The 100030-nt window shown below is 71.7% G+C and carries 103 protein-coding genes and 2 riboswitches; of the genes, 50 read left to right on the top strand and 53 right to left on the bottom strand.

Annotated features, from left to right (window positions below):
• Window positions 1-489 (bottom strand): alpha/beta fold hydrolase (locus KBX34_RS15250; protein WP_210925516.1); only part of this gene is annotated, 489 nt, incomplete at its 3' end.
• A 105-nt stretch (window positions 490-594) separates the two neighbouring features.
• Window positions 595-1515 (bottom strand): proline dehydrogenase family protein, encoded by a 921-nt coding sequence (locus KBX34_RS15245; protein WP_088950347.1) that lies wholly within the window; start codon window positions 1513-1515, stop codon window positions 595-597.
• 149 nt (window positions 1516-1664) lie between these two features.
• Here KBX34_RS15245 and KBX34_RS15240 point away from each other — a divergent pair, with 149 nt between their 5' ends.
• The 3 genes from KBX34_RS15240 to KBX34_RS15230 are packed head-to-tail and all read left to right on the top strand — an operon-like array spanning window position 1665 to window position 3712.
• A complete protein-coding gene (locus KBX34_RS15240; RefSeq protein WP_231927149.1) occupies window positions 1665-1937 on the top strand; it encodes a hypothetical protein in 273 nt (90 codons plus the stop codon).
• Window position 1938: 1 nt separating this feature from the next.
• Window positions 1939-3105: a glutathionylspermidine synthase family protein gene (locus KBX34_RS15235; RefSeq protein WP_210791039.1), complete on the top strand. Its 1167-nt coding sequence runs from the start codon at window positions 1939-1941 to the stop codon at window positions 3103-3105.
• Window positions 3106-3124: 19 nt separating this feature from the next.
• The gene (locus tag KBX34_RS15230) at window positions 3125-3712 is read left to right on the top strand and encodes a CGNR zinc finger domain-containing protein (RefSeq protein ID WP_088950349.1); all 588 of its coding nucleotides are present in this window, start codon (window positions 3125-3127) and stop codon (window positions 3710-3712) included.
• 30 nt (window positions 3713-3742) lie between these two features.
• Here KBX34_RS15230 and KBX34_RS15225 read toward each other — a convergent pair whose 3' ends face one another.
• Both KBX34_RS15225 and KBX34_RS15220 read right to left on the bottom strand, forming a co-directional pair.
• Window positions 3743-4549: a sugar phosphate isomerase/epimerase gene (locus tag KBX34_RS15225; protein WP_088950350.1), complete on the bottom strand. Its 807-nt coding sequence runs from the start codon at window positions 4547-4549 to the stop codon at window positions 3743-3745.
• A 75-nt stretch (window positions 4550-4624) separates the two neighbouring features.
• The gene (locus tag KBX34_RS15220) at window positions 4625-5569 is read right to left on the bottom strand and encodes a Ppx/GppA phosphatase family protein (RefSeq protein WP_088950351.1); all 945 of its coding nucleotides are present in this window, start codon (window positions 5567-5569) and stop codon (window positions 4625-4627) included.
• Window positions 5570-5649: 80 nt separating this feature from the next.
• Here KBX34_RS15220 and KBX34_RS15215 point away from each other — a divergent pair, with 80 nt between their 5' ends.
• Genes KBX34_RS15215 through KBX34_RS15205 form a run of 3 tightly spaced genes read left to right on the top strand, consistent with a single transcriptional unit; the run spans window position 5650 to window position 7066 of the window.
• The gene (locus KBX34_RS15215; protein ID WP_210925521.1) at window positions 5650-6447 is read left to right on the top strand and encodes a hypothetical protein; all 798 of its coding nucleotides are present in this window, start codon (window positions 5650-5652) and stop codon (window positions 6445-6447) included.
• A gap of 35 nt (window positions 6448-6482) precedes the next feature.
• A complete protein-coding gene (locus KBX34_RS15210; RefSeq protein WP_145790112.1) occupies window positions 6483-6683 on the top strand; it encodes a CopG family transcriptional regulator in 201 nt (66 codons plus the stop codon).
• A complete protein-coding gene (locus tag KBX34_RS15205; RefSeq protein ID WP_210791041.1) occupies window positions 6683-7066 on the top strand; it encodes a type II toxin-antitoxin system death-on-curing family toxin in 384 nt (127 codons plus the stop codon). Before KBX34_RS15210 ends, KBX34_RS15205 begins: the two co-directional genes overlap by 1 nt.
• Before the next feature lie 15 nt (window positions 7067-7081).
• Here the strand turns inward: KBX34_RS15205 and KBX34_RS15200 are convergent, their stop codons facing one another.
• Window positions 7082-7660: a TetR/AcrR family transcriptional regulator gene (locus tag KBX34_RS15200; protein WP_112674345.1), complete on the bottom strand. Its 579-nt coding sequence runs from the start codon at window positions 7658-7660 to the stop codon at window positions 7082-7084.
• Between the two features lie 459 nt (window positions 7661-8119).
• Between KBX34_RS15200 and KBX34_RS15195 the strand changes: the two genes are divergently transcribed.
• Entirely contained in the window at window positions 8120-8773 is a 654-nt protein-coding gene (locus KBX34_RS15195; RefSeq protein ID WP_210925514.1) for an NADPH-dependent F420 reductase, read from the top strand.
• Between the two features lie 61 nt (window positions 8774-8834).
• Here KBX34_RS15195 and KBX34_RS15190 read toward each other — a convergent pair whose 3' ends face one another.
• Both KBX34_RS15190 and KBX34_RS15185 read right to left on the bottom strand, forming a co-directional pair.
• The gene (locus tag KBX34_RS15190; RefSeq protein ID WP_210791049.1) at window positions 8835-9518 is read right to left on the bottom strand and encodes a response regulator transcription factor; all 684 of its coding nucleotides are present in this window, start codon (window positions 9516-9518) and stop codon (window positions 8835-8837) included.
• Window positions 9519-9541: 23 nt separating this feature from the next.
• A complete protein-coding gene (locus tag KBX34_RS15185; RefSeq protein WP_210925512.1) occupies window positions 9542-10825 on the bottom strand; it encodes a cell wall metabolism sensor histidine kinase WalK in 1284 nt (427 codons plus the stop codon).
• A gap of 204 nt (window positions 10826-11029) precedes the next feature.
• Here KBX34_RS15185 and phoU point away from each other — a divergent pair, with 204 nt between their 5' ends.
• Window positions 11030-11683, top strand: coding sequence for a phosphate signaling complex protein PhoU (phoU, locus tag KBX34_RS15180; protein ID WP_088952041.1), 654 nt, complete (start codon window positions 11030-11032; stop codon window positions 11681-11683).
• A 64-nt stretch (window positions 11684-11747) separates the two neighbouring features.
• Here the strand turns inward: phoU and KBX34_RS15175 are convergent, their stop codons facing one another.
• Window positions 11748-12515 (bottom strand): phosphoglyceromutase, encoded by a 768-nt coding sequence (locus tag KBX34_RS15175; protein WP_141911319.1) that lies wholly within the window; start codon window positions 12513-12515, stop codon window positions 11748-11750.
• Window positions 12516-12667: 152 nt separating this feature from the next.
• Between KBX34_RS15175 and KBX34_RS15170 the strand changes: the two genes are divergently transcribed.
• A complete protein-coding gene (locus KBX34_RS15170) occupies window positions 12668-13954 on the top strand; it encodes an MFS transporter (protein WP_210791053.1) in 1287 nt (428 codons plus the stop codon).
• Window positions 13955-14052: 98 nt separating this feature from the next.
• A complete protein-coding gene (locus tag KBX34_RS15165; protein WP_210791056.1) occupies window positions 14053-15348 on the top strand; it encodes an MFS transporter in 1296 nt (431 codons plus the stop codon).
• Between the two features lie 372 nt (window positions 15349-15720).
• On the opposite strand, the gene KBX34_RS34265 is transcribed toward KBX34_RS15165, so the two are convergent.
• The 3 genes from KBX34_RS34265 to mshA all read right to left on the bottom strand — a co-directional run bounded on the left by KBX34_RS34265 (window position 15721) and on the right by mshA (window position 18873).
• On the bottom strand, window positions 15721-16584 hold the full coding sequence (locus tag KBX34_RS34265; RefSeq protein WP_374223687.1) for a hypothetical protein: 864 nt from the start codon (window positions 16582-16584) through the stop codon (window positions 15721-15723).
• Window positions 16585-16935: 351 nt separating this feature from the next.
• Window positions 16936-17451 (bottom strand): YbjN domain-containing protein, encoded by a 516-nt coding sequence (locus KBX34_RS15155; RefSeq protein WP_088952043.1) that lies wholly within the window; start codon window positions 17449-17451, stop codon window positions 16936-16938.
• A 57-nt stretch (window positions 17452-17508) separates the two neighbouring features.
• Window positions 17509-18873 carry a D-inositol-3-phosphate glycosyltransferase gene (gene mshA / locus KBX34_RS15150; protein ID WP_210791060.1) on the bottom strand — a complete coding sequence of 455 codons (1365 nt, stop codon included), beginning with the start codon at window positions 18871-18873 and terminating at the stop codon, window positions 17509-17511.
• Window positions 18874-19076: 203 nt separating this feature from the next.
• Here mshA and KBX34_RS15145 point away from each other — a divergent pair, with 203 nt between their 5' ends.
• Both KBX34_RS15145 and KBX34_RS15140 read left to right on the top strand, forming a co-directional pair.
• The gene (locus KBX34_RS15145; RefSeq protein WP_210791062.1) at window positions 19077-19844 is read left to right on the top strand and encodes an SDR family oxidoreductase; all 768 of its coding nucleotides are present in this window, start codon (window positions 19077-19079) and stop codon (window positions 19842-19844) included.
• Between the two features lie 80 nt (window positions 19845-19924).
• On the top strand, window positions 19925-20725 hold the full coding sequence (locus KBX34_RS15140; protein ID WP_210925508.1) for a class I SAM-dependent methyltransferase: 801 nt from the start codon (window positions 19925-19927) through the stop codon (window positions 20723-20725).
• Here KBX34_RS15140 and KBX34_RS15135 read toward each other — a convergent pair.
• Entirely contained in the window at window positions 20722-21804 is a 1083-nt protein-coding gene (locus KBX34_RS15135) for a UDP-N-acetylmuramate dehydrogenase (RefSeq protein WP_210925506.1), read from the bottom strand. The two genes, KBX34_RS15140 and KBX34_RS15135, sit on opposite strands and share 4 nt — an antisense overlap.
• Window positions 21805-21873: 69 nt before the next feature.
• Between KBX34_RS15135 and KBX34_RS15130 the strand changes: the two genes are divergently transcribed.
• The 8 genes from KBX34_RS15130 to KBX34_RS15095 all read left to right on the top strand — a co-directional run bounded on the left by KBX34_RS15130 (window position 21874) and on the right by KBX34_RS15095 (window position 29877).
• Window positions 21874-22632 carry a maleylpyruvate isomerase family mycothiol-dependent enzyme gene (locus KBX34_RS15130; RefSeq protein ID WP_088950360.1) on the top strand — a complete coding sequence of 253 codons (759 nt, stop codon included), beginning with the start codon at window positions 21874-21876 and terminating at the stop codon, window positions 22630-22632.
• Between the two features lie 183 nt (window positions 22633-22815).
• Window positions 22816-24123, top strand: a complete 1308-nt coding sequence (locus KBX34_RS15125) for an ABC transporter substrate-binding protein (protein ID WP_210925504.1) — start codon at window positions 22816-22818, stop codon at window positions 24121-24123.
• A gap of 68 nt (window positions 24124-24191) precedes the next feature.
• Window positions 24192-25181, top strand: coding sequence for a carbohydrate ABC transporter permease (locus KBX34_RS15120; RefSeq protein WP_088950362.1), 990 nt, complete (start codon window positions 24192-24194; stop codon window positions 25179-25181).
• Window positions 25178-26011 (top strand): carbohydrate ABC transporter permease, encoded by an 834-nt coding sequence (locus tag KBX34_RS15115; protein ID WP_088950363.1) that lies wholly within the window; start codon window positions 25178-25180, stop codon window positions 26009-26011. The genes KBX34_RS15120 and KBX34_RS15115 overlap by 4 nt, the downstream gene beginning before the upstream one ends.
• Entirely contained in the window at window positions 26008-27456 is a 1449-nt protein-coding gene (locus KBX34_RS15110; protein WP_307871403.1) for a GH1 family beta-glucosidase, read from the top strand. The genes KBX34_RS15115 and KBX34_RS15110 overlap by 4 nt, the downstream gene beginning before the upstream one ends.
• Window positions 27457-27476: 20 nt before the next feature.
• Window positions 27477-28484 carry a LacI family DNA-binding transcriptional regulator gene (locus KBX34_RS15105; RefSeq protein ID WP_210791069.1) on the top strand — a complete coding sequence of 336 codons (1008 nt, stop codon included), beginning with the start codon at window positions 27477-27479 and terminating at the stop codon, window positions 28482-28484.
• A gap of 81 nt (window positions 28485-28565) precedes the next feature.
• The gene (locus KBX34_RS15100; RefSeq protein ID WP_099848873.1) at window positions 28566-28979 is read left to right on the top strand and encodes a RidA family protein; all 414 of its coding nucleotides are present in this window, start codon (window positions 28566-28568) and stop codon (window positions 28977-28979) included.
• A gap of 1 nt (window position 28980) precedes the next feature.
• On the top strand, window positions 28981-29877 hold the full coding sequence (locus tag KBX34_RS15095; protein ID WP_210925502.1) for a GNAT family N-acetyltransferase: 897 nt from the start codon (window positions 28981-28983) through the stop codon (window positions 29875-29877).
• Between the two features lie 28 nt (window positions 29878-29905).
• On the opposite strand, the gene KBX34_RS15090 is transcribed toward KBX34_RS15095, so the two are convergent.
• The 5 genes from KBX34_RS15090 to KBX34_RS15070 all read right to left on the bottom strand — a co-directional run bounded on the left by KBX34_RS15090 (window position 29906) and on the right by KBX34_RS15070 (window position 33826).
• Window positions 29906-30490, bottom strand: a complete 585-nt coding sequence (locus tag KBX34_RS15090) for a TetR/AcrR family transcriptional regulator (protein WP_210791071.1) — start codon at window positions 30488-30490, stop codon at window positions 29906-29908.
• 70 nt (window positions 30491-30560) lie between these two features.
• Window positions 30561-31289 (bottom strand): ABC transporter ATP-binding protein, encoded by a 729-nt coding sequence (locus tag KBX34_RS15085; protein WP_088950368.1) that lies wholly within the window; start codon window positions 31287-31289, stop codon window positions 30561-30563.
• A complete protein-coding gene (locus tag KBX34_RS15080; RefSeq protein WP_210791073.1) occupies window positions 31286-32416 on the bottom strand; it encodes an ABC transporter permease in 1131 nt (376 codons plus the stop codon). The genes KBX34_RS15085 and KBX34_RS15080 overlap by 4 nt, the downstream gene beginning before the upstream one ends.
• 101 nt (window positions 32417-32517) lie before the next feature.
• Window positions 32518-33033 (bottom strand): O-acetyl-ADP-ribose deacetylase, encoded by a 516-nt coding sequence (locus KBX34_RS15075; RefSeq protein WP_210925500.1) that lies wholly within the window; start codon window positions 33031-33033, stop codon window positions 32518-32520.
• Between the two features lies 1 nt (window position 33034).
• The gene (locus KBX34_RS15070) at window positions 33035-33826 is read right to left on the bottom strand and encodes an EI24 domain-containing protein (protein WP_099848883.1); all 792 of its coding nucleotides are present in this window, start codon (window positions 33824-33826) and stop codon (window positions 33035-33037) included.
• A gap of 199 nt (window positions 33827-34025) precedes the next feature.
• On the opposite strand from KBX34_RS15070, the gene KBX34_RS15065 reads away from it, so the two are divergent.
• The 5 genes from KBX34_RS15065 to KBX34_RS15045 are packed head-to-tail and all read left to right on the top strand — an operon-like array spanning window position 34026 to window position 38592.
• On the top strand, window positions 34026-34934 hold the full coding sequence (locus tag KBX34_RS15065; protein WP_210925499.1) for an ABC transporter ATP-binding protein: 909 nt from the start codon (window positions 34026-34028) through the stop codon (window positions 34932-34934).
• A gap of 12 nt (window positions 34935-34946) precedes the next feature.
• Entirely contained in the window at window positions 34947-35681 is a 735-nt protein-coding gene (locus tag KBX34_RS15060; protein ID WP_210791079.1) for an ABC transporter permease, read from the top strand.
• Between the two features lie 11 nt (window positions 35682-35692).
• Complete coding sequence (locus tag KBX34_RS15055) at window positions 35693-36961, top strand: sensor histidine kinase (RefSeq protein WP_247671842.1); 1269 nt, start codon at window positions 35693-35695, stop codon at window positions 36959-36961.
• Complete coding sequence (locus KBX34_RS15050) at window positions 36958-37599, top strand: response regulator transcription factor (RefSeq protein WP_210791083.1); 642 nt, start codon at window positions 36958-36960, stop codon at window positions 37597-37599. The genes KBX34_RS15055 and KBX34_RS15050 overlap by 4 nt, the downstream gene beginning before the upstream one ends.
• 24 nt (window positions 37600-37623) lie before the next feature.
• Window positions 37624-38592, top strand: a complete 969-nt coding sequence (locus KBX34_RS15045) for a YafY family protein (protein ID WP_088950376.1) — start codon at window positions 37624-37626, stop codon at window positions 38590-38592.
• Here KBX34_RS15045 and KBX34_RS15040 read toward each other — a convergent pair.
• The 6 genes from KBX34_RS15040 to KBX34_RS15015 form a co-directional block, all read right to left on the bottom strand.
• Complete coding sequence (locus tag KBX34_RS15040; protein ID WP_210925495.1) at window positions 38583-39497, bottom strand: SDR family oxidoreductase; 915 nt, start codon at window positions 39495-39497, stop codon at window positions 38583-38585. The genes KBX34_RS15045 and KBX34_RS15040 overlap by 10 nt on opposite strands.
• A gap of 56 nt (window positions 39498-39553) precedes the next feature.
• Complete coding sequence (locus KBX34_RS15035; RefSeq protein WP_141911352.1) at window positions 39554-40291, bottom strand: alanyl-tRNA editing protein; 738 nt, start codon at window positions 40289-40291, stop codon at window positions 39554-39556.
• Between the two features lie 11 nt (window positions 40292-40302).
• Window positions 40303-41190 (bottom strand): alpha/beta fold hydrolase, encoded by an 888-nt coding sequence (locus tag KBX34_RS15030; protein ID WP_210925493.1) that lies wholly within the window; start codon window positions 41188-41190, stop codon window positions 40303-40305.
• Window positions 41187-41501: a DUF2516 family protein gene (locus KBX34_RS15025; RefSeq protein WP_210791087.1), complete on the bottom strand. Its 315-nt coding sequence runs from the start codon at window positions 41499-41501 to the stop codon at window positions 41187-41189. Before KBX34_RS15025 ends, KBX34_RS15030 begins: the two co-directional genes overlap by 4 nt.
• A 71-nt stretch (window positions 41502-41572) precedes the next feature.
• Window positions 41573-42328, bottom strand: a complete 756-nt coding sequence (locus KBX34_RS15020; RefSeq protein WP_210925491.1) for a hypothetical protein — start codon at window positions 42326-42328, stop codon at window positions 41573-41575.
• A complete protein-coding gene (locus KBX34_RS15015) occupies window positions 42325-42957 on the bottom strand; it encodes a helix-turn-helix domain-containing protein (protein WP_210925489.1) in 633 nt (210 codons plus the stop codon). The genes KBX34_RS15020 and KBX34_RS15015 overlap by 4 nt, the downstream gene beginning before the upstream one ends.
• Window positions 42958-43068: 111 nt before the next feature.
• Here KBX34_RS15015 and KBX34_RS15010 point away from each other — a divergent pair, with 111 nt between their 5' ends.
• Window positions 43069-43866, top strand: a complete 798-nt coding sequence (locus KBX34_RS15010) for an alpha/beta fold hydrolase (RefSeq protein ID WP_210791096.1) — start codon at window positions 43069-43071, stop codon at window positions 43864-43866.
• A gap of 7 nt (window positions 43867-43873) precedes the next feature.
• Here the strand turns inward: KBX34_RS15010 and KBX34_RS15005 are convergent, their stop codons facing one another.
• The 4 genes from KBX34_RS15005 to KBX34_RS14990 form a co-directional block, all read right to left on the bottom strand.
• On the bottom strand, window positions 43874-44833 hold the full coding sequence (locus KBX34_RS15005) for an asparaginase (protein WP_088950384.1): 960 nt from the start codon (window positions 44831-44833) through the stop codon (window positions 43874-43876).
• A gap of 94 nt (window positions 44834-44927) precedes the next feature.
• Window positions 44928-45755: a 3-keto-5-aminohexanoate cleavage protein gene (locus KBX34_RS15000; RefSeq protein ID WP_179781158.1), complete on the bottom strand. Its 828-nt coding sequence runs from the start codon at window positions 45753-45755 to the stop codon at window positions 44928-44930.
• A gap of 23 nt (window positions 45756-45778) precedes the next feature.
• Window positions 45779-46891 carry a folate-binding protein YgfZ gene (locus KBX34_RS14995; protein WP_099848906.1) on the bottom strand — a complete coding sequence of 371 codons (1113 nt, stop codon included), beginning with the start codon at window positions 46889-46891 and terminating at the stop codon, window positions 45779-45781.
• A complete protein-coding gene (locus KBX34_RS14990) occupies window positions 46888-47316 on the bottom strand; it encodes a Fur family transcriptional regulator (RefSeq protein ID WP_088950387.1) in 429 nt (142 codons plus the stop codon). The genes KBX34_RS14995 and KBX34_RS14990 overlap by 4 nt, the downstream gene beginning before the upstream one ends.
• Before the next feature lie 69 nt (window positions 47317-47385).
• Here KBX34_RS14990 and KBX34_RS14985 point away from each other — a divergent pair, with 69 nt between their 5' ends.
• A complete protein-coding gene (locus KBX34_RS14985; protein ID WP_210791105.1) occupies window positions 47386-48264 on the top strand; it encodes an aminotransferase class IV in 879 nt (292 codons plus the stop codon).
• Here the strand turns inward: KBX34_RS14985 and KBX34_RS14980 are convergent, their stop codons facing one another.
• Both KBX34_RS14980 and mtfM read right to left on the bottom strand, forming a co-directional pair.
• Window positions 48265-48852, bottom strand: coding sequence for an FABP family protein (locus KBX34_RS14980; RefSeq protein WP_099848910.1), 588 nt, complete (start codon window positions 48850-48852; stop codon window positions 48265-48267).
• 55 nt (window positions 48853-48907) lie between these two features.
• Window positions 48908-49012, bottom strand: coding sequence for a small membrane protein MtfM (mtfM, locus tag KBX34_RS34045; RefSeq protein ID WP_030327764.1), 105 nt, complete (start codon window positions 49010-49012; stop codon window positions 48908-48910).
• Window positions 49013-49024: 12 nt separating this feature from the next.
• Here mtfM and KBX34_RS14975 point away from each other — a divergent pair, with 12 nt between their 5' ends.
• The 3 genes from KBX34_RS14975 to KBX34_RS14965 all read left to right on the top strand — a co-directional run bounded on the left by KBX34_RS14975 (window position 49025) and on the right by KBX34_RS14965 (window position 51910).
• Window positions 49025-49399 carry a DsrE family protein gene (locus KBX34_RS14975; RefSeq protein ID WP_088950390.1) on the top strand — a complete coding sequence of 125 codons (375 nt, stop codon included), beginning with the start codon at window positions 49025-49027 and terminating at the stop codon, window positions 49397-49399.
• A 79-nt stretch (window positions 49400-49478) separates the two neighbouring features.
• Window positions 49479-49859: an SCP2 sterol-binding domain-containing protein gene (locus KBX34_RS14970; protein ID WP_210791107.1), complete on the top strand. Its 381-nt coding sequence runs from the start codon at window positions 49479-49481 to the stop codon at window positions 49857-49859.
• Complete coding sequence (locus KBX34_RS14965) at window positions 49856-51910, top strand: amylo-alpha-1,6-glucosidase (RefSeq protein ID WP_210925487.1); 2055 nt, start codon at window positions 49856-49858, stop codon at window positions 51908-51910. Before KBX34_RS14970 ends, KBX34_RS14965 begins: the two co-directional genes overlap by 4 nt.
• A gap of 19 nt (window positions 51911-51929) precedes the next feature.
• On the opposite strand, the gene KBX34_RS14960 is transcribed toward KBX34_RS14965, so the two are convergent.
• From KBX34_RS14960 to KBX34_RS14935, 7 genes are all read right to left on the bottom strand, one after another.
• Complete coding sequence (locus tag KBX34_RS14960) at window positions 51930-52706, bottom strand: hypothetical protein (protein WP_307871402.1); 777 nt, start codon at window positions 52704-52706, stop codon at window positions 51930-51932.
• 125 nt (window positions 52707-52831) lie between these two features.
• Window positions 52832-53368, bottom strand: a complete 537-nt coding sequence (locus tag KBX34_RS14955; protein WP_210925519.1) for a winged helix-turn-helix domain-containing protein — start codon at window positions 53366-53368, stop codon at window positions 52832-52834.
• 196 nt (window positions 53369-53564) lie between these two features.
• Window positions 53565-53885, bottom strand: coding sequence for a DUF1416 domain-containing protein (locus tag KBX34_RS14950; protein ID WP_088950395.1), 321 nt, complete (start codon window positions 53883-53885; stop codon window positions 53565-53567).
• A 2-nt stretch (window positions 53886-53887) separates the two neighbouring features.
• Window positions 53888-54736, bottom strand: coding sequence for a sulfurtransferase (locus KBX34_RS14945; protein WP_088950396.1), 849 nt, complete (start codon window positions 54734-54736; stop codon window positions 53888-53890).
• Between the two features lie 206 nt (window positions 54737-54942).
• Window positions 54943-55020 carry an Ms5788A family Cys-rich leader peptide gene (locus KBX34_RS34435; RefSeq protein WP_310503780.1) on the bottom strand — a complete coding sequence of 26 codons (78 nt, stop codon included), beginning with the start codon at window positions 55018-55020 and terminating at the stop codon, window positions 54943-54945.
• Window positions 55021-55112: 92 nt separating this feature from the next.
• Entirely contained in the window at window positions 55113-55901 is a 789-nt protein-coding gene (locus KBX34_RS14940) for a DUF2993 domain-containing protein (RefSeq protein ID WP_210791439.1), read from the bottom strand.
• A gap of 104 nt (window positions 55902-56005) precedes the next feature.
• The gene (locus KBX34_RS14935; RefSeq protein WP_210925485.1) at window positions 56006-57064 is read right to left on the bottom strand and encodes a hypothetical protein; all 1059 of its coding nucleotides are present in this window, start codon (window positions 57062-57064) and stop codon (window positions 56006-56008) included.
• A gap of 243 nt (window positions 57065-57307) precedes the next feature.
• Here KBX34_RS14935 and KBX34_RS14930 point away from each other — a divergent pair, with 243 nt between their 5' ends.
• The 7 genes from KBX34_RS14930 (at window position 57308) to pstB (ending at window position 64425) form a co-directional block, all read left to right on the top strand.
• Window positions 57308-58027 carry a response regulator transcription factor gene (locus KBX34_RS14930; protein ID WP_179781168.1) on the top strand — a complete coding sequence of 240 codons (720 nt, stop codon included), beginning with the start codon at window positions 57308-57310 and terminating at the stop codon, window positions 58025-58027.
• A 150-nt stretch (window positions 58028-58177) separates the two neighbouring features.
• Window positions 58178-59047, top strand: a complete 870-nt coding sequence (locus KBX34_RS14925; protein ID WP_210925484.1) for a polysaccharide deacetylase family protein — start codon at window positions 58178-58180, stop codon at window positions 59045-59047.
• A 61-nt stretch (window positions 59048-59108) separates the two neighbouring features.
• Window positions 59109-60035: a mycothiol synthase gene (gene mshD, locus KBX34_RS14920; RefSeq protein WP_210925483.1), complete on the top strand. Its 927-nt coding sequence runs from the start codon at window positions 59109-59111 to the stop codon at window positions 60033-60035.
• Window positions 60036-60308: 273 nt separating this feature from the next.
• Window positions 60309-61415, top strand: coding sequence for a phosphate ABC transporter substrate-binding protein PstS (pstS, locus tag KBX34_RS14915; protein ID WP_088950400.1), 1107 nt, complete (start codon window positions 60309-60311; stop codon window positions 61413-61415).
• Between the two features lie 39 nt (window positions 61416-61454).
• Window positions 61455-62546 (top strand): phosphate ABC transporter permease subunit PstC, encoded by a 1092-nt coding sequence (gene pstC / locus KBX34_RS14910; protein ID WP_210925482.1) that lies wholly within the window; start codon window positions 61455-61457, stop codon window positions 62544-62546.
• On the top strand, window positions 62543-63631 hold the full coding sequence (gene pstA, locus KBX34_RS14905) for a phosphate ABC transporter permease PstA (protein WP_210925481.1): 1089 nt from the start codon (window positions 62543-62545) through the stop codon (window positions 63629-63631). Before pstC ends, pstA begins: the two co-directional genes overlap by 4 nt.
• A gap of 17 nt (window positions 63632-63648) precedes the next feature.
• Window positions 63649-64425, top strand: a complete 777-nt coding sequence (gene pstB / locus KBX34_RS14900) for a phosphate ABC transporter ATP-binding protein PstB (protein ID WP_210925477.1) — start codon at window positions 63649-63651, stop codon at window positions 64423-64425.
• 143 nt (window positions 64426-64568) lie between these two features.
• On the opposite strand, the gene KBX34_RS14895 is transcribed toward pstB, so the two are convergent.
• Window positions 64569-65402: an NUDIX domain-containing protein gene (locus tag KBX34_RS14895; RefSeq protein ID WP_210925475.1), complete on the bottom strand. Its 834-nt coding sequence runs from the start codon at window positions 65400-65402 to the stop codon at window positions 64569-64571.
• Window positions 65403-65539: 137 nt separating this feature from the next.
• Between KBX34_RS14895 and KBX34_RS14890 the strand changes: the two genes are divergently transcribed.
• Window positions 65540-66508 (top strand): Gfo/Idh/MocA family protein, encoded by a 969-nt coding sequence (locus KBX34_RS14890; protein WP_088950405.1) that lies wholly within the window; start codon window positions 65540-65542, stop codon window positions 66506-66508.
• Window positions 66509-66562: 54 nt separating this feature from the next.
• Here KBX34_RS14890 and KBX34_RS14885 read toward each other — a convergent pair whose 3' ends face one another.
• The 3 genes from KBX34_RS14885 to KBX34_RS14875 form a co-directional block, all read right to left on the bottom strand.
• On the bottom strand, window positions 66563-67570 hold the full coding sequence (locus KBX34_RS14885; protein WP_088950406.1) for an inorganic phosphate transporter: 1008 nt from the start codon (window positions 67568-67570) through the stop codon (window positions 66563-66565).
• Window positions 67571-67574: 4 nt separating this feature from the next.
• Window positions 67575-68201, bottom strand: coding sequence for a DUF47 domain-containing protein (locus tag KBX34_RS14880; RefSeq protein WP_053655020.1), 627 nt, complete (start codon window positions 68199-68201; stop codon window positions 67575-67577).
• 128 nt (window positions 68202-68329) lie between these two features.
• Window positions 68330-69271, bottom strand: coding sequence for a PPK2 family polyphosphate kinase (locus KBX34_RS14875; protein ID WP_099848938.1), 942 nt, complete (start codon window positions 69269-69271; stop codon window positions 68330-68332).
• A 134-nt stretch (window positions 69272-69405) separates the two neighbouring features.
• On the opposite strand from KBX34_RS14875, the gene sigJ reads away from it, so the two are divergent.
• The gene (sigJ, locus tag KBX34_RS14870; RefSeq protein WP_210925473.1) at window positions 69406-70368 is read left to right on the top strand and encodes an RNA polymerase sigma factor SigJ; all 963 of its coding nucleotides are present in this window, start codon (window positions 69406-69408) and stop codon (window positions 70366-70368) included.
• Between the two features lie 23 nt (window positions 70369-70391).
• Here sigJ and KBX34_RS14865 read toward each other — a convergent pair whose 3' ends face one another.
• Window positions 70392-70898, bottom strand: a complete 507-nt coding sequence (locus tag KBX34_RS14865) for a DUF402 domain-containing protein (protein WP_088950409.1) — start codon at window positions 70896-70898, stop codon at window positions 70392-70394.
• Between the two features lie 102 nt (window positions 70899-71000).
• Between KBX34_RS14865 and KBX34_RS14860 the strand changes: the two genes are divergently transcribed.
• Window positions 71001-73199, top strand: a complete 2199-nt coding sequence (locus KBX34_RS14860; RefSeq protein ID WP_210791127.1) for an ATP-dependent DNA helicase — start codon at window positions 71001-71003, stop codon at window positions 73197-73199.
• Window positions 73200-73306: 107 nt separating this feature from the next.
• Here the strand turns inward: KBX34_RS14860 and KBX34_RS14855 are convergent, their stop codons facing one another.
• Complete coding sequence (locus tag KBX34_RS14855) at window positions 73307-74617, bottom strand: AI-2E family transporter (protein WP_247666970.1); 1311 nt, start codon at window positions 74615-74617, stop codon at window positions 73307-73309.
• Window positions 74618-74777: 160 nt separating this feature from the next.
• Between KBX34_RS14855 and KBX34_RS14850 the strand changes: the two genes are divergently transcribed.
• Together KBX34_RS14850 and KBX34_RS14845 are read left to right on the top strand one after the other, a co-directional pair.
• The gene (locus KBX34_RS14850) at window positions 74778-75116 is read left to right on the top strand and encodes a co-chaperone GroES (protein WP_088950411.1); all 339 of its coding nucleotides are present in this window, start codon (window positions 74778-74780) and stop codon (window positions 75114-75116) included.
• Window positions 75117-75210: 94 nt separating this feature from the next.
• Window positions 75211-75378: a hypothetical protein gene (locus KBX34_RS14845; RefSeq protein WP_172862117.1), complete on the top strand. Its 168-nt coding sequence runs from the start codon at window positions 75211-75213 to the stop codon at window positions 75376-75378.
• Window positions 75379-75406: 28 nt separating this feature from the next.
• Here KBX34_RS14845 and KBX34_RS14840 read toward each other — a convergent pair whose 3' ends face one another.
• The gene (locus KBX34_RS14840; protein ID WP_210791131.1) at window positions 75407-76885 is read right to left on the bottom strand and encodes a PrsW family intramembrane metalloprotease; all 1479 of its coding nucleotides are present in this window, start codon (window positions 76883-76885) and stop codon (window positions 75407-75409) included.
• A 23-nt stretch (window positions 76886-76908) separates the two neighbouring features.
• A riboswitch (SAM riboswitch) is annotated at window positions 76909-77029 on the top strand.
• Window positions 77030-77105: 76 nt separating this feature from the next.
• On the opposite strand from KBX34_RS14840, the gene KBX34_RS14835 reads away from it, so the two are divergent.
• The gene (locus KBX34_RS14835) at window positions 77106-78350 is read left to right on the top strand and encodes an aminotransferase class V-fold PLP-dependent enzyme (protein WP_210925517.1); all 1245 of its coding nucleotides are present in this window, start codon (window positions 77106-77108) and stop codon (window positions 78348-78350) included.
• 18 nt (window positions 78351-78368) lie between these two features.
• On the opposite strand, the gene KBX34_RS14830 is transcribed toward KBX34_RS14835, so the two are convergent.
• Entirely contained in the window at window positions 78369-79604 is a 1236-nt protein-coding gene (locus KBX34_RS14830; protein WP_141911408.1) for an aromatic acid exporter family protein, read from the bottom strand.
• A gap of 106 nt (window positions 79605-79710) precedes the next feature.
• On the opposite strand from KBX34_RS14830, the gene KBX34_RS14825 reads away from it, so the two are divergent.
• Entirely contained in the window at window positions 79711-80367 is a 657-nt protein-coding gene (locus KBX34_RS14825) for a metal-dependent phosphohydrolase (RefSeq protein WP_307871401.1), read from the top strand.
• Here the strand turns inward: KBX34_RS14825 and KBX34_RS14820 are convergent.
• A complete protein-coding gene (locus tag KBX34_RS14820; RefSeq protein WP_088950414.1) occupies window positions 80339-80623 on the bottom strand; it encodes a DUF4031 domain-containing protein in 285 nt (94 codons plus the stop codon). The two genes, KBX34_RS14825 and KBX34_RS14820, sit on opposite strands and share 29 nt — an antisense overlap.
• A 68-nt stretch (window positions 80624-80691) precedes the next feature.
• Here KBX34_RS14820 and KBX34_RS14815 point away from each other — a divergent pair, with 68 nt between their 5' ends.
• Window positions 80692-82092 carry an FAD-binding oxidoreductase gene (locus KBX34_RS14815; RefSeq protein ID WP_141911412.1) on the top strand — a complete coding sequence of 467 codons (1401 nt, stop codon included), beginning with the start codon at window positions 80692-80694 and terminating at the stop codon, window positions 82090-82092.
• Window positions 82093-82104: 12 nt separating this feature from the next.
• Here KBX34_RS14815 and KBX34_RS14810 read toward each other — a convergent pair whose 3' ends face one another.
• Entirely contained in the window at window positions 82105-82641 is a 537-nt protein-coding gene (locus KBX34_RS14810) for a hypothetical protein (protein WP_210791137.1), read from the bottom strand.
• Between the two features lie 88 nt (window positions 82642-82729).
• Entirely contained in the window at window positions 82730-84547 is a 1818-nt protein-coding gene (locus KBX34_RS14805) for a glycerol-3-phosphate dehydrogenase/oxidase (protein WP_099856767.1), read from the bottom strand.
• A gap of 161 nt (window positions 84548-84708) precedes the next feature.
• On the opposite strand from KBX34_RS14805, the gene KBX34_RS14800 reads away from it, so the two are divergent.
• From KBX34_RS14800 to KBX34_RS14790, 3 genes are all read left to right on the top strand, one after another.
• Window positions 84709-87291: a S8 family serine peptidase gene (locus KBX34_RS14800; protein ID WP_210925469.1), complete on the top strand. Its 2583-nt coding sequence runs from the start codon at window positions 84709-84711 to the stop codon at window positions 87289-87291.
• Window positions 87292-87359: 68 nt separating this feature from the next.
• A complete protein-coding gene (locus KBX34_RS14795) occupies window positions 87360-88295 on the top strand; it encodes a GNAT family N-acetyltransferase (RefSeq protein ID WP_210925467.1) in 936 nt (311 codons plus the stop codon).
• A gap of 78 nt (window positions 88296-88373) precedes the next feature.
• Entirely contained in the window at window positions 88374-88622 is a 249-nt protein-coding gene (locus KBX34_RS14790; protein ID WP_088950419.1) for a hypothetical protein, read from the top strand.
• Between the two features lie 56 nt (window positions 88623-88678).
• Here the strand turns inward: KBX34_RS14790 and groL are convergent, their stop codons facing one another.
• From groL to KBX34_RS14775, 3 genes are all read right to left on the bottom strand, one after another.
• Entirely contained in the window at window positions 88679-90301 is a 1623-nt protein-coding gene (groL, locus tag KBX34_RS14785) for a chaperonin GroEL (protein WP_030490078.1), read from the bottom strand.
• A 270-nt stretch (window positions 90302-90571) separates the two neighbouring features.
• On the bottom strand, window positions 90572-91708 hold the full coding sequence (locus tag KBX34_RS14780; protein WP_210925465.1) for a hypothetical protein: 1137 nt from the start codon (window positions 91706-91708) through the stop codon (window positions 90572-90574).
• 97 nt (window positions 91709-91805) lie between these two features.
• Window positions 91806-92009, bottom strand: a complete 204-nt coding sequence (locus KBX34_RS14775) for a cold-shock protein (RefSeq protein ID WP_088950422.1) — start codon at window positions 92007-92009, stop codon at window positions 91806-91808.
• A gap of 338 nt (window positions 92010-92347) precedes the next feature.
• Here KBX34_RS14775 and KBX34_RS14770 point away from each other — a divergent pair, with 338 nt between their 5' ends.
• Window positions 92348-92878: a GNAT family N-acetyltransferase gene (locus KBX34_RS14770; RefSeq protein ID WP_099848955.1), complete on the top strand. Its 531-nt coding sequence runs from the start codon at window positions 92348-92350 to the stop codon at window positions 92876-92878.
• Window positions 92879-93048: 170 nt separating this feature from the next.
• Here KBX34_RS14770 and paaN read toward each other — a convergent pair whose 3' ends face one another.
• Window positions 93049-94722, bottom strand: coding sequence for a phenylacetic acid degradation protein PaaN (paaN, locus tag KBX34_RS14765; protein WP_210925463.1), 1674 nt, complete (start codon window positions 94720-94722; stop codon window positions 93049-93051).
• Between the two features lie 179 nt (window positions 94723-94901).
• Between paaN and KBX34_RS14760 the strand changes: the two genes are divergently transcribed.
• A complete protein-coding gene (locus tag KBX34_RS14760; RefSeq protein WP_210925461.1) occupies window positions 94902-97094 on the top strand; it encodes a hypothetical protein in 2193 nt (730 codons plus the stop codon).
• A gap of 9 nt (window positions 97095-97103) precedes the next feature.
• Here KBX34_RS14760 and KBX34_RS14755 read toward each other — a convergent pair whose 3' ends face one another.
• A complete protein-coding gene (locus KBX34_RS14755) occupies window positions 97104-98123 on the bottom strand; it encodes a GNAT family N-acetyltransferase (RefSeq protein ID WP_210925459.1) in 1020 nt (339 codons plus the stop codon).
• A gap of 324 nt (window positions 98124-98447) precedes the next feature.
• Window positions 98448-99734, bottom strand: a complete 1287-nt coding sequence (thrC, locus tag KBX34_RS14750) for a threonine synthase (RefSeq protein ID WP_210925457.1) — start codon at window positions 99732-99734, stop codon at window positions 98448-98450.
• A gap of 10 nt (window positions 99735-99744) precedes the next feature.
• Window positions 99745-99880: riboswitch (SAM riboswitch) on the bottom strand.
• Between the last annotated feature and the right edge of the window lie 150 nt (window positions 99881-100030).

The following is a 100030-nucleotide window of genomic DNA, read 5'->3' as shown; positions in this document are numbered from 1 at the left end:
GGCGTCGTCGGCGGGCCGGTGCACCGGGAAGAGCGTGTCGTGGAACCTCCCGAACAGTCGCGGGCTGCGCAGCACTGCGGCCTGCGTCAACCGCAGCAGCGGGTTGAGCTTCGGCTGACCGACGAACGCGCCGATCTGCACGATGCCGGAGACCAGCTCAGGGGCGTCGGTGGCGGCGAAGACCACCGCCGCGGCGCCGGACGAGCTCCCGACCAGCACGGCCGGCCCGGCATCGAGGTCGCGGACCACGGCCAGCAGGTCGGCGCCGACCTCGGCCGGTGCGTACGTGGACCAGCCGGCACTGGACTCCCCGTGCCCCCGGACGTCGACTTGGGCGACCCGGTAACCGGCTGCCACCAGCAGTGGCGTGAGATGCCGGAAGCTCGCCCGGTTCTCCCCCATGCCGTGCACGAGGACGACCAGCGGGCCCTGCCCGTGCGCCTCGTACGCGATGTGTCCGCCGTCGCGCCGCACCTGGCCACTTGTCACAGCTCAGAAGCTAAGGCTCCTGGTCAAGGTCGTCACCCGGATCACGCGAAACGGGCCGGCGGCGACCCCGGGGGGGTGACCGCCGGCCCGTCGACCGATGTCGGGTTACTTCTTGGAGATCAGGGCGCGGCCGAAGAAGACCAGGTTGGCCGGGCGCTCGGCGAGCCGGCGCATCAGGTAGCCGTACCACTCGTCGCCGTACGGGACGTAGGTCCGCACTGTGTAACCCTCGCCCGCGAGGCGCGCCTGCTCCTCGGGGCGGATGCCGTAGAGCATCTGGAACTCGAAGCGCTCCGGCCCACGGTCGAACCACCGGGCCCGGTCCTCACCGATGGCGATCATCCGAGGGTCGTGGGTGGCCAGCATCGGGTAGCCGTCGCCGGACATCAGGATGTTCATGCAGCGCACGTACGACTTGTCCACCTCACGGGCCGACTGGTACGCCACCGACTCCGGCTCCTTGTAGGCGCCCTTGCACAGCCGCACCCGCGACCCGGCCGAGGACAGCTCCCGGCAGTCCGACTCGGTGCGGCGCAGGTACGCCTGGAGCACCGCGCCGGTCGACGGGAAGTCCTTGCGCAGCCTGCCCAGCACCTCCAGCGTCGAGTCGGTGGTGGTGTGGTCCTCCATGTCCAGCGTGACAGTGGTGCCCGCCGCGTCGGCCGCCGCGCAGATCGCCCGCGCGTTGTCGTACGCCAACTGCTCGTCGAACATCTGGCCGAGCGCGGACAGCTTCACACTCACCTCGGCGGCCGGGGTCAGCCCCGCGGCGGCGAGCATCTTCAGCAGCTTCAGGTATTCGTCGCGGGTGGCGACGGCCTGCTCGGGGGTGACGGTGTCCTCACCGAGATGGTCGAGGGTGACCGCGAGACCGTCGTCGACGAGCCCGCGGGTCGCGCGCAACGCGTCGTCGGTGGCAGCGCCGGCGACGAACCGGCGGACGACGTCCCGGGTGTACGGGGCAGTCGCGACGAGCCGCTCGACCTGGGATGACCGGGAGGCGGCGAGGATGACGGAACGGAGCATGAGCCGAGCGTAACGCCCCTGCCAGGGCCCCCGCCGAGGGGCGGCGGTGCGGCCCGCCCGGATGCTGGGAAGGGTCCGTTCCACAACAAAATCCCTCCTGACCCAGGGGCGGGACGGCGGCGGTGGCGCCGATCGGCTACAACGATGCCGTGGACCAACGCCCCCGCCGCCGGCTCCGGTCGGCCTCCGTGCAGCTCGGCGCGCTCACCGCTCTCGCGCTCGCCCTTTCCGGCTGCAACATGACCTCGGACGACGACGATGACGACGACTGCGCCCTCGGGCCTGTCGGCGGCGGCGACACTGTCGCGCTGGCGATGCGGGTCCCCGATTCCGCCGCCGGTCGTGCCGCACCGGAGCCGACCACCGCGGCTCTGCCCGATCGCGGCGGGTTCGGCACCCACCTCGCCTCCTGCGGCGGCTGACATGCGCCGTGTGACGGTCACACCCCGACCCGACTGGGACACCACCATCCGGGAGCAGGGGCTGGTCTACGTCGACACCGAGCTGCCGGACGGCGGGATCATGTCGTACTGGGACGAGACCGCCGCGTACGCCTTCGGTCTGGACGAGGTGCTGCGCCTTGAGGAAGCCACCGAGGAACTGCACCGGATGTCCGTGGCCGCCGCCGAGCACGTGGTGACCCACCGCCGGTACGCCGAGTTCGGCATCCCGGAGTGGGCGGCCGACGCGGTGGCCCGGTCACTGCGCGAGGCGCCACCCACCCTCTACGGGCGCTTCGACCTGGCGTACGACGGCACCTGGCCACCGAAGATGCTGGAATACAACGCGGACACCCCGACCGCACTGGTCGAGGCGAGCATCATCCAGTGGTACTGGCTGGAGGAGACCCGGCCGGAGCTGGATCAGTGGAACAGCCTGCACGAGCGGCTGGTCGGCGCCTGGGCCAAGATCGGGGCCGGGTTGCACGAGCGCCGGGTGCACGTGCTCTGGTCGAACGAGGAGGAGTCCGGCGAGGACCACATGACCGCCGGCTACCTCGCCGAGACCGCTCGACAGGCCGGCCTCGACGTCGAGCTGCTCCCCATTCAGAAGATCGGCTGGGACGGCCGGCGATTCGTCGACGCCGACGACCTTCCGGTGACCACGTGCTTCAAGCTCTACCCGTGGGAGTGGATGCTGGCCGAGCCGTACGGGCCGGCGGCGCTGGCCCCGGGCACCCCGACCACCTGGATCGAGCCGGCCTGGAAGCTGCTGCTGTCCAACAAGGCGCTGCTCGCCGTCCTGTGGGAGCTGTACCCGGACCACGAGTACCTGCTCCCGGCGTACCTCGACTCGCCGCGCGGCATGTCCGAGTACGTGGCCAAGCCCCTGCTCGGCCGGGAGGGTGGCTCGGTGCGCATCGTCACCGCCGACGAGGAGATCACCAACCCGGGGATCTACGGCGACGAGGGCTGGTGCTACCAGGAGTTCCGGGCGCTGCCGCAGTTCGAGGGCAACCGGATGGTGCTGGGCAGTTGGATCGTCGACGGCGAATCGGCCGGGGTGGGGGTGCGGGAGAGCGCCAGCCTGATCACCGACGGCTACGCGCGGTTCCTGCCGCACTACATCGACGCGCCGCGCACCCCGTGAGTCGTCTACCGTTGGGGGCGTGAACTTCGACGCGTACGCCCGGACCGGTGTTGACCTGGTCAACGCCCGCCTGGACGACCTCGACGACCTGCGGGCCCTCTTCCCCGACGACAACGCCTGGATGCGCGACGAGGTCGCGGACCGGGACGTCGCGATTTTCCGACGGGCCCAGAAGCGGTTGCGCGACGTCTTCGAGTACGGCACCTCCGGGCGTGACGGCCAGGCGGTCACCGAGCTGAACGCGCTGCTGGAGGCGTTTCCGGTGCAGCCGCGCATCTCCGGGCACGACTCCAGCGACTGGCACATGCACGTCACCAGCCGGGGCGCCTCGGTCAGTGCCGAATACCTGGCCGGCGCGGTCTGGGGGCTGTCGGTCTGGCTCTGCGAGTACGGCAGCGCCCGGTTCGGGGTCTGCGCCGACGAGCGGTGCGGCAACGTCTACCTGGACACGTCGTCCAACTGCTGCCGGCGGTTCTGCTCGGAGCGGTGCGCCACCCGTTCGCACGTGGCGGCGCACCGGGCCCGCAAGCGGGCGGCAATCGGCGAGCAGGTGACGGTCGCCGCGCAGCCGACCGCCGGCGTCGACTCGCTCTCGCCGGTCAGCTGACACTGCCACCGCCCGGTTCGGGCGGACGGGTCAGACGTCGACAGGTGACGGCGCGGTCAGGTGCTGGCGGGCGAACTCCAGCGCGGCGCGCAGGTCGGCCTCGCGCACCGCGCGGCTCTTCGCGCCCCGGGTGGCGACCTCCACCGCCACCGACCCGGTGAAGCCACGCCCGGCCAGCGAGGAGAGCAGCTCACCGCACGGCTGGGTGCCACGACCGGGCACCAGGTGCTCGTCGCGGCCCTCACCGGTGCCGTCGCCGAGGTGCACGTGCGCCAGGCCGGCGCCCATCCGGTCGGCCATCTCCAGCGGGTCGCTGTGCGAGGCCGCGCAGTGCGACAGATCCAGGGTGTACGACGGGTAGCCGGTGTCGGTGGGATCCCAACCCGGGACGTACGGGACGAACTGCCGACCGGCCATCCGCACCGGGTACATGTTCTCCACGGCGAAGCGCAGCCCGGGGAACCGGTCCCCGACGGTGGCCAACCCCTCGGTGAAGTTGCGCGCGTAGTCCCGCTGCCAGGTGAACGGCGGGTGCACCACGACGGTCGGCGCCTCCAGCGTCTCGGCCAGCTCGGCGGCCTTGCGCAGCCGCTCCCACGGGTCCGGGCTCCACACCCGCTGGGTGACCAGCAGGCAGGGCGCGTGCACCGAGAGCACCGGCACGCCGTAGTGCTCCGAGAGGCCGCGCAGCGCGCCAACGTCCTGGCTGACCACGTCGGTCCAGACCATCACCTCGACGCCGTCGTAGCCGAGTGCCGCAGCCAGTTGGAACGCCGCCGCGGTCGGCTCGGGAAAGACCGACGAGCTGGACAGGAGCACGGGAACGCGGGAAGTCACATCAACCAGCGTAGCCCGGCAGCGCCCGGGACATCGTGACGAGCGCCGGCAAACCGACCGAAACCGGGAGCCCGCTCAGATCGGTTCGAGTTGATCCAGCCGACGGAGGATGACCCCCTCGCGCAGCGCCCACGGACAGATGTCCAGCGAGTCCAGATCCAGGCGACGCATCACCGCCTCGGCGACCACCGCGCCGGCCAGCAACTGGTGGGCCCGACCCGCACTGACACCCTCCAGCTCCATGAGCTGCGCCGGTGGGATGTGCCGAATGAACCCGATGACCTGCCGCAACCCGGCGCGGGTCAGGCTGCGACGCACCCAGAGCCCCGAACCGGACGGTGCCGCCCCGGCCAGTCGGGCCAGGGTGCGGAACGTCTTCGAGGTGGCCACCGTCCGATCCCAGCCGACCTCGGTCATCTGGTCGACCACCTTGTCCAGCCGGCCGTCCACGTACTCGCGGAGCTTCTCGACGGCCTCCGCCGACGGCGGGGCCGCGCTGGCCGGGTCGACCCGCAGTCGCTCCCGGGTCAGCCGGCCGGCGCCGAGCGGCAGCGAGACCGCGGCGGCAGGGTCCTCGTCGATCCCGGCGGCGATCTCCAGGGAGCCACCGCCGATGTCCAGCACCAGCAGCCGACCAGCCGACCAGCCGAACCACCGCCGCACGGCCAGGAACGTCATCCGCGCCTCGTCCGCGCCGGAGAGCACCGCCAGCCGTACGCCGGTCTCGTCCCGGACCCGGGCCAGCACGTCGGCCGCGTTGGTGGCATCGCGCACCGCGGACGTGGCGAACGCGATGAGGTCGTCGGCCTCCAGCCCGGCGGCCGCCGCCTTCGCCATGCCGACGGCCTTGACCAGCCCGTCGGCGCCCGCCTCGGTCAGCGCACCGTCGGGGCCGATCTGCTCGGCCAGCCGGAGCACCACCTTCTCGGAGTGCGCCGGCCACGGGTGCGCGCCGTGGTGCGCGTCAACCACGAGGAGGTGCACCGTGTTGGATCCAACGTCGAGGACACCCAGTCGCATGGTGAAGACCCTAGGCGCAACACGTTTGCGCGGCTCGCCGGCCTGCGGACGTCACCGCGCGTACGCTGGGCCGGGTGACGATGGAGCTCCGTGTGCTGGTGGACGACCCGGGCGATCCGCGCAGTCGCGAGGTGCCACTGGATTTTCCCCGGGAGTGGATCGAGTTCGCCGACCCGGCTGACGAGACGCACCTGATCCGGGCCGACCTGACCTGGCTGCTCTCCCGCTGGACCTGCATCTTCGGCAAGGGCTGCCACGGCATCATCGCCGGTCGGGCCTCCGACGGTTGCTGCTCGCACGGGGCGTTCTTCACCGACTCGGACGACGAGAAACGGGTCCGCAACGCCGTCAAGCGGCTCACCCCGGAGACCTGGCAGCACTTCCGGCGCGGGTTCAAGAACTGGAGCGACGAGGACACCATCGACGGCAAGAACCCGGCCCGCCGCACCGCCACCCAGGGTGCCGAGGGCCCGTGCGTGTTCCTCAACGACGCCGACTTCGCCGGCGGCGGTGGCTGCGCCCTGCACGGCCAGGCGTTGCGCGACGGGGTGCACCCGTTGGAATACAAGCCGGACGTCTGTTGGCAGTTGCCGATCCGCCGCGATCAGGACTGGGTCAAGCGCCCCGACAACTCCAAGGTGCTGGTCTCCACCCTGTCCGAGTTCGACCGGCGGGGCTGGGGAGCCGGCGGGCACGATCTGGACTGGTGGTGCACCTCCTCGACAGACGCGCACGTCGGCGCCGAGCCGATGTACCTGTCGTACGGGCCGGAGCTGACCGCGCTGATCGGCGCTGCCGCCTACGAGCGGCTGGCCGAGCTGTGCGCGGCCCGGACGAAGCAGGGCATGGTCGCCCCACACCCCGCCGACCAGATTTAGCAGATCTTGGTAGCAGAGTTGCTACCATTTTCGGCATGGCCATGACGCTGCGACTTGACGACGACCGTGAACGGCGACTCCGTCTCGTCGCGGACGAAGAGGCACGGTCGATGCACGCCGTCGTCGTCACCGCGATCGACGACTATCTGGCCCGGCGAAACGCCAAGGAGTTCGGCGACCTCGCCGACGAGATCATCGAGCGTCACGCCACGCTGCTCGCTCGCTTGGCGGAGTGATGACGGAGATCCGTTACCCCACGCTCGCTGACGTGGCGGGCATCGCCCGCAAGATCGGCGTTGGGATCAGGGACGCCGGCCTCGTCGAGTCGGCTGTGGCCCGGCCGCAGACGAGCGTGTTCGGGGAAGACGCCTACCCCGACCTGTGGACCAAGGCGGCCGCACTGCTGCACTCACTGGTCAACAACCACCCGTTCGTGGACGGCAACAAGCGGATCGGCTGGATCGTGGCGATCACCTTCCTGCTCCAGAATCACGCCGTCACCATCGCTCAGCTCGACGAGGTCGACCAGGACATCGCGTACGACCTGGTCATCAGCGTTACGGAAAGCCGACTGACGGAGGTGGCCGAGATCGCCGCCGCGCTGCGCAAGCTGTTCTGAGCGCTCGGCGGCGGGTCAGCGCAGGGCGTCATCGACCAGGGTGCGGGCGCTACGCCGAGCAGCCTCGGCGATAGCCGGGTCGCCGTCCAGCACACCGCTGGCGAGCCCGCCGTCGAGCAACAGGGTGAGCTGCCGGGCGAGCAGTTCCGGTTCGGCAGCGCCGGCCTGCCGGGCCAACTCAGTCACCCAGGCGCGGACCACGGTCTTGTGCTCGACTGTCCGGGCGTGCACCGGCCCGCCCGCAGGTGACTCGGCGGCGGTGTTGATGAACGCGCAGCCGTGGTAACCGTCCCGGCGACAGGCTCCGACCAGCGCGTCGAACATTCCGACCAACTGGTCGCGCGGCTCGTCGCCGGCGTCCCGGGCCGCCGCCCGCAACGCGCCGAACCACGCCTGGTCAACCCGATCGAGGTACGCCAGCACGAGATCGTCCTTGCGCGGGAAGTGCTTGTAGAGCGTCGCTTTCGCCACGCCCGACTCGGCGATCACCGTGTCCACCCCGACGCCACGCGGCCCGTGCGCGTAGAACAGCCGGAACGCGGTGTCCAGGATCCGGTCCCGGGCCGAGCCGGCCGGGGTGCGGGGCGCGGGCATCGGCACTCCCTCGATCTGCTGGTGGCGGCACAGATCCTACAGACGGTTCCGTCTGCAAATCCCACCGCGTCAACGGCCGGCACCGCCTGGGCGTGGCTCGCCTGGGCGTGGGTCGCCTGACCTCCGCCTTTGGCGCGTCCACTGTCCGGTCCTCGGGGCACCCCCCGCGCCCCCTGTAGAGCTGCCCCAAATATGGGGCGGACCCTTCAAAGCGGGCGGCTTGGCGGGCAGCGCAGGTAGCGCGAGCAGCGCGATTCCAGTCCGCCTGGAGCTACACGCCTGACCCGCCCCACATCTGGGGCAGCTCTACAGGTTGCGCAGGGCACACCCAGCCCCGCCCTGGCACGTGGCCTTGACGCGCACGACGCTTTGCACGGGGCAGCAGTAGACAGACCTGTCTGTTAGTCTGCCGACACTCAGCACGAGTCCACCCGGCACACCGACGGAGGATCGATCGACATGCGTATCGCAGTTCTCGGAACCGGCTCGGTCGGGCAGGCGATCGCCGCTCGCACCGCGGAGTTGGGCCATCAGGTCACCATCGGCACCCGCGATGTCGCGGCCACCCGGGCCGGCGATTACGCCGCCTGGTCAGCGCAGCACCCCGAGATCGGCCTGGCCACCCTGGCCGAAGCCGCCAGCGCCGCCGAGCTGGTGGTGAACGCCACAAACGGCAACGGCTCGCTCCCCGCGCTGACAGCGGCCGGCGCACCGAACCTGGCCGGCAAGGTGCTGCTCGACATCGCCAACCCGCTCGACTTCGGCGCGGGCTTCCCGCCCACCCTGTCAGTGCACAACACCGACTCCCTCGCCGAACGCATCCAGCGCGAGTTTCCACAGACCTTGGTGGTCAAGTCGCTCAACACGCTGACCGCCGAGCTGATGGTGCATCCGCGTCAGCTCGCCGACGGCGAGCACAGCGTCTTCGTCTCCGGTGACGACGCGGAGGCCAAGCGAATCGTCACCGGGCTGCTCATCAGCTTCGGGCACACCGACGTGATCGACCTCGGCGACCTCTCCACCGCGCGGGGCACCGAGATGCTGCTGCCGCTCTGGTTGCGGCTCTACGGCCGGCTCGACACCGCCATCTTCAACCTCAAGCTCGTCCGCTGACCGAGCGCCAACAGCCCGAAGGGGGCCTGCGTCGAACGCAGACCCCCTTCGGGTACGCCGATCACGGCTCGAACTTGTAGCCCAGGCCCCGGACGGTGACGATGAAACGCGGCGCGGACGGCTCCGGCTCGATCTTGGAACGCAGCCGCTTCACGTGCACGTCCAGCGTCTTGGTGTCACCGACATAGTCGGCGCCCCAGACCCGGTCGATGAGCTGGCCACGGGTCAGCACCCGGCCCGCGTTGCGCAGCAGCAGCTCCAGCAGCTCGAACTCCTTCAACGGCAGCTGCACAGCGCCGCCGTCGACGGTCACCACGTGCCGCTCGATGTCCATCCGCACCGGCCCGGCGGCCAGCGTCGGGGCACCCGCCTCGGCCACCTCCGGGCTCTGCCGGCGCAGCACCGCCCGGATCCGGGCGACCAGTTCCCGCGGCGAGTACGGCTTGGTGACGTAGTCGTCGGCGCCGATCTCCAGCCCGACCACCTTGTCGATCTCGCTGTCCCGGGCGGTGACCATGATGATCGGCACGGCCGAGCGCTGCCGCAGTTGCCGGCAGACCTCGGTCCCCGACATCTCGGGCAACATCAGGTCGAGCAGCACGATGTCGGCGCCGGTCCGGTCGAACTCGGTGAGGGCGTCGGGTCCGGTCGCGGCGACCGAAACCTCGAAACCCTCCTTACGGAGCATGTACGACAAGGCGTCGGAGAACGACTCCTCGTCCTCGACCACGAGAACGCGGCTCAACGGGGATTTCCTTTCCATTGCTGTCAGACCTGCCGTAGCCCAGCCGGACCGGACTCGATCCCAACCGGCGGCAGTGTCGCCAGGAGGTCGTCCGGTGGACTGGCAGGCAGCCGGAGGGTGAACGTCGATCCACCACCAAGAGTGCTCGACACCTCGACCCGTCCGCCATGGTTGCTCGCGATGTGTTTCACGATCGCCAGCCCGAGCCCGGTGCCACCGGTGGCACGCGAGCGGGCCTGGTCGGCCCGGTAGAACCGTTCGAAGATCCGGTCCACGTCGGTGGGCGCGATGCCGATGCCCTGGTCAGCGACGGCGATCTCGACGTGCTCGTCGTCGCCGCGCAGGGTGACCCGCACCGCGGTGTCCGCGCCGGAGTAGTTGATGGCGTTCTCCACAAGGTTCGCCACTGCCGTGGCGAGTTGCGAGTCGCTGCCGTACGCGGTGAGGCCCCGCTGACCGTCCACGGTCACCTCCACACCTCGGGCGGAGGCGGTGGTGCGGGTCCGATCGACGACCTCGGCGATCACCCAGTCCAGCGCGACCGGCTCCGGTGGCGGCTGCGGTTCGGCGCCCTGCAACCGGGTCAACTCCAACAACTCCTGCACCAGCCGGCCCAGCCGGGTCGACTCGTGCTGGATCCGTTCGGCGAACCGGCGGGCGGCCACCAGGTCCTCGGAGAGGTCGGGCGCCGCCGCGTCGGCCGGTTCGGTCGCGTCCAGCAGGGCCTCGGCCAGCAGTTGAAGCGCGCCGATCGGGGTCTTCAGCTCGTGGCTCACGTTGGCCACGAAGTCGCGTCGCACCCGGGTCAGCCGGTGCGACTCGGTCACGTCGACCGCCTCGACGGCGACGAAACCGTTGCCCAGACCCATCGCCCGCAGGTGCACGCCGAGCGGGTTCTCGCCCGCGCTGTCGCGACCTCGGGGCAGGTCAAGCTCGATCTCGCGCCGCACGCCGGTGCGTCGCACCTGACCGGCAAGGGTACGGATCAGCGGGTGCGCGGCTATCGAGCCGGGGCTGCTGCCGGCACGCAGAAGCCCCATCGCGCGGGCGGCCGGGTTGATCAGCACGGGCTCGTCGTCGTTGTCGAGTACCACGACACCGGCCCGGAGCGAGTCGATCGTCCGGCGGCCGAGCCCGGTCTGCTGCTCGTCGGCTATCGCGGGCCTCCCCCTGTTCCAGCGGGAGCTCGCGCCGCCCGTCGACGTGGAGCGGCCGTCCCGCGCGGGCAGGAACCGGGGCAGCAGGAAACCGGCGGCCAACCCGGCCACCAACGCCACGGCGACCACGACCGCCACTGCCCACTCCACCCGGCGATCGTAGGGTCATTGTTAACCTGGCTACCACACAGATCGGGACGAACCACCCTCACTTTCAGAACTGTTCACCCCCGCGTCTGGCGTCGTTCACCGTGGTTCATCCGGGGTCCGTCCGAGCGCCCTACCGTTGGCGTCGCACCTGCTCAACCCCCTGCGCCGGCACCCGTCGGCGGCGACCGACCACAGGACGTGATGATGCGCGACGAGTTCCGGGCCGACCTCCAGATCGTCAGCCAACTGCTGGTGGACATGGCGGAGGGCGTCCGCGCCGCCATGCGCCAGGCCACCCGGGCCCTGCTCACCGCCGACCGGCAGGCCGCCGAGACGGTCATCGAGCGGGACGCCGAGATCGACGACCTCTACCGGCACGTCGAGGAGCGGGTCTGTGACCTGCTCGCCCGACAGGCGCCGGTCGCCTCCGACCTCCGGGCGATGATCACCGCGCTGCACGTGGCCGCTGATCTCGAACGAATGGGCGACCTGGCCGAGCACGTGGCGAAGACCGCGCTGCGCCGGCACCCCTCCCCGGCCGTCCCGGCCGAGCTACGGACGGTCTTCACCGAGATGTCCGAGATCGCCGACCGGATGGCGGTGAAGATCGGCTCGGTGCTGGCGAAGCCCGACGTCGACCTCGCCAGCGAGCTGGACGGCGACGACGACGCCATGGACGAGCTGCACAAGAACCTGTTCGCGGTGCTCCTCGGCGACGACTGGCCGTACGGGGTGGAGACCGCGATCGACGCCACCCTGCTGGGTCGCTTCTACGAGCGCTTCGCCGACCACGCGGTCAACGCCGGCGAGCACGTGATCTACCTGATCACCGGGCAGAGCGCGCCCACCAGCAACTGACGTACGAGACGAGAAAGGGCCCCGGTCATCGCTTCGCGCGTGACAGGGGGCCCTTTCCGACAGTTCAGCGGCCCTGGTTGGCCACCGCCGCGGCGGCTGCCTTCGCGGCGGTCGGGTCGAGGTAGGTGCCGCCCAGCGTGAGCGGGCGCAGCTGCGGGTCCAGGTCGTAGCGCAGCGGGATGCCCGTCGGGATGTTGAGCTTGGCGATCGCCTCGTCGGAGATCTGGTCGAGGTGCTTGACCAGGGCGCGCAGCGAGTTGCCGTGCGCGGCCACCAGCACCGTCCGGCCGGCCAGGATGTCCGGCACGATCGAGTCGTACCAGTAGGGCAGCATCCGGTCGACGACGTCCTTGAGGCACTCCGTGCGCGGCATCAGCTCGGTGGGCAGCAGCGCGTAGCGGGGGTCACCCACCTGCGACCACTCGTCGTCGTCCGCGATCGGCGGCGGCGGCGTGTCGTACGACCGGCGCCAGAGCATGAACTGCTCCTCGCCGTACTCGTCGAGGGTCTGCTTCTTGTTCTTGCCCTGCAGGGCGCCGTAGTGCCGCTCGTTGAGCCGCCACGACCGGCGCACCGCGATCCAGTGCCGGTCGGCGGCGTTGAGCGCCAGCTCGGCGGTGCGGATCGCACGGCGCATGACGCTGGTGTGCACGACATCCGGCAGCAGGCTGTGCTCGCGCATCAGCTCACCGCCGCGCCTCGCCTCGCCCTCGCCCTTCTCGGTCAGGTCGACGTCCACCCAACCGGTGAAGAGGTTCTTGGCATTCCAGTCGCTCTCACCGTGTCGCAGCAGGACCAGCGTCCCGACGGTGGGCCCTTCGCTCGCAGTCATGCGGATCATCCTGCCTCAACCGCCGAGGGGACACGCGGGCAGCCGTCGTGACGACCACCACGTGAAAATCCGGGTGACCAGCGGCTCGGCCCGCCACTAGGGTTGTAAGGCGCGACAGTCATATCGGTCATTACTTGCAAGCGGGGCGCCATATGCGGACGATGCGGAGCTGGTTCCGGGACACCACCGGCGGCCTGCCCACCACCTTCTGGTACCTGTGGTCGGGCACCCTGATCAACCGGCTCGGCTCGTTCGTCCTCGTGTTCCTCGCCATCTACCTGACCCAGGAACGCGGCTTCTCGGCCTCGCAGGCCGGGCTGGTGATCGGCCTGTGGGGCGTCGGCGGCGCGTTCGGCACCACCGCCGGCGGCACTCTCGCGGACCGGTGGGGCCGGCGGCCGACGCTGCTCACGGCACACGTGGGCGCCGCCGCGATGATGCTCGGCCTCGGCCTGGCCCGGGACCTCTGGGCGGTGGCGCTGGGCGCCCTGCTGCTCGGCATGTTCGCCGAGGCGGCCCGACCCGCGTTCGGCGCGATGATGATCGACGTGGTGCCGGCGAAGGACCGACTGCGGGCGTTCTCGCTCAACTACTGGGCGATCAACCTGGGCTTCGCCTGCGCCGCCGTCCTCGCCGGTCTCGCCGCGCAGGCGGACTACCTGCTGTTGTTCGTGGTCGACGCGGCCACCATGCTGATCACCGCGCTGATCATCTTCAGCCGGGTGCCGGAGACCCGACAGGCCCGTTCGGTCACCGCCACCGCAACCACCACGGCTCCGCGCGGCGCCCTGCGCACGATCCTCACCGACCGGGTCTACCTCGGCTTCGTGGCACTCAACCTGTTCGCCGCGCTGGTCTTCCTCCAGCACATCTCGATGCTGCCGATCGCGATGGGCGACGACGGCCTGAGCCCGGCCACCTACGGCTCGGTGATCGCGCTGAACGGCATCCTGATCGTGGTCGGCCAGCTCTTCGTGCCCCGACTGATCCGGGGTCGGAGCCGCTCACACGTGCTCGCGCTGGCATCCGTGGTGATGGGCGTCGGGTTCGGGCTGACCGCGTTCGCCGGCACCCCCTGGTTCTACGGGCTGACCGTGCTGATCTGGACGGTGGGCGAGATGCTGAACTCGCCGTCCAACTCCACTCTGATCGCCGAGCTCTCCCCCGCCGAGCTGCGCGGCCGCTATCAGGGCGTCTTCTCGCTCTCCTGGCAGATCGCCGGGGCCAGCGCGCCGATCCTGGGCGGCCTGGTGCGCGAGCACATCGGCAACGACGCGCTCTGGTACGGCTGTGCCGCGCTCGGCGTCGTGACCGCGGTGGCCCACCTGGTGTCGGGGCCGGCCCGGGAGCGGCGTGCCGCCGCGCTGCGCCGCTCCGGCGAGGCGCTGACACCGGTCACCGCCACCCGGGGGTCCCAGCCCGCCGAGGCCGCCGTCTGACGACACGCCCGAGGTTCGGGCTTCAACTGGCGCGACGCGGCCTGGGCTTTCTACCGTGCAGGTGAAACGGTTAATAAACTGAACTGTAGGGAGGTCGGTTGTACGCCGCGCGGCGCTGGTGGCACGACACCGCAGGCGGACTCCCCGCCACCTTCTGGTACCTCTGGGCCGGCCTGCTGATCAACCGGGCCGGCGCCTTCGCCATGCTGTTCCTCTCGCTGTACCTCACCGACGTACGCGGGGCGAGCGTCGGGCTGGCCGGCACTGTCGTCGGCGCGTACGGGGCCGGTGGAGCGGCCGGAGTGCTGCTCGGCGGGGTGCTCGCCGACCGGTGGGGTCGCCGGGCGACGCTGCTCGCCGCGCACCTGGCAACGGCCGCCCTGATGGTGGCGCTCGCCTTCAGCCGACCCCTTCTCCTGATCGCGGTGCTCGCCGCGCTCGTCGGCGTGGTCCACTCGATGCCCAGCCCGGCGTTCGTCGCGGCGATCGTCGACGTGGTGCCCGCCGAACGCCGCTCACGCGCCTTCAACCTCCAGTTCTGGGCGTTCAACCTGGGCATGGCTGTCGCCTCGTTGCTCGCCGGGGTGCTGGCCGAGGCGAGCTTCACCGCGCTGTTCCTGGTCGACGCCGGTGCCACTCTGACCGCCGCCGCCGTGATCGGCTGGAAGGTGCCGGAAACCCTGCGGCTGGCCAAGCCCACAGCCGACCGTCCGCCGGCCGCTCGTCCGGCCACCAGGTCCGTCCGGCCCCGCCGGCCAGGGCTGCACACCGCGCTGACCGACCGCACGTTCCTGGTCTTCGTCGGGCTCACCTTCGTGCTGGCCGTACTCACCATGCAGACGTCGACGATCATGCCGTTGGCCATGCGGGCAGACGGCCTGGGCCCGTCGGCGTACGGGGTGGTGGTGGCACTCGGCGGCGCGCTGATCGTGATCGGGCAACTGTTCGTGCCCCGGCTGATCGACCGGCACCGCAAGGACGTCGTGCTGGCCGCCTCCACCGCACTGCTGGCGCTCGGCTTCGGGGTGTTGGTCGTCGCCGACGAACTGGCCGTCTACCTGGGCGCCGCGGTGGTCTGGACGATCGGCTCGATGCTCGCCGCCCCGCCCAACGCGCAGATCAACGCCGACCTGGCACCGCCGCAGTTGCGCGCGCGCTACCAGTCGGTCTTCTACCTGACGTTCCCGGCAGCCGCCTTCATCGCTCCCACCCTCGGCGGAGTGAGCCTTCAGCACCTCGGCGACCTGCACTGGCTGATCGTGGGTGGGGTGGGCCTGCTGGCCGCGCTCGGGCATCTGCTGGCCGGGCCATCCCGGGAACGACACGTCGCCGCGCTGCGTCAGGCCGCCCGGCCGGAATCGACAACAAGCGCAGATCGCGTCCCAACGGCGTAATCGGCATTCCACGGCAAAGCGCCCGCCACGACCCGAAAGTCATGGTGGGCGCCCGCCGGTGGGGCCGGCGGCGGCGGGCAGACACTCACCCCCGTAAGCGTCGCCCGCTCACGCCGCCGGTCCAAACAGGTGGTAACCGTCCCCCAACGGTTGTCCACCCGTCCCCTCGCACCTCGCCTGGTGCGCGGATCTGATCGATCCGCCGCTCCCCCGAACGTTTCCAAGCGTGGTGCGGTGCAATAAAGCTAGTTCGCCCGGATTCTGGATTCAACCCAGATCGGCTGTCTCGCCCGTCACAACTGGCGAGTATCCGCTGTTCCGGCCTCGGTCATTGGCAACAGCCGCGTACCCGGCAGCCATTCCCGCAAACGCCTAACCGTCTTCCCGATCGGGTGACTCGGTCCGGAAGAAGTTGCTCTGCCGGCCGTCGCGCATCTGTTCCTGATAAATCAGGTTCAGCTTGCGCAGGTCGAAAGTATAAAACCAGTCATCCCAGGTGATTTCCCGAATCCGGCTGCTTTCCCGGTATCCGGGGATGTTGAAGGTCAACACACCCGCTCGACCGTCCCGCTCGGTGCCGGCGATGGTCGCCGGCTTTGCCCCGCGTTCCCGGGCCCAGCGCTGGATCACCTCGTGATTGGCGGTGATCAGGCTCCGCCCGGGCCGCTCCGGCCGATCCGTCAACGACGAGATCACCTGTGAGCTGCGGACCGACCGTCCGGTTCCCCGTCCGGTTCGGATCCCCCCGGCTGCCGCGCCGCCACCGGCCGGCGCGGTGCGCTTGGCAGGGGCCGCACGCTTTGCCGTTGTGCGCTTGGCGGGCGCCGCCCGCTTCGCCGTCGTGCGCTTCGCCGCTGCCGTACGCTTCGCCGCCGGCCGCGCCGGTGCCTTCTTTGCCGGCGCCTTGCGGGCTGGCGCCGTGCGGGCCGTCGCCGTCCTGCGCGCGGCCATCGACGTCGCCGCCGTCGTCTTCTTGGCGGCTGTCGTCTTCTTCGCGGCTGTCGTCTTCTTCGCCGCCGTCGTCCGCTTGGCCGCCGTCGACTTGCGGGCGGCGGTCGTCTTCTTCGCCGCGGCCCGCTTCGCCGGTGCGCTCTTGTTCGCCGGCGCGGCCTTCGCCCGGCTCGGCGCCGCCCTCGCCGCCGACTTCTTGGTGGCGGCGGCACGACCCGCCGACGCCCTGGTTCCGGTGGCCCGACCCGACGGGCCGGTGCTGCTCCGACCCGCGCCGGCCCGCATCGAGCGCACCAACTGTTTCACCAGGTCGGGCTTACGCAGCGCGGAGATCCCGGAGACCCCGCGTTTGCGCAGTTGCCCTCGGATGTCGTCCACCCGCATCCGGGAGATCTCCGACTCGGAGACTCCCGGGGTACCCGGCGTCTGGTTGCCGGCCTGTCGCTTCGTCCTGGTCGCAGTCGCGCCGCGACCTGAGCTGTTCCGCTGAGCCATGAGATGCTCCGCTCCTTGGCACTCCGTCCTCGGCGCGCGGGGGTCCCTTGCCGCACCGCGCGGTGCGGCATACCCGTCAGGAGCAGTCCGAACCACCCTCATGTCGGAGGCGCGGGCGCCGAGCGCGGTGCAGCTGTGTGGTCAGGCCGGGTCGGGGCCGGAGCCGGAGGGCTCGAAGAGATGGGCGAACGCGGCCAGGTTGGCTGTCGACTCGCCGCGCTTGACCCGCCACTCGTACTCCCGCCGGATCGAACTGCCGAAGCCGATCTCCAGCATCGTGTCGAACGACTCGTCGGAGTAGGTGAGCACGGAACCGAGCAGCCGATCCAACTCGTCGGCGTCCACGCCGGCCGGGTTGACCCGACCGGTCAGGTACACGTCGCCGACCGCGTCGGTGGAGAAGGAGACGCCGTACATGCGGGCGTTGCGCTGCAACAGCCAGGCCCACAGCTCCTCGCGGCGCTCGTCCGGCTGACGCATCACGAACGCCTCGATGCGCAGCGCGTGCTCGCCGACGATCAAATTGCAGATCGTCTTGAGCTTGTGGGTGCCCGGCAGGGTCACCGCGTACGAGCCGGGGCCGGTCGACTCCCAGGCCAGGTCACGCTCGGCACAGACCGACTCGATCAGGGTCGCAAGATCGCTCTTCGGGCTCACCGGACCCACTCTACGACCGACCCGGCCGACGCACCGGTTGGCGACCGGTGTACCCGGTCACCAGGAGCAGGACAGCGCCGGATCACCGGCCAGGTCCGCCGCGAGTCGGGCGCGGTGCACGGCGATCGCCTCGCCGTACACGCCGAGCAGGCCGGTGACCGTGCGGTCCCAGGAGAACTGCCGGGCGTGCTGCTCGGCGCCGCGGGCCAGCACCGCCCGGAGTGCCCGGTCCGGCAGCAGGCGGCCCAGCGCACGTGCCCAGTCGACCGGGTCGTGGCCGTCGATCAGTACGCCGCTCACGTGATCCCGTACGGCGGTGACCAGTCCTCCGACGGCGGCGGCCAGCACCGGCGTACCGCAGGCCTGTGCCTCCAGGGCGACCAGCCCGAACGATTCGTTGTGTGACGGCACGGCGACCAGATCGGCGGCCCGGTACAGCGCGGGCAGATCGTCGCCGGTGAGCGGGGGCAGGAACCGCACCCCGTCGGTGACGCCGAGCGTGCCGGCCAGCTCGATCAGGGCGGTCGGCCGGTCCAGGCCGCTGCCGCTGGGCCCGCCGCAGATCACCACTGTCACCTGGTCGGCCAGTGCCGGGTCGCGCTCCCGCAGCGCGGCGATCGCGCGGATCAGCACGTCGGGGGCCTTGAGCGGTTGGATCCGACCGACGAAGGCGACGACGTACCCCTCGGCCGGCAGCCCCAGCCGGCGGCGAGCCTCGCGGGCAGCCGCGGACCGCTCGCCCGGCGCGGGCCGGAACCGGCCCAGGTCGACACCCGGCTGTACGACGGACACGCGGGCGGGGTCGGCGTCGTACCTGTCGAGGAGGTCGCTGGCCTCGACCCGGGTGTTGGCGACCAGCCGGTCCGCCTCGGCGACCACCTGCTCCTCGCCGATCACCCGAGCCTTCGGCTCTGGTCGGTCACCGGCAGCGAGCTGGGCGTTCTTGACCTTCGCGAGGGTGTGCGCGGTGTGCACCAGCGGCACACCCCACCGCTCCTTGGCCAGCCAGCCGACCTGGCCGGAAAGCCAGTAGTGGGAGTGGATCAGGTCGTAGTGCCCCGGCGGGCGGGACGCCTCGGCGCGCAGCACCCCTGCGGTGAAGGCGCAGAGCTGGCCGGGCAGTTCCTCCTTGGTGAGGCCCTCCAGGGGCCCGGAGGTGATGTGCCGGACCTGCACGCCGGGTGCCATCTCGACAACCGGGGGGAGGTCGCCGGAGGTGGCCCGGGTGAAGATCTCCACCTCGACGTTGGCCTCGGCGAGCCGCCGGGCGACTTCGAGGATGTAGACGTTCATTCCGCCGGCGTCGCCCGTGCCGGGCTGGTGCAGGGGGGAGGTGTGTACCGACAGGGTGGCTATGCGGCGAGGCCGGGGCCACGGTTGGGCACCTCGCTGACGCCCGACACCGGTGTGCATTTCCGCCACATCCGCTCCTTTGCCACGGTTGATGCCGTCCGCACGACCGGCGCTTCTCGGTCAACCTGTACGCCGGATGTCATCTTCCCCATCGGGCTTCGGAAATTCCCGGCACGGCCCCCATGGGTGACGGACCTCATCACCGGGACGCCGTCAGTGGCTGCCCCCGCGCCCGGTCGGGGCGGGTCGTGCGGCCGGGGGACAATGTCGAAATGACCTCTGTCGCCATCGTCACCGGAGCATCCAGCGGGATCGGCGCGGCCACCGCCCGTCGGCTCGCCGCCGAGGGCTTTTACGTGCTCGCCGCCGCCCGCCGCGCCGAACGCCTCGCCGACCTGGTCGCCGAGATCACCGCCGCCGGCGGGCAGGCCACCGCGGTGACCTGCGACATCACCTCGGACGAGTCGGTGGCCGCGCTGGCCGAGGCCGCCGACCAGGCACCCGGGCCGGTCACCCTGCTGGTCAACAACGCCGGCGGGGCACGTGGACTGGACCCGGTGGAGTCCGGCTCGGTCGCCGACTGGCAGTGGATGTACGACGTCAACGTGCTCGGCACGCTGCGGGTCACCCAGGCCCTGCTGCCCGCGCTGGAGGCGTCCGGTTCCGGCACCATCGTGGTGGTCTCCTCCACCGCCGGCCTGACCGTCTACGAAGGTGGGGGCGGCTACACGGCGGCGAAGCACGCGCAGACCGCCATCGCCGGCACTCTCCGTCTGGAGCTGTGCGGCCGCCCGCTGCGGGTGATCGAGATCGACCCGGGCATGGTGAAGACCGACGAGTTCGGGCTGGTCCGCTTCGAGGGTGACGCGGAACGGGCGGCCGCCGTCTACGCCGGGGTGCCGGGGCCGCTGGTCGCCGAGGACGTCGCCGACTGCATCGCCTGGTGCGCCACCCGCCCGGAGCACGTCAACATCGACCGGCTGGTGGTCCGGCCACGGGCGCAGGCCGCCCAGCACAAGGTGCACCGAGTCAGCCAGTGAGGCGCGAGGAGTGAGCCGGGTTTGCGAGCCCCGCAGTCGCGAACACCAGCGGCCAGTGAGGCGCGAGGAGTGAGCCGGGTATGAGCGGCGCGGCGCGGCGTCGGCCGCTCGGCGTGGTCACCCGGGGCACGACCAACCCGAATCGACTGCGTCGGGTGGACAACTGGATCGTCGCCACCTGTGCCGACCGGCTGTCGGCGGCGGCCGACCCCCTGGTGGTCGACCTCGGCTACGGCGCCACCCCGGTGACCGCTGTGGAGTTGCGCGCTCGGCTGGCGGCGGGGGTGCGTCCGGACGTACGGCTGGTCGGGTTGGAGATCGACCCGGCCCGGGTGGCCGCGGCGGCGCCGGCCGCCGACCCACCCGGCCTCACGTTCGCCCGGGGTGGGTTCGAGCTGGCCGGGCTCCGGCCGGTGCTGGTCCGCGCGTTCAACGTGCTCCGACAGTACGACGAGAGCGAGGTGCCGGACGCCTGGCGGACGATGACCGCCGCGCTCGCCCCGGGTGGGGCGCTCGTCGAGGGCACGTGCGACGAGTTGGGCCGCCTCGCCAGTTGGCTGCTGATCGACGCCCACGGCCCCCGGACGCTGACTCTCGCGGCGAAGCTCACCACGCTGGGCAGCCCCGCGGAGCTGGCCGAGCGGTTGCCCAAGGCGCTGATCCACCGCAACGTTCCCGGTGAGCCGGTGCACGATCTGATCCGCGCGCTGGACGACGCCTGGCAGACCGCCGCCCCGTACGCCACCTTCGGCCCCCGCCAACGCTGGCTCAGAGCGGTGAGCCGCCTCCGCGAGACCGGCTGGCCCGTCCTCGACGGCCCCAGCCGCTGGCGCCAGGGCGAGTTGACCCTCCCCTGGCCCCTCCCGGCGCGAGCTGGTTAGAGGGCGCAGTTCACCAGGACTGGTTCGGGGTGGAGGGTTACGCCGAAGCGGGCGTGGACCTGGTCGCGGATGTCGCGGGCCAGGGCCAGCAGGTCGGCGGTGTGGGCGGTGCCGCTGCGGTTGGTGAGGGCGAGCGTGTGCTTGCTGGAGATGGCCGTCCCGCCCGGGCCGAGGTGACCCTTGGTGAAGCCGGCCTTGTCGATCAGCCAGGCCGCACTGACCTTGACCATGCCGTCGGCTCCCGGCCAGGCGGGCGGGTCACCGATGTCGGCGGCGCGTTCCCGGAGCAGCTCGTACGTCGCCCCGTCGAGCACCGGGTTGGTGAAGAAGGAGCCGACGGAGCGGGTGTCCGGGTCGGTGGCGTCGAGCACCATGCCCTTGCCGGCACGCAGCCGCAGCACCGCCGCCCGGGCGTCCGCCAGCGGCACCTGGTCGCCCACCTCGACACCGAGCGCCCTGGCGAGCTCGGCGTAGCGCACCGGCCCGGAGAGCGGGGACCGGGTGAGCCGGAAGTCGACGGAGAGCACCACCCAGCGGTCCGCGTACTTGAAGATGCTGCCTCGGTAGGCGAACCCGCAGTCGGCGGCGGGGATGATCTGGCGGGTGCCCTCGACCCTGTCGTACACCTCGACGCCGGTGATCGTCTCGGCGACCTCCTGGCCGTACGCGCCGACGTTCTGGATCGGGGTTGCCCCGGTCGAGCCGGGGATGCCGGAGAGGCACTCCAGACCGGCCCAGCCGTTGGCGACCGTGGCGGCGACCAGGTCGTCCCACGGTTCGCCGGCCTCGACCCGTACGGTGACCGACCCGGCGTCCTCCGCGACGACGCGCAGGCCCCGGGAGCGCACCAGGACGACGGTGCCGGGGAAGCCGGAATCGCCGATCACCAGGTTGCTGCCACCGGCCAGGACCAGGACCTGCTCGTCCGCGTCCCGGACCGCGCGGATGATCTCTTCGGCACTGCCGGCGGCGACGATGCGCGCGGCCGACCCACCCATCCCTAGAGTCGTGTAGCTGGCCAGTGGACCAGGGATGGCACGATCGGCTGCGGTTGTCGGCTGGGCGGAGGCGTCTGGCACGCCCTTCACCTTAGGCTGAGTAGTAGCCGTGGCACCCACTGGTCGCCCGGCACCCCCGGGAGGATGGCGATGAGCAGACTGCAGGGCAGCAAGGATTTTTGGATCGGGGCGCTCCGGGCGGAGGGTCCGGCATTCGCGGCGGCGGTGGCCGAGGCGCCGCCGGAGACACCGGTGCTGTCCTGTCCGGGCTGGACGGTCAACGACCTGACACTGCACCTCGCTGGCATCTATCACTGGGTGTCGTCGTTCGTCGGCTCCGGCGCGACCGCGCAGCCGGCCCGCCGCGAGCCGCTCGAGGCGGACCCGGGCGTGAGCCCGCTCCAGCTCTGGCAGCAGGGGTACGACCGGCTGTTGACCGTCTTCGACGGCCTCGACCCGGAGGCACCGGCGTGGAACTGGGCGCCGCAGCCGAAGAAGGCCGGCTTCTGGCCGCGTCGGATGGCTCACGAGACGGCGGTGCACCGCTGGGACGCCCAGCTCGCCATCGGGGCCGGTGACCCGGTCGAGGCGAAGCTGGCGGCCGACGGGGTGAGCGAGGTTCTGGACACCTGGCTGCCTGCGGGCCGGCGGCACGTGCCGGGCGACTGGCACGGGGTGGTGCAGCTTTCCGCGACCGACGCGGCCCAGGACTGGTATCTGCGGCTGCGCGGCGAGGGGGTGGCACTGCTCGACACCGCGACCATCTTCGACCACGACGACCACCATGCCCGGGCGCAGGTCAGCGGCAACGCGAGCGACCTGCTGCTGGCGCTCTGGGGTCGGGTGAGCTTCGAGACGCTGGATGTCGCCGGCGACCGGGGCCTGCTGGAGGGTCTGCGCCCCGACTGAGCGGGCCTCTTCGACGAGGGCGTCACCCATTGACGGGGGCGCCCTCGAACTCGTCGTGGGTCACGTCGGGATATCAAAGAGAGCGCTCTCTTGACAGGGCCGGACACGTCCCAGCACCCTGTCCGTGAGAGCGCTCTCTTAACCATCTGCCACCACCGACCACCTTGAGAGAGGTCGAAACCCATGGCTGTCTTCCCGCGCCGCCGGCTCGCCGCGGTAGCCCTCGCCGCGACCACCGCCCTGCTCGTCACCGCCGGCTGCGGTGGCGGCGACGAGCAGAGCGGGGACGGGCCCGTCACCCTGACCGTCGACGTCTTCGGTCAGTTCGGTTACGAGCAGCTCTACCAGGAGTACATGGCCGCGAATCCCGACGTGAAGATCGTCGAGCGCGGCACCGGCACCAACCTCGACGAGTACTCACCGAAGCTCACCCAGTGGCTCGCCGCCGGCCGGGGCGCCGGCGACGTGGTGGCCATCGAGGAGGGGCTGATGGTCGAGTACAAGGCCAACCCCGGCAACTTCGTCAACCTGCTGGACCACGGCGCCGCCGACCTCAAGGGCAACTTCCTCGAATGGAAGTGGAACGCCGGCCTGACCGCCGACGGCAAGCAGCTCATCGGCCTCGGCACCGACGTCGGCGGCATCGCCATGTGCTACCGCAAGGACCTCTTCGAGAAGGCCGGCCTGCCCACCGAGCGCGACGAGGTTTCCAAGCTCTGGCCCACCTGGCCGGACTACATCGCCACCGGTGAGAAGTTCGCCGCGGCCAAGACCGGGGCGTCCTTCCTCGACGCGGCCACCAACACGTTCAACACGATCCTGCTGCAGACCGCCGGCAACAGCAGTGGCTACAGCTACTACGACACCAGCGAGAAGCTGGTCGTCGACAGCAACCCGGCCGTGCGACAGGCCTACGACACCACCATGGACATCATCGACTCGGGCCTCTCCGGCAAGTACGGCTCCTGGTCGGAGGAGTGGGTGTCCGCCTTCAAGCAGTCGAAGTTCGCCACCATCGCCTGCCCCGCCTGGATGACCGGCGTCATCGAGGCCAACGCGGGCCCGACGGCCCAGGGCAAGTGGGACATCGCACGGGTGCCCGGCAACGGCGGCAACTGGGGCGGGTCGCACCTCGCCGTGCCGAAGCAGAGCAAGCACCAGGCGAAGGCGATCGAGCTGGCCAAGTTCCTCACCAGCGCCAAGGGTCAGATCGGCGCGTTCAAGGCCAAGGGCCCGCTGCCCTCGTCCCCGCAGGCGCTCGACGACCCGGCGATCACCGGCGCGACCAACACGTACTTCTCCGGGGCGCCCGTCGGCTCGATCTTCGGCACCGGCGCGAAGAGCCTCAAGCCGGTCTACATGGGCCCGAAGAACCAGGCCGTCCGCACCGAGGTGGAGAACGCCGTGCGGACCGTGGAGCTGGGCCAGCGCAGCCCCGCGCAGGGCTGGACGGACGCGGTGACCAACGCCAAGAAGGCCGCCGCCAAGTAGCCCGAACGATCGTGCGGGCGGGCCCCGGTCCCCGGAGTCCGCCCGCACGGCGAAAGGAGTCCCCGGGCATGACCGCCCAGCTCGAAGCCCGCCCGCCGGTCGCACCGGCACCCCCGCGTCCGACAGGTCGCTTCAGCCGGCTCGACACCCGGTTCTCGCCGTACCTCTACATCGCCCCGTTCTTCCTGATCTTCGCGATCTTCGGGGCCTACCCGCTGGCGTACACCTTCTGGGTCTCGCTGCACGACTGGGACCTGCTCGGCACCGACCACCCGTTCGTCGGCGCCGAGAACTACACGCGGCTGCTCGCCGACACCGACTTCTGGCACGCGCTGGTCAACACGCTGGGCATCTTCGTGATCTCCACCGTCCCACAGCTGCTCGCCGCGCTCTGGCTGGCCAATCTGCTCAACCGGGGCCTACGGGCGCGTACCGGCTGGCGGATGGCGGTGCTCGTCCCCAACGTGACCTCCACCGCCGCCGTGGCGATCGTGTTCGGAGTGCTCTTCGGCCGTGAGTTCGGCATGATCAACTGGCTGCTCGACCTGGTCGGGATGGACCCCATCGGCTGGAAGTCCAACCGGTTCGCCTCCTGGGTGGCCATCTCCGCCATGGTCGACTGGCGGTGGACCGGCTACAACGCGCTGATCCTGCTGGCCGCCATGCAGGCCATCCCCAGGGACCTGTACGAGGCCGCGGCGATCGACGGCGCCAACCGGGCGCGGCAGTTCTGGTCGGTCACCGTGCCACTGCTCAAGCCGACGATCATCTTCTGCACCATCATCGCCACCATCGGCGGGTTGCAGCTCTTCACCGAGCCCCGGATGTTCCACTCCGGCACCAACCCGATCCGCGGCGGGCCGCTGCGCGAGTCGCAGACCCTGACCATGTACATGTTCGAGAACGCCTTCGCCCCGCACTACAACTTCGGCTACGGCTCGGCGGTCGCCTGGCTGCTCTTCGCGCTCATCGCGATCGTCGCGGTGGTCAATGTGCTGATCCTGCGCCGCCTCGGCGGCGGATCGCGCCCCGACGCACGGAAGGGATCGGCGCGATGAGCCGGCTCTGGCGGGCCAGCCCGCTCACCTACCTGGCCCTGGTCGTCGCGGCCGGCCTGTCGATCTTCCCGATCTGGTGGATGATCGTCGTCGCCAGCCGCTCCAACGACGCGATGGGCCAACTGCCACCCCCGGTCACCCCCGGCGGCAACCTGGGCGCGAACATCTCCCGGCTGTTCGACAACACCGACGCGTACTTCGCCACCGGCCTGATCAACTCGACGATCGTGGCCACCACGGTCACCGTGTCCGTGGTGTTCTTCTCCAGCCTGGCCGGGTTCGCGTTCGCCAAGCTGCGGTTCCGCGGCCGCAACGCGCTGCTGCTGGTCATCATCGCGACGATGATGGTGCCGACCCAGCTCGGCTTGATCCCGCTCTACCTGCTGATGACCCGGCTGCAGTGGAACGACCGGCTGCCCGCGGTGATCGTCCCGGTGCTGGTCACCGGGTTCGGGGTGTTCATGATGCGGCAGTACGCCGGCCAGGCCATCAGCGACGAGCTGATCGAGGCCGCCCGGATGGACGGCTGCGGCACCGCCCGGATCTGGTGGCACGTCGTCGTGCCCGCGCTGCGCCCCGCCGCCGCCGTGCTCGGCCTGCTCACGTTCATGACCACCTGGAACGACTTCCTGTGGCCGTACGCTGTGCTGAACGACCCGGCGAATCCCACAGTGCAGCTCTCCCTGCGGGCGCTGTCGGACGGTTACTACCAGGACATGTCGCAGGTGTTCACCGGGACAGCGATCGCGACGCTGCCCCTGCTACTGGTCTTCGTGTTGTTCGGCCGGCAGATCATCGGCGGGATCATGGAAGGTGCGGTCAAGGCGTGAGCGAGCGAAGCGAGCCAACCAGCAGGCACAGCAACGAGGCGTCGACGACGCCGCGAAGCGGTGGCGTCGACGAACTCCGTTTCCCCGACCATTTCCTCTGGGGGGCGGCCACCGCCGCGTACCAGATCGAGGGCGCGGCCCGCGACGACGGTCGCGGTCCGTCCATCTGGGACACCTTCAGCCGTACGCCGGGCAAGGTGTACCAGGGCCACACCGGCGACGTCGCCTGCGACCACTACCACCGGTACGCCGACGACGTGGCGCTGATGGCCGAGCTGGGCCTGCGGGCGTACCGTTTCTCGGTCGCCTGGCCCCGCATCCAGCCCGACGGCACCGGCCCGGCCAACCCGCGTGGGCTGGACTTCTACGACCGCCTCACCGACGCGCTGCTCGACCGGGGAATCGACCCGATCGTCACCCTCTACCACTGGGACCTGCCGCAGGCCCTGGGCGACCGTGGCGGCTGGACCAACCGGGACACCGCCGAGCACTTCGCCACCTACGCCACCGCCGTGTACGCCCGCCTCGGCGACCGGATCGACGTGTGGACCACGCTCAACGAGCCGTGGTGCTCGGCCTACCTCGGCTACGGCAACGGGGTGCACGCCCCGGGCGAGCAGGACCCGGGAGCGGCCTTCACCGCCGTACACCATCTGCTGCTGGGCCACGGCCTGGCGGCGCGGGCGCTGCGGTCAGCCGGCGCGCGCAGCGTCGGCATCACCGTCAACCCGGCCGACGTGCGACCGGCCGACCCGGAGAGCGCGGCGGACGCCGCCGCGGTGCGCCTGGTCGACGGCCTGCACAACCGGATCTTCCTCGACCCGCTGCTGGCCGGCGGCTACCCGGACGACGTCCGCGAGCACGTGGCGCGGATCATCGAGCCGACGTTCATCCGCGACGGTGACGAGAAGCTGATCGCCGCACCGATCGACCTGCTGGGGATCAACTACTACGCGCCCGGTTACGTGGCCGGCCGACCCGACGGCGCCGGCAACGACGCCTACCCGGGCACCGAGGGCGCTGTGCACTTCGTGCCACCGACCGGGCCACTGACCGACATGGGCTGGATGATCGAGCCGGCCGGGCTGACCCGGTTGCTGGAACGGATCGCCACCGACTACCCCGGCGTGCCCCTGCTGATCACCGAGAACGGTGGGGCGTTCCCTGACAAGCCGGGCGCCGACTCGCCCGACGGGCCGACGCAGGTCATGGACACCGATCGCATCGCCTACCTCGACGGGCACCTGCGCGCGGCGCATGAGGCGATCTCCCGGGGCGTGGACCTGCGCGGTTATCTCGTATGGTCATTGCTGGACAACTTCGAGTGGGCGGAGGGTTACCGCAAGCGGTTCGGGATCGTGCACGTCGACTACCTGACCCAGCGGCGCACACCGAAGGCCAGCGCCCGGTGGTACCAGGAGGTGATCTCCCGGAACGGGCTGTGACAAGCGGGGGGAAGGGCGCGATGACGACGGCGCAGCGGCCGACGCTCGAAGCGGTGGCGGCGCGGGCCGGGGTGTCCCGCGCCACCGTGTCGCGGGTGGTCAACGGTTCCACCACCGTCGCGGAGCCGATCCGGGAGGCGGTCACCCGGGCCGTCGCCGAGCTGGGGTACGTGCCCAACCTGGCCGCCCGCAGCCTGGTCACCCAGCGCACCGACTCGATCGCCCTGGTCATGCCGGAGGCGGCCACCCGGGTCTTCTCCGACGACCAGGTCTTCCCCGGCATCATCCGTGGCGTCAGCCAGGAGCTGGAGGCGGCCGACAAGCAACTGGTGCTGATGCTCGCCGGTTCGCCGGCCGGGCATCAGCGGGTCGAGCGGTACACCACCGGTCGGCACGTCGACGGGGTGCTGTTCGCCTCGCTGCACGGCGCCGACCCGTTGCCCGGCACGCTGGCGCGGCTCGGCATCCCGGTGGTGGTCAGCGGTCGGCCGCTCGGCGACGTGCCCGTGCCGTACGTTGACGTGGACCACGTGGCCGGGGTGACCACAGCCGTCCGACACATGATCGACATCGGTCGGCGGCGGATCGCCACCATCGCCGGCCCACAGGACATGGTCGCCGGCATCGAGCGACTCAGCGGTTACCGCAGCGCGGTCGCCGACGCGGGGCTGCCCGAGCTGATCGCCATCGGCGACTTCACCCGCGAGTCCGGTGCGGCGGCGATGCGTCGCCTGCTCACCGAGCACCCCGACCTGGACGGCGTCTTCGCCGCCTCCGACCTGATGGCGCACGCCGCCCTGCGGACGCTGCGCGAAGCCGGCCGGCGGGTGCCCGACGACGTCGCGGTGGTCGGCTTCGACGACATCGAGACGGCCGCGTACACCGAGCCACCGCTGACCACCGTCCGGCAGCCGATCGTGGAACTCGGCCGCCGGATGACCCGCCAACTGCTCCGGCTGGCCGCCGGGGAGGAGATCGAGCAGGCGGTCATGTTGCCGACCGAGCTGATCCGACGAGCCTCCGCCTGACCACGCCGCCCGCAGCAGGATCCGCGCAACTTCGGGGTTAATGGTTCGCCCAGGTCTGCGATCGTCGCTAGCCTCGCCGGCATGCCGGATGCTGTCGCGTTGCTGCACGTCCCCGCCCTGTCCGACGTCGCCGAGTACGCGTACGCGGCCATCGTCGAGCCGCCCGCCCGGCTGGTGTTCACCGCCGGGGCGTGCCCGCTGGACGCCGAGGGACGCACCGTCGCGCCGGGCGACCACGCCGCGCAGGCCCGGCAGGTGATGGCGAATCTGGAGACCGCCCTCGCGGCGGCCGGCGCCACGCCCACCGACGTCGTCAAGACCACCGTCTACGTGGCGTCGTCGCAGCAGAAAGACCTGGTGACCGTCTGGGAGGTGGTGCGGGACTTCTTCGGCGACCACGACCCGCCCAGCACCCTGCTCGGGGTCGCCGTGCTCGGCTACACCGACCAGCTCGTCGAGGTAGAGGCCGTCGCCGCCGTACGGACGGAGGCCTGACATGCGCATCCGTGTGGCGCGACCCGACGACGCCCCGGCCGTGGTGGCCCTGCGGGCGACTGTCTACCCGTACCTGGTGCGCGGGGTCGAGTCGACCCGGAAGATGATCGCCGAACCGCCGCCCGAGGAGGACTGGACCGCGTTCGTGGCCGAGGTCGACGAGCGGGTGGTCGGTTGGGTGTCCGCCGAACGCATCGGCACCACATCGGCGGCGGACGTCGGTGGCATCAACCTGCTGCACGTGCACCCGGAACACCGGCGGCACGGCATCGGCACCGCCCTGCTGACCGCCGCGACCGACTTCCTCCGCCCGTTGGGAATCCGCCGGGTGCGTGCCATGGCGCAGCCCGACGCGCTGCCGTACGCCCGGCGGCACGGCTACGAGCCCAGCCGGGAGGTGCGCTACTCGGCGCTCGACCTGAATCCGGCACCCGCGCTGCCCGACCCGCCTCCGGGGGTGCGGCTGCTTCCGATCGCCGACCTGGACCCGCATCTCCTGTACGCGGCGGACGTGGCCTCGGCGGCGGACGAACCGGGGGATGTGCCGGTCGACGCGAAGAGCTACGAGAGCTGGCAGTACGACGTGTGGGACAACCTCGGGCTGGACAAGGCGTCCAGCGTCGCGGCCGAGGTCGGTGGTGAGGTGGTCGCGTTCAGCCTGGTGAAGCGGGACGGGGACCGGATGTGGTCGGACTACACCGGCAGCATCCCGACGTACCGGGGCCGAGGGCTGGCGCGGCTGGCCAAGGTGGCCGCGCTGCACCGGGCCGCCGCGAACGGCGTACGGGTCGCGTACACCTCGAACGACGAGGCGAACGCGCCGATGCTGGCGATCAACGCCCGGCTGGGCTACCGGCCGGTGACATCCCAGTGGTCCTGTCTGGCCGACCTGAGCTGATCGTCGTCGCCCGGTCGGGCCGAGCCCTTCAGCCGCTGTCGAGATCGAGGTACGGGCTGAGAAGTTCGCGGGCGAGGCCGGTTGCGGTCCGCAGGGGAAGCCCTCCCTCGATCATCCGGCTCAGGGCGTAGACGATCGACTGGACCAGTTCTGCCATGCGGACCGGGTCCGACGAGCCGTGGTCCGTGAGCGCGGCCCGCAGCGGGGCTTCCAGGCTGTCGTGCATGAGTCGACTGGACGCGGCGAGTGTCTCGCTGCTGCCGGCCGATGCCAGCGCACGGGCCAGTGCGTGATCGCCTCGGGCAACCAGTTGCAGGTTGGCTTCCACGTACGCCTGGATCTTCGGCCCGGGCCCGGCGGCCTCGTCCATGTGCTTCTCGACGTACGCCGACCAGCGGGGGAACGTGTCGATGACGAGTGCGTCGAACATGTCGGCGCGGGACTTGAAGTACGAGTAGACGCTGGATCGGGCGAGGCCGGCATGCTGGGCGACCTCGGCCAGCCCAGGGATCTGCTCGGGGTGTTTCGACAGCAGGGTGCGGGCCGCGTCGAGCAGCGCGGCGCGTTGGGAGGCCCGGTGCTCAGCGACAGTCGCGGCCTGGATCTTCGGCACGCCGCCCCCCTTGTTCCGGACGGACGTGGCCGGCCTGGTCGTGCGCCGCGCCCGCACCCTGCCGTCGTGGCTAGCTGCTGGCCGCGAGCTTGCCGTCGACCATCTCGTAGACGGTGTCACAGTATTCCAGCACATCGTGGTCGTGAGTGACCATGACCACCGCGACCGACCGCTGCCGGGCCTCGTGGGCCAGCAGCCGCACGATGTCGTGGCTGCGCGCCCGGTCCAGCGCTGCTGTCGGTTCGTCGACCAGCAGCACGCTGGGCTCGGTGACCAGCGCTCGGGCGATCCCGACCCGTTGGCGTTCGCCACCCGACAGTTGGTGCGGGCGCCGGTCGGCCTTGTCGGTCATGCCGACGTCGGCGAGCAGCTCCAGCGGGTCTCGGCCGGATCGCGTCGACCGTGGTCCCAGCCGCAGGGGCAGCCGCAACTGGTCGACGGCGGTCAGCGCGGGCAGCAGGTTGCCCGACTGGAACACGAAGCCCACATGTTGGCGGCGCAGGGCGGTCCGTGTGCGGCGGCTCGGCACTGTCATGTCCTGACCGGCCACGGTGACGGTCCCCTGGTCGGGCCGGGCCAGGCCGCCGGCGACGGCCAGCAGACTGGACTTGCCAGCACCGGACGGGCCGACGATCGCGGCGAGCTCACCGGGTCGCACCGTCAGGTCGACGTCGTCGAGCGCCTGCACGGTCTCGGCGGCGTCGCCGTGCCGCAGGGACACCGCACGCATCACCAGGCCGAGCCGCTCGGACGAGTCAGCGGGTGCGGTCGAAGCGGTCGGAGCGGGACTGCTGCTCATCGGTTTCCTCCCAGAGCGGTGGCCGGGTCGACTGAGGTGATGCGGATGACCGCCGCGGCGGCTCCCACCAGGCCGAGGACGACGAGGCCGATCGCGGCGGCGGAGATGCTCGGCATGCTCAACGCGAACGGGACACCGCTGCCGGTGATGAAGGCACCGAGCGCCAGCCCGAGCCCCACGCCGACGAGGACAGCGACCGCCAACAGGACGAACGCCTGCGTCAACGCGTCGCGCAGCACCCAGCCGGTCGAGGCGCCCAGCGCCCGCAGGACGGCCACCTCGGGCTTGCGTTGGATTGCCCACACCGCGAAGAACGCTCCGGCCACCAGCGCCGAGATCGCGTACAGGAATCCCTGAATCAACTGCAGCGTCGTCGTCTCGGCCGTGTATCCGGGCGAAGCCCCGTAGGACTCCTTCAGGGTCAGGCTCTCGGTTCCGGTGGCGGCGTCGCCCGCAGTCAGATCGACGGACTTACCGTCGTCCGAGCGGACCGCAACCGCCGTGATCTCCGTTGCGGCCCTTGACGGCAGATCCGCGTCGGGGGCGGTGCCGGATTTGATCGCCTGCCACGCCGCCAACGGCACGTACGCCACGTCCACGTGCCCGAAGGTGTCCTGTTGCTCGGTGACACCGACGACCCGCAGCCGCGTACCGACCCGATCCACGGTGACCGTGTCGCCCATCCGCAGCCCCGCGTCCAGCGCCGTGGGGCTCACCACGATCCCGTCCGCGGTGCCCAACCGCTCACCCTGGCTGACCCGGGGCGACAGGAACGAGTCGGGTTGCACTCCGAACAGCGCGAGGTCGACCTCGGTTCCCCGATCGGTACGAGTGTTCACCAGCGTGTTTCCGAACGGCGCCGCGTCCGCGACGCCCGGCTGGGCACCCCAGCTGTCGACCGCCGACATGTCCACGACGCTTCGTGAGAACGCGGAGTCCCGCTGGACGCCGTGCGCGAAGGCGAACGACGTGACCGGCAGGTTCTGCAGCCCGGAAACGCCGTCGCGCACCAGGCCGACCGACAGCCCCGACAGCATCACCATCAACACGGCGATCAGGGCGATCACGGCGCCCATCAGAGCGAACCGCAACCGGGCGAAGCTCAGCTCACGAATTGCGAGGAACATCAGCGCCCGCCCTCGTGGATTGTCGACATCATGTCGGCATCTTATCAACACGCTGTCGGCAAAGCGCCGCCTGCCGGTGGCACGGTGGCCGGGCGTACCGCTCAGGCGTCGTCGAAGACCCGGCTGGCCGCGGCATGGGTCGCCGCCCCGAACAGCACCAGGCGGGCCTCGACGACGGTGGCGGGCGTGGCCGCGCGCAGCACCGTCAGTGCCTGCCGGACCGCGTCGTCGATCGGCCAGCCGTAGATGCCGGCGGAGATCAGCGGAAAGGCCACGGTTGTCGCGCCCACCTCGTCGGCCACGCGGAGACTGTTGGCGTAGCAGTCGCGCAGCAGCGCCGACCGGTCTTCGCTGGCGGACCAGACCGGCCCGACGGTGTGGATCACCCAGCGTGCCGGCAGCTCCCCCGCGGTGGTCGCCACCGCCTGGCCAGTGGGCAGACCCCTGCCGTAGCGGGATGCCCGCAGCGCCCGGCACTCGGCCAGGATGGCCGGCCCGCCACGTCGGTGGATGGCGCCATCGACCCCGCCCCCACCGAGCAGGGACGAGTTGGCGGCGTTCACGATGGCGTCGACCTGCTGCGTGGTGATGTCCCCCTCGACCAGGGTGATCTCCATGTCAGTCCTTCTCGATCGACTGGCCGAGCGATCGGCGGGCCAGCAGAGTGGCGCCAGCGACCGCCGCCGGCATGATCAACACTGCGCCGAGAGGGATGAGGAAGCAGAGGAAGACGGCCACCCCGAAGCCGAGCGCGGTGGGTCGGTCGGCCTTCAGGATCGTCCGGCGCTGCGGCAGCCGCATACCGCGCCGGTAGAACGGCGCCCCGACCAGCTCCACGGCGAGGAACCAGCCGCCCACTGCAGCGCCGATCACCGGGACGACCGTCTGGCCGACCACGGGGATGAAGCCCGCGAGGAAGAGCGGAATCCCGACCAGCGCGGTGAGCGCCACCAGTCGTACCGAGTCGGCGAGGCTGCGCCGCAACGACGACCAGAAGGGCACGTCCACCGCGCCCGGCGTGCCGCCGTACCGCTGCTCGACCTGCTCGGAGATCTTCTCGTAGAACGGGTCGCCGATGACCAGGGTGACCGCGGTGAAGGTGAGCACGCCGAGCAGGCCGCCGAGCCCCAGGAAGGCCAGCCCGGCGATCACCCGGACCAGGCTGCGGGTGGTGCTCGACCAGTCGTCGGCGAACGGGGTGACCAGCGCGGCGAGGTCGTCCACGAAGTACACCAGGGTGGCGAGCGCGGCCAGGAAGAACGCGCCGGAGATCAACGCCGGCACGACCCCGAGCAGCATCAACCCCGGGCTGCGGACATAGAGACCCAGCCCGCGCACGAGCAGCCCCGCCCCGGCGAGGAAACGGCCGACGACTCCGGTGACCGGGCTGGCGACTCTGCTGACATCCACGATCGAGCAGCCTATCGACCGATGATCCGGCCCGCCGGGTGGAGCCGTACCAGCGACTCTTCGCGTCCACATCAACCGGTTGACGGACGGGAGTGATCCACCGCGAACCCCGGGGAACATCGCCGACCAGTCGATTCGCCGGCGGGTCACCCCGACAACCCTTGAGGGGGTACGAAGCCAGCGGCGGAAGGGCGGCACGATGTCGGTCATCGAGGTGACCCACCTGAGTAAGCGGTACGGCGATCTGGTGGCCGTCCAGGACGTGTCGTTCACGGTGGAGCCCGGGGAGATCTTCGGCGTGCTCGGCCCGAACGGCGCAGGCAAGACCACCACCGTCGAGTGTGTCGCCGGGCTGCGTGTCCCCGACGGGGGCGGGGTGTCGGTCCTCGGGCTCGACCCCCGCCGGGACGCGGCGCAGCTCCGGCAGCGGGTCGGGGTGCAACTCCAGGAGAGCCAACTGCCGGACCGGCTGCGGGTGGCGGAGGCGCTGGAGCTGTACGCCTCGTTCTACCGCAACCCGGCCGACCCGGCCGCACTGATCGACAAGCTAGGCCTCGGCGAGAAGCGGAACACCGCGTACAAGAAGCTCTCCGGCGGTCAGAAGCAGCGACTCTCCATCGCGTTGGCCCTGGTCGGCAACCCGGAGATCGCGATCCTCGACGAGCTGACCACCGGGCTGGACCCGCAGGCACGCCGGGACACCTGGGGTCTCATCGAACAGGTCCGGGACAGCGGAGTGACGATCGTGCTGGTCACCCACTTCATGGAGGAAGCGGAGCGGCTCTGCGACCGGGTCGCGGTGATCGACCGGGGGCGCGTCGTCGCCCTGGACAGCCCGGCGGGCCTGGTGTCGGCGGTGGCTCCGGAGCAGCGGATCCGGTTCCGGCCGTCGGCCCCGGTCGACGACCGACTCCTCACCGACCTGCCCGAGGTTTCCGCCGTGCAGCGCACCGGCAGCCAGGTGGTGGTGACCGGCACCGGTGACCTCCTGCACGCCGTCACCTCGGTGCTCGCCCGCCACCAGATCGTCGCCGCCGACCTGCGGCTGGAGCAGTCCACCCTCGACGACGCCTTCGTCGAGCTGACCGGGCACCGGCCCGTCGACTGAAAAGGGGCAAGCATGCACGCCTTCCGTCAGATCCTGAGGATCGAGGCGCGGCTCTACCTGCGGGACCTACCGACACTGCTCACCACCATCGGGCTGCCCACAGTGATCCTGGTGGTGCTCGGGTTGGTCCCCTCGCTCCGCAAGCCGGATCCGACCTTCGACGGGCAGACCTTCGTCAGCTACTTCGCACCGTCGCTGCTGGTGGTCACCCTCGCCATGGTCGGGGTGAACACGCTGCCCACGGTGCTGGCCACCTACCGGGAACGCGGCGTGCTGCGTCGGCTGGCGACCACTCCGGCGCATCCGGCCGCTCTGCTCGCCGCGCAACTGGTGCTGGCCCTGGCCGGGATCCTGGCCAGCGCGCTGCTGCTCATCGTCGTCGGCCGGTTGGCGTTCGGGGTGCCGTTCCCTCGGCACCCGCTCGGCTTCACCCTGGCGTTCGTCCTCGGCACGGCGGCGCTGCTGGCGCTCGGCCTGCTGGTCGCCGCCGTGGCCCGCACGACGAAGGCGGCGCAGGCTCTGGCCGTGCCGCTGTTCCTGGTCACCATGTTCTTCGGCGGGGTCTACCTGCCCCGGTTCCTGCTTCCGGATGCCGTGGCGCGGATCGGCGACTACACGCCGCCCGGGGTGCAGGCGCTTCTGGACGCCTGGACCGGAACGTCGCCGCAGCCGCTGCACCTGGCGATAATGGCGGTGATCGCCGTGGCGGCCGGCGCCAGCGCGGCGAAACTGTTCCGCTGGGAGTGAGCGGAGATGCGATGACCAGCAGCGGTGGGCACGACCGTCTGACCAGTTGGCGAGAGCGCGAGGCTGCCCTCTATCGCGTGTTCCCGTATGGCGGGCTGGCTCTGGGCACCCTGCTGGCCCTCGTCGCACCGGCGCCCGCCAGCCCCGGGGCGGTGCCGACCCTCGCTGTGGCCGTGGCGGCCGGATGCTGGGTCGCCTGGTTCGTGACCCTGCACCCCGGCTGGCAAAGTCGGCGCAGGCCGATGGCGGTCTACTACGCCGGGCTGCTCACGTTCGCCGCCGCTCTCGTGGCCGCCAGTCCGTGGTACGGCTTCTTCGCCTGGATCGGTTACATCCACGCCTTTCCGGTGCTGCCCGGGCGTTGGCGGGTCGCCGGGATGGTGACCACGGCGGCCCTCGTCGCCACGTCTCAGGGCGGTGGTCTGTCGGTGGTGGTGTCGCACTGGCTGCTCTGGCTGGTGCTGGTGCTCTTCAACCTGCTGGTGGCCGGCTCGGTGAGCTGGTTCGCGATGATCGCCGAACAGGAGGACGTCAAACGTCGGCGGTTGATGGCGGAACTCGGCGAGGCCAACCGTCAACTCACCGAGACGGTCCAGGAGAACGCCGGGCTGCACGCCCAACTGCTCACCCAGGCACGGGAGGCCGGCGTGCTGGACGAGCGGCAGCGGATGGCGCGGGAGATCCACGACACCCTGGCCCAGGGGTTGACCGGCATCATCACCCAACTGGAGGCGGCCGAGCAGACCCGCGACCGCTCCGCCGACTGGCGGCGGCACGTCGACAACGCGCTCGCACTGGCGCGGGAGAGCCTCACCGAGGCCCGCCGCTCGGTGCGGGCCGTCCGCCCGGAGACGTTGGAGACAGCCCGGCTGCCGGACGCGCTCGTCGAGCTGGGCGGGCGCTGGTCGGCTCTGAACGGGGTACGGGCCGAGGTCGCCACCACCGGAACGCCCCGCCCCCTGCACCCGGAGGTCGAGGTGACCCTGCTCCGGGCCGCCCAGGAGGCGCTGGCCAACGTGGCCCGGCACGCTGCCGCGTCACGGGTCGGGCTGACCCTGTCGTACATGACGGACGTGGTCACCCTCGATGTCCGTGACGACGGGACTGGCTTCGACGTCACCGGGCAGCCGGCGCCCCGCGAGCCGGGCGGCGGGTACGGGCTGACCGCGATGCGGCAGCGGGTGACCCGGGTGGGTGGCGAGTTGGCCGTCGAATCCGAACCAGGAGGCGGCACCGCCATTTCGGCGTCCGTCCCCGCGCTCCCGGGAGGTACCGGTTGACCGCCCCGATACGGCTGCTGATCGTCGACGACCATCCGGTGGTGCGCGACGGGTTGCGGGGGATGTTCACCGGCGACCCCGGCTTCGAGGTGGTCGGCGAGGCCGCGGACGGCGCGGAGGCGGTGGCCCTGGTCGCGACGGTGCGGCCGGATGTGGTGCTGATGGACCTGCGGATGCCCGGAATGAACGGGGTGACCGCCATCGGCAGGCTGGCCCGCTCCGGCAGCACCGCCCGGGTGCTGGTGCTCACCACGTACGACACGGACGCCGACGTGCTGCCCGCCATCGAGGCCGGTGCCACCGGCTACCTGCTCAAGGACACGCCCCGCGAGGAACTGGTCCGCGCGGTACGGGCCGCCGCCCGGGGCGAGTCGGTGCTCGCACCGAGCGTCGCCGGGCGGTTGATGGGCCGGCTGCGTGCACCGGTCGAGGAGCCGCTCAGCCAGCGTGAGCTGGAGGTGCTCACCCTGGTGGCCCGTGGTGCCTCCAACCGGGAGGCGGCGGCTCGGCTGTTCATCAGCGAGGCCACCGTCAAGACGCACCTGCTGCACGTGTACGCCAAGCTCGGGGTCAACGACCGGGCCGCCGCGGTGGCCACCGCGTACGACAGGGGGTTGCTGACCCCCGGCGGGCGGTGAGTGAGGGCCGGGCAGGATGGGCGGGTGCGCGCGTCCCGGCTGATCTCGCTGCTCCTGTTGTTGCAGGCGCGCGGGTCGATGACGGCGGGTGAGCTGGCGCGGGAGCTGGAGGTTTCCGAGCGGACCGTCTACCGGGACGTGTTGGCGCTCTCCGCCGCCGGGGTGCCGGTCTACGCCGACCGGGGCCGCGCCGGCGGGTACCGGTTGCTCGGCGGTTACCGCACCCGACTGACTGGGCTGACCCGGGACGAGGCGGAGGCGCTCTTCCTCTCCGGGCTGCCCGGCCCCGCCGGCGACATGGGGCTCGCCGACGCGGTCGCCGCCGCCGAGTTGAAGGTGCTCGCCGCCCTGCCGCCGGCCCTGCGCGACGCCCCGGCCCGTGCCGGGCAGCGGTTCCATCTGGACGTGCCGGGTTGGTTCCGGGAGACCGCGCCGCCGCCGTGGCTGACCGAGCTGGCCCGGGCGGTCTGGCGCGACCGGGTGGTGGAGCTGCGCTACCGGCGCGGTGACCGGGAGGTGGCCCGGCGGGTCCAGCCGTACGGGCTGGTACTCAAGAGTGGTGTCTGGTATCTGGTCGGCCGCGTCGACGACGACACCCGCACCTATCGGGTGGACCGGGTCACCGGGGTCGAGGTGGGCGAGGAGAGCTTCGAGCGGGATGAGGGCTTCGACCTGGCCGGGCACTGGCGCGAGCAGGCCGGGTCGTTTCTGCGGACCGTGCTGCGGGCCGAGGTCACCGTTCGGCTCAGCCCGGCGGGTCTGCGCCAGCTCCGGCACCTGGTGGATGCCCCCTTCGTGTACGACGAGCTGGTCGCCGCCGCCGGAGCACCCGACGGGCAGGGCTGGGTGGTTGGCCAGCTGCCCGTCGAGTCCGTCGAGGTCGCCTACCACCAGCTGCTGGGGCTCGGCCCCGAGGTGGAGGTCCTCGGCCCGCCCGAGCTGCGGCGGTTGTTCACCGACGCGGCCGACCGGCTGCGGGCGCTCTACCGGTAGCCGGTGACGTCCGAGGGCTTGCCCGCGTCGACCACCTCGACGATGTACCGGAACCCCTCCGGCTGGCTGCCGTCGAGGTCGGTGAATCCGTACACCTTGGACAGTGCGCCGGCGTCCACGGACTGGCCGTTCCAGCGGGCCTTCTCCTCGTCGGCGGCGAGCGCCGCCACCGCGCGGCCGACGAAGGCCGGGGTCTCCGAGATGAGGAAGTTCTGGTCGGTGGCGGCGCCGTCGCGCCAGTTGTCCTCGGTCACTCCGAAGTGCTCCAGCATCGCCTCGGAGCGGATCCAGCCGGGGGTGAGCGCCACCGCCGTGCAGCCGTGCGGCTTCAGCTCGTGCGCCTGGCTGAAGGCGAGCCGGTTGACCGACACCTTGGCCAGGTCGTAGAAGACCGAGAGCCGGTAGTTGTCGTCGTTGTACGCCTTGGTGCCGTCGCCCATCTCCACCAGCAGCCCGCCGGGCTTGCGGATCAGCAGCGGCAGGGCGAAGTGGCTGGTGATGATGTGGGTGTCGATGGCCAGTCGCAGGGTCCGGAAGCCCGCGTCCAGCGGCTGCTCCCAGACCGGCTTCTCCCAGGTGACCAGCGGGTCGCCGCCCCAGATGTCGTTGACCAGCACGTCGAGTTGGCCCTGCTCGGCGTCGATCCGGGCGACGAGGTCGCGGACCTGCTCGGGCACCAGGTGGTCGACCTGGACGGCGATGCCCGTGCCCCCGGCCTCGGTGACCAGGTCGGCGGTCTCCTCGATGGTCTCCGGCCGGTCCATCTCCGAGCGACCGGTGCGGCTGCTGCGACCGGTGGCGTACACGGTGGCGCCAGCCGCGCCGAGCTGGACGGCGATCTGCCGACCCGCGCCCCGGGTGGCACCGGCGACGAGCGCGATCTTTCCTGCGAGCGGTTGTGTCATACCTGCGAGGTTGTCAGCGATACCTGACAACCGGTGTCCGAATTCGTTACCCGGACCTAGTCCACCAACCGGACGCGGACCCGGCGGTTGGCGCGGCCCTTGCTCTCCACCTTCACGACCTGCACCTTGCCGATCTGGGCGGTGGACGCGACGTGGGTGCCGCCGTCGGCCTGCACGTCCAGGCCGACGATGTCGACGATCCGGACCTCCTGCTCATCCGGCGGGATGAGGTTGGACTGGGTACGGATTATGTCCGGCAGGGCCAGCGCCTCGGTGCGCGGCAGCACTCGCGTGGCGACGGAGCGGTCGGCGGCCACCTCGGCGTTGACCAGCTCCTCGATCCGACTCTTGAAGTCCGGGGGCACCTCGGGGAGGTTGAAGTCCATTCGGGCCTCGCCCGGTTCCATCGAGTTCCCGGTCACGAGCGCGCCGAAGTCGCGGAACACCACACCGCAGAGCACGTGCAGCCCGGAGTGGGTACGCATCAGCCGGGTGCGGCGCTCGTCCTCCACCGCGCCGACGACCTCGGTGCCGGCGGGCGGCAGCGGGTCACCCTCGGCGGGAATCAGGTACGGGTCGTCGCCCTTGCGGGTGCCGACGATCCGGGTCTGCACGCCCTGCCACAGCAGCACGCCGTGGTCCGGCGGTTGGCCACCGCCGCCCGGGTAGAACGCCGAGCGGTCCAGCACGATGCCCTGCTCGGCGTCGGCGTGCAGGACCGTGCACGTCCACTCACGCAGGGTCGGGTCAGCTAGGTCGAGCCGGTGCGTCCGGCCATGTTGTGTGACGCCCATGACAGGGCACGTTACTCGTTGAGGAAGCCGGCGATGCGGTCCCGCAGGTCGGCGCGTTCCGACCAGAGGACGCCGGGCCGGTCGTACACGTGCAGGGTGGCCTGGGGCAGCGCGGCGGCGAGTCGCTCGGCGACCTCGACCGGGTGCAGGTCGTCGCCCGCGTTGGCGATCACCAGCGCTGGCGCGGTCACCGCCGCGAGGGCGGTGGTGTCGCGCAACGGCGTCTGCTCGGCGAGGCTCGCCAGGCCGGCGGCCAGACCGTCGCGGAGCAGCTGGTCGAGCCGTTGCCGCAGGTACGCCCAGCCGGCGGGAGTGTTACGCACCGCAGGAGGCAGCTCCAGGGTGACGACGTCGGCGACCGCCGAGGCGTCCCCGCTCTCCACCGCCTCCAGCAGGTCCGTGATGCGTTCCTGCGCGACCGGGCCACGCGGCCGGTCGAGCACCGCGGGTAGGAAGAAGACCAGCTTCTCGAAACGGTCCGGGCTCTCCACGAGCAGCCGGCAGAGGGCACCGGCGCCGAGGCTCGCGCCGAACGCCCGACTGGCCCCGCCGAGGTCCGCGATCGCCCGTAGGTCCCGAGCGAGGTCCAGGTAGTTCCACGGCCCGTCCGGGGCCTCGGAACGGCCATGCCCACGGAACTGGAAGAACACCTTGCGGCCCGTCACCCCACTGCCGAACGGGCGGGTGGTGGCGATGCCGTTGCCCAGCCCGTGCGCGAACACGGTCACCGGGTCACCGGTGCCGGTGACCAGCCGCTCCAGCCGTACGCCGTGCGGGGTGGCGACCAGGTCGGTGTCCGGCTCCGGCAGCGCCGGGCGGCCGGTACGCGGCCCACCCGGACCGGGCCCCCAGGTGCGGGGGCCGCTGTCCGGTGGGGGTGGCCAGCGGAAACCTCTCACCAGAACCCTTTGCCGTCGCTGAGGTCGCGAAGGCCGACCCGAACGTCGAGCAGGTAGATGAGACCGGCGGCGATGCCGACCAGTCCGAAGAGGCTGATCGGCCCGAAGCCGAGCAGGGTCAGCACGAGACAGACCGCCAGGATGGCGATCCAGCCACCCTTGGGCAGTGTCCCGATGGCGGGGAAGGCGTCGGAGCGCTGGGTGATCGCGTGGACCAGGGCGACGCCCTGGACGATCAGCGCGAAGACGAGCAGGATCAGCTCGATCACGTAGCGGACTTCGAACGCGAAGATCGGCGCGGCGTTGGCCATGCCGGCAAGCTTATGTCGAGGACCCCGGCTACGTCCGACAAGGACGCCGCCGGGGTCGTCGACATGGCGAACTACTCGGCCGCCGGGCGGGTCCGCTTGGTGGCCCGGGGCAGCTTCGCCGACGGGGTCGCGGCCGGCTTGGCGGCCTTCGGTGCACGGGCTGCCTTCTTGACGGCGGCCGGCTTGGCCTCGGCGATCTCGGCCACGTCGGCCGGGGTCGGCACGTCGGCCGGGATCGTGGTGGCGGGAGCCGGGGTGGTGGCGGGAGCCGGGGTGGTGGCGGGAGCCGGGGTGGTGGCGGCGGTCGCCGGCACACCCTCGGTGGCCTCGATGTCGGCGTTGACCGTCTCGGCGGCCTCCAGCACACCGGCGCCGACGACGCGCTCACCACGGGCGACCAGCGCACCGTACGCGGCGAAGGCCCGCTCCTGGGCGGCCTGGGCGCCCGCGTACACCATGATGGCGTTGCGGGTCGCGGCAGCGCGCAGCTTGTCGAGGTCGGTGACCTCGCGCAGCTTGGCCAGGTCGGCGGCCTCGCGCAGCTTGGCCAGCTCGGCCGAGTCGCGCAGCTTGGCCAGGTCCAGTTCGGCCTGCGCCCGCTCGCGCAGCGTGCCGGCGGTCTCGTTGGCGGTACGCAGGGTCTCGGTGGCCTTCTGGCGCAGCTCGTAACCGGTCAGCACGGCCCGACCGCCCAGGTCGGCGACGACCCGGGTGCTGAGGACGCCGACCACGGCCGGCAGCTTGCGCAACTGCTCGATGGCCAGCTCACCGGCGCCAGCGGCGGCGTAGATCGGGGCGGGGATGCGGTTGGTCTTCGGCTCGCTCATGACGTCTCCTCTTCGGCCGCCGTGGCGGCCTCGCGGACCGCCGGACCGGCGGCCTTCTTCTCGGGGGTGTTGGTGCTGCCCGGGGCGGGTGCGGTGCCCGCCTCGGTGACGGCGACCGACTCGAGTACAGCCTCGGTCGGGGTGCCGCCTGCGGTGGTGGGGCCGGTGGCGGCCAGATTGGCCAGGTCGGCGGGTTGATCGCCGACATCGGTCGGGGTGGTCGCCCCGGCCGTGCCGCCGGTGGCCCCGGTGCCGCTGCCCTCGGCGGGGGCCTGGGCGTCGGCCAGCCGGGTGTTCTCCCGGCGGAACGTCTCGTAGATCTGGGTGAGTGACTGCTTCTGGGCCATCGTCAGGTCGGCATCAACGGCGATGGCCGCGAGCACGCCGTGGCCTTCCTTGTCGTCGAGCAGCCCGGCGCGCAGGTACATCGCCGGGGTGGAGACCCGCAGCGCGCTCGCCAGTTGCTGAAGCACCTCGGCGCTGGGCTTGCGCAGGCCGCGCTCGATCTGGCTGAGGTACGGGTTGCTGACCCCCGCCTGCTCGGCGAGCTGACGGAGCGAGATCTTGGCGTTCCGCCGAAGATCGCGGATGAACCCGCCGACGTCGGGAAGGTCCTTCGGTGTGGCCATGACCGCGACGTTAACCGGCCGCGCTAGCTCTTGCAAGCAAAACGCTAGCCACAGTTAGCAAGGTCTCAGCGGGCGGTTGCGCCCCGCTCCCCCGATCCGTACGGTCCGTCCGTGCACAAGATCACAGTCAATGGAGCAAGCATCGCGTACGACGAGGCGGGCACCGGTTCGCCCGTCGTACTGCTGCACGCTGGCATCGCCGACCGGCGAATGTGGCGAGGGCAGCTTCCCGCGCTCGCCGCCCGCCACCGGGTGATCGTCCCGGACCTGCGCGGCTACGGGGACTCGGAGCTGCCGCCGACCCCGTTCGCGCACCACGACGACGTGGCCGGCCTGCTGGACGCGCTCGACCTGCCCCGTGCCGCCCTGGTCGGCTGCTCCTTCGGCGGGGCGGTCGCCATCGACACCGCACTGGCCCACCCCGACCGGGTGAGCGCACTTGCGCTGTTCGACACGGCGGTCTCCGGCAACGAGTGGTCCGAGGAGGCGAACGACCTCTGGGACGACCTGGTCGGCGAGGTCGACCCCGACGACTTCGTCGCCGGCGCTGCCGGTGAGGTGCGGTTCTGGGTGGTCGGCCCGGGCCGCCAGCCGCAGGACGTCGACCCCGCGCTCCTCGCGTTCGCGCAGGAGATGGACCAGCGTGCGCTCGCCGCCGAGTTGGCGCTCGGTGCGGTCGAGGTGGGAGAGCTGACGCCGCCGGCGATCGGTCGCCTCGGCGAGCTGACAGTGCCCGTCCTGGTCACCGCCGGCGCCGCCGACGTACCGGATATCAGCCGGCTCGCCGACCGGATCGCCGCCGAGGTCCCCGGCGCGGTACGGCTGCCGGACGTGCCGGACGCCGCACACCTGTTGCCGCTGGAGCGTCCGGAGCCGGTCAACGCCGCACTGCTCGACTTTCTGAGCTAGACGACAGTCACCAGAGCGGGCGGACCGCGCCGACCGGGACACCGCCGCCGAAGAGCGGCACCTCGGCGTACTCGGTCAGCACCGGGGCGTCCACGCCGAGCCGGCGCAGCGCGGAGACCAGCACCGGCATCCGGGCCCGGTCGGCGCCGTCGTCGATCTTCAGTGCGACGGCGCCGACACCCGGCAGGGCCACCGCGATCACGCCCTCGGCACCGACCTTGGCCAGCAGGCCCGGAACGCCGCGCATCAACCGGGTGTCGTCGGCCTGGGTGCCACCGACGATCTCCGGGTACGCGCGCATCGCGTCGGCCACCGTACGCGGCACCGAGCCGGGCTCGGCGTCGACCAGCCGGAGGAACGCCCCAGCCAGGCCGGTGAGCGACACCGCGAGCACCGGGGCGCCGCAACCGTCCACGCCCACCGCCGCCGCCTGCTCGCCGGTGAACTCCTCGATGGCCGCCCGCAACCGCTGCTGCAACGGGTGCTCCGGCCGCCAGTAACCATCCAGCGGCCAACCGGCGGCCTCGCAGGTCAGCAGCATCCCGCTGTGCTTGCCGGAGCAGTTCATCTGCACCCGGTTCGGGCCGCCCCCGGCGCGCAGCACGGCCTCCCGGGCGGCCACGCCCACCGGCAGGTCGGGCGGGCAGTGCAGGGCCGAGGCGTCCAACCCGGCCCGCTGGAGCAACGCACCGACCCGGGCCAGGTGGAAGTCCTCACCGGCGTGACTCGCCGAGACCAGCGCCACGTCGGCCGGGTCGGTCAACGGCAGACCGGCACGCAGCATCCCGATCGCCTGCATCGGCTTGCTGGCCGAGCGGGGGAAGATCGGCGACGTCACGTCCCCGGCGGACGCCACCGCCGCACCGGCGGCGTCCAGCACCACCACCGAGCCTCGGTGCGCCCCCTCCACGAACCCGGAACGGACCACCTCGGCGAGTGGAGAGCCACCCTCGTACGTCTTCGTCACGCGCTGGACGGTACCGACGGTGCCGGGGTGCCCGTCGGCGGGGTGACCAGGTGGTCCTCCGCTCGGGTGACAGGAGCGTGGGACCGGCCCGGCCTTACAGACCGAGCAGCTCGCGAGCCTCGGCGGTGGTCAGCGGCGGGCGTTGAGCGAGCTGGGCGAAACCCACAGCGCGGGCGACCAGTTGCATGTTGGACTCCACCGGACGGCCCTTGGCGTACGTCACTGTGTCCTCCATACCGACCCGCAGGTGCCCGCCGGTCGACAGGGAGGCCAGCAGCACCGGAATCGTGCTGCGGCCGACCCCGGTGGCCGAGAACGTGGTGCCCTCGGGCAGGTCCCGCAGCATCCGGTGCGCCGCGACCAGCGTCTCGGTGGTGCCCGGCATACCGCCCGGCACGCCCATCACGAAGTCGACGTGCACGTGCCCGCCAGCCGGCAGGCCGTACCTGCCGAGCAACCGCTGCAACGCGGACAGGTGGCCGAGGTCGAAGATCTCGTACTCCGGCACGATCCCGCGTTCCTGCATCCGGGTGTGCAGGTCGACGATGAACTCCCAGCGGTTGAGGAAGACGTCGTCGCCGAAGTTGACGGTGCCCATCGTGCACGAGGCCATGTCCGGCCTGGCGTCGAGGACGGCCAGCCGAGCAGCCTCCGGATCGGTCACCGCGCCGCCGGAGGAGAGCTGCACGATCAGGTCCGTGCTCTCCCGCAGCGCCGCCACCGTGTCGGCCAGGCGCACCGGGTCGAGGCTCGGCCGCGCCTCGTCGTCGCGGATGTGGACGTGGATCACGGCAGCGCCGAGCGCCTCGCACTCCTTGGCGGTGAGCAGCAACTCGTCGAGGGTCACCGGCAGCGCCGGCACCTCTGCCTTGGCCGACTCAGCGCCGGTCGGGGCCACCGTGATCAACGTCCCTGTTGTCATGCCGGCGATCCTAGACGGCCCGCTCAGGACGGGTCGATCGCCGCCGCGGTCTCGCCGATCATCAGCGCGGCGTCGTCGGAGACGTTCCGCTTGATCACGGCGAGAGCGACCTGACCCAGCTCGTGGTGCAGCACCGCGGTGCCGACGAAGCCGACCGCCCGGCCGTCGAGGGTCACCGGCGTACCGGCCGCCGGCGGCTGGTCGGTGGTCACCCCGTCCAGGTGCAGGAGTACGAGGCGGCGCGGCGGCCGACCCATGTTGTGCACCCGGGCCACCGTCTCCTGCCCCCGGTAGCAACCCTTGTCCAGGTGCACCGCCGGGCCGATCAGGTCCACCTCGGCCGGGATGGTCCGGTGGTCGGTGTCCACCCCGACCCGGGGCTGGCGCGCGGCCACCCGGATCGCCTCGTACGCCCAGAGCCCCGCGACCGGCACGCCCGCGCCGCGCAGCTCCGCCACGACCTGGTCCATCGCCGAGCGGGGCACCAGCAGGTCCACCCCGAGCGGGCCGCGGCGGGCCCAGCCGCCGATCGGCAGCGGTCGTACGTCGTACCGGGCGCTCGCCCGGAGTGGCACGGCACCGTGCGGGAACTTCGGACCCGGCACCGCGACCTGGTCCGGCGCGGCGAGCCCGGTCACGCCGAGCGTGCTCAGCGCCTCCGTCGCCGCCGGCCCGACCAGGGACAACAGTGCCCGCTCGGCGGTCGCGTCGCGCGGCTCGACCTTGCTGAAGAACCGCATCTTGTTCAGGTAGGCCAGCAGACCCTCGGTGGCCCCCGGCTCGGTGTCCAGCCAGGTGGTCTCGCCGTCCTCCGCGACCATGGCGTGCTGCTCGATGTGGCCGTGCGGGGACAGCACCAGCAGTTCGGTGCCCTCACCGGCGGCCAGTGCGCTCAGGTGCTGCGAGGTGACAGTGTGCAGCCAGCTGGCCCGCTCTTCCCCGGGCACCGCGATGATCCCCCGGTGCGACCGGTCGACCAGACCGACAGCGGTGTCGAGGGTGCGCTGCTCACGCAGCGGGTCGCCGTAGTGTGCGGCCACCCCCCGCACCCCGGCCGCGACATGCGCCGGATCCGGCTGGTCACGGCTGGCCTCGTCGATGCCCTCGACGGCCACCGCGCCCGCGATGTCGATCATTTGTCGTCCCCGTTCTCGCAGCGTACGCAGACGCCGAAAAGTGACACGTGCCCGATATCCACCCGGAACCCCCGCTGCGTGGCCAACTGGTCGGCGAGCGGGCGCAGCAGCTCCGGATCGATCTCGTCGATCGCGCCGCACTCCCGGCAGACCAGGTGGACGTGTTGGTGCTCACCGGCCGCGTGATAGGTCGGTGAGCCGTGCGACAGGTGCGTGTGGGTGACCAGGCCGAGCCGTTCCAACAGCTCAAGCGTGCGGTAGATGGTGGTGATGTTGACGCCGGCCGCGACCTCCCGGACGGCGGTGTGCACCTGCTCCGGGCTGGCGTGCCCCAGATCGAGCACCGCCTGGAGGACGAGCTGCCGTTGGGCCGTCAGCCGCAGCCCACGGGCCCGCAGCATTTCCGCGAGGGAGGATTCGGACACCGTCCGATCATAGTTCGGCCACCAGGCTGCTCCTCACATCGCGATCGACCGCCACTACGCTCGACGGTCATGGTGAAGTCGTCCGGCGGGGAGGTCACGGCCGGCCCGACCGCGCGGATCGCCGTGCTCGGGCGCGGCCTGATTCCGACCGGCGACCCCGTGCTTCGCGGCGACGACCTCGGAGTCCTGCACGGCGACGGCATCTTCGAAACCATGCACCTGCGGCACGGCCGGCCGTGGCTGCGCGACGAGCACCTGGCCCGCCTGGTCGCGGCGGCCTTGGCCATCGACCTGCCCCTACCCCCCACCGCAGCGCTGACCGACCTGCTCGACGAGGTACGCGCGGACTGGCCGACGCCCGTGGAAGGGGCGCTCCGGCTGGTCTGCACGAGGGGCCCGGAGGCCGGCGGCCCCCCGACGGTCTACGCCACGCTGGCCGAGGTGCCGGCGCCTTCCCGGGCAGCCCGGCGGAACGGGATCAATGTGGCCACCCTGCCGCTGGGGGTGCCCGCCGACACTCGCCCCGGGCTGAGCTGGCTGCCGGCCGGGATCAAATCCACGTCGTACGCGGTCAGCAGCGCCGCCCGCCGCTGGGCCGGCCGGGCCGGCGTGGACGACGTGCTGTGGGTCTCCTCCGACGGCTACGGGCTGGAGGGCCCCACGGCCAACGTGGTGTGGCTCACCGACGACACGCTCTGCACGGTGCCGGCCGCGACAACCGGCATCCTCGCCGGCACGACCGTCGCCTGGTTGCTCGCCCACGCCGCCGAGCTGGGCCTGAACACCGCCGAGCGGCTGGCCACGGTGGCCGAGCTGCACGCCGCGGACGGCCTGTGGTTCACCTCGTCGCTACGCGGAGCCGCCGAGGTGCACACGCTGGACGGGGTGCGTCGAGCTCGCTGCCCGCGCACCCCCGCCCTGCACGCCCTGCTGGGTTTCCCCGTCTAGTCAGCCGCCGACCCGGACGAGCCGGGCGGAGAGGTGCGGGCTGAGACCGTGGCCCATGGCGGCCATCTCCTGGGCGTAGAGCAGCGCACCCTCGACGATGCCGAAGAGCCGCTTGCCACCGGTGACCTCCTTGGCGGTCGGAGTCCGGACCACGGCGTCGGTGGCGAACTCGACCTGGGTGCCGGTGCGCTTGCCCAGGTGCAACTCCATCACCCCGGTCGGGGTGCTCAGCAGCGCCTCCAGCTCGTCGGTCGCCCGCCCGTCCACCAGCACCGGCCGCCACCAGCCGATCTCACGACCGGCCGGCCGGACCGGCTTGCTCTGCTCGTCCAGGATCCAGGCGCGGGACTCGTAGTGCAGGAACGGTCGGCCGTCGTGGCTGATCCGGATCTCCTGCGCGTAGTCGAAGTCCTCGATGGTGGGGAAACCACCCTTGCCCCGGCCGCGCCACAGCCCGATGTAGGGCAGCAGGCCATCCAGCGCGGGGTGCAGCTTCGGCCCGACCCGCAGGTCGTGGCTCTCCTCGAACGGGTACTCCTCGACCGGCGGCGCGTTCAGCCACGGCGGCTGCAGCGGGTTCTCGCTCACAGGGCCACCTTCGTTCGCGACTGCGGGGCTCGCAGACCCGGCTCACTCCTCGCGCTCACCAGCGTCCTCTCGAAATGCGTACGGCAAGGTAGACCAGGCCACCGGCGAGCCCGCCCAGGCCAGCGACCAACAGGCTGACAAACCCGATCTCGGTAACCATCCCGGCCATCCTATGCTGGGCCACATGGCCCGCACTCTCGTCGTCAAGGCCACCGCGGGGGCGGACGCCCCGGAGCGGTGCGCGCAGGCATTCACTGTCGCCGCGACGGCTGTCGCGGCCGGGGTGGACGTGTCGCTCTGGCTGACCGGTGAATCGACCTGGTTCGCGCTGCCCGGTCGCGCCCAACAGTTCGAGCTGCCGCACTCCGCACCGCTGGCCGAGTTGCTGCACGTCATCCTGACCAGTGGCCGGGTGACTGCCTGCACCCAGTGCGCCGCCCGCCGGGAGATCGGCCCGGACGACGTGTTGCCCGGGGTGCGGATCGCGGGCGCCGCGGTTTTCGTCGAGGAGGCGTTGGCCGAGGGCGCGCAGGCACTCGTCTACTGACCATCCGACCCGGTGGGGCTGATCCGGGCGGAGTGCCGATACCGACCCGACATCTCGGACGGCTGCCTACGATTCGGATGTGACCGAGGCGGCGGAGAGGTTCTTCGAATCACTGCCGGCGCGCGCCCCGGACGTCCTGGGCGGCCTGGCCGACGGAACCCTGCAGATCGACCTCGGCAGCGACCACCGGACCGAGCACTGGCTGGTCCGGATGCGGCCCGGATCGGTGCAGGTCAGCCGCGAGCGCGGGCCGGCCGACGCCATCTGGTTCAGCAGCGCCGCCCTCTTCGATCGACTGATCACCGGCGAGGCGCAGGGTGTCGCGGCGGTGCTACGCAACGAGAGCACGTTCAGCGGAAACGTGGTGCTCTTCCTCGCCTTCCGTCGGTTCTTCCCCGACCCACCCGGCACCCGCGACCCCCGTGAGGTGGCCCGCCGGGCGGCCAGGCGATCGACGTGAAGGAACTCGTCAGCATTCTGGACGGCAACACCTTCCTGGTCAGCGACCGGCGGGGGGACATCGAGCCGTCCTACGACTTCCCCACCGGGCTGTTCTCCTTCGACACCCGGTTCCTGTCCAAGTGGGTGCTCACCCTGGACGGCCAGCGGCTGCACGCCCTCTCCGTCGACGACACGCAGTCGTACCGCACCAAGTTCTTTCTCGCCCCCGGCGAACCCACGCACTACCTGGACGCCAAGGCGTCGGTGATCCGCAGCCGGGCGATCGTGGGCAGCTTCGCGGAGGAGCTGACCGTCCTCAACCACACCGAGGCGGACGTCGAGTTCACCGTCCGGATCGACATCGCGGCCGACTTCGCCGACCTGTTCGAGATCAAGCACCGCCGGCAGAAACAGGGGCGCACCACTGTCACGGTCGCGGAGAACGAGTTGCGGCTGACCTACCGCCGGGAGGCGTTCCACCGGGAGACGACGGTCAGCACCAGTGCGCCGGGGCAGGTCGACCCCACCGGGATGACCTTCCGGATCCGGATAGCCCGCAACGGCAGGTGGACCACCCGGCTACGCGTGTCCAGCGTCGTCTTCGGGGCGCGCGGTGAGGACATCCGCGCGACCCTCCCCTACGGCGGCAGCCGCAGCGCGGACGCCATCCGGGCCGAGCAGCAGGAACTGATCGACCGGGCGCCGAAGCTCGGCTGCGACTGCCAGCCACTGGCCGGGGCGTACCGGCGCAGCCTCAACGACCTGGCCGCCCTGCGCTACGAGTCGATCGCCCTGGGCGTGCGGCTGATCGCCGCCGGACTGCCCTGGTTCATGACCCTGTTCGGCCGGGACAGCATCATCACCTCGTTGCAGGTGCTGCCGTTCCTGCCGGAGCTGGTCCCCCCGACCATCCTGATGCTGGCCGGACTACAGGGGCACCGGGTGGACGACTTCCGGGACGAGGAGCCCGGCAAGATCCTGCACGAGCTGCGGTACGGGGAGACCGCCGGCTTCGAGGAGCAGCCACACTCGCCGTACTACGGGTCGGCCGACTCGACACCACTGTTCATCATCCTGCTCGACGAGTACGAACGGTGGACCGGTGACGCCACACTCGTCCGCAAGCTGGAACCGCAGGTCCGCGCGGCGTTGCAGTGGATCGACACGTACGGGGACCTGCTCGGCACCGGCTACCTCTGGTACCAGACCCGCAACCCGGAGACCGGTCTGCAGAACCAGTGCTGGAAGGACTCCTGGGACGCCATCTCGTACGCCGACGGCGAGATGCCCGGCTTCCCCCGAGCGACCTGCGAACTTCAGGGGTACGCGTACGACGCGAAGATCCGGGCCGCCCGGCTGGCCCGGACCTTCTGGAACGACCCGGCGTACGCCGACCGGCTGGAGCGGGAGGCCGCCGACCTCAAGCGGCGGTTCGACCGCGATTTCTGGATCGCCGACCGCGAGTACTACGCGCTCGCGCTGGACGCCGACGGCCGGCAGGTGGACGCGCTCACCTCGAACATCGGGCACCTGCTGTGGAGCGGCATCGTGGACGAGTCCCGCGCCGGCAAGGTGGTCGAGCACCTGCTCGGGCCGCGCCTGTTCTCCGGGTGGGGAGTGCGGACGCTCGCCGAGGACGAGGGACGGTACAACCCGATCGGGTACCACGTCGGCACGGTGTGGCCGTTCGACAACTCGATCATCGCCTGGGGGCTGTGGCGGTACGGCTTCCGGAATGAGGCCGGGCTGATCTGCGACACGATGCTGGCCGCGTCCCGCTACTTCGAGGGGCGGCTGCCGGAGGCGTTCGCCGGCTACGCCCGCGACCTCACCGACTACCCGGTGGAGTATCCGACCGCGTGCAGCCCGCAGGCCTGGTCGACCGGCACTCCGCTGCTGCTGCTCCGGGTGATGCTGGGCCTGGAGCCGCAGGGCGAGCACCTGATCATCGACCCGGCCGTGCCACCGGGCATGGGCCGGGTGGAGCTGCTGGACATCCCCGGTCGGTGGGGGAAGGTCGACGCGTTGGGTCGCAGCCGTGACGCGGAGGATCAGCCAGGCGGCGGCTGATCCGAGCAAACCGCCCGGCTCAACCCGGGCAGCCGACGGTGGCGGCCAGCCGGGTCGCGTCCTCGTTGAGCTCGGCCAGCACGGTGACCGGGCCGGTGCGGTACGCGTACACCGGGGGTTGGTCCAGCAGTGGGGCGTTGCCGGCCAGCGCGGCGAACGCGGCTGTCGGCGCGGCCGGGCCGGGGCCCTCAGCGGAACGGACGGTGTGGGCCGACCCGCCGCCCGGGCAGGGTGCGGTGACCAGCTCCGGCGCGGCGTCGGCCGGGCGGTCGAGCGCCCGCAGCGCCGCGGTCAGGGCGGCGGCCTCGGGGCCGGCGGTGGCCCCGGCCGGTGTGTAGCCGGAGCCGACCGGTCGGCAACCGGTGTCGACGACCACTCGCACCCGGCCGTCCGCGGTTGGCCGTCCCTGGACGGCCACGAACTCTCCGGCGTCGGCGTACAGCTCGATGCCGTTCAGCCCGGGGCCCACCCCGGCCCGCCAGCTCGCCGGCAGCCGCTCGGCGATCCCCTCCAGCACGGTCTGCTCGGAGCCGGTGGGCGCGAGCACCCCGACGTCACGCCGCAGCCTCGCCCCGTCGGCGAACGGGGTGACCGGGCAACCCTCCGCGATCCGCGCCGGGCCCAGCTCCAGCAGACCGGCCGCACCGGCCGCCCGGGCCAGCTCGCCGATCGCCCGGTCGACCACCGGGCCGGCCTGGTCGAGGGACCGCTGCTCGCGCACGGTCGGTGGGTCGTCGCGGACCGACGTCCAGGTGAGCAGGGCCAGCAACACGGCCCAGGCCGCTGTCGCGGCCACCAACGCACGCCGCCACGACCGGGCAGGAGGCGGCGCGGTGGGACCGGCCGAAGGAGCCCAACCCGTCTGGACAGCACCGTTCACCCGGCCATGGTGTCACGGGTGTGCTGCCGGCCCACCGGCGGTCAGGTCGAGCGGGGTGGTGGATCGAGCCGGTAGCCGATCCCCTGGACGGTGTGCACCTGCGGCCCTCCCGGGAGACCACGCAGTTTGTGCCGGAGCTGCTTGACGGCGGAGTGCAGGATGGCGCTGCCCCGGTACGGGCCGCTCCACACGGCGGCGAAGAGCTGCTCGTAGCTCCACACCACCAGCGGTGGGCCGATGAGCAGGGCGAGCAGTTCCCGTTCGGTGGGGGTGAGCGGGAGCGGGTCCCCGCGCCAGGTGACCCGGTGTCCTGCCCGGTCGACGACCAGCTCACCCCACCTGACCAGGCCCTGCGGCACGCCGGCCGGCACGATCGCGGGACGGACCGGAGCGGCGGGCGGCACTGTCGAGGGACGGGCCGGCGGCGGGGTGGCCGGCGACGACAGCAGCTCGCGCAGCTCGGTCAGGTCGGCACAGCTGAGCACCGGGCCGAGGCCGTCGAGTTGACGCAGCACCCGCTCCCGCATCGACATGTCCGCGCTGACGCAGACGACGATCGGAACCTCTTCGCCGGACATGCCACCCTCACCTGTGATTTCCACCAGTAGATAGTGACGTATGCCGATTGATTTCGCGGCCCGTCCCGGCGGGACGGCGGTGACCGCCGAGGACCCGTGACCGGCTGTCGCCCACACCACCGGCGCCTCGCCGAACACACGACCGGGGCCGACCACCCCAGGAGGGTGACCGGCCCCGGTCGATCAGAGCAGTGGGTCAGGCGACGGTGACGCCAACCTCGTTGACGCCACGGCCAGCGGTGACGGCGGTGTCGCCGTTGCCGTGCCGGGACAGCGCCCGAAGCGTCCAGGAGCCCGGCGCGGCGAAGAACCGGAACTGGCCGGCTGGCGAGGTCACCACCTCGGCGGTGAACTCACCGGTCGAGTCGAGCAGCCGGACGTACGCGCCCGGCACCGGCTCGTCCTCGGTGGAGCGGACGATCCCGGTGATGACGGTTTCCTTCTCCAGGTCCAGACTGGCCGGCAACGGTGCGGCCTGGTCCGGTGCGGCGCAACCCGCGGCGATGGGGAGCGTCATGATCAGGCCTCCCCGGGTTCGTCACCGAGCGCGACCGGCACGCCGACCAGCGAGCCGTACTCGGTCCAGGAACCGTCGTAGTTCTTGACGTTGCGGTGGCCCAGCAACTCCTGGAGCACGAACCAGGTGTGCGAGGAGCGCTCGCCGATCCGGCAGTAGGCGATGGTCTCCTTGCCGTCGTCGAGCCCCGCGTCGCCGTAGATCTTGCGCAGCTCGTCGTCGGACCGGAAGGTGCCGTCCTCGTTGGCCGCCTTCGACCACGGGACGCTGATCGCGGTGGGGATGTGCCCGGCCCGCTGCGCCTGCTCCTGCGGCAGGTGGGCGGGGGCGAGCAGCCGGCCGGCGAACTCGTCGGGGCTGCGCACGTCGACCAGGTTCTTGGTGCCGATCGCGGCCACGACCTCGTCCCGGAAGGCCCGGATCGACGTGTCCGGCTCCTGCGCGACGTACTGCGTCGCCGGGCGGGCCACCGAGTCGGTGACCAGCGGGCGGGCATCCAGCTCCCACTTCTTGCGACCGCCGTCGAGCAGCTTCACGTCGCCGTGGCCGTAGAGCTTGAAGTACCAGTAGGCGTACGCGGCGAACCAGTTGTTGTTGCCGCCGTAGAGGATGACGGTGTCGTCGTTGCTGATGCCCCGCTCGGAGAGCAACGCCTCGAACTGCGTCTTGTTGACGAAGTCCCGGCGGACCTGGTCCTGCAGGTCGGTCTTCCAGTCAATCTTGATGGCGCCGGCGATGTGGCCGGTGTCGTAGGCCGAGGTGTCCTCGTCGACCTCGACGAAGACGACGCCCGGGGCGTCGAGGTTCTTCTCGGCCCATTCGGCCGAAACGAGTGCGGTGTCGCGACTCATCGAATCACTCCCTGGTGAGGATGGATGGTGAGCCAACGCGCGAGCATTGATGGGTGTAACTGTCGCACCACGCGCGGGACCCAGCGGAAGGACGGGATCACGGGTTCGTGCGACGGCGCCGCTGCCGGGCATTCGGTGGGATCACCGGAGGGTGCGAGAACCCTGTGCCGGTGGCCGCCGTCAGGCGGCCGGAGACAGCCCCGCCGTCAGATGACGGGGCGACACAGGCAGGTGGCCACGCGGCACAGGTCGACCGCGCGCCGTTTGGTGAGGTGGGTCCCCATGGCCAGGGAGCCTACCAGCCAGTGACGGGGCTGCCACTGAGCCGACCACCATCCGGGAATCGACCGGATCACCGGCCGGATGGGGTTCCCACTCAGCTGACGGAATTGATCGGTACGTTCTTCGCGTCGGCGGTGACCGCCAACCCTTCCGGCAGCGGCCGGACCTCCCGGACGGCGAGTTGGAACGGCAGGTCGGGCAGGGGCACGTCGATGGAGATGTCCTTGGCGAAGTTGTTCAGCAGGCCGCGCGCCAGAGGCAGGTTCGGCAGACCCGTGGCGTCCAGGTCGTTGAAACGCAGGGCGACGGCGCCGTTGTCTGCGACGGTGACGTCGGCGGTGCCGCTGATCGTGATCTTCCGACCGAGGATGTCGGCCGGACCCGTGACGGCGAGCTTGCCGTTCTGCTCGCCAAGCGTGAGCCCCGGACGCTTCAGCAGCGCGGCGAGGCTGTCGTAGCTGATCGTGCCGGTGCCGTTGACCGTGTCCGCCACGATGTCACCCTGGCCGGTGCGCAGAGTGTCCAGTGAGGCCCGGACGTTGCGGGCGTCCACGTCCAGCACCGACAGCCGCACGACGTCGCCCTCGACCGGCGCCTGCACGTCCCGAAGGTTGATGGTGATCCGCTGGTAGCGGCCATCGAGCACCTGGGTGAGGAACGGCGTGCCGCCCACCTCCACATCTGGCTCGGCGGATTGCGCGCCCTGCTTGGTGATCTCCTGGCGGACCCGGTCGGCGATCATCCGCTCGGCGACCCCGACCGCCACCCGGTCGGCGACGACCAGCAACCCCGCCACCACCAGGAGCAGGACGAACAGGCCGATGAGCAGCTTGCGGCCGCGCCGTCGGGGCCGCGCCCCGTCCGCCGGATAGTCCTCCGCCACGCCGCCTCCTGTCTCCACCCGCCGCACCGCGACGGGTCGTCCACACCGGTGCCGCTGCGCGGCGCACCCGTAGGTACCCGACCGGCTCCAGGCTCAACCGTGACTCAGAGGAAGAGCATGCACATCGCGTACGCGGCCGGTGCCGCCAGGGCGAAGCCGCCGAGCGGACCCTGCATGTGCCGGGCCACCCACATGGTGGGCGGTTCTCCGGCCATCAGCCGGCCCGCCTCCGCGTACCCGACGGCGAGGTCGGAGAGCACGGCGGCGACCGCCGCGACCAGGCCGATCACGGCGGCCCGGGTCGGCGTGAAGGGCGCCACCAGGTAGCTGCCGAGAAGTGCGCTGGTCAGCGTGCCGACCATCGCGCCAGCCACCACGCCAGCCGCGCCCCTGGGCACCTGCGGGGCCAGCCGGGGCCAGGGCAGGACGGCGTCGGTGAGCCGGGCGACGGTCAGCGCGACGCCGCTCGCCGTCAGGCAGACGGTGATCGCCTGGGTGCCGGCCGGGATCCGGCTGAGCACGATCAGGGTGCCGAAAGCCACCACCCCGACCACGATGAGCAGCGTGGCACCGAGGGAGTCGGTGACCCGGACCCGGTCCACGCGACGGACCAACTGGCCGAGCACCGCGGCGAGGAAGCCGCCGGCGGCCAGGTAGCCCAGCGGAGCCAGACCGGCGACGTCGGTCTGCACCGCGGCGATGTCGGCGAGTGCGGCAACAACGACGCTGATCCCGGCGACCACCAGCATCGCGGGCGGGCGCATGGCAATCGTCCAGGCGAGCACGAAGAGCAACTGGACGCCGAAGATGATGAAAGCGAACGGCAGCCGGTGACCGGGCCCGGACGTCTGCGCGCCGAGCACCAGGCCGACGCCGAGCAGCGCGGCGAAGCCGGCGATGGTCAACGCGAGCTGACGGTGCACCTCGACCGGGGGTATGACCTCCTCTTCCGGCTCGTCGATCTCGTCTTCGGATCGGCGCGCCGGTTCGCCGGAGCGACGGGCTCGGCGAGGCCCACTTCGTTCGCGGCGATCGCCGTCGGTGGTGGCCGGACCGGTACGCGGCGCGGGCGGGTTGCCGCGCGTCGCTGCGGCGGCCGGGCCCGGGTGGGGCCCGGCGGGCCACGATTCGCGGCCGGCCTCGGGCGAGGTGGAGGGAAACACGACCCGATCGTGCCAGACCGGCAGCCGGACACGACGGTCACGGGTTTCAGCAACGTTAAAATCTGCTCCACGATCAGGGGCAAGGTAGACAAACGGGAAATGGCCAGACGGCGCGGCCGAGGCGATCGGTTACGCTCAACCCCGTTACCCCGCCCGTCAGCGACGCCGGGACCACGCAATTTCTCAGCACACTCCCCCGCGAGTGTGTCTGGTCGCGTGCGGCCGAGCGCCGCCGGGACGGAGGTGATCGTGGAGATCCTGCTGCTGGTGACCGCGCGCGCAGGCGAACCGTCGGCTGTGCTGCCGGCACTCGACCTGTTGCCGCACTCGGTCCGCACCGCGCCGCGCGATGTCCGCACCCTGGTCGCGGGCCCCAGCCCCGACGCGGTGCTGGTGGACGCCCGGTCTGAGTTGAGCGAAGCCCGGGCGACCTGCCGGATGTTGCACGCCACCGGGCTCGGCGTGCCGCTGGTCGCGGTGGTGACCGAGGCCGGCCTGATCGCACTGAACGCCGACTGGGGCGTCGACGACGTCATCCTCGCCTCGGCCGGTCCCGCCGAGGTGGAGGCGCGACTGCGGCTCGCGGTCGGCCGCCTGAGCAACGCGACCGCCGGCGCCGGCGGCTCGATCCGGGCCGGTGAGCTGACCATCGACCCCGACACGTACGCGGCCAAGCTCAAGGGCCGCCCTCTCGACCTCACCTACAAGGAGTTCGAGCTGCTGAAGTTCCTGGCCCAGCACCCGGGGCGGGTGTTCACCCGGGACCAGCTCCTGCGGGAGGTCTGGGGCTACGACTACTTCGGCGGCACCCGCACTGTGGACGTGCACGTCCGGCGACTGCGCGCCAAGCTCGGCTCGGAGTACGAGTCGATGATCGGCACCGTCCGCCAGGTCGGCTACAAGTTCGTCGTCCCGCCGTCACGGTCCCTGCCCGAGGCGGAGCACGCGCCCCTGCCCGTCTGATCGACGAGTCACTCAGCTTTCCTATATGCCCTTTTTGCGCGGCTTGGCGGTTCTATTCTGACTGCCGGGTTTGTCGGAGAAAGGGGCGACGGTGCGCGCAGTGACCACGGGGGCGACGGGTCGGCCTGGCCGGCAAACCGGGCGGAAGCCATGACGCGGGTCAGTTCGACCGCGCGGGCGACGGGAATCGTGACGCTGGTGTTGGCGGCGCTGCTCGGCTCGGCGTACGCGCTGGGCCGCAGCCTCGTCGTCGACCCGACCCCCCGGCATCCCACCGATGTCACCGCGCACGCCGACGGCCCGCACTACGCCGACCAGCCCAGCGACGGCGAGCCGGGCGACGTCCCTAACCCAGGCGCCAGCAACGGCCCCACCGAGGCCGGCCAGGACGGGTCGGAGCGGGACGGCGGCGGCGACAAGCTGTTCGGCGCGCACGCCACCACCGGCTCCCCACGGCTCGCGCTGACCTTCGACGACGGGCCCGACCCGCGGTACACCCCGCAGGTCCTCGCCATGCTGCGCGAATTCGATGTGAAGGCGACGTTCTGCGTGGTCGGCGAGAACGCTCAGAACCACCCCGACCTGGTCCAGGCGATCGTGGGCGAGGGCCACACCCTGTGCAACCACTCCTGGCACCACGACGTCGGCCTGGGCGCCCGGTCGGCCGACGCGATCCGGGCCGATCTCCTGCGCACGAACGAGGCGATCAGGGCGGCCGTGCCGAACGCGCCGATCGTCTGGTACCGCCAGCCGGGCGGCGCCTGGACGTACCCGGTGGTGTCGGTGGCGCGGCAGCTCGGCATGACCCCGCTGCACTGGTCGGTCGACCCGTCGGACTGGGATCTACCCGGTGCCGCCAAGATCACCGCGACGGTGCTGAGCCAGGCCGAACCGGGCTCGGTGGTGCTGCTGCACGACGCCGGCGGCGACCGGCAGGGCACCGTGGACGCGTTGCGCCGGATCCTGCCCGACCTGACCGCGCGGTTCGACCTGGAGGCCCTGCCCACCGACCCGACCTGAGTCACAGCTTTCGCTCGGCGACGGACCGGGCGTCACGACACGCAACGGATACGGTGACGGGATGAGCAGCGCGGAGCCGACCAGCGACCAGGTGACCCGGACCGACCGACTGGCACCGGCGGACATCGCCGACGTGCTGGCCCTCGCCAGCTCGGCGGGCGACACCGACGGCGCCGACCCGCTCGACGAGCACGTCCTGCTCCGACTGCGCGACCCGGACGCCCCGGCCGTGCACCTGATCGCCCGCACCGACGACGGCACCCTGACCGGGTACGCGCACCTGGACACGACCGACCCCGTCGGCGGCATCGGCGTCGAGCTGGTGGTGCACCCCGCGTACCGACGGCGGGGCACCGGCCGCGCACTGGCCCGGGGCGTGCTCGCCTCGGCCACCGGGCCACTGCGGGCGTGGGCGCACGGCGACCACCCGTCCGCCGCCGCCCTCGGCGTCGATCTCGGCTTCACCCGGGCGCGGGTGCTCTGGCAGTTGCGCCGGCCACTGGCCGCCCCGCTCGGCGAGCCGCGCCTGCCCGACGGGGTGGCGCTGCGCGCGTTCCAGCCCGGTGCGGACGACGCGACCTGGCTCAGTCTCAACGCGCGCGCCTTCGCCGAGCACCCCGAGCAGGGCCGGTGGACCTCGGACGACCTGGCGGCCCGCCTTGCCGAGCCGTGGTTCGACCCGGCCGGCTTCCTGCTCGCCGAGGAGACCTCGACCGGGCGGCTGCTCGGCTTCCACTGGACCAAGGTGCACGAGCGCCCCGGGTCGGCCCGGATCGGCGAGGTGTACGTCCTGGGAGTGGAGCCGACCGCGCACGGCGGTGGGCTCGGCCGGGCGCTGACCACAGCCGGGCTGGCGTACCTGCGGGACAAGCGCGGCCTGGACCGGGTGATGCTCTACGTGGACGAGTCGAACACCGGAGCGGTCGCGCTCTACGAACGGCTGGGCTTCGCCCGCTGGTCCGCGCACATCAACTACCACCTGGGCTGACCGTGGTCACCGGCGGGTAACGGCCGGGCGTCGGCGGCATAACGCCGAACCGGAAATATGCCCATACTTCCGACAGGCGTATCCCGGTTCACTTAACGGACAACTCACCCTCAGCAAGCGGTCACCTCCGGGGCCGTACGTGTTCACCCTGCGTTCACTTGTGACCGGCGAACCGGCTACCTGGCACTTCTAACTTTCGTGTCAGCCGGTCAGTGCCGGTCCTCGGCCCCCGGGATCGGGGCGCCAAGTCAGACGCGAAGGGAAACCCCTCAGGTGAAGCTCCAGCGGTACGGCACTATTGCCTGCCTCGCCCTTGCCGCGACGCTCGGCCTCAGTGCATGCGGCTCGGACAACAACGAGCCCGCCTCCGGCGCCAGCGCTTCGGGCTCGACCGCCGCGGTCGACTGCGCTACCGGAACGCTGAACGCCCAGGGCTCGTCGGCGCAGAAGAACGCCATGGCCGAGTGGATCAAGGCGTACCAGCAGAAGTGCCAGGGCACCACGATCAACTACGAGCCCACCGGCTCGGGCGCCGGCATCCAGGCGTTCATCGCCGGCACCGCCGACTTCGCCGGCTCCGACTCCGCGCTCAAGCCGGAGGAGCAGCCGCAGGCCGACGCCAAGTGCGTCGGCGGCAAGGCCATCCACCTGCCGATGGTGATCGGCCCGGTTGCCGTCGCCTACAACGTCAGCGGCGTGGACAACCTCCAGCTCAAGCCGGCCACCCTGGCGAAGATCTTCGCCGGCAAGGTCACCAAGTGGGACGACGCGGCGATCAAGGGCGACAACCCGGACGCCAAGCTCCCGTCGACCACCATCCAGACCGTCCACCGCTCGGACGAGTCGGGCACCACCGACAACTTCACCAACTACCTGTCGAAGACCGCCGAGACCGACTGGACCCTCGGCAAGGCCAAGGCGTGGAAGGCCCCGGGCGGTACCGGCGCCAAGGGTTCGGACGGCGTGGCCAGCTCGGTCAAGGGCGCCGACGGCTCCATCGGCTACATGGAGTGGTCGTTCGCCGAGAACGCCGGCCTGAAGATGGCCAAGATCGGTAACGGCGCGGGCGAGTTCGCCGCGCTGACCGCCGAGGCGGCCGGCAAGACCATCGCCGGCGCGGCGATCGACGGCCAGGGCGACGACCTCAAGCTGAAGATCGACTACAACACCAAGGAGGCCGGGGCCTACCCGATCGTCCTGGCGACGTACGAGATCGTCTGCAGCAAGGGCCTCGCGGCCGACAAGTTGAAGCTGGTCAAGGGTCTGCTGGGCTACGCCGCCAGCGCCGAGGGCCAGACCTCGCTGACCGACCTGGGCTACGCCCCGCTGCCCGAGACGGTCCGCACCAAGGTCGAGACCGCGGTCAAGAACCTCTCCTGACCCGACCCCACCACCTCCGCAACCGAATCGAGCGAGCAGATGGGTGAAACCCCTCACCGCTCGGCCGACGCCGGCACCGGCGGGACGCGCGTGACCCAGAGTCACGAGTGGCCCGCCGGTGCCTCGGCGCGTGTGGCCGAGGCACCAGTCAGCACCCGTTCCCCGGGCGGCACCGGACTGGGCGGCGGCGGCGCACTGCCGCGCAGCCGCAAGTTCGGCGCCGAGCGGGCCTTCCGCGGTCTCACACTGGCCGCCGGCACCGCCGTTCTGGTCATCATCGCCGCCATCGCGATCTTCCTGATCGCCAAGGCGGTGCCGGCCCTCCGCGCCAACACCGAGAACTTCTGGTCCTACGAGGGCTGGTCTCCCAACGAGACGAAGCCGAAGTTCGGCATCGGCACACTCGCCTTCGGCACCGTGCTCAGCTCGGCGCTGGCGCTGCTCATGGCGGTGCCGGTGGCGTTGGGCATCGCGCTCTACCTCTCGCACTACGCACCCCGCCGGCTGGGCACCGCGCTCGGCTTCCTGGTCGACCTCCTCGCCGCCGTGCCGAGCGTGGTCTTCGGCCTCTGGGGGCGGGACATCTTCATCAACCCGGTCCGGGACTTCTCCGTCTGGCTGAACGAGTACTTCGGATGGATCCCGATCTTCGGCGGCGACGGCCCGTTCGGTAAGTCGATCATGCTGGGTGCCCTGGTACTCGCGATCATGGTGCTGCCGATCATCACCTCGCTCTCCCGCGAGGTGTTCCTCCAGACGCCGACCGCGAACGAGGAGGCCGCCCTCGCCCTGGGCGCCACCCGCTGGGAGATGCTCCGCACCGCGGTCCTGCCCTACGGCCGCCCCGGCATCATCGCCGCGGTGATGCTCGGCCTCGGCCGGGCGCTCGGCGAGACCATCGCCCTGGCGCTGACCCTCGGCATCACCTTCGGCATCTCGTTCAACCTGATCCAGAACGGCGGCAACACCATCGCCGCCAACATCGCCAACGCGTTCGGCGAGGCGAACGAGACCGGCCGGGGCGCGCTCATCGCCTCCGGTCTGGTGCTGTTCACCATCACGCTGATCGTCAACATCACGGCGCGGGCGATCATCTACCGCCGCCGGGAGTTCACGGAGTCGGCCGCATGACCACAACCGTCACCTCCCACCGCACCCGGCCGCCGGCCCAGCCCGCCTCGCTGCGGGCCAGGCGGCTGCCCTGGTACGCCGCCCCGGCCATCGCCGTGGCAGCCCTGCTGCTCTCCGCCGTGATCGTCTACGGCACCGACATCGGCGGCCCGGTCCTCGTGGTCGTCCTCGGCGCGATCCTCTACCTGGTTGGGCTCTTCGCCGCCGCCAACGCGGTCGAGGGGCGCCGGTCGGCGCGCAACCGCACCTGGAGCGCACTGATCCACTCCGCCTTCGTGCTGGCGGTGCTGCCGCTCGTCTCGGTGGTCTGGACGCTGGTCAGCAAGGGCGCCGAGCGGTTCGACGCCAACTTCTTCCAGACCTCGATGAACAACATCGGGGCCCGGGACGCCAACGGCGGCGCGTACCACGCCATCGTCGGCACGCTGGAGCAGGTCGGTATCGCCACAGTGATCACCGTCCCGCTCGGCGTTCTCTGCGCGATCTACATCGTCGAGTACGGCCGGGGCAAGTTCGCCTTCGCGATCCGGTTCTTCGTGGACGTGATGACGGGCATCCCGTCGATCGTCTCCGGCCTCTTCGTGCTGGCGTTCTGGGTGCTGGTCGTGTCGCCGTGGTTCAACGACGGCCGGCCGAGCTTCTCCGGCTTCGCCGCCGCGCTCGCGCTGAGCGTGCTCATGCTGCCCACCATCGTCCGGTCCACCGAGGAGATGCTCCGCCTCGTCCCGGCGCCACTGCGCGAAGGCGCGTACGCGCTCGGCGTACCCAAATGGAAGACCATCCTGCGCGTGGTGGTGCCGACGGCACTGCCCGGCATCGTCACCGGCGTCATGCTCGCCATCGCCCGCGCTGCCGGCGAAACCGCGCCGGTGCTGCTGGTCGCCGGCGGCGGCGCCGCGATCAACACGAACCCCTTCGAGAACAACCAGTCGTCGCTGTCCCTCTTCGTCTACCAGCAGGCCGGTGACGCGTCGAAGTACGCACCGGCACGGGCGTGGACCGCGGCACTCACCCTGGTCGCCCTCGTTCTCATCCTGACGATCGCGGCGAAGCTGCTGGCCCGTCGCAACCGGCTCAGCCGATGAACCCCGGAGGTACCACCATGGCCAAGCGCGTCTCAGCCTCGAACGTCACCGCGTACTACGGCGGATTCAAGGCGATCGAGAACATCAACCTGACCGTCGAGCCGAAGACGGTCACCGCCCTCATCGGGCCGTCCGGTTGCGGCAAGTCCACGTTCCTGCGGTCGATCAACCGCATGCACGAGGTGCTGCCGGGTGCCCGGGTCGAGGGCAGCCTGACCATCGACGACCAGGACATCTACGACCGGGACGTGGACGTCACCGCGGTCCGGCGCACGATCGGCATGGTCTTCCAGCGGCCGAACCCGTTCCCCACCATGAGCATCTTCGAGAACGTGGTGGCCGGGCTGAAGCTCAACGGGGTCCGCAAGAAGTCGATCCTGGAGGACTCGGCCGAGAAGGCGCTGCGCTCGGCGAACCTGTGGGACGAGGTCAAGGACCGGCTGGGTAAGCCCGGCGCGGGCCTCTCCGGCGGTCAGCAGCAGCGGCTCTGCATCGCCCGGACCATCGCGGTCGAGCCGCAGGTCGTGCTGATGGACGAGCCGTGCTCGGCGCTCGACCCGATCTCCACCCTGGCGATCGAGGACCTGATGTTCCAGCTCAAGGACAAGTTCACGATCATCATCGTGACCCACAACATGCAGCAGGCCGCGCGGGTGTCGGACCGGACCGCCTTCTTCTCGATCGAGAAGACCGGCGACCCGGGTCGGCTGATCGAGTACGACAACACCCAGAAGATCTTCAGCAACCCGAGCGTGAAGAAGACCGAGGACTACATCACCGGCCGCTTCGGCTGAGCCGCATACCCCTACCCAGACCGCGCCCAAGATCTGCGCAACTACCCGGATACTGCTGCCTCCCGCGCGTCCGAGGCAGCAGTATCCCTGAAGCTGTGCGGATCTTGACGGTGCGCGTCGGACACGCGCGCCGCCGCCGCAGGTCAGCCCAGGACGAAGCGGGGTTCGCCGTTCGGGGGCAGGTCCAGGCGCGGGGTGACGGGGGTGGCCGCGTCCCGTTCGGCCGCCGCTCGCGCCACACCGGCCAGGTCGCCGGCCGCCGCAACCTGCGCCAGCGTGACCACGGTCGGCGGCAGCATGGTCAGTTCTCCGGCCTGGGCCCGGGCCAGCGCGTCCGCCGGCCGGATCCACAGGGTGTGGTCGGCCTCGCCGGAGACGTCGCGGGTCCGCTGCCCGGCCGGCAGCAGGGCGACGAAGAAGTACGTGTCGAAGCGGCGCGGCTCGAACTCGGGAGTGATCCACCGGCTCCACGGCAACAGCAGGTCCGACCGCAGGGTGAGTTGACGCTCGGCGAGCAGCGCGGCGAAGCCCAGCCGGCGCCCCTCCAGGTCCTGCCGGGCAGCCTCCCAGTCGTCGCCGCTGACGTCGCCCACCACGGTCTCGCGGTCCGGGCCGGCGAGCAGCACGCCCGCCTCCTCGAAGACCTCCCGAGCGGCGGCGCAGACCACCGCCTGGGCGGCGTCCGGGGTCACCCCGAGTCGCCCGGCCCACTCAGTGGGTGCCGGCCCGGCCCAGTCCAGGTGTGCCTCGGAGTCGGAGCGGTCCACCCCGCCGCCGGGGAAGGCGTACATCCCGCCGAAGGTCATGGCGGCGACCCGGCGGATGACGTACACCTCGAAGTCGGCGTCGGTCGGACGCAGCAGCAACACGGTGGCCGCGACCCGCGGCGTCGCCGGGGTGCCACCCTCGGCCTGGAACCGGCGGGCGTGCTCGACCAGTGCGGCCGGGGCTGCGAAACCGTCGCTGTCGATCGTCATGCGGCGAGCCTAGTTCCCCGACCGGCGGGGCTGGTTGGTGTGCCAGGCACCTCGGTGCGGCAGAGGTTGGGCGGACGAGCCATCGGCCATCGGGCCGGGCGGCGGGTGGTTCACCTGGCTGGGCTAGCGTGCCCGACATGACTCGTTGGGGCATCCTGGCCACCGGCCACATCGCCAGCCGTTTCGCCGAAGACCTCCGGCTGGTGCCGGACGCCGAACTGGTCGCGGTCGGCTCCCGCGCCGCGGAGAGCGCGCAGCGCTTCGCCGACACCTATGGCGCGAAGCGCGCGTACGGCTCCTGGGTGGAGCTGGCCGCCGACCCGGAGATCGACGCGATCTACGTGGCGACGCCGCACTCCGCGCACTACGAGGCGGCGATGACCTGCCTGACCGCCGGGCGCGCGGTGCTGTTGGAGAAGCCGTTCACCCTCGACCTGGCCACCAGCACCGAGCTGGTGGACACTGCCCGCGCCTCCGGGGTCTTCCTGATGGAGGCCATGTGGATGCGGCTGAATCCGATGATCCTGCGGGTGGTCGAGCTGATCGCGGACGGGGCGATCGGCACGGTGACCGGCGTCCGGGCCGACTTCGGGGTGGCCGGTCCGTTCCCGCCGGAGCACCGGATGCGCAACGCGGCGCTGGGCGGGGGCGCCCTGCTCGACCTGGGGATCTACCCGATCAGCCTGGCCCATCTGCTGCTGGGCGTGCCGCAGCACATCCGCTCCTGGGCGCAGCTCGGCCCGGAGGGGACGGACGAGAACACCGGCATGCTGTTCGGCTACGACACCGGAGCACTGGCGACCCTGAGCTGCGGCATGGTCGGGTTGAGCGGGCAGACCGCCTCGATCACCGGCACCATTGGGCGGATCGACCTGCCGGAGCCGTTCTTCCGGCCCGGTTCCGTGACAGTGCACCGGGCCGGCGCGGAGCCGGAGACGATCGTCGCCGACGGGGCTGGCAACGGCTACCAGTACGAGGCGATCGAGGTACAGCGCTGCCTGGCCGCCGGCCTGACCGAGAGCCCGGTGGTGCCGCATTCCACGACCCTTGAGGTGATGGCGCTGCTGGACACGGTCCGCGAGCAGATCGGCGTGCGCTACGTCTGACGGAGCGGGCCCCTTGTTGACGCGCGAGGCGTCGACAAGGGGCCCGGGGCCGGGTCAGCCGAAGAGCGGCCGGACCAGCAGGTAGGTGACGCAGGCGATCAGTGCGGCGGCCGGGAACGTGACGATCCAGGCGAGCACGATGTTGCCGGCGACGTTCCAGCGGACCGCGGAGAGCCGCTTGGTCGCGCCCACGCCCATGATCGCCGAGGTGATGGTGTGGGTGGTCGAGATCGGGGCCTTCAGCACCAGGGCGTTGAAGTAGAGCACCGCGCTGGCGACCGTCTCGGCGGCGAAGCCCTCCGGCGGGCCCAGGTCGATGATCTTACGACCGAGGGTGCGGATGATCCGCCAACCGCCGGCGTAGGTACCCAGGGCGAGCATCGTGGCCGAGGTCCAGAACACCCAGCCGGGGATGTGCGTCTTGTCGTCCTGGAAACCGCCTGTGTACAGGGCGAGAACCACGATGCCCATCGTCTTCGCGGCGTCCTGCATGCCGTGACCGACCGACATGGCGGCTGCCGAGACGGTCTGGGCCCACCGGAAGCCACGGTTGAGCTTGCCCGGCTGCCCCTTGCGGAACAGCCAGAGAATGGCCAGCATCAGCACGTAGCCGAGGGTGAGACCGACGATCGGCGACAGGATCATCGGCAGGATGACCTTCTCGCCGATGGTGACCCACTGCACGATGCCGCCGGTGGACAGCAGGGTCGCGCCGACCAGACCGCCGAAGAGCGCGTGTGAGGACGACGAGGGCAGACCGAAGTACCAGGTGATCAGGTTCCAGGCGATGGCGCCGAGCACACCGGCGAAGACCACACCGAGGCTGGCAACCCCGGTGGGGAGCGTGACCAGGCCGTCGCCGACGGTCTTGGCCACCCCGGCGCCGAAGTGCGCGCCGACGAAGTTGCCGACCGCGGCGAGCCCGAGGGCGATCCGGGGTGTCAGCGCCCGGGTGGAGACGCTTGTTGCGATCGCGTTGGCGGCGTCGTGGAAGCCGTTGGTGTAGTCGAACGCCAGGGCCACCGCGATCACCGCCAGCACGGCGATGAGTTCAGGGGACACCGGCTCAGGACTCCTTGACGGCGATGGTCTCGACGGTGTTCGCCACGTGCTCGAAGGCGTCGCAGGCGGCCTCCAGCTCGTCGGCGACCTCCTTCATCTTCAGCACCGTCAACGCGTCGTACTCGCCGGAGAAGAGGCGGACGAGCAACTGCCGGTTGATCCGGTCGCCCTCGTTCTCCAGCCGGTTGCACTCGATCCAGTAGTCCTCAAGATCCTTCATCGACTTCAGCCGGGGCATCGCGTCGGCGGTCAGCTTGGCCTGCTGGTCGAGCACGTTCACCATCTCGTGCAGCTCACGGGGCAGCGCCGGCAGCTCGGTCAGCCCGTACAGGTAGAGCAGGTCACCGACGGCCTCCAGGTGGTCCATCACGTCGTCCAGCAGCGAGCCGAGCCGGTAGATGTCCTCCCGGTCGAACGGCGTGATGAAGGTCGAGTTGATCTTCTTGTACAGGTCGTGGGTGATCTGGTCGCTGTCGTGCTCGACCTCGGTCAGCCGCTCGCTCACGGACTGCACGTCGACACCGGGCAGGGCCAGCTCGTTGAGCAACGCGGTGCCCCGGACCAGGTTCTGCGCGGCCCTGGTGAAGAGCTCGTAGAAGGCGCCCTCGGTGGGGCGGAAGGAAAACTTCACAGCACAGACCTCGTCGCGTCGGTGGAAGGGTGGCGGCGCCCGAAGAGCGTCCGCTCGGTGAATGCTAGGAGCCGACAGAACCGCGAATTCGCCGGCCCACCCCTGGCCAAGCGTCATTCACCGCTCGTTCACCTGCTGTTCATCTCGGCCGTCCCACCCGCACCCGGTCCCCCAGCAAGCAACCGTTCCCGCTCTTGAGCCACGTCGAAATCGGCAGCCGGATACCCCAGATCAAGCGTGTCGAACGTCTCACGCAGCAGATGGGCCACCGCCCAGTCCCGGTACCACTTGCGGTCCGCCGGCACCACGAACCAGGGCGCGGCGTCCGTCGCGCACCGGCTGAGGGCCTCGGCGTACGCGGCCTGGTAGTCGTCCCAGTGCCCCCGGGAGTCGATGTCGGAGGGGTTGTACTTCCAGTGCTTCTGCGGGTCGGTGAGCCGTTCCAGCAGGCGGTTGCCCTGCTCCTCGTACGAGATGTGCAGCATCACCTTGACCACTGTCATCCCGCCCTCGGTCAGCTCCCGCTCGAACGAGTTGATCGCGTCATAGCGGGCCCGCCAGGTCGCCTCCGGCACCAGCCCACCGACCCGGGCGATCAACACGTCCTCGTAGTGCGAGCGGTTGAACATCCCCACGTACCCCGCCGGCGGCAGCTCCCGCCGGATCCGCCAGAGGAAGTCGTGCCGCAACTCCTGCCGAGTCGGCGGCCCGAACGAGCGGATGTGCAGACCCAGCGGGTTCATCGCACCGGCCACCCGCTTGATCGTGCCGTCCTTGCCACCGCAGTCCATCGCCTGGAGCACCAGCAGCACCCGGTGCGCGGGCTGCTCCGACCCGGTCTTGGCCATCGCGAAGAGCATCTCCTGCTGCCGGCCCAGCTCTCCGCCGACCAGCTCCACCTGCTCTCGCGCCCAGGCCTTACGGCGTTCACCGCGACCGACCGTCTCCGGCAGGCCGGGCGTGGAACGGGGGTCGATCGCGCCGAGATCCACCGGTGCGGTGACCCGCAGCAGCTCCCGCACGGAGCCGCCGGCCGGTGCCACGATCTGCCCTTGCTGGGGTGCGCTCATCCACGGATCATCGCCCACCCGCAGGCCTTCCGCCCGCCGAGGGCCACCCCTCGGGTGACGAGCGGGGCTGCCAGCGCGTGCGGTCGACGGGAGGATGTATGCCAGGACGGTGCCGACCGGGAGGGTGGTGGGTCGTGCGGGACCTGGCGACGGAGTTCGAGGCCGAGCGGGGCCGGCTGCTCGTGGTGGCCCACCGGATGCTGGGCAGCCGCAGCGAGGCGGAGGACGCGGTGCAGGAGACCTGGCTGCGCTACGCCGGGGCGCTCGCCGACCCGACGGCCCGCGCCGAGATCCGTGAACTGTCCGCGTGGCTGACCACCACCTGCGCCCGGATCTGCCTGGACGTGCTCCGCTCGGCCCGGGTGCGGCGGGAGGCGTACCCCGGGCAGTGGCTGCCGGAACCCGTGGTGAGCGCGTTGGGCGGCACGTCGTCGGACGCGTACGCCACGGACCCGGCGGAACGGGCGGTCCGCACCGACCAGGTCGGCGCGGCGTTGCTGGTGGTGCTGGAACGGCTCGCGCCGGAGCAGCGGGTCGCCCTCGTGCTGCACGACGTGTTCGCGGTGCCGTTCGCCCGGGTCGCCGACGCGCTCGGCACCACCGAGGTGGCCGCCCGTCAGCTCGCCTCCCGTGCACGACGGGCGATCACCTCGTCGGACGTCCCCCGGCACACCGCCGACCTGGCCGAGCAGCGCCGGGTGCTCGAAGCGTTCGTCGCCGCCACCGAGTCCGGCGAGCTGGACCAGCTGCTCCGGGTGCTCGCGCCGGACGTGGTCTTCGTCGGCGACTCCGGCGGGCACTTCCCCGCGGCCCGGCAGCCGGTGCTCGGTGCGGCGGCGGTGGGTCGCTTCACGCTCGGCCTGTTCGGCCGTGCCGGCCGGTACGCCGACCGCGTACGGTCGCGACCGGTTCTGGTCGACGGCGCGCTCGGCCTGCAGATGGAGACGGTGCACAGCGACGGGCGGCCGATCCGCCTGGTCACCGCGTTCGCCGTGGACCAGGGGCGGATCACCGCGATCTACAACCAGCTCAACCCGGAGAAACTGACCGGCCTGGTGCCGTTGGGCGACGACGACGCCTGGCCGCCGCGCTGGTGAGCCGACCGAGCGGGGGTGCGGCCTCAGACCACGAGGGCCAACCACTTGCGGTACGCGGTGGCGAACGGCTCGGTGCCGTCGCCGAGTGACCCGAGCAGCCGCTGGGCCGCGGCCTCGGCCTCGGCCACCACGTCGTCCGGGTAACCGAACCGGGCCCGGTGCTCGGCGAACTCGTCCTCGTCGAGCAGCTCCACCAGGCCGGTGGCCCGACGCCGGACCACGTCGAGGTCCAGGTCGATGATGTGCACGACGTCGTCGGATTCCCAGTGGGCCGGGGTGGTGATGTCGCAGTAGACCTCGCTGGTGCGGGGCGGCGGGTTGAACATGGCCGTCCACCAGGCGCGATGTGGCACCAGCAGCACGAACGGGATCTTCTCCACCGATGGCCGGCCGTGGTAGACCGAGGCGGTGCCCTCGGGCACGCCGAGCCAGATGCCGAGATCGTCCTCGGTGAGCCGACGGGCCGGGTAGTCGCGGTGGGCGCTGCCGTCGTACTTGCGGTAGATCACTCGGACCATGTCGCTCGGCATGATTCGCACCCTAACCGATACTGCCCACGCGTCGTAGCGCGGCGGTAACCGGACGGCACGGACCGGACCGGCCGGTCGTGCCGGCATCTCGCCACGCGGCGGATGGGCGCGGCCGGTGTCGGCGGCGACGGGTACCGTCGCACGGTGACTCCGCCCCGCACCGCCACCGGTTCCGCCACCCCGTCGGCCCGCGGCAAGGGCCGCCGGCGGGGTGCCCGGCCCAGCGGCACGGAGCTGCTGGCGGCTGCGGTCGGCGCGGTGCCCGGCGGCGCGGAACGCCCCGGCCAGCAGCAGATGACCGAAGCGATCGAGGAGTGCGTGGCCGGCGGCGAGCATCTGCTCGTGCAGGCCGGCACCGGCACCGGCAAGTCACTGGCCTACCTCGCGCCGGCGCTCACCGTGGACGGCCCGGTGGTGGTTTCCACCGCCACCCTGGCGTTGCAGTCCCAGCTGGTCGACCACGACCTGCCCCGGCTGGCCGACGCGGTCGAGCCGGTGCTGGGGCGTCGGCCCACCTTCGCGGTGCTCAAGGGTCGCCACCACTACCTCTGCCTCGCCCGACTGGACAACTCCACCGAGGAGGAACCGGAGGACACCCTCTTCGACGCCCCGGCGGCCCGCCCCGGCGGTGGGACGAAGTGGCTCGGTGAGGCGGGCCGACTGGGCAAGCAGATCGAGCGGCTGCGTGACTGGGCCGAGAAGACCGCCACCGGTGACCGCGACGAGCTGGACCCAGGCGTCGACGACCAGGCCTGGCGGCTGGTGTCCATGCCGGCCCGCGAGTGCGTCGGCGCGACCCGGTGCCCGTTCGGGCAGGAGTGCTTCGCGGAGGCGTCCCGGGCCCGTGCCCGCGAGGCCGACATCGTGGTGACCAACCACAGCCTGCTCGCTGTCGACATGCTCGCCGACCGGCACATCGTGCCACCGCACAAGCTGCTCATCGTCGACGAGGCGCACGAGCTGGCCGACCGGGTCTCCTCCGCGGCCCAGGCGGAGCTGGTGCCCGAGCTGATCGACCGCACGACCCGGCGGGCCCGTACGCTGCTGCGGCCGGAGACCGCCGAGGCGCTCACCGCTGCCGGTGACGCCCTCGCGGTCGGGCTGGCCGAGGCGCCGGCCGGGCGACTCACCGCCGGGCTGCCGACGCCCCTTCGGGAGGCGTGCACGCTGCTCGACGCGGCGACCCGCTCCGCCCTGGACGCGATCGGCGACGTCAAGTCCGACGACCCCGACCCGGTGCGCAAGCAGCAGGCCAAGGCCGCACTGGACGAGCTCTCCACCACCGCGCAGCGGCTGCTGGAAGAGGCCGACCACGACGTGGCCTGGGTGGAGAAGAACGACAGCGGCAGCCGTCGTGCGCTGGTGGTCGCGCCGCTCTCGGTGGCCGGCACCCTCGCCACCCACCTGTACGACGAACGCACAGTCGTCGCCACCTCGGCGACCCTGGCGCTGGGCGGCCGGTTCGACACGGTGGCCCGCGCCCTCGGGCTGGACGCGCCGCCGCCCGCCCCGCCGACTCCCGCCGCGGCCGCGCTGGCCGCCCGCACCGGCCCGGGCCGTCCGGCCGCCGAGGCGCCGGGCCGTCGCCTCGCTGGCGACGTCACCCCCGTCGTACCGGCCACCGAGGGCCCCGGTTGGCGGTCACTCGACGTCGGGTCGCCGTTCGACTACGCCCGGCAGGGCATCCTGTACGTCGCCGCGCACCTCCCCCGGCCCAGCGTCTCCGGGCTCCCCGAGGCTGCCGGGGAGGAGTTGCTCGGGCTGGTCGAGGCACTCGGTGGTCGTACTCTCGGGCTCTTCTCCTCCCGGCGGGCCGCGCAGCAGGCCGCGGAGCTGCTGCGGGCGCGGACCGACCTGCCGGTGCTGCTCCAGGGCGAGGAGGCCCTGCCCCTGCTGGTCCGCCGGTTCCGGGAGGAGCGGGCGAGCTGCCTGTTCGGGGTGATGTCGCTGTGGCAGGGGGTGGACGTGCCGGGTGACGCCTGTCAGCTCGTCGTCATCGACCGGTTGCCCTTCCCCCGTCCGGACGAGCCGCTGGCCGCCGCCCGCGCGGCGGCTGTGGACGCCGGCGGCGGGTCCGGCTTCTCCGCCGTCAGCGTGCCGATCGCGGCGGTCCGGCTGGCTCAGGGCGTGGGCCGGCTGATCCGGGCGACCGGCGACCGGGGCGTGGTCGCGGTGCTCGACTCCCGACTGGAGACGGCCCGGGGCTACGGGCCGTTCCTGCGCCGCTCGCTGCCGCCTTTCTGGTACACGACCCGCCCCGAGGTGGCCCGCGGCGCCCTGGAACGCCTCGCCAAGTCCTGAGCCCACGTCGACAAGATCGCGCTACAACACGAAACAGTGGCCTCCCCGAGCGGGGAGACCACTGTTTCCACGATCGTGCGCGATCTTGTCGCCGGCGGCCTGGGAGGTCAGGGTGCCTGGGAGGCGACGACCACGGCGTCGGGTGGGGTGTCCGGGACCCTTCGGGCGGCGAGCCGGCGGACCGCGGTGTTCAGCACCGCGATGAGCGGCACGGAGACCAGGGCGCCAGTGATGCCGGCGAGTACGACACCGGCGGCGATACCGATGATCACGGCGAGCGGGTGGAGAGCGACCGCCCGGCCCATGATCAGCGGCTGGAGCACGTGCCCCTCGATCTGCTGCACACCGATCACCGCACCCAGGATGATCAACGCGGTGACCGGGCCGCTGTCGACCAGCGCCACCAACACCGCCACGCCACCGGAGAGCGCCGCACCGACGATCGGGATGAACGCGCCGAGGAAGACCAGCGCGGCCAGTGGGAAGGCGAACGGAACGTCGAAGATGACCAGGAAGATGCCGATGCCGACCGCGTCGATGAAGGCGACCAGCACTGTCGCGCGCACGTAGGCGCCGAGCGTGTGCCAGGAGGCGCGGCCCGCGTCGTCGACCTTCCACCGAGCGGCGACCGGCAGGAGCCGGACCAGGAAACGCCAGATCCGGTTGCCGTCGCGCAGGAAGAAGAACGTCGCGAAGAGCACCAGCAGCGTGCCGGTCAGCACCTCCGCCAGCGTCGCGGCCGTGCTCAGCGCGCCGCTGGTGAACTTCGAGGTGTTGTCGTTGATCCAGGCCTGCGCCTCGTCGATGTAGCGGTCGAGCTGGCCGTCGGAGAGGTGCAGCGGGCCCGTCTTCAGCCAGTCCTGGATCTGCCGCACGCCCTCCGAGGACTTCTCGCTGAGCTCCGGCACACCGCGGATGAACTCGTTGACCACCAGCGTCAGCGTGCCGATCACCGCGGCCAGGCCGCCGACCAGCACCACCGCCGTCGCCAGCGACCGGGGCAGTCGGGCCCGCAGCAGCCAGCCCACCGCCGGCGCGAGCAGCGCGGAGAGCAGCAGAGCGATGGCCAACGGGATGATCACGATCTTGATCGTGCCGACGATCCGGAGCAGGGCCCAGGCCACCACACCGATCACGATCAGGCGCCAGCACCACGCGGCGGCGATCCGCAGCCCGTGCGGAACGTCAGCGTCATCCCGGCTGGAGGTCGAGCTGTGCAGGTCCACCGGAGGTTCCGCGCCGAAGACCGAGGCGCTCGGCGGTGCGGTCGGCCCCGGAACGGCCGGCGACGCCACCCGGGCGGCGTCCGACACGCCGCTCAACTCCTCGGTCGTGCTGCCCTCGTCGGAGCGCGCCGACTCCTGTCGTGACTGGTAGGCGCGGCGCAGCCGCCCGCGTACCCGCTCGAAGCGGCTCAAGCGCACCTCCTGGCAGAAGAAATCGGTCCGCCCACGGCGACAGGTCGGACAGCATACGTCCGTTGCCGACACCGTAGGGCAGTTCCGCCACACATTGCCCCCGCCCCCACCGGCGTAACCACCGGCGGCCGGCCGTCGGCCACACGGTAGCGTCTGCGGCGTGACCGTCGACAACGATCTCGACGCTGGCCTGCCGATCCGCCTGCTGCACGACCGGGTGCTGGTGCGAATGGAGGGCAGCGAGGGCGAACGTCGCTCCACCGCCGGCATCGTCATCCCGGCGACCGCCCAGGTCGGCAAGCGCCTCGCCTGGGCCACCGCCGTGGGGGTGGGCCCGAACGTCCGCGCCATCGTCTCCGGCGACCGGGTGCTCTTCGACCCGGACGACCGCTCCGAGGTCGAGCTGCACGGCCGCGGGTACGTGCTGCTGCGCGAGCGGGACGTGCACGCCGTGGCCGCCGAGCGGATCGAGAACGACCCCACCGGCCTCTACCTCTGACGCACCTCCCCCGGGCCACCACGCCCCGCCGCGCGCCGTTTGCCCGGCCGCACGACGGGAAGCCATCCGGCGACCGTGGCCCTGGGGAGGGACGATGCCGGTATTCGTTAAGAAGTTGTTGACCTGGGGCAGCGTCGCGTTCCTGATCTACTTCGTGGCCTTCCGGCCGGACGGCGCCGCACAGATGTTCAAGGCGATCGGGGCGGCGCTGATCGCGATGTTCCAGGGTTTCGGTGACTTCCTCACCACCCTGATGACCTGAGCTGGGCCGCCGGCCGGGGCACCGGCCGTCAGGGGTGATTCGGCGGCCAGGGCGCGGGCGGTCGCAGGGCGGGCCAGCCGGACGGGGCGTAGCCCACCGGAGGCGCAGCAGGGGCGAGCACCACCGGAATCGGCACCACCGGCTCGTCCGGCGCGTCCACCGGGCGCTGCGTACCGTCCGGGAAGCGCAGGTGGTAGCGGCTGCCGTCCCAGACCCCGGTCGGGGCCTGCGGGTCCCGGCCGACGAAGAACGACCGGTACGCGGTGATCGCGTCCAACAGCTCCCGCTCCTCTCGCGCGCTCCGGTCCTGGTCGGCGGGCTTGCGGTCCAGGCCGCGCAGCGTGCCGTCACGCAGCAGGGCCAGCCGGGTGGCGGCGGACTGGTAACCGCGCATGGCGCGCACCCCGGCGTCGCCGGCGACCCGCCGGGCCCACCTGCGGGCCGCGTGCCGCCGGCCGAGGCTGCTCAGCGCGGCCACCTCGGGCGGGCTCAGCCAGCCGGCGCGTACGTAGTCCGGCAGGGTCCGCTCGGTGAGCCGCCCCTCCCAGGCGCGCAGCCACACCGCCAGCCCCACCATCCCGAAGAACACCGGCACCATCAGGCCCAGGAAGCCGTACAGCATGATCAACGCCTGGCCCGTGGCCTGGGTCAGTGTGGGCAGCAGGTTCCACGTGCCGTGCAACATCATCGCCAGCAGCAGGCCGCCGATCGGGGCGAGCACCCGGACCCGTCGGTCGGCCGTCCGCGCCGCGATGCCCAGCCCCACACCGGTCATCGAGGTGAAGAGCGGGTGAGCGAACCCGAACAGCAGGATCCGCAGGATGAAGATCGCGATGACCTGCTGGATGCCGGTGGCCGGGCCGTACCGGTCGACACCGGACGCGTAGCCCAACCCGCCCAGGTAGAGGATGTTCTCCACCATGGCGAAGCCGACCGCGGACAGCCCGCAGTAGACCAGGCCGTCGGTGATCCCGGACCACTCGCGGCGGCGGAACACCAGCAGCAGGATCGGGCCGAGCGCCTTGGTCAGCTCCTCGATGAACGGCGCCACCAGCACCCCGGTGAGCGCGGACGGCAGACCCCAGTCCTCGAAGCGGTTGGCCGCGAAGTCGTTCACGGTGAGCGAGGCGGCGGTGGAGACGAACGCTCCCCAGGCGAAGCAGAAGATCAGATATTTCAACGGCTCCGGTTCGTACCGGTCCAGCCAGAGGAAGCAGGCGACCAGCACCGGCACCGGCAGGATGGCGGCGGCCACCCCGATCAGCAGGGCCTGTACGCCGAGCGACTGGCCGAGCGTGAAGACCATGAACACCGCGCAGGCGGCGATGAGCAGCACCACCCCGGCCAGCGCCAGGAACCGTCGCCAGCCCAGTCGGCGCAGCGGCATCCGGGGTGCCTCGCCGACGGACGGGGCCGCTGGCGCGGGCGACGACGGCAGGGGTGAACCGGGCGGGGTGTCGGCCATGCGGTCAGCGTAGCGATCTGCCGCCGGTTGGTCCGGTCGCATCGGCAGCCGCTATGCTGCCGGCAGGTCACGAGCGCCAGCGTCAAGCCCCGGCTTGCTGGCCGGCAACCCTCGTCGAGTTCGCGGTGGGGTGCCCCGGGTGATGACCGGGCCCAGCCCGATCGGTGTGCTGGGCAAGCGCGGACCCCGTCCCGATGCCGCACCCGGGGTCCCTGACCCCGGAGGTTCCGGCGTGTCCGTCACCCTTGTCTCCTCGCTGCCCATCCGCGTCGACGCCGCGCCCCGGCCGGCCTCGTCGCGACCGCTGGACGTCCTCGGCGTACCGGGCGAGATCAACCTGGACTACGCGGCCAGCGCACCGTGCGTGCGGGCCGCCGCCGACGCGGTGACCGAGCTGCTGCCCTGGTACGCGAGCGTGCATCGTGGGGCGGGAGCGCTGTCCCGGCGCTGCACCCTCGCCTACGAGCAGGCCCGCCAGACGGTCGGTGACTTCTTCGGCGGCCGCGCCGACGACCACGTGATCTTCACCCGCAACACGACCGATGCGCTCAACCTGCTGGCGCGGGCCCTGCCGGCCGGCACGACAGTGGTCACCAACGCCGGCGAGCACCACGCCAACCTGCTGCCCTGGCCGCGCGGCTCGGTGCGGTTGCCGGTGCCCACCGACCCCGACGCGGCGGTACGCGACCTCGCCGCCGCCCTCACCGAGCTACGCCGGGGCAGCAACCCGGCGCTGCCGGTGCTGGTCGCGGTGACCGGTGCCAGCAACGTGACAGGTGAGCTGTGGCCGGTCGCCGAGCTGGCCCGGGTGGCACACCGGCACGGCGCCCGGATCGTGCTGGACGCCGCGCAACTCGCCCCGCACGTCCCGGTCGACCTGCTCGCCCTCGACGTCGACTATCTGGCCGTGTCCGGCCACAAGCTGTACGCGCCGTTCGGTGCGGGTGTGCTCATCGGCCGGGCGGACTGGCTGGACGACGCCCCGCCGTACCTGGCCGGTGGTGGTGCCACCAGCCACGTCGGGCCGGCGACCCACGACGTGACCTGGGCGACCGGGCCGGCCCGGCACGAGGGCGGCACCCCGAACCTGCTCGGCGCGGTGGCGCTGGCCGCCGTGTGTGCGGCGCTCGACGACGCCGACCGGGCGGCACTGGCCGCCCACGAGCAGGCGCTGCTGGCTCGACTGCGCTCCGGCATCGCCGCCCTGCCGCACGTCGTGGAGCTGCGCACCTTCGGTCCGGACGCGCCCCGGGTCGGGATCGTTTCGTTCGTGGTCGCCGGCTGGGAATCCAGCGACGTGGCCGCGCGACTGGCGGCCGAGCACCACATCGGCGTACGGGACGGCTTGTTCTGCGCTCACCCGCTGGCCCGGCGGCTGCTCACCGAGGCGGCGGGGCGTACCGGTCGGCGGGACCTGCCGCCCACCGCGCTGCGTGCCAGCATCGGCCTGGGCAGCACGGCGGCCCAGGTGGACCGGCTGCTCGCCGCGCTCGCCGAGCTGGGCTGAGGCCTCCGCGCGACTCGCTCAGCCGACCGGCGGGGCGGTGGGTGGTTTCGGCGCCTCGCCCGGCTCGGCGGGCTCTCCGACGGGGCGCTCCTGCTCACCGAAGGCGGTGCGGATCCACCGGTTCGCCTCCTCCTGTTCGATCCCGGAGGCCACCAGCAGGTCGCTCGCGGTGGTCCGGATCTGGGCGACCACCACACTGCCGGAGAAGCCGACCCCGTCGCCGTACGCTCGCCCGGCCTCGCTGACGGCCCGCAGCGACCGCTCGCGGGCCTTCTCCGGTTCCTCGCCGGCGGCGAACTCGTGTTTGAGCAGCCGGACCGACTCGGCGAGGTGGTTGATCGCGTCCGGCATCGGATCGGGCACCGGTTCCTCGTCCTCGACCAGGGTCACGGACCTGCGGATCAGCGTGCCGCTGTTGCGCATCGCCCGGTCGATCGGGTCGGCCGCCTCCGCGTAGTGGGTCAACTCGTCGCGGCGGTGCCACCGGGCCGGGGAGAGGGTGGCTGTCTCCTTCGCGCCTTCGATCGCCTCCCCCAGCGTGGCCAGCTCCTCCTTGTTGTTGCGCAGCCGGTCCAGTGCCCGCTGGATGCCGGCGCGGTCCCGGCTGCGCAGCCCGTCGGCGGTGGCGTCAAGTTGGGCGGCGAGCAGGTCCAGCGCCGGCCGGGCGGCCCGGTTGATCACCCGGAGCGGGTTCAGTGGCAGCAGCACAGCCGTGACCAGCAGCGCGATCCCACCGCCGAGGAACGCGTCGACGAAGCGGGGGATCTCCAGGTTCTGGGTCGACGGGCTCAGCGTGACGATCAGCACCGCCGTCGCCGCCGCCTGAATGACGATGGCGACGCTCGCCCCGGCGAAGATGGTAAGCAGGATCGCCACCGTGACCACCAGGCCGAGCTGCCACGCCCCGGTGCCGAGAAAATAGATCAACAGGTCGCCGACGCCCACCCCGACGCCCACCCCGACGATCAACTCCACGGTCCGGCGGAACCGCTGGCCGACCGACGCGGCCAGGGTGCCGACCGCGGAGATCGGCGCGAACACCGGTTGCGGGTTGCCGAGCAGCCGGTGCGAGACGAAGTACGCCAGCCCGGCAGCCAGCCCGGCCTGCACGGCGAGCCCGCCGGCCATCCGCACCCGGTGCAGCCGGTCGTGCAGGGTGGCCCGGCCGCGATGGCGCAGCTCCTCGGTGGCCTCGGCGATCCGGGCACCGTCGATGTCCACCAGCCCCTTGCGCAGCGCGGTACGTCGCACCATCGGAGGTCGCTTGTCCCGGGCCACGGCCATGGGCGCGACTACCCGTGGTGGGCCCGCTGAATCCTCCCTTCTCGCGCGTCGTGGGCGGATGCGGCAGACTCGGGCGGTGGTTGATCTGCTGGATCGCTGGCGAATCGCGGCCCGGGGCGCCGGTGCGGGTTCGGGCCCGACGTCGACCGGTGCCGGGGAGCAGTTGCTCGCCCGGTGGCGGGAGCCGCACCGGCGCTATCACACGGTGGCCCACCTGACGGCGGTGCTCGACGTGGTGGACGAGCACGCCGACCTGGCCGGCCGGCCTGACGTGGTCCGATTGGCGGCCTGGTTCCACGATGCCGTCTACGACCCGCGGGCCGTCGGCGACGCCAACGAACGCGACAGTGCCGCGCTGGCCGAGAGCGTGCTCGCCGGGCTCGGAGTGCCGGCGCCCACGGCGGCGGAGGTGCACCGTCTGGTACTGCTCACCGCCGGGCACACCGTGGCACCGGGCGACCCGGACGGCGCCCTGCTGTGCGACGCGGACCTCGTCGTGCTGGCCGCCCCGCCGGCCGACTACGACAGGTACGCGGCAGCCATCCGGCGGGAGTACGCGCACGTGCCGGAGCCGGCCTTCCGGGCCGGGCGGGCCGCTGTGTTGACCGGCCTGCTGGCGCTGCCCGCGCTGTTCCGGCTGCCGCCGCTGGCCGCCCGATGGGAGGAGCCTGCCCGGGGCAACGTGCGCCGCGAGCTGGCCGCGCTCAGCGAGGGGTCGACGGGCGCGGGCTGACCAGGTGTTTCGGGCGACGCAGTCCCGCGGAGCGGAGCAACCGGACCAGCTCCCGGCTCGGCACCACCTGGGCACCGAGCCACACCGCCGCCGCGAACCGGTCGGCCGGAATGTCGTAGTGGTCCCGGTCGAAGCCGCGTCGGGGCGCGCCGAGTGTCTCGGCGAAGGCGTGCAGCTCGGCGTACGAGACGTCGCTGATCAGGTGCGACCAGAGCCGACCGCGCCACGGCCAGGCAGGCCGGTCCAGGTAGAGCATGGTGCCCAAGCTATCCCGCTCAGTTGATCATGTTGATGATCGCCCGCTGGCGACCTAGCCTCGGCTGCATGGCCCCCACCAATCTCCTCGACGACCTGCGCGACGCGCTCGGTGGCGACGCCGTGCTCACCGACCCGGACCTGCTGCGGATGCACCAGCGGGACGAGGCCGACCTGTGCGCCGCCGGCACCCCGCTCGTGGTGACCCGTCCGCGCAGCACCGAACAGGTGGTCGCCGTGGTCCGGGCAGCGGCGCGGCACGGCGTACCCGTGGTGCCGCAGGGTGCGCGGACCGGGTTGGCCGGCGCGGCGAACGCGGTGGACGGCGCGGTGGTGCTGAGCACCGTGGCGATGGACGAGATCCGGGAGATCGACCCGGTGAGCCGGATCGCTGTGGTCCAACCCGGGGTGGTCAACGCGGCACTGGCCGGGGCGGTGGCGAAGCAGGGCCTCTGGTATCCGCCGGATCCCGGCTCCTGGGAGTCGTCGACGATCGGCGGCAACGTGGCCACCAACGCCGGTGGCATGTGCTGCGTGAAGTACGGCGTGACCACCGAGTACGTCCTCGGCCTGGAGGTGGTGCTCGCCTCCGGTGAGGTGCTGCGCACCGGCCGGCGTACGGCCAAGGGGGTGGCCGGGTACGACCTGACCCGGCTCTTCGTCGGCTCGGAGGGCACCCTCGGGGTGATCACCGAGGTGACTGTGGCGTTGCGGCCCGCGCCGGCCGAGTCGCTGACCCTGGTGGCGGTCTTTCCGTCCACTGCGGCGGCCGGTGCCGCGGTGGCCGAGATCGCGGCCCGCGGGCTCACGCCCAGCCTGTTGGAACTGCTCGACCAGACCCACCTGCGGGCGATCGAGGCGTACCAGCCGATGGGGCTGCGGACCGACGCGCAGGCCCTGCTGCTGGCCTCCGTGGACACCGGCAGCCGAGCCGCCGACGACCTTGCCGCCCTGGCCGCTGTGTGCGAGGCGGCCGGCGCCGACGAGGTCTACGCGGCCACCGACGCGGTGGAGGCGGCGGCGCTGCTCCAGGCCCGCCGGCTGGCCCACCCCGCCATGGAGAAGTTCGCCGCCGACGCCTACCCGGGTGGCAACGGCGGTCTGGTGATCGACGACGTGGCGGTGCCGCGCGGTTCGCTTGCCGCGCTGCTGGACGGGGTGGCCCGGATCGCAGCGGAGTGCGAGGTGCCGATCGGTGTGGTGGGGCACGCCGGGGACGGCAACATGCACCCGAACATCGTGGTCGACCGGGCCGATCCGGCGAGTGTGGAGCGGGGCCGGCGGGCGTTCGACGAGATCATGCGGCTCGGCCTGGACCTCGGCGGCACGTGCACCGGCGAGCACGGGGTGGGGCTGCTCAAGCGGGACTGGCTGGCCCGGGAGATCGGGCCGGTCGGCGTCCGGGTGCACCAGGCGATCAAGTCGGCGCTCGACCCGGCTGGTCTGCTCAACCCGGGCAAGGTGCTCTGACCTGGCTGAAGGTCAGCCCTTGACCTCGGCCGGGGTCGCCTGGGTGAGCAGCAGCAGGATCTCCCCGGCGACCGGCGTGCGCTCCTCACCAGGGCAGTCCTGCGAGGTGATCAGCCCGGTCGAGGTGATCAGGCTGGACGTCAACGCGTCGATGCAGGTGGTCCGGTACCTCCGGGCCTGATCGGTCTCGGCGGCCAACTTCGGGTTGGAGAGCAGCACCTGGAGCCGTTCGGTCAGCTCCGGCGCGAGGGTGCCCCGGGAGGTGACCCCGTCGCCGGCGCAGTCGAGGCACTGCCACGCGCCGTTGCGCTCGACGCTCAGGGTGCGCATCGGCCCGTCTTCGCCGAGCCGCTGGAGCAGGCTGACCTGACCGGCGGCGACGGTGGTCGGGATCTCCAGCTGCGATCCGCCCCCCGCAACCGGGGCGGATGGCTGCGCCAGAGTCGTACCCGGCTTGTCCCGGTCGAACAGCGAGCACCCGGTCAGGGCACCGACGAGCGCGACGGCGAGGAGGGGTAGGAGCAGACGAGGGTGCGCGCGGGGTAGCACGCGCGGAAACCTACCCCACCGTAGGTAGCGACCGAAACCACCATCCGGGTCGGTATCGATGGTTACCCATTGGTAACGTCGCAATTCGTCATCGAGCGGACGGACGCAGCTCCACCTGATCGTCGTCGCCGCCACGGTCGGCGGCGTAACCCCGCACGTCCGGAGCGCCGAGCCGGGCGGCGTCCGCCGCGGCGTCGTCCGGCATCAACTGGGACTGCCGCTCCGCCTCCACCCGGGCGCGGTAGTGCTCCACCTCGCGGGCCCGGGTCGCCTCGTCCCAGCCGAGCACCGCGCCCATCAGCTCGGCGGTGTGCTCCGCGGACTCCAGCCCCCGGTGGCTGGTCTCGAACGAGATCCGGGTCCGCCGGGTCAGCACGTCCTCCAGGTGCAGCGCACCCTCGGCCCGCGCCGCGTACGCGACCTCCGCCGCCAGATACTCCGGAGCACCCGCCAGCGGAGACGCGAGCAACGGGTCGGCGTCGACCAGGGCCAGCAGGTCCAGGGTGAGGGTGCCGTACCGCTCCAGCAGGTGCTCCACCACACCCACCGGCACGCCGTGCCGGCGGGCCAGGTCGGCCCGGTCCCTCCACATCGCCGGGTAGCCGTCGGCACCCAGCAGAGGCAGATCGGCGGTACGCGACGAGCGCGCGCCGCCGAGCCGGCGGGCCGCCCGGTCGACCACGTCGGAGGCCATCACCCGGTACGTCGTGTACTTGCCACCGGCGACCAGCAGCAGCCCGAGCATGGGTTCGAAGACCGCGTGCTCGCGGGAGAGCTTCGACGTCGAGTCGGCCTCGCCGGCCAGCAACGGCCGCAGCCCCGCGTATACCCCCTCGATGTCGGCGGTGGTCAACGGCCGGTCCAGCACGGTGTTGACCTGCTGCAAGAGGTAGTCGATGTCGCGGGCCGAGGCGGCCGGGTGGGACCGGTCCAGCCGCCAGTCGGTGTCCGTCGTGCCGATGATCCAGTGCCCGCCCCACGGGATGACGAAGAGCACCGAACTCGCCGTGCGCAGGATGAGCCCCGCCTCGCCGGTGATCGCCGAGCGGGGCACCACCAGGTGCACCCCCTTCGAGGCGCGCACCCGGACGCCGGGCCGCAGGCCCACGTCGTTGAGCATCCGCGACATGTCGTCGCTCCAGACACCGGTGGCGGCGATGACGGTACGGGCGTGCACCTCGAACTCCGCGTCCGGCGAACCGGCCGGCGCCTCCAGGTCACGGACGCGGACACCGGTCACCTCACGCGCCTGCCGGATCAGCCCGACGGCGCGGGCGCTGCTCACGACCGTGGCACCGAGGCTGGCGGCGGTGCGGGCGAGGGTCACCACCAGGCGGGCGTCGTCGACCTGCCCGTCGTAGTAGCGGATCGCCCCGGCCAGCGTGTCGGGCCGCAGACTCGGGAAGACCCGCCGGGCCCCCTCGCGGGTCAGGTGCCGGTGCAGTGGCATGCCCCGGCCACCGCCGAAGATCCCGGCGAAGGCGTCGTAGGCGGCCACACCCGCGCCGTAGTAGGAGCGGCGGAAGATGCGGGCCGGCAGGTCCCGCAGCCCTCGCCCGGCGGGCAGGGGCACCAGGATCGGCACCGGACGCACCAGGTGCGGCGCGAGCCGGGTGGCGAGCAGGCCTCGCTCGGTGAGCGCCTCGTGCACCAGGTGGAACTCCAACTGCTCCAGGTAGCGCAGGCCACCGTGGATGAGTTTGCTCGACCGACTGGAGGTGCCCGCCGCGAGGTCACGCGCCTCGACGAGGGCCACCTTGAGGCCCCGGGACGCCGCGTCCAGAGCGGCACCGGCACCGGTCACCCCGCCCCCGATGACCAGGACGTCGAAGCGCTCGGCGCGCAGTCGACGCAGGTCGGACACACGGCGGACCGGCGAGAGCTGGCCGGCGACGGATCGGGAGATGTTGGGGTCACGCACAGGTCCACGGTAACCGCCATGCCACCGTGCCGGCATTCGCCGCCCGCCCGGCTGACGGAAACTGTCCAGCACCGGCACGGTTCTCCGGTCGACCCGCAACACGACGGTCGGATGGAAACCGCTCGCCGTGGTCGTAAGGTTCTCGGATGCAAGGTCACCCCGCGCAACCCGGATTCAGCGACCGCAGCTCCCCGTGGTCGGTGGTCGCAGCCGTGCTGGTCGGCTGCTGGACGGTCGCGGTCACCGCGGCCACCCAGACCGGCGGCTGGGTCACCGATCAGGTGCTGCTGGGCTTCGGGCTGGACCGCGTCGGCTGGCTCTGGCCGGTGCTCGGCCTGACCACAGTCGTGCTGGTGGGCACACCCGCCCTGCTGCTGGCCGTGCTGCCCCGGTCGGCTGCGGTCCGGGCCACCGGGAAAGCCTGGCTGATCGGGGGGCTCGCCCTCGGCGTGCTCACGCTGCTGCGGGTCGTGCCGCCGGTGCACCACGAGGCGTACCTCGCCGGGCTGGCCGGCGTCGCGCTGCTCAGCGCGCTCGCCGCGCGCTGGTCGGCGCGACGATCGTCCGGCCCGGATGTCGACACCGCGCCCGCCGCCGCACAGTGGGCCGGCGAGCGCACCGAGCAACGCGACGCCACCGGTGGTGCGCCGCTGAACGACGATGCCGCCGCCCGAGCCGAGACCGTCGCAGGCCCGGGGTCGAGCGCCGACGCCGCCGGGAGTACGAACCCGGTCGGACGTCAGCGTGGATGGCATCGGACCGGGCCGGTGCCGCTGCTCGCGATCGCCGCCGGGTTGGCGCTGCTGCTGCCGTGGGCCTGGCTGGGCGCGCTCGGCGGGCTCCTGGAAACCGCGCTCGCGCTGTTGGCGGCAGCCGCGCTGGGGGTGCTGGCCGCGACACTGTTGGACGCCACCTTCTGGTCCCGGTTCGCTGTTGGCCGACCGCCGCGGCCGGCCCGGCTCGTCCTGCTGGGAGGTCTGGTCGCCGGGGTGGCGCTGCTGCTGCTCGCGGCCGGCACCGGCCAGTCCGGCGCGCAGTTGCCCGCGCTGCTGACCCTTCCCCCGGTGGGTTTCGCACTGGCCGCGTTGTGGGCCGCGGCCTGGCGACCCAGCACCGACCCGGCCGTCGCCGCACGCGCCGGCCGGACTGCGACCGGCTGGCTCGTGGGCCTGGCCGCACTCGGCCCGTTGGCCTTCACCGACCCGGAAGAGATCACCCTGCTGCTGGTCGGCACCCGGGACATCCCGTTCTGGGTTGCGGTCGCCGCCGGCGCCGGGCTCGCCGTCGCGGTCCTGGTCGCCATCGGGTACGCGGTGCTGCTCGCCCGGCCGACGGCACGCACCCCGAGTCGCCGGTCGGCCGCGGTGGCAGCCGTGGTGCTGCTGGTGGCGTTCGGCGTGGTCGACCTGGGTCCAGGCCAACCGGGCCTGCACGGCGAGCGGCTGTTCGTGATGCTGCGGGCGCAGGCCGACCTGAGTGGACTGCCGGCCGGCGCTGCGGGTCGGGCCGGGAGGGACGCCCGCGCGACGGAGGTCTACCGACGGCTGGTGACGACCGCCGAGCAGAGCCAGGCCGACCTGCTCCGGGGGTTGCGTCGACTGCGACTCGACCCGGTGTCGTACTACCTGGTCAACGCGGTGGAGGTCGACGGCGGTCCGGCGGTGCGGGCGTGGCTCGCCCGCCGGCCCGAGGTGGCCCGGGTGCTGGTCAGCCAACGTCTGCGGCCACTGCCGGCCCCGGCGGGACAGAGCCGCGGCACCGCGCCCAGGCCCACCGGCCCGGAGTGGAACATCCGCCAGATCGGCGCGGACCGGGTGTGGTCCCAGCTCGGGGTGACGGGCACGGGCATCGTGGTGGGCAGCTCGGATTCGGGGGTGGACGGCGCCCATCCGGCGCTGCGCGCCGGGTTCCGGGGCGGAGACGACTCCTGGTACGACCCGTGGGACGACACCCGCAGCCCGACCGACCAGGGTGGGCACGGCACCCACACGGTGGGCAGTGCGGTGGGGCGCGACGGCATCGGGGTGGCGCCTGACGCGCAGTGGGTGGGCTGCGTCAACCTGGACCGCAACCTCGGCAGCCCTGCGTACTACCTGGACTGCCTCCAGTTCATGCTGGCGCCCTTCCCGACCGGCGGCGACCCGTTGACCGACGGCCGTCCGGAGCGCGCCCCGCAGGTGCTCACCAACTCCTGGGGTTGCCCGCCCATCGAGGGTTGCGATCCCGGCGTACTGCGGCCGGCCACCGCCGCGCTGGACGCCGCCGGGATCTTCGTGGTCGCCGCCGCCGGCAACACCGGGCCGTGGTGCGCGTCGATCGACGACCCACCGGCGCCGTACGCGGACGTGCTGACCGTGGGTGCGGTGGACGCGCAGCGCCGGGTCGCCGAGTTCTCCTCGCGCGGGCCGGTGCCGGGTGCGAGCAAGCCGGACGTGCTGGCACCGGGTGTGGGTGTGGTGTCGGCCATGCCGGGCGGCACGTACGCCGCGCTGGACGGCACGTCGATGGCGACCCCGCAGGTGGCCGGGGTGGTCGCGCTGATGTGGTCGGCGAACCCGGCGCTGGTCGGCGACGTGGCCCGGACCCGGCAGATCCTGCGGGACACCGCCACGGCGGCCACGCCCACCTACCGCTCCGACAACCCGTCCGACACCTGTAGTGCTCCGTCGAACGTCACGGGTGCCGGTGAGGTGGACGCGTACGCCGCCGTGCGCGCCGCCCAGCAATAGGCAGGTTTCCTTCCGGATCCGACGGGCGGGAGCGCGGGCCGCCACACGGTGTTCTAGGGTCGGCGACCATGGACGCCGAGATCACCGTCACCGAGCTGACCCCCGACCTGGCCGACACAGTGGTGCGGCTCTGCGAACAGGCTCTCGACCTGCCCGAGGACGCCACCGAGGCCGCCGCCATCGTGGACGTGCTCTGGCCCCGGGCCGCCGCCGACCGGCCGGTGGTCGGGCTGGGCGCGTACCGGGGTGCGGACCTGGTCGGGGTGCTGTTCTGCTCGGTGTCGTCGGCCGAGCCGGGCATCGGGCACGTCGACCTGATCGCGGTCCGTGCGGATCAGCGCCGCCGGGGCGTCGGCCGGGCGCTGCTGCGGCGGGCCGAGCAGGTGCTGGCCGAGCGCGGAGCGACCGAGGTGCTGCTGGCCGGGAACCCGCCGTACTACGCGTGGCCGGGCATCGACGTCCGCTACACGCCGGCGGTCTGCGCCGCCCTCGCGCTCGGCTACCAGCAGGACCGGACCGCCTGGAACATGACCGCCGACCTGTCGTACGACGGGTCACCGGCACTGCGGTCCACCGAGGCGGCGGAGCGGCGGCTGGCCGATCAGGGCATCACGGTGCGCCGGGCGGAGCCGGCGGACCTGCCGGCGCTGACCGCGTTCGCCCGGTCCACCTTCGGCGGCACGTGGGACGGCGAGTTGGCCGGGTCGGTGGGTCGTGACGGCGCCGGCTGCCACCTGGCGGAGCGGGGCGGCGAGGTGCTCGGCTTCGCCGCGTACGGGTCGTCCCGGCCGAGCTGGTTCGGGCCGATGGGCACCGCGCCGGCGGCCGAGGGGTCGGGCATCGGTGGTGTGCTGCTGCGGCGCTGCCTGCACGACCAGCAGGCGGCGGGGCTGACCAGGGCGGAGATCGGCTGGGTGGGGCCCGTGCCGTTCTACTCGGGCAGCGCGGGTGCCCGGATCGAGCGGGTCTTCTTCCTGTACCGGAGGACCCTGCCGGTGGCATAACCGGGGCAAAGGGGACATTGATCCATTCGCCCGCGTCGGTCATCGACGCCCCCTACCGTTTCGGTAGAGGAGGCAGCCATGACCACGGATGACGACCAGACCGAGGACGGCCCGCCGATCACCTGGAAACCGGTCGGCGAACTCCCCGGCCAACTGCCGTTCGACCGGCTCGACTACGGCGACGCCGAGCAACTGGCCGAGATGACCACCGACGACGGGTCGGCGGTCGTCGAGGAGTCACGGGAGATGGTGGACGAGCCGATCAAACTGCTTCCGCCGTACGACCGGGCACAGAAGCGGCGCAACCAGCGCCCACTGCCGACCTGACGACGAACGGGGCGGACCGCATCAGCGGCCCGCCCCGTTCCGTGTCGGAACTGGACTCAGAAGTCCATGTCCCCGCCACCCGGGCCAGCCGGGGCAGCCGGGGTCTTCTCCGGCTTGTCCGCGACAACGGCCTCGGTGGTGAGGAACAGCGCCGCGATGGAAGCGGCGTTCTGCAGCGCCGAGCGCGTCACCTTGGCCGGGTCGATGATGCCCGCGGCCAGCAGGTCGACGTACTCGCCGTTGGCGGCGTTGAGGCCGTGACCCGCTTCGAGGTTACGGACCTTCTCCACCACGACGCCGCCCTCAAGGCCGGCGTTGACGGCGATCTGCCGCAGCGGGGCGTCCAGCGCGACCTTGACGATGTTCGCACCGGTCGCCTCGTCGCCGACCAGGTCGAGCTTGTCGAAGGCGGTCTTGCCGGCCTGGACCAGCGCGACGCCACCACCCGGGACGATGCCCTCCTCGACGGCGGCCTTCGCGTTGCGAACGGCGTCCTCGATGCGGTGCTTGCGCTCCTTGAGCTCGACCTCGGTGGCCGCGCCGACCTTGATGACCGCAACGCCGCCAGCCAGCTTGGCCAGCCGCTCCTGCAGCTTCTCGCGGTCGTAGTCGGAGTCGCTCTTGTCGATCTCGGCCCGGATCTGGTTGACCCGGCCCTGGATCTGCTCGGCGTCACCGGCACCGTCGACGATGGTGGTCTCGTCCTTGGTCACCACGACCTTGCGGGCGCGGCCCAGCATGTCGAGGCTGGCGGCGTCGAGCTTGAGGCCGACCTCCTCGCTGATGACCTGGCCACCGGCGAGGATGGCGATGTCGGTCAGCATGGCCTTGCGGCGGTCACCGAAGCCAGGCGCCTTGACGGCGACCGACTTGAAGGTGCCACGGACCTTGTTGACCACCAGGGTGGCGAGGGCCTCGCCCTCCAGGTCCTCGGCGATGATCAGCAGCGGCTTGCCCGACTGCATGACCTTCTCCAGGATCGGGAGCAGGTCCTTCACCGACGAGATCTTGCTGTTGGCGATCAGGATGTACGGGTCGTCGAAGACGGCCTCCATACGCTCCGGGTCGGTCATGAAGTAGGCCGAGATGTAGCCCTTGTCGAAGCGCATACCCTCGGTGAGCTCCAGCTCCAGCCCGAAGGTGTTGCTCTCCTCGACGGTGATGACGCCTTCCTTGCCGACCTTGTCCATCGCCTCGGCGATGATCTCGCCGACAGTGCTGTCGCCAGCGGAGATGGAGGCGGTGGAGGCGATCTGCTCCTTGGTCTCGACGTCCTTGGCGAGCTTGGACAGCTCCTCCGAGACGCTCGCGACCGCGGCCTCGATGCCCCGCTTCAGGGCCATCGGGTTGGCGCCAGCGGCCACGTTGCGCAGGCCCTCGCGAACCAGGGCCTGGGCCAGGACGGTCGCCGTCGTCGTGCCGTCACCGGCAACGTCGTCGGTCTTCTTGGCGACCTCCTTGACCAGCTCAGCGCCGATCTTCTCGTACGGGTCCTCGAGCTCGATCTCCTTGGCGATGCTCACACCATCGTTGGTGATGGTGGGGGCACCCCACTTCTTCTCGAGCACGACGTTGCGGCCCTTCGGGCCGAGGGTCACCTTTACGGCGTCGGCGAGCTGGTTCATGCCCCGCTCGAGGCCGCGGCGAGCCTCTTCGTCGAAAGCGATCATCTTGGCCATACGGCGTTGTCCTCCTGGACACTCACGGGCCACCCGAGATGTGCCCCGGATGGGCCGCCTGGTGTGCGCACCTAGGGACGTCGCCACCTGGCGACGACGACGTCCTTCGGCCGGGCCGGATAGCCCGCGACGACCGGCCATGTGCTGCCCCGGTGTCTCCACACCGGCACAACCTGGCCCCACCGTCCCGACCGTTGGCACTCACGGTATGCGAGTGCCAATGACTTGTTTAGCACTCTCCCCTGCCGAGTGCAAGCACGATGGGGCCGCTCAGCCGAGTTCCGCGGCCAGTCCGGGAGTGTTCACCGGCGCCTCATGAGCGCGCTGCTCGGCGTACGTGACCAGCAGACCGATCATCTGGGAGAGGTGGGCCGGCAGGGCCAGCACCGCGGTGATCCCGATCACCACCACCGCCCCGACCGCGCTGTCCGGGGACGCGAAGGGATCCGTACCGAACGCCGCGGTGCCAACGCCCTCCAGCGCGCCGGGGATCACGGTGCCGACGATCACCGCCAGGGCGACCAGGGCCACCCGACCGAGCAGCAGGCCGAGCCGGTCGTGGAACATCCGGAACGACCGGCCGATCGGGTTGTGGCGTTCGAAGAGGTAGACCGGGCCGGCCATGCTCAGCGCGAACGCCAGGTAGATGCCGGGCAGGACGCAGAAGCAGGCACCGAGGCCGACGAGCAGGCTGATCAGCAGGGTCCACCCCCACAACCCGAGTGCCCGACGGATGCCGTAGCGCAGCGCGGAATCCAGGCTGCCCGGCTGACCGGCCGCCTGCTGGGTGATCACCCAACTGCCGGCGGCCCACCCGACGGCCTGCAACAGCCCGACCAGCACGCTGCCGCCGATCAGCAGGACCAGGAGGCTCACCAGCTCCACGGCGAAGTTGTCCGGCAGGGCGGCGGTCGTGCTCGTCTGGGCCTCGGCGGCCCACTTCGCCGACGGGTCCGCCCCGAGAGAGATCACCGAGAGCACCGCCGCGGGCAGCACCTGGGTCAGCAGCATGATGGGCACCAGCTGCCGCCAGCCCCGGCCCAGCGCTCCCCAGCACCGGCTGAACCAGCCAGCCAGGCCGGCACCGGGTGGAGTGACCAGGGGGTCGTTCGGGTCGTACCCGTAACCCGGCGGGTACCAGTTGACCGGCGGCCCCGGATGCCACGGCTGCGGACCGTAGGGCCCCGCTCCAGGCGGGTAGCCCCCGGTGGGCGGGAACACCCACCCCTGCTGCGGCTGACCGGCCGGGTCCCAGGCACCCTGCGCAGGATCCCAACCAGCCGGCGGGACACCCGGCACGGAGCCAGGCGGCTGACCGGCCGGGCCCCAGGCGCCCTGCGTGGGGTCGGACGGGCCTGGCTCACCCGGCCCGTAGGGCGGCGTGGACGAGGGTGGCTGGTCGGTCATGAACGCTCCTCAGCATCGGCTGGAACGGTTCACGATCTTCCCGGCTGCGCGCCCGTGCCGCCAGCCCCCAAGGCGGTGGCCGACCGGTGCGGAACGGTCAGGCGATGACGCGTACGTGCTCCGCCTGGGGGCCCTTCTGGCCCTGGGCGATCTCGAACTCGACCCGCTGGCCGTCGTCCAACGCCTTGTAGCCGTCCATCTCGATCGCGGAGAAGTGAACGAACACGTCCTGACCGCCGTCGACGGCGATGAAGCCGTAGCCCTTTTCGGCGTTGAACCACTTGACGCTGCCCTGTGCCACGGTGCCACTTCCCTCACTCTGCGCGGTGCTGCCTGACCCGGCGCACGGAGCGGCCGGGCGCTCTCGGACCACCGCCCCGGCAATCGATGAACGCCATTGAAGCAGGTGACCGAAATCGCACGCTACACGAGGACTGACAGCCGCGCACGACCACAAATCGGGCATGGTCCTGATCGCTTCCACACCAGCTCCGGCCGCACCGATCGACCCGACGCGGCGATCCGACGGATTCATCGACGTGAGTGCCAGCGGGGAAGGAGACGAGGCTGCGCCGCGAGCCGGTGAAGATCGGGCCCGACCCGAAAAATGCCGTTCACGCCCTGTGATAGGCATGCGGCATGACCACCGATACGGGCTCGACCTCCGTTCGTCGAGCGGAGATCCGCCGGGGCCGGCCGGAGGACGCCGCCCGGATGCGGGCGCTGCGCCTGGAGATGCTCGCCGACGCACCGTTGGCCTTCCTGGAGACCCTGGCGGACGCGGCGGCCCGACCGCACAACGAGTACGCCGCACGGGTCGCGTACACCTCGGCCGGCCCGAACAACGCGCAGTTCGTCGCGGACCCGGGTGGCCGGCTGGTCGGGCATGCCGGTGGCACGGTCACCCCGGACGAGCCCGGGCTGACCGTGATCTACGCCGTGTACGTCACGCCGACCTGGCGGGGCAGCGGCCTTCTCGGCGACCTGATCGACGGGGTGGCCGACTGGTCCCGGGCGTGCGGCCGACCGGAGCTGCTGCTGGAGGTCGTGGTCGGCAACGACCGCGCCTACCGGGCGTACCAGCGGCTGGGCTTCAAGGACACCGGCGTGCGAGTCCCTCACCCCAAAATCCCAGCCCTGAACGAGCTACAGATGCGCCGACCCGCCTAACAGAGAACTGACCCCAAGGCAGAGCCACTCTGACGCCCCCCAATAAAGAAACCGGAAGCGCCCGCGCCACAGTGCCCACAAGGGGTTTCCGGGGCAGCCCGACCCGCGCAGGGATCAAGCCTGACCGCCCGGAGCGGGTCGGGCTGCCCCGGAAACCCCCACCGCAACCACTACACGTGACGCCGAGACTGAACGATCCGGAACCGGTTCGCCACGTACGCCCCATCGGTCAACGCCGAGTTGGCCGCCGCGTTGGCCCCGCTGCCGTGGAAGTCGGAGAACGCCGCCGACTGGTTCACGAAGACGCCGCCGGTGAGGTTGCAGGACAGGTGCACCCCGACCTCGACCGCGACCGCCTCAGTGGCGTCCAGCACCGCCTCGTCGGTGGAGTAGACCCCGGCGGTGAGCGCGCCCTTCTCGCCGACCGTCCGGCGCAGCAGCTCCAGGCTCTGCGCGGTGGAGTCGGTGGCGATGGCGAACGAGATCGGCCCGAACCACTCCCGGCCGTACGTCTCCGCGTCGTCCGCCGCCAGCTTCACGATCGTCGGGGTACGCACCACCGCGTCGGCGTACGCCGGGTGCGCCACGACCCGCGACTCCAGCACCGGCTCGCCGACCTTGGTCACCTCGGCCAGCCGTTCCAGCACCCCGTCGTTGACGATGGCGCCGGTCAGCTCCACGCCTCGCGCCGGATCGGCGGTGAGCTTGCCGACCGCTGCGGCGATCCCGCCGGCCACCTCGTCGAAGCTCTTGTGCCCCTGGTCGGTCTCGATGCCACCGGCCGGGATGAGGATGTTCTGCGAGGTGGTGCACATCTGGCCGCTGTAGAGGGTCAGCGTGAAACCGAGGTTGCGGCACATGCCGGCGAAGTCGTCGGTGGAGTCGATGACGACAGTGTTCAGACCGGCCTTCTCGGTGTAGACCGAGGCCTGCCGGGCGTGCGTCTCCAGCCAGTCGCCGTACTCGGTGGAGCCGGTGAAGTCGACGATCTTCACGGAGCGGTGCAGGGCCAGGTCGCTGGCGAGCTTCTCACCGGGCGCCTCGGCCGCCAGCATGATCAGGTTCGGGTCGAACCCGGCCTCGGCGAGGACCTCCCGGGCGTACTTCACGGTGATGGCCAGCGGTAGCACCGCGCGCGGGTGCGGCTTGACGATCACCGGGTTGCCGGTGACCAGCGAGGCGAACAGCCCGGGGTACGAGTTCCAGGTCGGGAAGGTGTTGCAGCCAATCACCAGCGCCACCCCACGCGGCACCACGTGGAACGTCTTGGTCATCCGCAGCGGGTCACCCTTGCCTGCGGCCTTCTCCCAGCCTGCCGTCCCCGGGTGCCGGGTCATCTCGGCGTACGCGTACGCCAGCGCCTCCAGGGCCCGGTCCAGTGCGTGCGCGCCGCCGGCCTGGAAGGCCATCACGAACGCCTGCCCGCTGGTGAACTGCACCGCGTTGGCCAGCTCGAAGACGTTCTTGTGCAGCCGGTCGAGGATCTCCAGGCAGACTCCCACCCGGGCCTGCGGGCCGGCGTCGCGCCAGGCCGGCAGCGCGGCGGAGGCGGCGCTCACCAGCTCGCCGGGGCCGGCGTGCGGGTAGCGCACCGCGAGCTCCACTCCGAACGGGCTCGTCTCGGTGGCGACCCGGTCGCCAGCGCCCGGCTGGTCGAGGGGGAAGTCCCCACCGAGGTACGCCTCGAAGGCGGCCTTGCCGTCGGCGGCGGCGGTCTCGCCGTACACCCGAGGGCTGGGGGATTCGGGATAGGCGGACCAGTAGCCCCGCTCCGTGATCGCGGTCAGCGCACGGTTGAGGGTGTCGGCGTGCCTGTCGTACAGGGGCTGCGGGGTCTCCGTCATGCCCGCCATCATGCCTGAGCCCGGTCCGCGAGCAGTAGCGCGAATGCCCGACAGCGGCTCATGCCGCAGTCGGGTTCGGGAGCAGAAGCGCCAATGACCGACGGCACCGCGGTTGCCCGCGGCGGCAGCGGGTAACCGCGGGCCTCCGGCCAGGAGAGCAGGCCACGGGAGGGCGGCGGGTGAGGATCACCGAGATCCGGGTGCACGGGGTCGCCGACAAGGGGCCCGAGACGATCCTCGACCGACCGATCGTCGCGCGGGTCGCGGGAGACGACAACGCCGGCTTCTACCGGCCGCGGCCCGGCTACGGTGCCCCTGCGGACCGCGACGGGGTGACGCTTGAGGCGTACCGCTGGAGCCGGCTGACCGGCGGCACCGCGACCCGGACGTTCTCCCTGGTCCTGCTCCTGCCGTTCATGCTCAGCAACATCGCGGTCTGGATGCTGCCGGTGACCGGTGGCGGCGGCCGTGCCGCGCGGGCGCTGTGCCGACTGCTGGCCGCGACGATGACCGCGATGTACGTGCTCTCCACCGTCGGGGTGTCCCTCGACCTGATCGCCTGGCAGTGCGCGGCCTATCCGAGGTGTCTGGAGGGGCGGCGGGAGTTCTCCTGGCTGGGTGGCGTGCCGCCCGGGCAGCGGCTCGCGCTGCTGGCCGTACCGCCGATCATCGCGATCGTCCTGATCTGGCGGCTCGGTGCCCGGACCTGGCAGCTTCCCGAGGACAGCGACCACGCGCCCGGGGTGGGTGCGGACCGGCTCGACGCGCCCGCCTTCTGGGACACCCGCTCGCTGCTGCGCCGACTGCGCTCGGTGCACGTCGCGGTGGCGCTGGGCACGCTCGACGTCACTCTGCTGCTGGCTCTGGCGCCGCACGACGCCGCACTGCCCGGCTGGCTGCTGCTGGCCGCGAATGTGGTGCTGCTCGCCGGCGCGGTGGTGCTGCTCTGCCGGCCGGCGATCGAGCGACGCGGGGAGCAGGACCAGCGGAGTTCGCGGACGATCCGCTGGGCGGCCGTCGCGCTCACCGCGCTGACCCTGGGGTACGCCCTGGCGCCTCGGCCGCCGTGGGCGGCCGAGGGGACGTTGCCGGGGTACGGGATGCTGGTCGCCGGGTTGTTCGCCGGGCAGGTGGCGCTGCTCGCGATGCTCGGCCTGGTGGTGGCGGTGCAGCGCCGTTCCCTTCCCCGCCCCTTCTTCCTGCTTGCCGGGCTGGGCGCGCCGGTGCTGATCACCGTCGCGATCGGGCTGGGCGTCGCCTACTCCTCGGGTCTGACCTACGGGCTCGCCGAGTATCTGGACCGTGGGTCCAGCCCGACGCCCGCGCGGCCGCTGCCGCCCGGGGCGCCACCGCTGTCGCCGCCGATCGCCTACCGCTGGGTCACCCTCGGCTTCAGCCTTGCCGTGCTCCTGGTGGTCGTGACGGCGGTGCTCGTACCCCGGATCCGGCGTGGTCGTCGCCGCCGGGAGGCCGAGGAACTGGTCCGGTGGGACTACCCGGAAGCCTCCCGCGCGGCCCCCGAACGGGTCCGGGCCGTCCGCGACGCGATCGTGCGTGCCAGGCTGACGGATCGGCTCGGGCCGCTGCTGGCCACCGCGTACGTGGTGTTGGCACTGCTCACCCTGGCGGCGGCCGGGCTCTCGGTGATCGGTCCCGGCCCGGGTGCGCTCGCTCTGCGACTGGGCGGCGAGCCGCTGGCCCGTCCGGTGATCTTCGTAACCGACCTGGGCGCCCTGCTGATCGGGCTGTTCGCCACGGTCCTCGCGGTGATGGGACTGGTCGCCTACCGATCCGGCCCGATCCGGCTGGTCGGTGTGCTCTGGGAGCTGGCCACCTTCTGGCCGCGTGCCGCGCACCCGCTCGCCCCGCCGTGCTACGTCGAGCGGGCCGTCCCCGAGCTGACCCGCCGGATCGGGCAGCTCACCGCCGACGGGAACGCTGTGGTGCTGTCCGGGCAGAGTCACGGCAGCGTGCTCGCGGCGGTGACGATCCTTCAACTCCCCGACCACTGTCAGCGGCGGGTGGCCCTGCTGACCTACGGCACCCCGCTCGGAAACCGGTACCGGCGGATCTTCCCGGCGTACGTCAACGACGAGATGTTGCGCGAGGTCGGCGGCCGGTTGGCCTGGCGGTGGATCAGCCTGTGGCGGTACACCGACGCGGTCGGCGGACCGGTGTTCGTCCCCCTCCTGGACGGACCCGACGACCCGGCCGCCCGGGTCGACCGTCGGGTGGGGGACCCGAAGGGACTGCTCATCCCACCGACCGACACCGTGCCCCCACCGGTGCAGGGCCACCGGTTCACCCCGGACGACGACTTCCACGACGCGATCCGCGAACTGGTCGGGCGATTGGAGCGAACCGACGGCTGACCGCCCGGGTCAGAGGGTGAGCTGCCAGTTGTTCCAGGCGTCCACCGGGCGGAAGCCGAGTTGCTCGTTGATCGCCACCATGTAGCTGTTGCTGGTGGCGTTGAAGGTGTCGATGACGCGGACCGTCGGCTCGTGGGTCAGCAGGTGGTGCAGGTTCTCCGCCTTGGCGATGAGACCGAGCCGGTGCCCACGGTGGGCCGGGTCGACGATGGTGATCTGCTGGTAGGAGTGCCAGTCGGTGGAGGCGCTCACGTCCAGCAGGGTCCAGGCGACCAGCCGCCCGGACGCCTCGTGGCGCATCCCGAGGTGGTAGCGCCGCCGACCCCGGGCGTCCAGGGCGCGCTCGGTGCCACGGATGCGCTCGGCGTCCACCTGCTCCGGGTCCCACTGCACGTCGCCCATGGGCGCGTCCATGAGCAACCGGCCATCCAGGTAGGCGATGTCCGCCACGTACTCCTGCGGGGTGGAGCCCTGCCAGCAGACCGACTGATAGCCCTCCGCCCGCGGCCGGGCGTCGGCCAGCGCCGCGCGCAGGGCGATCCGGTCGATCGCGTCGACGTCGAGGCGGCGACGCACCTCGGGCAGCGCCGACTGGGCGCCGGTGGTGGCGGCGAACGCGTCTCCCGCCGCTGATCGCGCCGGCCCGTCGGGCAGCGCGGAGACGGTCATCGCGACGACCCGCTTGCGGCCGCGCTCGCGGAGCAGGCGTACGCCGTACTCGTGCAGCGCGCGACCGACACTCCGGCGCCGCAGCTCGGGATGCACCGTCAGCTCGGCGGTGGCGTTGTCGGTGTTGTCGAGCTGCGGCAGGTCCAGCTGGAGGTAGCCGGCCGGCGCGCCGTCCAGCCGGGCCAGCGCCCAGAGCGATTCGGTGCCGGGCATCGGCGTGTGGAACAGCGCGTCGAAGCGGCGTCGGCAGAAGGGTGGGAAGTCCGGCAGGTCGACCTCGGTGGCCGCCACGCCGATCCGGTACGCCTCGTCGACCGAGGTGCGGTCGGCGCCGTCGAACGACGCGATGGTGATGCTCATGCGGTGAGCGTGCACCGTACAAAAGCGATCGGGCCAGCGAATTACTCGCTGGCCCGATCGAACGTTGGTCGGGAGGGACACTCGCACAACGCCTCCGGCGTTGGGTCGCAAGAACTTCAAAAGTCTTCGGCGAAATGCCCTCCCGCACGGAGCATCTTGCGCCGTCCGGTTCCTGCCGTCAAGTCCGTAGCGGCGGGTTTTCCACACTCACAGCTAAAACCCAGTTACGGACTGATCGACTCGGTTTCACTGAAGTCGGGGTGTCCAGTCACCCCCGGACACCCCGATCTCCGTCAACCCGAGTGGATCAAGACCGGCAGCGGGTCAGCCCAGGAGGCCGGCGTCGCGGGCGGCGCGCAGCGACGGCTTGATGTGGTGGGTCGGCCCGACCTGACCGGCCACCGCGTCGATGGTCTTCAGACCCTCGCCGGTGTTGAACACCACGGTCTCCGCCGTCGGGTCGAGCCGGCCGGACTCGACAAGCTTGCGCAGCACCGCCACCGTCACCCCACCGGCGGTCTCCGCGAAGACGCCGGTGGTGCGGGCCAGGTCGCGGATGCCCGCGCGGATCTCGTCGTCGTCGGCGTACTCCATCCAACCGCCGGTGCGACGGACCGCCTCCAACGCGTAGAGGCCGGCGGCGGGATCGCCGATGTTGAGCGACTTGGCGATGCCGGTGGGCTTGACCGGGGTGATCGTGTCGGTGTCGGCGTGCAGGGCCGTGGCGATCGGGTTGCACCCGGCGGACTGCGCGCCGAAGACCTTCCAGCCGCCGGCCGGCGCCTCGACCAGACCGATCTCCACCAGCTCGGAGAACGCCTTGTCAATCTTGGTGAGCAGCTCGCCGCTGGCCATCGGGATCACCACCTGCGCCGGGATCCGCCAACCGAGCTGCTCGGCCACCTCGTAGCCGAGCGTCTTGGAGCCCTCCGCGTAGTACGGGCGGACGTTCACGTTGACGAACGCGGTGTCCTCGAACTCGTCGGTCTCCACCAGCTCACCACAGAGCCGGTTGACGTCGTCGTACGAGCCGTCGATGGCGACCAGCTCGCCCCCGTAGACGGCGGTGGTGATGACCTTGCCCTGCTCCAGGTCGCTGGGGATGAAGACCACCGAGGGCACCCCGGCGCGGGCGGCGTGCGCTGCCACCGAGTTGGCCAGGTTGCCGGTCGACGCGCAGGCGAACCGGGTGAAGCCGAGCGCCTTCGCGGCGGTGAGCGCCACCGAGACGACCCGGTCCTTGAACGAGTGGGTGGGGTTGGCGCTGTCGTCCTTGACCCACAGCTGCGCGGTGATGCCCAGCTCGGCGGCGAGGTGCGGGGCCGCCACCAGCGGGGTCAGCCCCGGGTCGAGGGTGACCCGGCTGGCCGGGTCCTGACCGGCGGGGAGCAGTGCGGCGTACCGCCAGATGTTCTTCGGCCCGGCCTCGATCTGCTCGCGGGTGACCGTCGCCAGGGCGGCCGTGTCGTAGTCGACCTCCAGCGGGCCGAAACACTCGTAGCAGGCGTGCTGGGCGGCGAGCGGGTAGCGCGCCGAACAGGCGCGACAGACCAGGGCGCGGGCGGGGCTGGCGGAGGTGTCGATGCCGGAGGCGGCGAGCGTCGACGTCATGTCGAGAGTCCTCTCATCTTTCCCCGCATCGCACGGTGCGGCGGGGACGGAATTGGCACCTGCCCCGCGGGTCGCTCAGCGGTGAGCGCGCGGGGTGGTTGCCGGGGCGTCGTCGGGCCGTATCCCTCAGCCCCTCTGGATGAGGTATGCAGTTGTGTCGTCGAGTCTAGGCAAAGCCGGGCGCGGCCTCCAGGGCAGATCCCAGGTAGTGGGTCAGCGGACGCTCACCGCTGCGGGGTCGGTCACCGCGATCGGGTCCGTGACCGCTGTGGTCCGGGGCAGTGCCGCGGCGCGGG

It is taken from the genome of Micromonospora sp. M61 (genome assembly GCF_018070245.1).
In the GTDB taxonomy this organism is placed as follows: Bacteria; Actinomycetota; Actinomycetes; order Mycobacteriales; family Micromonosporaceae; genus Micromonospora; species Micromonospora zamorensis.
This window is presented reverse-complemented; position numbering and strand designations above follow the sequence as displayed.

Coding starts and splice junctions, on each gene's coding strand:
- KBX34_RS15125 (WP_210925504.1), top strand. CDS start 22,816: ATGGCTGTCTTCCCGCGCCGCCGGCTCGCCGCGGTAGCCCTCGCCGCG.
- KBX34_RS15095 (WP_210925502.1), top strand. CDS start 28,981: ATGCGCATCCGTGTGGCGCGACCCGACGACGCCCCGGCCGTGGTGGCC.
- pstB (WP_210925477.1), top strand. CDS start 63,649: ATGGCCAAGCGCGTCTCAGCCTCGAACGTCACCGCGTACTACGGCGGA.
- KBX34_RS15115 (WP_088950363.1), top strand. CDS start 25,178: ATGAGCCGGCTCTGGCGGGCCAGCCCGCTCACCTACCTGGCCCTGGTC.
- KBX34_RS15085 (WP_088950368.1), bottom strand. CDS start 31,289: ATGAGCAGCAGTCCCGCTCCGACCGCTTCGACCGCACCCGCTGACTCG.
- KBX34_RS15170 (WP_210791053.1), top strand. CDS start 12,668: ATGCGGACGATGCGGAGCTGGTTCCGGGACACCACCGGCGGCCTGCCC.
- KBX34_RS14795 (WP_210925467.1), top strand. CDS start 87,360: ATGGACGCCGAGATCACCGTCACCGAGCTGACCCCCGACCTGGCCGAC.
- KBX34_RS15105 (WP_210791069.1), top strand. CDS start 27,477: ATGACGACGGCGCAGCGGCCGACGCTCGAAGCGGTGGCGGCGCGGGCC.
- KBX34_RS14865 (WP_088950409.1), bottom strand. CDS start 70,898: ATGCCGAGCGACATGGTCCGAGTGATCTACCGCAAGTACGACGGCAGC.
- KBX34_RS14840 (WP_210791131.1), bottom strand. CDS start 76,885: ATGCGACCGGACCAACCGGCGGCAGATCGCTACGCTGACCGCATGGCC.
- KBX34_RS15140 (WP_210925508.1), top strand. CDS start 19,925: ATGAGCGGCGCGGCGCGGCGTCGGCCGCTCGGCGTGGTCACCCGGGGC.
- KBX34_RS14780 (WP_210925465.1), bottom strand. CDS start 91,708: ATGACCGACCAGCCACCCTCGTCCACGCCGCCCTACGGGCCGGGTGAG.
- KBX34_RS15210 (WP_145790112.1), top strand. CDS start 6,483: ATGGCCATGACGCTGCGACTTGACGACGACCGTGAACGGCGACTCCGT.
- KBX34_RS14755 (WP_210925459.1), bottom strand. CDS start 98,123: ATGAGCATCACCATCGCGTCGTTCGACGGCGCCGACCGCACCTCGGTC.
- KBX34_RS15120 (WP_088950362.1), top strand. CDS start 24,192: ATGACCGCCCAGCTCGAAGCCCGCCCGCCGGTCGCACCGGCACCCCCG.
- KBX34_RS34265 (WP_374223687.1), bottom strand. CDS start 16,584: ATGCGGGCCGGCGCGGGTCGGAGCAGCACCGGCCCGTCGGGTCGGGCC.
- KBX34_RS15245 (WP_088950347.1), bottom strand. CDS start 1,515: ATGCTCCGTTCCGTCATCCTCGCCGCCTCCCGGTCATCCCAGGTCGAG.
- KBX34_RS14820 (WP_088950414.1), bottom strand. CDS start 80,623: ATGCTCTACCTGGACCGGCCTGCCTGGCCGTGGCGCGGTCGGCTCTGG.
- KBX34_RS14875 (WP_099848938.1), bottom strand. CDS start 69,271: ATGAGCGCACCCCAGCAAGGGCAGATCGTGGCACCGGCCGGCGGCTCC.
- thrC (WP_210925457.1), bottom strand. CDS start 99,734: ATGACGTCGACGCTCGCCGCCTCCGGCATCGACACCTCCGCCAGCCCC.
- KBX34_RS15020 (WP_210925491.1), bottom strand. CDS start 42,328: ATGAGCGAGCCGAAGACCAACCGCATCCCCGCCCCGATCTACGCCGCC.
- KBX34_RS15000 (WP_179781158.1), bottom strand. CDS start 45,755: ATGACAACAGGGACGTTGATCACGGTGGCCCCGACCGGCGCTGAGTCG.
- KBX34_RS15060 (WP_210791079.1), top strand. CDS start 34,947: ATGCACGCCTTCCGTCAGATCCTGAGGATCGAGGCGCGGCTCTACCTG.
- KBX34_RS14790 (WP_088950419.1), top strand. CDS start 88,374: ATGACCACGGATGACGACCAGACCGAGGACGGCCCGCCGATCACCTGG.
- KBX34_RS14950 (WP_088950395.1), bottom strand. CDS start 53,885: ATGACGCTCCCCATCGCCGCGGGTTGCGCCGCACCGGACCAGGCCGCA.
- KBX34_RS15130 (WP_088950360.1), top strand. CDS start 21,874: ATGAGCAGACTGCAGGGCAGCAAGGATTTTTGGATCGGGGCGCTCCGG.
- KBX34_RS15080 (WP_210791073.1), bottom strand. CDS start 32,416: ATGTTCCTCGCAATTCGTGAGCTGAGCTTCGCCCGGTTGCGGTTCGCT.
- phoU (WP_088952041.1), top strand. CDS start 11,030: ATGCGCGACGAGTTCCGGGCCGACCTCCAGATCGTCAGCCAACTGCTG.
- KBX34_RS15100 (WP_099848873.1), top strand. CDS start 28,566: ATGCCGGATGCTGTCGCGTTGCTGCACGTCCCCGCCCTGTCCGACGTC.
- KBX34_RS15195 (WP_210925514.1), top strand. CDS start 8,120: ATGCGTATCGCAGTTCTCGGAACCGGCTCGGTCGGGCAGGCGATCGCC.
- KBX34_RS15055 (WP_247671842.1), top strand. CDS start 35,693: ATGACCAGCAGCGGTGGGCACGACCGTCTGACCAGTTGGCGAGAGCGC.
- KBX34_RS14975 (WP_088950390.1), top strand. CDS start 49,025: ATGCTGGGCCACATGGCCCGCACTCTCGTCGTCAAGGCCACCGCGGGG.
- KBX34_RS15015 (WP_210925489.1), bottom strand. CDS start 42,957: ATGGCCACACCGAAGGACCTTCCCGACGTCGGCGGGTTCATCCGCGAT.
- KBX34_RS15175 (WP_141911319.1), bottom strand. CDS start 12,515: ATGACTGCGAGCGAAGGGCCCACCGTCGGGACGCTGGTCCTGCTGCGA.
- KBX34_RS15035 (WP_141911352.1), bottom strand. CDS start 40,291: ATGGGCGTCACACAACATGGCCGGACGCACCGGCTCGACCTAGCTGAC.
- KBX34_RS14830 (WP_141911408.1), bottom strand. CDS start 79,604: ATGGTGCGACGTACCGCGCTGCGCAAGGGGCTGGTGGACATCGACGGT.
- KBX34_RS14945 (WP_088950396.1), bottom strand. CDS start 54,736: ATGAGTCGCGACACCGCACTCGTTTCGGCCGAATGGGCCGAGAAGAAC.
- KBX34_RS14995 (WP_099848906.1), bottom strand. CDS start 46,891: ATGATCGACATCGCGGGCGCGGTGGCCGTCGAGGGCATCGACGAGGCC.
- KBX34_RS15025 (WP_210791087.1), bottom strand. CDS start 41,501: ATGGCCAACGCCGCGCCGATCTTCGCGTTCGAAGTCCGCTACGTGATC.
- KBX34_RS14985 (WP_210791105.1), top strand. CDS start 47,386: ATGGTGAAGTCGTCCGGCGGGGAGGTCACGGCCGGCCCGACCGCGCGG.
- KBX34_RS14800 (WP_210925469.1), top strand. CDS start 84,709: ATGCAAGGTCACCCCGCGCAACCCGGATTCAGCGACCGCAGCTCCCCG.
- KBX34_RS15075 (WP_210925500.1), bottom strand. CDS start 33,033: ATGGAGATCACCCTGGTCGAGGGGGACATCACCACGCAGCAGGTCGAC.
- KBX34_RS14860 (WP_210791127.1), top strand. CDS start 71,001: ATGGGCGCGGCCGGTGTCGGCGGCGACGGGTACCGTCGCACGGTGACT.
- KBX34_RS14845 (WP_172862117.1), top strand. CDS start 75,211: ATGCCGGTATTCGTTAAGAAGTTGTTGACCTGGGGCAGCGTCGCGTTC.
- KBX34_RS14890 (WP_088950405.1), top strand. CDS start 65,540: ATGACTCGTTGGGGCATCCTGGCCACCGGCCACATCGCCAGCCGTTTC.
- KBX34_RS15235 (WP_210791039.1), top strand. CDS start 1,939: ATGCGCCGTGTGACGGTCACACCCCGACCCGACTGGGACACCACCATC.
- KBX34_RS15040 (WP_210925495.1), bottom strand. CDS start 39,497: ATGACACAACCGCTCGCAGGAAAGATCGCGCTCGTCGCCGGTGCCACC.
- mtfM (WP_030327764.1), bottom strand. CDS start 49,012: ATGGTTACCGAGATCGGGTTTGTCAGCCTGTTGGTCGCTGGCCTGGGC.
- mshD (WP_210925483.1), top strand. CDS start 59,109: ATGAGCAGCGCGGAGCCGACCAGCGACCAGGTGACCCGGACCGACCGA.
- pstC (WP_210925482.1), top strand. CDS start 61,455: ATGGGTGAAACCCCTCACCGCTCGGCCGACGCCGGCACCGGCGGGACG.
- KBX34_RS15145 (WP_210791062.1), top strand. CDS start 19,077: ATGACCTCTGTCGCCATCGTCACCGGAGCATCCAGCGGGATCGGCGCG.
- KBX34_RS15065 (WP_210925499.1), top strand. CDS start 34,026: ATGTCGGTCATCGAGGTGACCCACCTGAGTAAGCGGTACGGCGATCTG.
- KBX34_RS14815 (WP_141911412.1), top strand. CDS start 80,692: ATGGCCCCCACCAATCTCCTCGACGACCTGCGCGACGCGCTCGGTGGC.
- KBX34_RS34435 (WP_310503780.1), bottom strand. CDS start 55,020: ATGGGGACCCACCTCACCAAACGGCGCGCGGTCGACCTGTGCCGCGTG.
- KBX34_RS15205 (WP_210791041.1), top strand. CDS start 6,683: ATGACGGAGATCCGTTACCCCACGCTCGCTGACGTGGCGGGCATCGCC.
- KBX34_RS14925 (WP_210925484.1), top strand. CDS start 58,178: ATGACGCGGGTCAGTTCGACCGCGCGGGCGACGGGAATCGTGACGCTG.
- KBX34_RS14895 (WP_210925475.1), bottom strand. CDS start 65,402: ATGACGATCGACAGCGACGGTTTCGCAGCCCCGGCCGCACTGGTCGAG.
- KBX34_RS14770 (WP_099848955.1), top strand. CDS start 92,348: ATGACCACCGATACGGGCTCGACCTCCGTTCGTCGAGCGGAGATCCGC.
- pstA (WP_210925481.1), top strand. CDS start 62,543: ATGACCACAACCGTCACCTCCCACCGCACCCGGCCGCCGGCCCAGCCC.
- KBX34_RS15200 (WP_112674345.1), bottom strand. CDS start 7,660: ATGCCCGCGCCCCGCACCCCGGCCGGCTCGGCCCGGGACCGGATCCTG.
- KBX34_RS15215 (WP_210925521.1), top strand. CDS start 5,650: ATGGAGCTCCGTGTGCTGGTGGACGACCCGGGCGATCCGCGCAGTCGC.
- paaN (WP_210925463.1), bottom strand. CDS start 94,722: ATGACGGAGACCCCGCAGCCCCTGTACGACAGGCACGCCGACACCCTC.
- KBX34_RS14955 (WP_210925519.1), bottom strand. CDS start 53,368: ATGTCCGGCGAAGAGGTTCCGATCGTCGTCTGCGTCAGCGCGGACATG.
- groL (WP_030490078.1), bottom strand. CDS start 90,301: ATGGCCAAGATGATCGCTTTCGACGAAGAGGCTCGCCGCGGCCTCGAG.
- KBX34_RS15220 (WP_088950351.1), bottom strand. CDS start 5,569: ATGCGACTGGGTGTCCTCGACGTTGGATCCAACACGGTGCACCTCCTC.